Genomic DNA, 113490 nt, shown 5'->3' with positions numbered 1-113490 from the left:
CCGCGGCCGAGCCGAGGGCGCCGCGTCGGGCCCACTTCCGGTTGCCCGGCTTGAGCTGGTCGGGAGCGTAGACCGTCTCTTGTTCCGCAGACACGCCGAAAGTCCCTTCCTCAAGGTTCTCAGTAGCTCAAGTCTCGCATGACGGCTCCGCACGCAAGCCACCAACCCGGACCGGGTACCTTCGAGGCCGTCGGATGGCGACGGAGGAGGACGAAAAAGTGCGGATCACGGGCACCGGCCACGCCAGCATGCGGATCGACACGTCCGCCGGCAGCATTCTGTGCGACCCGTGGGTCAATCCCGCATATTTCGCCTCCTGGTTCCCGTTTCCCGACAACTCGGAGCTGGACTGGAAGGCGCTGGGCGACGTCGACTACCTCTACGTCTCCCACCTGCACCGGGACCACTTCGACGCGAAGAACCTGCGGGAGAACATCAGCAAGAAAGCGACGGTTCTCCTCCCCGAATACCCCACCTCCCAGCTCGAGGACGAGCTGCGTGAGCTGGGCTTCACCAAGTTCTTCAAGACGAAGTCGAACGAGGTGCACGAGCTCGACGGCGGCCTGAAGGTGATGATCCAGGCGCTGATCAGCCCCACCGACGGCCCGATCGGCGACTCCTCGCTGTGGATCGAGCACGACGGCGTCCGGGTCCTCAACCAGAATGACGCCCGCCCCACCGACCTCGGCATCTTCGCCGAGCTGGGCCACGTGCACGCGCACATGCTGCAGTTCTCCGGCGCGATCTGGTACCCGATGGTCTACGAGCTGCCCGAGTCGGCCAAGACCGCGTTCGGCAAGCAGAAGCGCGACCGCCAGTTCGACCGCACCTGGCGCTACATCGACGACCTGAAGGCCGACCACGTCTTCCCGATCGCCGGTCCGCCCTGCTTCCTCGACGACGAACTTTGGCAGTTCAACGACATCTTCGGCGACGAGGGCAACATCTTCCCGGACCAGTCGGTCTTCCTGAGCGAGTACGCGAAGGTCGGCGGAACCAACGGAATCGTCCTGCTCCCGGGCTCCGTGACCGAATTGTCCGAAGGAGAAGCCACCACCACGCACCCGACGCCGATCGACGAGTTCTTCGCCAACAAGAAGGCGTACCTCGAGGAGATGCGGCAGCGGAAGGCCCCGATCATCGAGGCCGAGAAGGCGTCCTGGCGGCACCCCGAGATCGACGTCCTCGGTGAGCTCAAGAAGCGCATCGAACCGCTCCTCGAAGAGTCGATCTACCTGGCCAAGGGCGTCGGCGGCCCGGTCCGCTTCGACCTCACCGACAGCTTCGGCACCTCCGGCGAGGTGATCGAGAGCATCGTCGTCGATTTCCCCGGCAAGCAGGTGCGCCCCTACGCCGACGAGAAGGTCCGCTACCGCTTCAAGACCGGCCGCGCCCTGATCGAGCACCTGATCCACATCGACGAGGGCGACTGGGTCAACTCGCTGTTCCTGAGCTGCCGCTTCTCCGCGGCCCGCATCGGGCAGTACAACGAGTTCGTCTACGCCTTCTTCAAGTGCCTCTCCGAGGAGCGCCTGCAGTACGCCGAGGGCTGGTACGACGAGCACGAGAAGGCGGTCGAGGCCGAGGACACGCAATTCGGCGACTGGACCGTCCAGCGCCGCTGCCCACACCTCAAGGCCGACCTGAGCCGCTTCGGCATCGTCGACGGCAACACCCTCACCTGCCAACTCCACGGCTGGAAATTCGACCTACCCAGCGGGAGATGTCTGACCAGCGTGGGACATAAAATTCGGGCCGAGAAGAACGCTTAAGAGCAGGATGTCGTGCCTGGGTGGGGGCCTACGGACCGTCGCTCCCGCCGGGACCACGGCGGGCTGAGCAGGCCGCTGGCGCGGCCAGAACACTCACCCCACCGCGGCGACCTGAGTAAGCGGTTGCGCTCACCCAAACACCACGCGCCCGCGCGTTGCTACTTGCCGAGGTCGGTGAGGATTCGCTTGGCGGCGTTGTGGCCGGCGGCGCCAATTACGCTGCCGGCCGGGTGGGCGCCCGCCGAGCCTGCGTAGAGGCCGTCGACGCCCGTGAAATACGGCATGCGCTCGTTGAAGGCCACCGTGTTGTCGACGTGGTGGATGTGACCGCCGGTGATGCCGAAGTGCTCCTCGATGCCGGGCGGGGTCAGCGGCATCACGTCGGCCACCAGGTCGGAGGTGCCCGGCGCGTAGCGGTCGCAGATCTCCAGCAATCGCTGCACGTAACCCGGCAGTTCGGCATCCCAGGTCGTGCCCGCCAGCTCGTAGGGCACCGACTGCACGAACAGCGCCGACGAGTGGTGCCCCTGCGCATCCTGCAGCGACGGGTCGACGGTGGTGTGCACGTACCACTCGATGGTCGGCTCGGCCGGCAGCCGGCCCGCCTGCACCTCGGCCCACATCTCACGCAGGGCGGCCATCGGCGATTCCCGGTCGCCGGTCCCGGACAGCCCGGCCGAGCCCGGCAGCAGGTGCACCGTCGACCCGAACGGCGACGCCGCGCCGGCCGGCAGGCAGGAGAACCGCGGCAGGTCGCGCAGCGCGAGGTTGACCTTCAGTGTGGTGCCCGGCCGCCGCACCGACTCCATGTGCGAGGTCAGCGAGGCCGGCAGCACGCCGGCCGGAACCAGGCTCATCAGCTGGTAGGGGTCGCAGGCGCCGAGCACTACCTTGGCCGAGAGGGAGCGGCCGTCGGCGAGAACGACCCCGCTGGCTGCGCCACCGTCGATGGTCACCCCGGACACCCGGGCGTCGGTGAAGATCTGGGCGCCGGCCGCCCGGGCCGCGTCGGCGAACGTGCGCGACACCGTGCCCATGCCGCCCTGGGCGATCATCCAGGTGCCGTCCGCGCCGGGCAGCCGGCACATGTTGTGCACCAGGAAGTTGTGGCCGGTGCCCGGGTCGTCGGGGCCGGCGTTGAGACCGGAGAGACCGTCGGTCACCGCGTACATGCTCATCAGCAGTTCGCTCTTGAAGCCGAACCGGGCCAGATAGTCAGCGACGGAGCCGCGCACCAGGTCGATGAAGGTGCTCTGCAGCTGCGGCCGGATGTGCCGGTCGGCGATCTCCTCGACGCTGCCCGGCTCCTCGAGCCAGGCCGGCGCCAGGTCGGAGCGCAGCGCGGCGATCTCGACCGCGAGCTGCTCGTCGGCGGCGATGTCGCGCGGCGAGAAGAACCGCTCCATCTGCGCCCGGGTCTCGTCGCGGTCGCGCCCGAACAGCAGATAGGGCGAGCCGGCCGGCCCCGGGGTGGGCAGGAAGTAGTGCGGGTCGCGGCGCAGCATCGGGATGTCCACGTCGAGGGTGCGCAGCAGCTCCGGCGGCATCAGGCCCAGCAGGTAGGACCCGGTGGACTGGCCGAGGCCGGGCACCTTGGCGAAGGGCCGCTCGGTGCGGGTGGCCCCGCCCAGCACACTCGCCGACTCGAGCATGACGACGTCGAGACCGGCCCGGGCCAGCAGAATCGCGGAGACGAGACCGTTGTGACCGGAGCCGATGATCACGACGTCGGTCTGGGCGGGGAAGGGGGTCATGACGAGCGAGCGTAGCGCGTGGATATGTGATGGCGCTTCAGCGTTTCGTATGCGAAAAGTAGCGCAGAGTTGTTCAAGCGCGGCGGGAGAGGGACCGGGTAGCGACATATCCGGCGAGCAGGATCACGTGGAAGAGGTAGAGCCACAGCCCGATCGCGACCATTCCACCGATCTGGTCGTACCCGCCGAACGGCAGGCCCAGGTCCAGCGGCAGCGAGCAGAACAGCACGAAGCCGTGCAGGAAGCCGGCCAGGTTGGCCGCCGTGAACGAGCCGACGAGAACCGTGACGAGCCAGTCGGGGCGGCCGGGTGCGACGTATCGGAAGACCCAGACCACGACCGGGGTGAGCACCAGCCACGAAGCGAGGAAGGAGAGGACGACGCCCAGGAACGCGTACCAGCCACCGCGTACCCACAGGGAACTGGTCGTCGGAAGCGCGAGAAACATCGCCAGCAGCAGCGCCGGCGCGGCCGCGAGCAGCGGCAGCCAGAGCAGCCGGCCCTTCCAGCCCACCGCGGTGTCCCGCCCGCCCGGCTCTCGTTCGCGCAGCGAGACGAAGGCACGGCGCAGTCCTTCGCCGTAGAGCGTCGCCGGCAGCAGCCCGGCCAGCGCCATCGCCGGGGTGAGGTGCAGCCCGGCGTCGATCAGCGCGGAGAGCGCCCGGGGCGCGCCGATCGCGTCCGGCAGCGCCGCGATGGTGTGCCCGGTCAGCCGCCGCACCCGCCCGGCGCCGGCGACCCGGCCGCTGACCCAGATGGCCAGCAGCGAGATCGGGACCACCGCGATGCCGGCGTAGAACGTCACCGCTGCGGCGCGCAGCGCCAGATCCCGCCCGCGCAGCGGTCGGAACGCTGCCATCACCGCTGTCCACACACCGGTCTGTTACCCACTTCGGGCGTCCGGGAAGATGGGCGGCATGCGTGACCTTGTTCTGCTCGGCTCGACCGGTTCCATCGGCACTCAGGCCATCGACATCGTGCGGCGCAACCCGGACCGGTTCCGAGTGGTGGCGCTCGGCGCCGGTGGCGGCAACGTGGGACTGCTCGCCGAGCAGGCGCTGGAGTTCGAGGTGCAGGTCGTCGGCGTGGCCCGGGCGAGTGTCGTGCAGGATCTGCAGCTCGCGTTCTACGCCGAGGCGCAGAAGCGTGGCTGGGCGACCGGCGATTTCAAGCTCCCGCGGATCGTGGCCGGGCCGGACGCGATGACCGAACTGGCCCGGGTGCCGTGCGACGTGGTGCTGAACGGCGTGGTCGGCAGCCTCGGTCTCGCGCCCACCCTGGCCGCCCTCGAGTCCGGCCGCATCCTCGCCCTTGCCAACAAGGAGTCGCTGGTCGCCGGCGGCCCGCTGGTGCGCCGGCTGGCCAAGCCCGGCCAGATCGTCCCGGTCGACTCCGAGCACTCGGCCCTCGCCCAGTGCCTGCGCGGGGGCTCGGCGGCCGAGGTGACCAAGCTCATCCTGACCGCGAGCGGTGGCGCCTTCCGTGGCCGGCGCCGCGAGGAGCTGACCGAGGTCACGGTCGAGGACGCGTTGAAGCACCCGACCTGGGACATGGGCCCGGTCGTTACGATCAACACGGCCACCATGGTCAACAAGGGGCTCGAGGTGATCGAGGCACACGAGTTGTTCGGCGTGGCCTACGACGACATCGAGGTGATGGTGCACCCGCAGTCGGTCATCCACTCGATGGTGGAGTTCGCCGACGGGTCGACCCTGGCGCAGGCCAGCCCGCCCGACATGCGGCTGCCGATCGCGCTCGCCCTGGGCTGGCCCGATCGCATTGAAAAAGCCGCCAAGCCGGTCAACTGGCGCGAGGCGCACAACTGGGAGCTGCGGCCGCTCGACGACGAGGCGTTCCCGGCGGTGCGGCTGGCCAAGGAGGCCGGCCGGGCGGGACACTGCCGGCCGGCAATCTACAACGCCGCGAACGAGGAGTGTGTGGCCGCGTTCGCCGCCGGTCGGCTACCTTTTCTGAGCATCGTCGACACCTTGGAACGCGTCCTCTCCGCGGCACCCGACTTTCCCGAGCCGGGTAACGTCGAGGAGGTCCTTGCCGCCGAGGCATGGGCCCGTGCTCAGGCACAGCGGATGATCACGACTTCGGCTGAAGGAGCCTGATGCTGTACTGGCTGGGAGTGGCCGCCTTCGCACTGACGATTCTCATCTCGGTAAGCCTGCATGAGTTCGGCCACCTGCTCACCGCCAAGTACTTCGGCATGAAGGTCACGAAGTATTTCGTGGGCTTCGGTCCGACGATCTGGTCGTTCCAGCGCGGTGAGACGGAGTACGGCCTCAAGGGCATCCCGCTCGGCGGCTTCTGCAAGATCGTCGGCATGACGCCGCAGGACGACGACGTCGAGCCGGCGGACCAGCCGCGCGCCATGTGGCGTTACCCGGTCTGGAAGCGGACGATCGTCATGGCGGCCGGCTCGATCACCCACTTCCTGCTGGCGCTCGCCGCCGCCTGGGTGGTCGCCTTCACGCTCGGCCTGCCCAACACGTCATACCCGCAGACCGAGACCGCCCGGCAGCCGGAAAAGGCGTACATCACGGTCTCCGAGTGCACCTGGGCGACCATCCCGGCCGACGTCAACGCGGTCTGCGCGCCCGGCACCGCCACGGCGGTCGCCGGTCCGGCCTACGCGGCCGGCCTGCGCGACGGCGATCTGGTCACCAAGGTCGGCACCAGCGCGATCGCCAACTACGGCGACCTCACCGCCGCCATCCGCCGCCAGCCCGCCGGCCCGGTCACTTTCGAGTACCAGCGAGCGGGCGAGACCAAGACCGCCGCGGTCGACCTGATCATCGGTGACCGCAAGCCGGTCACCGACGACAAGGGCGCGATCAGCAAGGTGGCCGTCGCCGGCCTCGGCTGGGACACGTCGAGTGTGCCCAGCATGATCAAGTACAGCGTCGCGGGCGCCGTCCCGGCCACCTTCGAGTACGGCTGGTTCATCGTGGAGAACTCGTTCTCGGCGCTCGGCCGCATCCCGGAGAAGATCCCGGCCCTGTGGCACTCGCTGACCGGCAGCGAGCGCGACCCGGACACCCCGATCAGCGTGGTCGGCGCGAGCCGGCTCGGCGGCGAGGCGATCGAGCACGGCGTGCCCGAGCTGTTCTTCAACATCTTCATTTCGCTGAACGTGTTCATCGGCATCTTCAACCTGCTGCCGTTGCTGCCGGTGGACGGCGGGCACATCGCGATCGCCTGGTTCGAGCGCGCCCGCTCCTGGCTCTACGCCCGGCTGCGCCGCCCCGACCCGGGCCGTGTCGACTACTACAAGTTGATGCCGATCACATACGCGGTCATTCTCATCGGCGGGGCGTTCACACTATTGACGATCACCGCCGACATCGTGAACCCCATCCAGATCTTCAACAGGTGATGAAAAAGTGACCGCGATCAGTCTCGGTATGCCCGCCGTCCCCCCGCCGCCGCTCGCGCCCCGGCGCAAGAGCCGCCAGATCATGGTGGGCAACGTCCCGGTCGGTGGTGGCGCCCCGGTCAGTGTGCAGTCGATGACGACCACGCTCACCTCCGACGTCAACAAGACCCTCCAGCAGATCGCCGAGCTCACCGCGTCCGGCTGCCAGATCGTCCGGGTGGCCGTGCCGTCGCAGGACGACGTCGAGGCGCTCCCCGCGATCGCCAAGAAGTCGCAGATCCCGGTGATCGCCGACATCCACTTCCAGCCGAAGTACGTGTTCGCCGCGATCGACGCCGGCTGCGCGGCGGTCCGGGTCAACCCGGGCAACATCCGCCAGTTCGACGACAAGGTCAAGGAGATCGCGAAAGCGGCGGGCGACGCCGGCATCCCGATCCGGATCGGCGTCAACGCCGGCAGCCTCGACAAGCGCCTGCTCGAGAAATACGGCAAGGCCACGGCCGAGGCCCTGGTCGAGTCGGCGCTCTGGGAGTGCTCGCTGTTCGAGGAGCACGGCTTCCGCGACATCAAGATCTCGGTGAAGCACAACGACCCGGTCGTGATGATCCGCGCCTACCGCCAGCTGGCCGAGCAGTGCGACTACCCGCTGCACCTCGGCGTGACCGAGGCCGGCCCGACCTTCCAGGGCACGATCAAGAGCTCGGTGGCGTTCGGCGCGCTGCTGGCCGAAGGCATCGGCGACACCATCCGGGTCTCGCTGTCCGCCCCGCCGGTCGAGGAGATCAAGGTCGGCAACGCGATCCTGGAGTCGCTGGGCCTGCGCGAGCGTGGCCTCGAGATTGTCTCCTGCCCGTCCTGCGGCCGCGCCCAGGTCGACGTCTACACGCTGGCCGAGCAGGTCACGGCCGGGCTCGAGGGCCTGCCGGTGCCGCTGCGCGTCGCGGTCATGGGCTGCGTCGTGAACGGTCCGGGTGAGGCTCGCGAGGCCGACCTGGGTGTGGCGTCCGGCAACGGCAAGGGCCAGATCTTCGTGAAGGGCAAGGTCGTCAAGACCGTGCCCGAGGCGATCATCGTGGAGACGCTGATCGAGGAGGCTCTCCGCCTGGCCGACGAGATGGGCGCCGACCTGCCGGAGGAGCTACGCGAGATGCTCCCCGGCGCGCAGGTCACGGTCCACTAGAACAGCACGGTCGCGAACGAACCGGCCGAGACGAAGCCGCACTTCGCATAGACGTGGCGTGCGGCCGCGTTGTAGTCGTTCACATAGAGGCTGACCGTGGGTGAGACGCGGCGCAACGCGTCGCGCACCACGGCGGCCATCGCGGGTCCGGCCAGGCCGCGCCCGCGGAACTCCGGGTCGACCCACACCCCCTGCACCTGTGTCGTGCGGCGGGTGACGATGGCCAGCTCGGCCTTGAAGATCACCCGGTCGCCGACGAACCGCGCATAGGCCCGCTTGCCCTTGACCAGCTCGGCGATGCGCCGCTTGTAGCCGCGCCCGCCGTCGTCGAGCAGCGGCGAGACGCCGACCTCCTCGGTGTACATCGCCACCGCGGCCGGGAACAGCGCGTCGACCTCGTTGGGCCGCACGAGCCGCACCTCCGGGTCGGGCGCGATCACCGGATCGCGGTCGACCACCAGCAGCGGCTGGTTGGGCCGCACGTCGCGGGCGCGCCCCCAGTAGCCGCCGAGGCGGTCCCACAGATCGAGGACGGCTTCCGACCGGCCGATGATCGACGAGCAGATGCGGGCCTCGGAGCCGAGCATGTCGGCGAAGGCCGCGGTCGCCACCGGCGTCGAGCAGACCGGAACCAGGTGCGCGCCCGACCAGATGATCGACTCGACCCGCCGGCCCATGCCGTATCCGAAGACCCGGCCGTCGGAGCGCCACCAGTTCAGCCCGTGAGCGGCGACCCGCTCGGCGATCTGGGCGCCCGCGTAGGGATCGCGGTCGAGGATCCGCTCGACCGCCGCGCGCTCGGACTCCCCGAGCTGGCGAATGGGCACCGTCAGCACAGGTATCACATTGCCAGATCCGAGCCTGCTGACACGTATCGCAACCCGCTCTCTGCAAGAAACCCTTGCACACGATGCGTTGCCGATATATCGTCAAGCTATCGACAATAGAACGGAGATAGTCATGAGGTTCCACACTGAAGGTCACGAGGGTCACGGTCGTCGCATGCGCGGCGGAGGCTTCGGCTTCCCCGGCGGTTTTCCGTTCGGTCCCGGCGGTCCCGACTTCGGCCCGGGCGGTCACTTCGGCCCGGGCCATCGCGGTCCACGACGGGGCGGGCGGGGCAGAGGCTTCAACGTCCGCCCGGCCGTCCTGGCGCTGCTGACCGAGCGGCCCATGCACGGCTACGAGATGATCCAGGAGCTCGACTCCCGCACCAACGGGATCTGGCGTCCGAGCCCCGGCTCGATCTACCCGACCCTCCAGCTCCTGGAGGACGAGGGTCTCATCGAGCCCGAGACGGGCGGCGGCCGTAAGAGCTACCACCTGACCGACGCCGGGCGCCCCGAGGCCGAGACGGCCGCGGAAAACCCGCCGTGGGCCAGCATCGGCGACGACACCATGTCGCAGGTGCAGGATTTCCGCGACGCGGCGGTCGGCATCATGGGCGCGCTGCGCCAGGTCGGGTTCAACGGCACCCCGGAGCAGCGTCAGAAGGCGCTCGAGGTGCTCAACGACACCAAGCGCAAGCTCTACGCGATCCTCGCCGACGCCGAGTAGGCAGAAAAACCGGACGGAAGGCGCACTCTTCAGGGTGCGCCTTCTCCTTTTCCAGTACGCCGCCGGCCGCCCCCAACCGCAAACCGGCCGCACCCGGCCCCAGCGGCCGGCCGGTCGCCACGCAAGGCCGTCGCGGGCTTCCGGCCGGGCGGCCTCAGACCGCTCCGCCGCCGCCCAGCAGGCCGAGGTCCCGAAGACTGGTCGCGGTCTCGACGATCGTGGTGCGCGCGTCTCGTGGCCGCCAGCCGAGCTCGTCGCGGGCCCGGTCGTTGTGAATGATCGGCCGCGGCAGGTCGGCCCCCGGCGCCTCCTCGGTGGGGGCCCGCTCGGCCAGCGCGCCAAGGTCCTGCCGCAGAAAGTCGGCCACCTCGAGAAAGCTCAGGGTCGGCCCGTCGGCCACGGCCAGGAAACGCTTGCCGGCCGCTTCGGGCGCGGCCATCGCCCGGATGTGCAGGTCGGCCACGTCGCGGACGTCGGCGACGCCGAACCGGTGCCGCGGGGCGACCGTCATCGTGCCGTCCAGCATCGCCTTGATCAACGCGGTCGACGAGCGCAGGTCGGTGGTCAGGGTGGGCCCGAAGATGCCGGTCGGGTTGACCACCACCAGTTCCGTGTCGCCGCCCGCGCTGTTCATGAGGTCCCAGGCGGCCCGCTCGGCGATCGCCTTCGACCGTGGATACGGCGCCAGGCCCGGCGTGTCCGGATCGGTCCAGTCGTCCTCGGTGAACTCGGCGCCCGGCTTCGGGGTGTAGCCGACCGCGGCGAACGACGACGTCAGCACGACCCGCCGGGCGCCCGCGTCGCGAGCCGCCCGCAACACCCGCAGCGCGCCCTCGCGTGCCGGAACGATCAGCTCGTCGGGGTCGGTGGGCTGCGCCACCGGGATCGGCGAGGCCACGTGATGGATCTCGGCGCAGCCGGTCACCGCGGCCGCCCACCCGTCGTCGGACATCAGATCGGCGGCCACCACCTCCAGGCCGGCGTCGTCGGCGCCACCACGGCGGACCGCGGCGCGCAGGGCCGGCGCCCGATCGGTCGAGCGGGCAGTGGCGCGCACCGGCCGGCCGGCGCGAAGCAGCGCGGCGATCAGCTGCGTGCCGAGGTAGCCGGTGCCGCCGGTGACCAGGACCGGGCTCATCGGGCCACCTCCAGCCGGCTGATGAGCTCGGCGACCCGCAGCCCGATCGCGGCCTCGCCGGCGTCGTCGCCCCGCTCGCGGGCATCCCACAGCGCGGCCTTCTCCCGCAGGTAGGCCAGCCGGGCCTGCTGGGCGGCGATCTCGGCCTCGACCCGGTCCGCGTGGCGCAGCAGCAGGTCACGCTGCTCGCCCGCCGCGGACCGGCCACGCGCGCGGTTCGCCTGGTAGGTGCGCATGTCCTCGATGCCCACGCCGACCGCGCGCAGGCAGGCCAGCACGTCGAGGTTGTCCAGGTCCACGGCGTGGTAGCGGCGGTGGCCGCTGCGGTCGTCCCGGTCGATCGGGCCGATCAGCCCGACCTCCTCGTAGTAGCGCAGGGTCGGCTCGCTCAGCCCGCTGCGCCGGGACGCGTCTTGAATGGTGAAAGTTGTCACGCTGAGTAGCGAAACATACTTCAAGCGCTTGAGGTCAAGCGTGCGTTCCCAGGGCGGTCAGGGTCTCGACCAGGGTGGCGGCGCCGCCGGACTCGAGGGCCGGAGTCGGCAGCAGGGCCATCACCGGGACCTTGATGCCGGCCTTCGCGTACGCCTCGACCTTGGTGCGGCACTCGGCCGGGGCGCCGTGCACGATCAGCTCGTCCACCAGGGTGTCGGGGATGGCGGCCAGGGCGCCCTTGCGGTCACCGGCCGACCAGGCCTGCCACATCGGGGTCAGGAGTTCGGTGCGGCCCAGCCAGCGGTGGAAGTCGGCGTAGGCCGGGACCGTCAGGTAGGCGGCGATCAGCCGGCGGCCCACGTTGCGGGCGTAGCCGGCGTCGTCGGTGGGGCAGACGAAGATGCGGGCGGCCACCTCGAAATCGGGGCCGGCCGCCTTCGTCTCGGCCAGCGCCGTGCCCACGTCGGCGGGGGAGAGCCAGTTGAGGATCACGCCGTCGGCCTCGGCCGCGGCCAGCCGGAGCATGCCGGGGCGCAGAGCGGCCAGCAGGATCTGCGGCGGGACGGCCGGCGGGCGCTCCAGCCGGAAGCGGCGCAGCGCGAACGTGCCGTAGTCGTGGTCGACCACCTCGCCGGCCAGCGCCGACTTGAGGAAGCGGAGCATGTCGCGGCTGCGGGCGTAGGGCTGGGTGAACTCGGCCGCGTTCCAGTCGCCGACCACGACCGGGGACGAGGCGCCGATGCCGAGCTGGAAACGGCCCGGCGCGGCCTCGGCCAGGGCGGCCGCGGTCATCGCGAGCAGGCCGGGGCCGCGGGTGAAGACCGGGGCGATGGCGGTGCCCAGGCGCATCCGGGGTGTCCAGGCCGCGGCCAGCGCCAGCGGGGTGAACGCGTCCGCCCCGTTGACCTCGGAGGACCACAGGTCGGTGAATCCCGCCTCGGACAGCTTCTCGAAGACGGCCTGGTGATCGGCGAGCGGAACGCCCCCGAGCGGCACGGTCATGCCCCATCGCATCGACATGCGTTCGATCCTGCCTGGCGCGGCGTGAGGTCCACCACCGGAGCGTGGAATACATCTCGTCCGCGGGTATGTTTTTGAACTGACCAGTCAGTTTAAAAAGGAGTCTGCGATGCCGGTGCTCACCGCTCGCGGTGCCGGCGTCCGCCAGCATCGCCGCTGGCTCTTTCACGATCTCGACGTCTCGGTCGAGCCTGGCGAGGTGGTCGCGGTGGTCGGGCCGCCGGGCAGCGGGCGTACGACGTTGCTGCTCGCCCTGGTCAAACGCTTCCGGCTCGCGGCCGGCCAGGTCACCGTCGACGGCCGGGCGGCGCTCGGCTACGTGCCCGACGTGACCGAACCCGAATCGGTGTTCACCGTCACCGAGCACGTCCACGAGCGGCTGGCGCTGTTCGGCCGCCGTCACCGCGAGGCGGCCGGCGTCGATCTGCGTGGCCTCGATCCGAACGCCAGGGGCCGCGATCTGTCGCCCTACGAGAAGCAGGTCCTCGGATTGGTCCTGGCCCTGCTGGAGCGGCCCGCGGTGATCGCGCTCGACGGACTGGACGACAGCCTCGACGCCGCCGAGCAGACCGCCCTCCTGACCCAGTTGACCGAGATCGCGGCAACCGGGACGGCCGTCCTCTTCATCGCCCGCGACGCCGACCCGTCGCAGGTGACGACCGTGATCCGCCTGGGCGCCGACGATCACGTCCCCGATTCTGGTCCGTCGGCGGAAACGCGGGCAGAGCCGGAAGTCACTGAGACGGAGGGCGAGGTCGAAGCGGAGCGCGTCGGCTTCATCGAAGGAACGGCCGAGAGGTATGGCGACTCTGGGGACGACCGGATTCCGGCTGGGGGTAGTGCCGACGCCGTATCGAAAAAGGCGGCTGCGGAAGACCAGCCAGCCGGCGGCGAAACGAAGAAGGCGGAAGGCGAAGCCGACGCCGATGGAACCGCCGACGCAGAGGAGGAGCGGTGAGTACGGTTTCGCTGGCCTGGATGGAGTTGCGGCGTTTTCTGCGTGGCCGCCTCACGGCGGCGGCTCTGGCGGTGCTCGCGGTTGTTCCGTTGCTGTACGGGGCGCTTTATCTCTACGCGTTCTGGGATCCCTATGGCCGGTTGAATCACATTCCGGCCGCGCTCGTGGTCGAGGACCGGACCGCCACCGCGAGCGACGGCAGCACGGTGCACGCCGGTCAGGACCTGGCCACCGAGCTGATCGATCGGCAGATCTTCGACTGGCACGTGGTCGATGAGACCGCCGCCGAAAAGGGTCTGAAGAGCGGGAAATACCAGATCTCGCTACGCATTCCGGCGGACTTCTCGGCCGATCTGGTGACCGGGCCGGACGACCAGGTGACCGCCAAGACCGCGCAACTGTCCGCGGTGAGCGACGACTCCACCAACTATCTGTCCGGAGTGTTCGCGCGGACCGCTTTCGACGAGGTGCGGGCCGCGGCGGCGGCGAGCGCATCAGCCGATTACTACGACAAGATGTTGATCGGGTTCACCGATGTGAAGCAGCAGACCCAGGAGGCCGCGGACGGCGCCGCGAAGGTCGAGAACGGCGCCGATGACGCGAAATCCGGGTCGGACAAGCTTTCCGGCGGCATCGACGACGCGCACGACGGCGCCGGGCAACTCGCGAGCGGGCTCGGCACGGCCGGGAAGAGTCTGGACACCCTGACCAAGGGGCTCGCCCAGCTCAACACCGGCGCGAAACAGCTGGCCAGTGGCACCGCCGAGGCCGCCGCCGGGGGCAAGCAGCTGGCGTCGGTGGTGGACGGCGCGGCCGGCCAGATCGTGCCGGTGCTGCGCGACAACGCCACGACCATCCAGCAGGCCGCGAACCTGGTGGCGAAGGGCGCGGACACCCTGGCCGCCAACATCGGGGCCATCGACACCGCCGCCGGCCAGGCCGTCAAAGACGCCAAGCAGTTGCAGGACTACCTGGGTGACCTGCCGGGTGACACGCCCGGCCTGGCCCAGGCCAAGGCGTTGGCCGCGCAGCTGGTGACCGCCGCCGAGAAGGTGCAGCAGACCGTCGATCAGGCCGACCTGGCCGGGCTGCGCACCGAGCTCAAGCAGGTCGCCACCACCGCCCGCCAGGTCGCCGCGGCCGCCCCGCATCTGGCCGATGACGTGCAGGCGGCGCGGGCCCAGGTCGACGACCTCGCCGACGGGTTGTCGCAGCTGGCCATCGGCGCGAAGCAGTTGCAGACCGGCGCGACCCAGGCGTACTCCGGGGCTTCCCAGATCCGGGGCGGGGTCTACCAGCTCGCCACCGGCGCCGAGCAGCTCGACGGCGGCCTCGGCACGCTGTCCACCGGCGGGCATCAACTGGCGGACGGGCTCGGCCAGCTCCAGGGCGGCGCCGCGAAGCTCGCCTCCGGCCTGGCCGACGGCGTCGACCAGATCCCGGGCTACGGCGACGACCCGTCGGACCGGGCGAACGTGCTCGCCGACCCGGTCAGTCTGGACCGCAGCGTGCGCAACCCGGCCGGGACCTATGGCGTCGGATTCGCGCCCTACTTCCTGGCCCTGGCGCTCTGGGTCGGCGCGATGATCACCTTCATGGTGTTGCGCCCGCTCAACCGGCGGCATCTGATGTCCGGCGCGCCGGCGGTCCGGGTGGCGTTCGCCGGCCTGCTGCCCGCGGTCGCGATCGGGTTCGCCCAGGCCAGCCTGCTCTACGCGGTGGTCAAGTTCGGGCTCGGGCTCTCCCCGGTGCACCCGTGGCTGACCTGGGGGTTGCTGCTGCTCACCGCGGCCGCGTTCGCCGCGCTCATGCAGATGATCGGGGCGGTGTTCGGCGCGCCCGGCCGGATCCTGGCGCTCGCCCTGCTCATGCTGCAGCTCACCTCCTCCGGAGGCACCTATCCGGTGCAGACCACGCCGGGGTTCTTCCAGGCGATTCACCCACTGCTGCCGATGACGTACGTCGTTCAGGCGGTGCGGCACGCGATCGACGGCGGAACCGCATGGCCGGTGCAGGCCGGGGTGGTGGCGCTACTCGGGTACGGGCTGGGATCGTTGCTGCTGACCGTGCTCATGGCGTACCGGTCGCGGCGGCTCACCCCGTCGGCGCTGCACCCGGAGCTGGTGATCTGAGAAAGGTGCGACTGATGGACGGCCGGACCCGGCGGCGGACGGACACCAAGCAGCGGCTCTACGAGGCTGCCGTCGAGCTGATCGCCGAGCAGGGCTTCTCGGCCACCACGGTGGACGACATCGCGCTGCGGGCCAACGTGGCCAAGGGCACCGTCTACTACAACTTCAAGTCCAAGAGCGAGCTGTTCGAGGAGTTGCTGCGGCACGGCGTCGGCCTGCTCACGGCGGCCTTCCGGGAGGCGGTCGAGGGGCTGCCACCGCGCGAGGCGGTCGGCGCGCTGATCCGCACCCAGTTGGAGTACATCCGGCGCTACCGGGCGTTCGCCCAGCTGCTGCTGTCAGAGATGTGGCGCACCAACCGGGAGTGGCAGCAGACCCTGATCCTGCTGCGCGAGCAGGCGATCGGGGTGATCGCCGAGACGGTGCAGGCCGGCGTCGACTCCGGCGACCTGCCGGGCGACCTGGACGTCCAGGTCGCCTCGGCGGCGCTGTTCGGTGTCGGCCTGGTGGTGGCGGTGGACTGGCTGGTGTTCCAGCCGGATCGCCCGATCGAGGACGTCGAGGAGTCGCTGCTCGCCATCGTCAGGCGGGTGGGTTAGGCGGCCGAAGTCTTGGTGGGCTGGGAGGCGATCTCGCCCTCGGTGATGGTTCCGCCGAGTTCGAGGATGTGCCGGTGGGCCGCGGCCAGCCGGTCCTCGAGCGTGACGATGCGGCAGGCGGCGGTGAGCAGAAGGCCCTCGTCCAGCATTTGCCGGACGCGGACGGCCAGTTGTAGCTGGTGGCGGGAGTAGCGGCGGTGGCCGCCGAGGGAGCGCTCGGGCTCGATCAGGCCCGCGGCGCCGATGCTGCGCAGAAAGGCCGGGGTTACGCCGATCATGTCGGCGGCGCGGCCCATCGTGTACGCCGGGTAGTCGGCGTCATCGAAGGACGTGCTCATTGCCCTTTCCGAGGGGTTTTGTTCGATTCCTGCTGACGACAGTCCAGGGCCCCGGCGGGTAACCGGGGCCCTGGCTTTTCAATTCTGATGCCGACCGTCGTCGGCGCATGCGGTCATCCGTCTGCGTGCCGCTAACGGATGGCCTGAGTGATTGGCATCGGCTGCGATCACCTCTTGTCGGGTCGGGGACGTTGTGATTACGCGTTGCTGCGGTATCTCGTCCTCCTTAGCCAACTCAGGTTCATGCCAGTTGCTTGTCGGCTGTGCGTTGCCGACTCCAGAAATGCTATGCCTGGTGCGGCTTGATTTCTAGTACCACGGCTACAGATTTTTCGGACAAAACATCGGACCTTCGGCTCTGACCTGCGAATTTGTGGCTGAGGTAGTGCGGTGGTGCGGGGCGGGCGCCGGGCGCGGCGAAGCCGCGTTGAGAGAGGTGACCGCGCCCCGCACCACCGCGGCGCAGGAGCGAGTGGACAGCTCCCGCATCCGCGAAGCCTGCCGAGGGCTCGCGTGGCTTGTGCCTATGAGTGTGCGGGCCCGGGCGCACCACGGGCAACGCAATTAACTTTGATCATTGACGCGCGTAACAAGCGGGCGAGATCATCACGACACGCCGTGGCCCAGGTCACAGCAACCCCTCGGTCAAGGGAGTCGCAATGAGCGTCAACCCAGCACCCAGCACCGACGAAGAACGTCTCGCCCAGCTCGGCTACCAGCAGGAATTGCACCGCCGACTCTCCGGCTTCTCGAACTTCGCGGTTTCCTTCTCGATCATTTCCATCCTGGCCGGCGCGATCACGTCGTACGGCCTGGCCATGACGGCCGGCGGTCCGCTCGCGATCACGCTCGGCTGGCTCTTCGTCGGCATCATGGTCACCTTCGTGGCCCTGGCCATGGCCGAGGTCTGCTCGGCCTATCCGACGGCGGGCGCCCTCTACTGGTGGGCGGCGGCGCTGGCCAAGAACAACAAGGCCGCGTGGGCCTGGTTCGTGGGCTGGTTCAACTTCCTCGGCGAGGTCGCGGTCACCGCGGCCATCGACTTCGGCGCGGCGATCACCACGTCGGCGTTCCTGAGCCTGACCTTCGACATGGAGGTCACCAAGATCCGCACGTTCCTGATCTTCTTGGTGATCATCATCGTGCACGGGCTCCTCAACACCTTCGGCGTCAGTCTCGTCCGGCTCCTCTCCGACGTCAGCGCCTGGTGGCACCTGGTCGGCGTGGCGGTGATCGTGGTCCTGCTGACCGTGATCCCGGACCACCACAAGCCGATCTCCGAGGTCTTCACCGAAGTGCACAACGCCACCGGCTTCAGCTTCGCCGGGGCGGGCCTCTACGCGGTGCTGATCGGCCTGCTCATGGCGCAGTACACGTACACCGGCTACGACGCCTCGGCGCACGTGGCCGAGGAGACGCACGACGCGTCCCGGGCCGCGCCGCGCGGCATCGTGCTGTCGGTGGTCGTCTCGGTGATCGCCGGCTTCGTGCTCCTGGTCGCGATCACCTGGTCGATCCAGGACTACGAGGCGGAGCGGACCAGCGCGCTGGGTCTGCCGCCGGCGCAGATCTTCATCGACGCGGTCGGCCACAACACCGGCACGTTCCTGGTCTTCATCTGCATGGTGGCCCAGTGGTTCTGCGGGATGGCCTCGGTGACCGCGAACTCGCGGATGTCCTACGCCTTCGCCCGGGACGGCGCGCTGCCCGGCTCGCGGATCTGGAAGAAGGTCAACCCACGCACCGGTACGCCGACGAACTCGATCTGGCTGTGCGTGACGATCTCGAGCATCCTGGTCCTGCCGTCGCTGTGGAACACCGCGGCGTACGCGGCGGCCACCTCGATCGCGGTCATCGGCCTGTACATCGCGTACGTCGGGCCGGTCCTGCTGCGCCGGCTCAACAAGGACTTCCAGCCGGGACCGTGGCACCTCGGCAAGTGGAGCGCGCCGATCGGCTGGATCGCGATCGTCTGGGTCGTGATCATCTGCGTGCTGTTCGTCCTGCCGACCGCGGGACCGATCGAGGCGATCAACTTCAACTACACGATCGTCGCGGTGGCGGTCGTGGTCGGAGCCGCGACGATCTGGTGGTTCGCGAGCGCCAAGAACTGGTTCACCGGACCGAAGCAGAACCTGATCGAGAAGGCCGCACAAGGCGAGCAGACCCTGCCCACTGAGTGATTCAAGATAGGGGACGGGCGGCAGCCCGTCCCCTTTCGGGATAGGACTGGTGTCATGGACCTCGAAGAGCTCGACGTCGCCGTCGACAACGGCAGCATCGACACGGTGCTGCTGGCCCTGACCGACATGCAGGGCCGCTTGCAGGGCAAACGCCTGCACGGCCGATACTTCATGGACGAGGTGGTCAGCGGGGGCAGCGAGGGTTGCAACTACCTGCTCGCGGTCGACGTCGACATGAACACCGTGGATGGCTACGAGATGTCGTCGTGGGCCAGCGGCTACGGCGACTTCGTGATGCGGCCCGACTTCGGCTCCCTGCGCAAGGTGCCCTGGCAGCCGGGCACCGCCCTGGTCCTGGCCGATCTGTTCACCACCGGCGGCGACCCGGTCTACGCGTCGCCCCGGCAGATCCTGCAGCGGCAGCTCGATCGGCTGGCCGAGCACGGCCTCACCGCGTACGCCGGCACCGAGCTGGAGTTCGTGCTCTACCGGGACACCTACGAGCAGGCGTTCGAGAAGAACTACCGCGACCTGATCCCCGCAAATCAATACAATGTGGACTATTCGCTCCTCGGCACCGCCCGGGTCGAGCCGTTCCTGCGCCGCATCCGCAACGACATGTACGGCGCCGGCCTGCAACCGGAGAGCGCCAAGGGCGAGTGCAACTTCGGCCAGCACGAGATCGCGTTCCGCTACGCCGACGCGATGAAGGCCGCCGACAACCACGTCATCTACAAGAACGGCGCCAAGGAGATCGCGGCCCAGGAGGGCATGGCGCTCACCTTCATGGCGAAGCCGAACGCCCGCGAGGGCAACTCCTGCCACATCCACTTCTCGCTGCGGGGCGAGGACGGGCGCTCGGCCATGCTCGGCGACGGTCCGGCCCACCTCAGCGAGATCGGGCAGCGGGTCACCGCCGGGCTGCTCGCCACGCTGCGCGAGTTCAGCCTGCTGTTCGCGCCCAACATCAACTCGTACAAGCGCTATCAGGCCGGCTCGTTCGCGCCGACCGCGCTGCGCTGGGGTGTCGACAACCGCACCTGCTCGCTGCGGATGGCCGGGCACGGTCAGGGCATGCGGGTGGAGAACCGGGTGCCGGGCGGCGACGTGAACCCCTACCTGGCGATCGCCGCCCTGGTCGCGGGGGCGCTGCACGGCATCGAGAACGAGTTGGAGCTGGAGCCGGAGTTCACCGGCAACGCCTACGACGACGCCACGGCCGGCCGGGTGCCGAGCACGCTGCGCGAGGCCCAGCAGCTGTGGACCGGCAGCGAGATCGCCGGGGCGGCGTTCGGCGCCGACGTGGTCGGCCACTACGCCAACATGGCCCAGGTCGAGCTGGCCGCGTTCGACGCCGCTGTGACCGATTGGGAACTGCGTCGGGGCTTCGAACGACTCTGATTATGTAAGGATCGCGGCAGGAGGTATGCGTGACAACTGACGTGATCAACCCGTCCACCGGACAGGTATTGACCAGCGTCCCTTCGCTCGGCGTGGCGGAGACGGACGCGGCCATCGAGCGCGCTGCGAAGGCGTTCCCGAGCTGGCGCGCGGTCGCTCCGGGTGACCGGGCGCGGCTGCTGCGCCGCTTCGCGGCGGTGGTCGACGAGCACCTCGAGGAGCTCGCGGCGCTCGAGGTGCGTAACTCCGGGCACACCATCGGCAACGCCCGCTGGGAGGCCGGCAACGTCCGGGACGTCCTCGACTACTACGCCGGGGCGCCCGAGCGGCTGATCGGCAAGCAGATCCCGGTGGCCGGCGGCCTCGACGTCACGTTCCACGAGCCGCTCGGCGTGGTCGGGATCATCGTGCCGTGGAACTTCCCGATGCCGATCGCCGGCTGGGGGTTCGCCCCGGCTCTCGCGGCCGGCAACACGGTCGTGCTCAAGCCGGCCGAGCTCACCCCGCTCACCGCGATCCGGCTCGGCGAGCTGGCGCTGGAGGCGGGCCTCCCGGCCGGCGTGTTCCAGGTCGTGCCGGGCAAGGGCTCGGTGGTCGGCCAGCGGTTCGTCACCCATCCGGCGGTCCGCAAGGTGTGCTTCACCGGCTCCACCGACGTCGGTAAGTCGATCATGGCGGGCTGTGCCGACCAGGTGAAGCGGGTGACACTCGAGCTCGGCGGCAAGAGCGCCAACATCGTCTTCGCCGACGCCGACTTGGCGAAGGCGGCGGCGTCCGCGCCCGCCAGTGTCTTCGACAATGCGGGTCAGGACTGCTGCGCCCGGTCCCGGTTGCTCGTGCAGGAGTCGGTCTACGACAAGTTCCTGGGCCTGCTCGAACCGGCGGTGAAGGCCTTCCGCGTGCTCGAGCCGTCCGACGCCGCGGCCGAGATGGGTCCGTTGATCTCCGCGGCCCACCGGAGCACCGTGGCGTCCTACGTGGACGGCGCCGAGGTCGGATTCGTGGGAAATGCGCCGGAGGGTGACGGCTGGTGGTTCCCGCCGACCGTCCTGCTGGCTCACGGCCCCGACGACCGGCACTGGCGCGAGGAGGTCTTCGGGCCGGTGCTGTCGGTGCTTCCCTTCAAGGACGAGGACGACGCGGTCCGGCTCGCCAACGACACCGAGTACGGCCTGTCCGGCTCGCTCTGGACCCGCGACCTCGGCCGGGCGCTGCGCGTCTCGCGGGCGGTGGAGACCGGCGCGCTCAGCGTCAACAGCCACTCGTCGGTGCGCTATTGGACTCCGTTCGGTGGCATGAAGCAGTCCGGTCTCGGCCGCGAGCTCGGCCCCGACGCGCTGCTCGGCTTCACCGACGTGAAGAACGTGTTCCTTGCGATGGGAGATTAAGTGGAGCGTTTGCAGGACCGGGTCGCCGTGATCACCGGCGCCGGCAGCGGAATCGGTCTGGCCACCGCCCGGCGGTTCGCCGCCGAGGGGGCTCGCGTCATCGCGGTGGACATCTCCGAGGAGTCGGGCAAAGCGATCGCGGACGAGGTCGGCGGCGAGTTCGTGGCGGCCGACGTCTCCGACGAGGAGCAGGTCAAGGCGCTCTTCGACGGGGTGGCCGAGCGGCACGGCCGGGTCGACATCGCCTTCAACAACGCCGGCATCTCGCCGCCCGACGACGACTCGATCCTGGTCACCGGGCTCGACGCCTGGGAACGCGTTCTGAAGGTCAACACGACGAGTGTGTTCTTCTGCTGCAAATACGCGATTCCGCACATGCAGCGACAGGGCAAGGGATCGATCATCAACACCGCGTCGTTCGTGGCCCTGCTCGGCGCCGCCACTTCGCAGATCGCCTACACCGCGAGCAAGGGCGGCGTGCTGGCGATGACCCGCGAGCTGGGCGTGCAGTTCGCCCGCGAGGGCATCCGGATCAACGCGCTGTGCCCCGGCCCGGTGGCAACGCCGCTGCTCATGGACCTTTTCGCGAAGGATCCGGAGCGGGCCGCGCGGCGGCTGGTGCACGTGCCGATGGGCCGGTTCGCCGAGCCGGCCGAGATCGCGGCGGCCGTCGCGTTCCTCGCCAGCGACGACGCCTCGTTCATGACCGCCTCGCAGTTTGTGGTCGACGGCGGCATCACCGGTGCATATGTAACTCCCCTGTGATGTTTCGGCTCACTGTTGCCCGGGGAACGATCTCAAATACGCCCGATGAACCACGTTCGGGCGCAGGGGTCGAATCCCCGCCGGCGCAGGCTCGGATCCCTGTGTAGGTGGGACAGAAGGACCCGGGCGCGGCGTCGCCTCCCTCTCGAGGCGACGCCGCGCACCCCACCTCTCGGGGGACAAAGATTCCCCATTCGAAACACGATCTGACTACGGTGGAGCGATGCGCCCGATCATCGGCATCACCTCGTACGTGGTGCCTGCCACGTGGGGTGTTTGGCATGACTTGACCACGGCGCTGATCCCGAACGACTACGTCGCCGCGGTCGAGCAGGCCGGAGGCCGGGCGGTGCTCATCCCGCCCGACGATCGCGACGCCGACGTGTTACGCGTGCTCGACGGCCTGCTGCTGGCCGGCGGCCCCGACGTCGAGCCGCACCGCTACGGCGCGCGGCCGCAGCCGCTCACCGAGTCCCGCTCGGAGCGCGACGCCGGCGAGTTCCTGCTGGCCGAGGCCGCGCTCGCACGCGACCTGCCGGTCCTGGGCGTCTGCCGGGGCATGCAGGTGCTGGTCGTCGCGGCCGGCGGCACCCTGCACCAGCACCTGCCCGACGTGCTCGGGCACGAACTGCACCGGCCGGCCCCCGGCGTCTACGGCGAGCACGAGGCTCGCTTCGAGGGCGGCAGCATGATCGCCAAGCTGATGGGCGACGACGCCGGCATCCACTGCTACCACCACCAGGGTGTCGCCGACCCCGGCACGCTGACCATCACCGGCCGCACCGAGGACGGCCTCGCCGAAGCCGTGGAAGACCCGGACCGGCGGTTCGTGCTCGGCGTCCAGTGGCACCCGGAAGTCATCCGTGACCGGCGCCTGTTCGGCGCCCTCGTGGAGGCGGCCGGCTAAGGAAGGCGACAACCCCGCCGAAGAATCGAGTCGAGGAGGTACCCACCCCAATGCGCAGGCCCCTGATCGGCATGACCGCTTACGCCCAGCAGGTTCACTACGGCCAGAACGACGTGCTGGCGGGGATGCTCCCGATGACGTACGTGCGGGCCGTGCACGCCACCGGGGGCAGAGCGGTGCTGATCACGCCGGATGATCCGGACATCGACGTGCTCGAGTCGCTGGACGGGATCGTCTTCTCCGGCGGCGGTGACGTCGACCCGGCGCTCTACGGGGCCGAGCGGCACCCGGCGACCGACACCGACGCGGCTCGTGACGCCTCCGAGCTGATCCTGATGCGGGCCGCGCTCGACCGCGATCTCCCGACTCTCGGCGTGTGCCGCGGCATGCAGGTGATGGCCGTGGCCGGCGGGGGCACCCTGCACCAGCACCTGCCCGACCTGATCGGGCACGACCGGCATCGGGCCGCCGCAGGCACCGACCCGCTCGCCGCCGACGCGTCCGCCTACGGGCGGCACGACGTGGTGGTCGAGCCGGGGTCGCGGGCCGGCGAACTGCTCGGCCGTCACCTCGTCGTGAACTCGTTCCATCACCAGGCGGTCGACGACCCGGGCAAGTTCAGCGCGGTCGGCTGGTGCCCCGACGACCGGGTCGTGGAGATCATCGAGAGCCCGAACCACACCTTCGCCCTCGGCGTCCAGTGGCACCCCGAGCGCACCGCCGACCTGCGCGTCTTCGCCGCTCTCGCGGACGCGGCCGCCGCCCGCTCCGGCCTGGGCCGCCCCGCGTACGCGGCCTGAGCAGAGCGGCCGTCAGGCCGGTCCGACATCCGGCCCGGTCGCCCGCGACGGCCGCACCACGCACTCAGCCGGCCGCTGGGGCGGGTTCGGCCATTGCTGCGGTTGGGAACGGCGCCGCCCCGTACGTGAAAGATCTTTGCCGTTGGGTGTGGTGTTACGGTGCAGAACCGAGCGGTCCGGCGTGGCCGTAGACCGATCTGCGGGAGGATTCATGGGCGCTGAACCCGGAAGCGCCCCCGCAAACGACCTTCCTCCCCGCTTGCTTGTCGCGTTTGAGCGTGGTGCGGAAATGGGCCGGCGGATGCGTGAGCTGGACTGGTCGGCCAGTCCGCTCGGGCCGCCGGAGAGCTGGCCCGACGAGCTCGTCTCGGCCGTCGCCACGATGCTCGCCTCGCGGGCGCAGATCGTCATCTTCTTCGGCCCGGAGTATTGCGCGCTGTACAACGACGCCTACATCCCGGCCCTGGGCCGCAAGCATCCCGGCAACCTGGGCCGGCCGGGCCGCGAGATGTGGACCGAGACGTGGACGGTGCTGCAGGAGCTGTTCGACGGGGTGCGGGCGCGGGACACCGCGTTCTTCGCCCCGGACCACCCGTTCTGGCTGGAGCGGCACGGGTTTCTCGAGGAGACGTACTTCGACGTCTCCTACGACCCGATCCGCTCGGCCGCCGGCGTGGTCACCGGGATCTTCTGCATCGTCACCGACACCACCGCCCGGGTGCTCGGCGAGCGCCGCACCCGCACCCTCAGCGCCCGGCTGCGGGCCCTGGTCGACGTGGCCGCCGCGGTCGGCACCGTGCGCACCACCGCCGAGGTGCTCGACGTGGCCGCCCGGCACGTCCAGTCGATGACCGGCGCCGGGCGGGTGGTGGTCACCGCGACCGGCGCGCGGACCGAGGTGGACGGTGGCGGCGACCCGCTGGCCCGGCCGGACGTGCGGATGGCGCTGCCGGACACGGCCGGCGCCACGGTCGGCGAGCTGCGCGTGTGGTCCGGTTCGGACGGTCCGCCCGAACCGGAGGTGCTCACCCAGCTCGCCCGGTTGATCGGGCTGCGGCTCGAGAACGCCCGTCTCTACGAGGCCGAGCACCGCATCGCCAGCACCCTGCAGCACAGTCTGCTGCCGCCGTCGCTGCCCCGGGTGCCCGGCGCCATCGTGGCCAGCCGCTACCTGCCGGGCAGCAGCGAGGCCGAGGTCGGCGGCGACTGGTACGACGTGATCGCCACCCCCGACGACCAGCTGTTCCTGGTGATCGGCGACGTGGTCGGCAAGGGCGTGCAGGCCGCCGCCGGGATGGGGCAGCTGCGCAACGCGCTGCGGGCGTACATCCTCGAGGGCTTCGACTGCGGGGAGGCGCTCACCCGGCTGAACCGGCTGGTCGAGAACCTGGGCCGGCGCCAGTTCGCCACGGTCGTCTGCGTGCGTTTCGACCCGGCGACCGGTCAGTTGCACTACTCGTCGGCCGGCCATCCGCCGCCGATCCTGGTCCGCCCCGGCGGACCGGGCGAGTTCCTCTACCGCAGCGCCCTCGGCCCGCCGATCGGCGCGCTGGCCGTGGCCGACTATCCGACCGTCGAGGCCACCCTGGCTCCGGGCAGCCGGTTGCTGCTCTACACCGACGGCCTGGTCGAGGACCGCCGGATCGGCATCGACACCGGCCTCGAGCAGCTGGTCGAGGACGCCGCGAAACCGGCCGATCACGTCGAGGAACTGCTCGACGCGCTGCTGGCCAAGGCCGCCCGGCGCCCCCGGCGCGACGACATCGCGCTGCTCGCGTTGCAGGCCACCGAGCCGCGCGAGTTCGTGCTGCGGCTGCCGGCCGACCCGAACCGGCTCAGCGTGCTGCGCCGTCGCCTGGACGATTTCCTCACCGGGCACGGGGTGCCCGAGGCCGACGTGTTCGACCTCACCGTGGCGGTCTCCGAGGCCGCGGCCAACGCGATCGAGCACCCGATCGACCCGGCCGAACCGCAGATCACCATCGAGGCGGCGATCGACGACCACGCGGTGGTGGTCAGCGTGCACGATTCCGGGCGCTGGCGGCCGAGCTCGTCGGGCGGCTTCCGCGGCCGAGGTCTGGCCCTGATCGGCGCCCTGACCGAGCTGTCGGTGGCCCGCAGCGACGGTGGCACGTCGGTGACGCTGCGCCGACCCCTTACCCGCTGAGCTCAGTTCTCGCTGAGCCAGGGCTGGCCGGCCAGCCCGGAGATCTCCAGCACCCGGCGCACCTGGGACGACGGCAGCACGGTCAGCTCGCTGCCGTAACGCTCGGCGAGCCGCATCACGGCGTGGATGGCGGCCGAGTCGAAGAACGTGACCTCGCGCAGGTCGAGGGTCGCGGCGGAGGCGCCGTCCGTCGTCGCGGCGCGCACCATCGTGTCGGCGGTCAGCATGTCGACCTCGCCGGTCACGGTCACCACGGCCCGGCCGTCGGCCATCGCGACGGTGGCCGAGAAGTTCGGGTCCGGACCCTCTTGATCCACGAACATACGATTTCACAGCCGTGGAAGGGCAGCAAGAACCGGCCGAAGAGGTTCAGCCGAGCCGTTATGGTGCGGCCGGCGGCGAGGCATCCGACGATAGGCTGGACGTATGACCGTGCGCGCCCCCGTGGCGCCGGGAAAGCAATCGCCCTGGCGGGCGGTCCCGGCGCAGATTGTCCGTCCTGAGTACGTGGGCAAGAAACGCCCGAAAGAGTGGCGCGGTTCCCACGTGCAGACCGCCGAGACCATCGAGAAGATGCGGATCGCCGGGCGGATAGCGGCGCAGGCCACCCAGCTCGCCGGCGAGCACTGCAAGCCCGGCGTCACCACCGACGAGATCGACCGGGTGGTGCACGAGTTCATCTGCGACAACGGGGCCTACCCGTCGACGCTGGGTTACAAGGGTTTCCCGAAATCGTCGTGCACGTCCCTCAACGAGGTGATCTGCCACGGCATCCCCGACTCGACCGTGCTCGAGGACGGCGACATCATCAACGTCGACGTCACCGCCTTCATCAACGGCGTGCACGGCGACACCGACGCCACGTTCTGCGTGGGCGAGGTCAGCGAAGAGGCGCGCCTGCTGGTCGAGCGCACCCACGAGGCGATGATGCGGGGCATCCGCGCGGTCGCCCCCGGCCGCCCGATCAACGCGATCGGCCGGGTCATCGAGGCCTACGCGCGCCGGTTCGGCTACGGCGTGGTCCGCGACTTCACCGGCCACGGCATCCACGAGACCTTCCACTCGGGGCTGTACATCCCGCACTACGACAACCCGCGCCTCGACACGGTGATGGAACCGGGCATGACCTTCACCATCGAGCCGATGATCACCCTGGGCACCCACGAGTACGACATGTGGGCCGACGGCTGGACCGTCGTCACGAAAGACCGCAAGTGGACCGCCCAGTTCGAGCACACCCTGGTGGTGACCGAGGACGGCGTCGAGATCCTCACCCTTCCGTGACCGCGACGCCGGTCGCCGAGCATCACCACGCTGATGTCTCCGGCGGCTGGCTGCGGGCGGCGACGTTCGGCGCGATGGATGGCCTGGTCACCAACATCGCGCTGATCGCCGGGGTGGGCGGCGGCGGGGCCGGCCACCACACCCTGATCCTGACCGGGGTGGCCGGCCTGGTGGCCGGCGCGATCTCGATGGGCCTGGGCGAATACACCAGCGTCCGCACGCAGAACGACCAGGTCAGCGCGGAGCTGGCCAAGGAACGGCACGAGCTCGAGGTCAACCCGGACGGCGAGGCGGCCGAGCTGGCCGCCGCGTGGACCGCCCGGGGCCTCCCGGTCGAGCTGGCCGAACAGGTGGCCGCGATCCTGCGCGACAACCCGGAGCAGGCGTTACGGGTGCACGCTCAGGAGGAGCTGGGGGTCGTTCCCGACGAGCTGCCGAGTCCGTGGATCGCGGCGTCCTCGTCGTTCGTCTGCTTCTCGATCGGCGCCCTGTTTCCCCTACTCACCTACCTTTTCGGGAGCGACAGTCTGTGGCTCGCGCTCGGGGTGGGCGGGCTCGGTCTCTTCGCCGCCGGCGCCGTCGTGGCCGGCTTCACGGCCAAACCGTGGTGGTCCAGCGGCCTGCGCCAGCTTGCGCTGGGCGGCCTCGCGGCCGCGATCACCTATGCCATCGGTGCGTTGATCGGCGTCGGCATTTCTTGAGTACGCGGTCTCACCCCACCCGCCCAGCGTGGGCCGCCCACGCCTCCCGCGTGCGTCGTGCTTGCGCTGGGCTTCGCCGGTCACGCTGCGGTCACTCGAAAAGCGCGGCGAGATCTCCGTCCACCGGGCGGCCCCGGGCGGCCAGCTCCTCGGCGTGCCCCTTGAGCACGGCGCCCAGCTCCTGCATGTCGGCGCCGGCCACCCCGGTGCGTTTCACCGCGTCGGCCGCGTTGCGGAAATAGGTGCGGGTCAGCAGGCCGGTCACCAGCGCCGCGTGCAGCCGGGCCTCGGCGATCAGCACCAGGGCGGAATCGGTGTCGTACCACTCGGCCAGCCGGACCGCCCGGCCGTGCGCGGCCGCGGCGAGCGACCAGTTGTGCCGGGCCAGCGTGCTGAACTCGGGCGGCCGCGCCTCGGCCAGCCGGGCCAGGTGGGTGTCGCGCAACCGGCCGAACCAGCCGCGCGGGTCGTGCAGCGGCCGGGTGGTCAGATAGCGATCGGCGTCCAGCGGCCAGCGCGAGGTCAGCTCCCGGGCCCGGCGCAACCCGTCGTCGCCGGCGATCACCTCGAGGTCGACCAGTGTGCCGTCGACCCGGCGCAGCGCCGGTTTCGGGCCGGCCCCCGCGCGGTAGGTCACGATCAGCAGGTTGACGTCGCTGCCCTCGCGGTCGTCGCCATGGGCGAGCGAGCCGTGTAACCCGATCGCCTGAACCTCGGCCGACCATCGTCGTTCGATGACGTCATGCAGACGCATGGCCAGCCGCCCCCGCGGCGTGGTGACGTCGATCTCCTCGAGCACCCCGTCATTCTCGGCTATCCCCGTTTCTACGGAAGGTGACCGACGCGGAGCACGGAAACGGACAAAATTACGTGGCTTGGCCGGGGAACGCCATGGTCAGCGGGGTGACCGCGGCCAGTCGACGCCAGCGGCAGGCGCGCACGGCCGCGTCGGTCATCGCGGCCAGCGCGGTCGTCCGGTCGGCATCCCTGGTCGCGCCGAGCACCGGTCGCCAGGACTGGGCCACCCCGTCCTCGATGCGGATGGCGAGCTCCAGCGCCTTGGCCCGGTCGGTCACCGGGAAGGGCAGCTCGTAGCCGGCCGGCGCCGGGCCGGTGCTCGCGTTCCCCTCGGCGATCTTGCTGACCAGCCAGTCCCGTCGTTCCCGATGCTCCAGCTCGGCCGCGCGGGCCTCGGTCACCTCGGCCTTGACCGCCAGCTTCACGCCGATCACGCCGTACGCGTAGATGGCCGCCTCCTCGGCGCTCAGCGCGCCCGCGAGCTGCGCGTTCACCGCAGCGCCTCGACGTGGGTGGCCCGGCAGGCGGCGATCGAACCGACCAGACCGGCCCGCAGCTCGGTCGTCGTCGCGCAGGCCGTCACCGCGCTCTTCATCGCGGTCTGTTCCGCGGCCCGCAGACCGGCGAGGGCCGCGGCCGGGTCGGTGGCCGGCGCGCTCGGCGCGGCCGCGGCCGATGCGGAGGCGACCGGGGTGCGGCCGATGACGCGGGCCAGCTCGGCGGCGTGTGCCCGGTGGTCCTCGGCCAGCGGGGTGATCCGGGCGGCGAGAGCGGGCAGGCTCACGGCCGCCCGGTCGTAGGCGGCGGCCAGCGCGAGCGCCTCGTCGGCCAGGGGCTGCAGCGGGTCGGGCGCGGGCGGCGGCCCGTCGTCGTAGTGGTCGAGAAGCCCGCACCCGCCCAGGACGGTGAGGCTCAGACCGGCCCCCAGCACCCGTCGCCGGGTGTGTCCGGTATCGCTCTTTCGCACCGCGCAAGTCAACACCATCGGATTCGCCCGATGGCCCGGGGATCGTGCCGAATCGGTGCGCCGGGGGACGCCTCTATCGCCCCGCGCGTTACGCTCTGCATCAGCCGCGGGGCTCAGCGCCCGGCGGCCGAGAGTGCTTTCCTCCGAAAACTAGTGAAAGGTCGAGCCCGATGACGCAGCGTGGTCGCGCCGGCGCCCGGCCTGGCAGCCGTCCCGGCGCCCGCCGGACCCGTGACGAGGCGGAGCAGCGACCCCCCGCGGCTCCGCGCATCGATCTCGTGGCCGCGAAGGCCCGGGTGCACGCGGTGATCGAGCCGGTGGTGGAAAAAGCCGGTTATTTCCTCGAGGACGTGAGCGTGTCCCGGGCCGGCAAGCGGCACGTGGTGCGGGTCCTGGTGGACACCGACCGAGGCATCAACCTGGACGACGTGGCCGTCGTCTCGCGGGAGATCTCGGCGGCGCTCGACGCGGCCGAGGAATCCGGCAGCGAGCTGCTGGCCGGGGAATACCAGTTGGAGGTCGGTTCCCCGGGGGTGGACCGGCCGCTGACCCTGCCGCGGCACTGGCGGCGCAACCGTGGCCGGCTGGTCGCGGTCAACGGACTGACCGGCCGGGTGGTCGAGGTGGACGACGCGGGCGTCGTCCTGGACGTCGACGGCGTGACCCGGTCACTGACTTTTGCCGAGCTCGGCGCCGGGCGTGTGCAGATCGAGTTCAAGCGACTCGACGAGGCCGATTTCGGCGATGAAGACGACGACGAAGAGGATGGGGAGGGCGGGGAGTGAACATCGACCTCACGGCGCTGCGCGCGCTGGAGCGCGAGCGGGAGATCCCGTTCGACACGATCCTCGCGGCCATTGAGACCGCGCTGCTGACCGCCTACCGGCACACCGAGGGCGCGGAGAGTCACGCCCGGGTGGAGATCGACCGCAAGTCCGGCGTTGCCTCGGTGCTCGCGCAGGAGACCGACGCGGACGGCACCGTGGTGCGGGAGTGGGACGACACCCCGCACGACTTCGGCCGCATCGCCGCCATGACCGCCAAGCAGGTGATCCTGCAGCGCCTCCGGGAGGCGACCGACGAGCAGCACTTCGGCGAGTACGCCGGGCGTGACGGTGACCTGATCACCGGCATCGTGCAGGCCGACGCCGCGCGGGCCGAGAAGGGCATCGTGACGGTCGACCTCGGCAAGATCGAGGCGGTCCTCCCGCAGTCCGAGCAGGTCCCCGGCGAGTCGTACAACCACGGGACGCGCATCCGGGCGATCGTGGTGCACGTGGCCAAGGGCTTCCGCGGCCCGCAGGTCACCCTGTCCCGCTCGCACCCGGCCCTGGTCAAGAAGCTGTTCGCGCTTGAGGTCCCGGAGATCGCCGACGGCACCGTCGAGATCGCCGCGATCGCGCGTGAGGCAGGTCACCGCACCAAGATCGCGGTGCACTCGACCGTGCAGGGCGTCAACGCGAAGGGCGCCTGCATCGGCCCGATGGGCCAGCGCGTGCGGGCCGTGATGAGCGAGCTGCACGGCGAGAAGATCGACATCATCGACTGGTCGGAGGACCCGGCCCAGTTCGTCGGCAACGCCCTTTCACCCGCGAAAGCCCTGCGTGTGGAGGTGGTCGACGCCGCTACCCGCACCGCCCGGGTGACCGTCCCCGACTTCCAGTTGTCGCTGGCGATCGGACGGGAGGGGCAGAATGCCCGGCTGGCGGCGCGCCTGACCGGCTGGCGGATCGACATCCGCCCGGACAACGAGCCGGCTGAACGCCCGGCGAGTGCGGATCGTGATGCGGCCGAGGCGGGAAGCTGACCGGATACGCGGGCGGCATCCGCGAGGGGTAGACTTTTCAACGGCCGGTCCGACGCGCACCTGTGTCGGGTGCCGCGAACGTGCGTCGGCCACCCAGTTAGTTAGGTTCGTTCTGGTCGATGACGAGGTTAATCCTCGTTTTCAGCCTGATCCGAGCCGCCGACTGCCGGGTCGGGGAGCGCATCTGCATCCTGATCCGGCTTGCTTCGCGATAGCGGAGCGGCGCCGGGCCTTCGGGCGGGCGCTGCGATTCACCGGTGTTGCTGACACCGGTCCGCTTGCCGAGCACATCCGTTCGGTCTCCATGCCGCGCGGAACGACCGATGATCCGGCCTCCCAGCCGGATCACGACCCAGCAAGGTAGGACGACCCAGATGAGCACACGATGAAGTCCCTGAAATGAACAGGCTTCTAGTGCACGAGTGAGGTCGTTGCGGGTGCGCTCGCACGACCTCGAAGTGAGGAGTGCAGTGCCAGGTAAGGCCCGCGTACACGAGCTCGCGAAGGAGCTCGGGGTCGACAGCAAGACCGTTCTCGCCAAGCTCAAAGAGATGGGCGAGTTCGTCAAATCCGCTTCAAGCACGGTCGAGGCCCCAGTGGCCCGGCGGCTGCGTGGTGCCCTCGAGGCAGGTTCCGCTCCGGCGGCGTCCGCCCCGTCCGCATCCGGCGCCTCCGCGCCCTCCGCCGTTCGGCCGGGCCCGCCCAACAGCGTGCGGCCGCAGCCGCCGCGCCGCCCCGCCGCACCCGCGTCGGAGGCACCCAGCGCACCGAGTGCGCCCAGCCTTCTTCCCAGCGCACCGACCTCCCCGGCCCCGTCGCCGGGTGCGTTCGTGCGTCCCAAGCCGCCGGCCGGCCGCCCGGGCCCCACGCCCGGTCCGGTTGCCAAGCCGGCGAGTGCTCACGACATCGAGGTGGCGGCCGCCGAGGCGCGCGCCTCGGCGCTCAAGGCCGAGCAGGAAGCCGCGGTCAAGGCCGCGCAGGCTGCTCGTACCCGGGACGCCGAGCGTCGGGCCCAGCAGCCGGCGGACAGCCGTCCGACCGGCCCCGGCGCCGGCCCTCGTCCCGGCCCCGGTGCGGTTCCGCCGCGTCCCGGTTCGCCGGCCGCCGGTCGGCCCGGTGCCCCGGGCGCTCCCGGTGGCCCGCGTCCGGGTCCTGCCGGTGGCGCTGCGCGCCCGCCGGCGCGTGGTCCCGGTAACAACCCGTTCGGTGTCTCCGGCGGCGCAGCGGCTCGGCCCACGCCGGGTGCGATGCCGCGTCCCAACCAGCCCGGCATGCCGCCGCGGCCGAGCCCGGCGTCCATGCCGCCGCGGCCCAGCCCCGCGTCCATGCCTGCGCAGCGTCCCGGTCGTCCGGCCGGCCCCGGTGGCGGCGCAGGCCGTCCTGGTGGCGGTCCCGGCGGTGGTCGTGGCGGTCCCGGCGGTGGCGGTGGCGGTTTCCGTCCCGGTGGTGGCGGCGGCGGCGCCGGTGGCGGTTTCCGTCCCGGTGGTGGCGGTGGCGCCGGTGGCGGTGGCTACCGTGGCGGTCCCGGCGGCGGTGGCGGCGGTGGCGGTGGCTACCGCGGCGGTCCCGGTGGCGGCACGGGTGGTCCGGTCGGTGCCGGCGCTCCGGGTCGTCCCGGTGGTGGCGGTCGTGGTCGTGGCGGCGGTGCCGCGGGTGCCTTCGGGCGTCCGGGTGGCCGGCCGACACGTGGCCGCAAGTCGAAGAAGCAGCGTCGTCAAGAGTTCGACAACCTGTCGGCTCCGGCCATGAGCTCGGGCGCGCCCCGCGGCAACGGCCAGGAGATCAGGCTGTCCCGTGGCGCGTCGCTCTCCGACTTCGCCGACAAGATCAACGCGAACCCCGGCTCGCTGGTCCAGGAGATGTTCAACCTGGGCGAGATGGTGACGGCGACGCAGTCGTGTTCCGACGACACGTTGCTGCTGCTCGGCGAGCACCTGGGCTTCGACGTGCAGATCGTCAGTCCGGAAGATGAGGACCGCGCCCTGCTGGCGCAGTTCAACATCGACCTCGACGCTGCCGTGGACGAAGACCGGCTGGTCACGCGGCCGCCGGTGGTGACCGTCATGGGTCACGTCGACCACGGTAAGACGAAGCTGCTCGACGCGATCCGCAAGACCAACGTGGTCGCCGGCGAGGCGGGTGGCATCACCCAGCACATCGGCGCCTACCAGGTCGTCGTCCCGCACCAGGGCCAAGAGCGGGCGATCACGTTCCTGGACACCCCGGGTCACGAGGCGTTCACCGCCATGCGTGCTCGTGGCGCCCAGGTGACCGACATCGTGATCCTGGTGGTCGCGGCGGACGACGGCGTCATGCCCCAGACGGTGGAGGCGTTGAACCACGCCAAGGCCGCTGAGGTGCCGATCGTGGTCGCGGTCAACAAGGTCGACAAGCCCGACGCCAACCCGGACAAGGTGCGTCAGCAGTTGACCGACTACGGCCTGCTCGCCGAGGAGTACGGCGGCGACACGATGTTCGTCAACGTGGCGGCCAAGCCGGGCACCGGCATCGACGAGCTGCTCGAGGCGGTCCTCCTGACCGCCGACGCGTCGCTGGAGCTGACCGCTCCGACCGACGGGCCGGCCCAGGGTGTCGTCGTCGAGTCGCACCTCGACAAGGGCCGTGGCGCCCTGGCGACGGTGCTGGTGCAGAAGGGCACGCTGCGGGCCGGCGACTCGATCGTGGCGGGCGGCGCGCACGGTCGCGTCCGCGCCATGCTCGACGAGAACGGCAACACCGTGGCCGAGGCCGAGCCTGCTCGTCCGGTCCTGGTGCTGGGTCTGACCTCGGTGCCGGGCGCGGGCGACACGTTCCTCGCGGCTGAGGACGACCGGACCGTGCGGCAGATTGCCGAGCAGCGGCAGGCACGCCGCCGCGCGGCGAGCTTCGCCAACTCGCGGAGCCGGGCAACTCTCGAGACGCTCATGGAGCAGCTCAAGGAGGGCGAGAAGACCTCGCTCACCCTGGTCATCAAGGGCGACTCGTCCGGTTCGGTCGAGGCCCTCGAGGACGCGCTGTTCAAGATCGAGATTCCGGACGAGATCCAGCTCAAGGTCATCCACCGCGGTGTCGGTGCGATCACCGAGAGCGACGTCAACCTGGCGTCGGCCTCGTCGGACTCGACCGCGACGATCATCGGCTTCAACGTCCGGGCCTCGAACAAGGTCAAGGACATGGCCGACCGGGCGAACGTGGAGATCCGCTACTACAGCGTCATCTACCAGGCCATCGAGGAGATCGAGGCCGCGCTCAAGGGCCTGCTCAAGCCGGAGTACGAGGAGGTCGAGCTGGGCACCGCGGAGATCCGCGAGGTCTTCCGCTCGTCCAAGATCGGTCTCATCGCCGGCTGTATGGTCCGCACCGGTCTCCTCCGCCGCAACGCCAAGGCCCGCATCCTGCGGGACGGCACCGTGGTGGCGGACAACGTCACGATCAGCTCGCTGCGCCGCTTCAAGGACGACGCCACCGAGGTCCGCGAGGGCTTCGAGTGTGGTCTGACGCTGAGCGGTTTCGGCAGCCCGCAGACCGGCGACATCATCGAGACCTTCGAGATGCGCGAAAAGCCCCGCGCGTAAGGGCTTCGAGTCAGAGGAAGGCCCCCGGCGCTCCGGCGCCGGGGGCCTTCCCTGCAAAATGGCACCCATGTCCCGGTACGCCCTGCTGCTCGCGCCCTCCGCCAATCGTGTCTACGCCGACCAGGCCTCGCGGCTCGCCCGCGCCGAACTGGCCGCCTTCCGGCCGGTGGTCTCCTCCGATCTCTCGGACATCGAGGTGTCGTCGCTCGGCGGGGTGGAGTATCTGACCTTCGCCGGCGACCTGACTCCACGCGACATCGCGTACCTGTCGAACCTGTCGTCGGCCTATGCCCTCTTCGAGCGGGTCGAGGACCTGCTGCGGCCGCTCGAGCTCACGCCGCTGGCCCACTACGACAGCGACCTGATCACGATCCCGAAGTACGCCGGCAAGACCAACGAGCAGTTCACCAAGCTCGTCCTCAACCTCACGATCCTGGGCTCGTCGTCGGCCGAGCGGATGCTCGACGGGCAGCTCACCGTGCTCGACCCGCTGTGCGGGCGGGGCACCACCCTCAACCAGGCCGTGATGTACGGCTACGACGGCATCGGGGTGGAGATCGACGGCAAGGATGTCGAGGCGTACAAGCTCTTCCTGCAGACGTACCTCAAAAGGAAGCGCTTGAAGCACACCGCGGATCTCGTCCCGGTGCGCCGCCAGGGGCGGCGTGCCGCCCGGCGGCTCGAAGTGACGATGGCCGCCAGCAAGGACGACCACAAGGCCGGCGCGGTGCAGAAGATCACGGTGATCCAGGCCGACACCACCCAGTTGGACGGGCTGCTGCGCGGCGGCGTCGCCGATCTGCTGGTGGCCGACCTGCCCTACGGCGTGGCCCACGGCAGCTACGACGACCAGGGCGGCATCACCCGCAGCCCGCTCGACCTGCTCGAACGGGCGGTGCCGCACTGGCTCCCGCTGCTGCGGCCGGGCGCCGCGCTGGGCCTGTCCTGGAACGTCAAGGTCGCCAAGCGCGAGCTGGCCGAGGACATCCTGATCGCCAACGGCCTCGAGCTGGTCCCGCACGAGCCGTTCGACCACCGGGTCGACCAGGGCATCGAGCGCGACGTGATTATCGCGCGCAAAGCGAACTGAAAACGTCTAACCTGCTCGCTGATGTTTACCGAAACCGCAGTGTTCGACCTGATCCTGCCCGGCGACTCGCGCACGCTGAAGCAGAAACGCTCCTACGTCCGCCCGATCATCGCGATGCTCAAGAAGTTCGAGGTGAGCGTGGCCGAGGTGGGCTTCCACGATCTGTACGGCCGCGCCCAGATCGGCGTGGCCGCGGTGGCGGCCGAGCCGGCCCAGGCCCGCGCCGTGATCGACACCTGTGAGAATCAGATGGCCGGCCGCCCGGAGCTCGAGCTCCTGTCGGTGAAGCGCCGTCTCTACGGAGATGAGGACTGATCCCGGGCACGCTTGCCGGGACGTTCGGCCGCAACGTGACGTGGGTAGGCTTCAGCAGTTGGGCGGGAGTGGTAGATACCCGCGGGAATTACAGTCGGAGGTGGGCGATATGTCGGACCCGGCCAAGACGCGTCGGCACGCGGAGCGCGTCAAAGAACTGGTGGCGTCGCTGGTGCGTGAGATCAAGGACCCCCGGCTCGGCATGGTGACGATCACGGACGCCCGGATCACCGGCGACCTCCGCGAGGCCACCGTCTACTACACGGTTCTGGGCGACCCGACCGAGCAGGCGGGCACGCAGGCCGCGCTGGAGAGCGCCAAGGGCATGCTGCGCACCCGGGTCGGGCACGCGCTCGGCCTGCGGCACTCGCCGAGCCTGGCGTTCGTGCAGGACAACGTGATGGACCACGCCAAGGAGATGGAAGATCTGCTGGCCGAGGCCAAGTTGCGCGACGAGGAGGTCCAGCGGCTGTCGGCGGGCAAGCAGTACGCCGGCGACCCCGACCCGTACAAGTCCGAGGAAGAGGACGACGAGGACGCCGAACGGGTCGGCGCCCGCGAGGACCTCGGGTGACCACAACCTCGGGAGCACCCGGGGGAGTGACCGAAGCGGAGTGGTCCGCGGCCGCCGAGGCGGTCCGCGGGCTGGCTCCCGGTCCGGCCGGTGACGAGGTCCAGCTGATCTGCCACGTGAACCCGGACGGGGACGCGCTCGGCAGCATGCTGGGCTTCGCCCTGGCCCTGCGCAAGCAGGGGATAACCAACCTGCGAGCGACGTTCGCCGGCGATTTCGAGCTGCCCACGCCGTACCAGGATCTGCCCGGCACCGATCTGCTGGTTCCCGAGCAGGAGGCATTCCACGACCCGGCCCTGGTGATGACGTTCGACGTGGCGGCCGAGTCCCGCCTGGGCGACCTGGTGCGGCTGCTGGCGGCGCCCTGCGTGGTCGTGCTCGACCACCACGCCTCGAACACGAGGTTCGGCCACGTCAACCTGGTCGCGCCGCGGGCGGCGGCCACCTCGGTGGTGGTCGACGCGCTCCTGGGCCGCCTGGGCATCCCGCTCGACCGGGAGATGGCCGAGTGCCTCTACGTGGCGCTGGCCACCGACACCGGTTCGTTCAAGTTCGACATGACCACCCCTGAGGTGCACGAGCTGGCGGCGCGCCTGATCGCGACCGGTATCAGCCCCGGTGACATCTCCCGGCGGATCTTCGACACTCGCCCGTTCGGCGCGATGAAGCTGGCCGGCGAGGTGCTGGAACGCGCGACCCTGGACCGCTCGGCGGCGGCCGGCCGGGGCATGGTCTGGACCTATGCCACCCAGGCCGACCTGGCCCGGCACGACCAGCGGCCGTACATTCTGGACACCCTGATCGACCCGGTCCGCAGCGTCGCCGAGGCCGACGTCGCCGTGGTCATCAAGGAGACCGTGCAGGGCGACTGGTCGGTTTCCCTGCGGAGCAAGGGCGCGGTGGATGTGAGCCGGGTGGCGGTGGCGCTGGGCGGTGGCGGGCACCGGCTGGCCGCGGGCTTCACCGGCCATGGAACCCCGCAGGAGGTGGCCGCCACGGTGATGGCCCACCTGGACGCCAACCTCATCTGAGAGTTCGACCCTAGCCGCTCGCTTACCTTGAGTAAGCGAGCGGTTGCTTATTGTCACGTTCTTGAGGCTTCCCTTGATGTGCTGACGCGCGGGTTGTTTTCGCACGTGGGGCGACCTCGGGAGCTGTCGGATCAACGTCGCTTGTCCCAAACACCGGGAACAGCCCACCAATCTGCGGACCTGAACGATAGTTTGGTCCTTAACGGTGATTTGGTTTTGCTCGGCCGTGACACCACCAGTCGATGCAAGACCTCGAGCCACCCGCGTCCACCGACGGGGGTCGCGTCATCTCGCGCCAAGCGTCCGGCGACCCCGGACCGGCCACGTGACGCTCCGCTCGACCATTCCGGGCGCGTGCTGTCGAGCCGCGCCCCACCCACCGTGGAGGAACCACGATCATGGCCGCTAAGCCGAAGCCCCAGCCCACCGACGAAGCCCGCGAGCAGGCGCGCCGCGCTCTGCAGACCTCGCTGGACACGCGCCAGTAGTTGGTAAGCACTCAACTGCATTGCACTCATTACGCTCGGGCGGGCATCATGGTTGTTCATGAGCCCGCCTGCCCGGCCTGCCCCTCAGCCACCTGAGTCTGCCGCCGACCCGACGCCTGCCGCCGACGCGACGCCTGCTTCGGCTCGCGGCATCGCGCAGCTTGCGCTGCCGGCGTTGGTGGTGCTCGCGGCCGAGCCGCTCTACGTTCTCGTCGACACGGCCGTCGTCGGGCACCTCGGCCGGGTGCCGCTCGCTGCCGTCGCGGTCAGTGGGACCGTCATGTCCCTGGCGGCGTGGTTCGGCAACCTCATGGCCTATGGCACCACCGGCCGCGCGGCCCGCCGATTCGGCGCCGGCGACCGGGGCGCGGCCGTTGCCGAGGGTGTTCAGGCGTCCTGGCTGGCGCTCGCGGTCGGCGTACTCCTGATGGCTCTCGCCCAAGTCGGCGCCGGACCGCTCGCCTCCGTTCTCGCCGGTGACCCGGATACCGCGCATGCCGCGGCCGGCTGGCTGCGGATCGCCTCGCTCGGCGCGCCCGGCCTCCTCCTCGCCGCCGCCGGGAACGGCTGGATGCGCGGCGTGCAGGACACCCGGCGGCCGTTGCTCTTCGTGCTCGGCGCCAACGTGCTCTCCGCGATCCTCTGCCCGCTGCTGGTCTATCCGGCCGGCTGGGGCCTGGCCGGGTCGGCCGTCGCGAATGTGGTCGCGCAGAGTGTTTCCGGTGGCTGCTTCCTGGTGGCGCTGGTCCGGCAGACCCGGGATCTCCGCCCCCGGCCGAAGATCATCGTGCAGCAGCTGACGCTCGGCCGGGATCTGCTGATCCGCGGGGCCGCGTTCCAGGCATGCTTCCTCTCCGCGACCGCGGTGGCGTCACGCTTCGGAGTGGCCGCGGTCGGCGCGCACCAGATCGCGTTGCAGCTGTGGTTCTTCAGCGCACTCGCCCTCGACGCGGTGGCGATCGCGGCGCAGTCGCTGGTCGGGGCGGCTCTGGGCGGCGGCGACGCGGACGGCGCCCGGGACGTCGCCCGCCGGGTGACGATCGCCGGCGGGATCGCCGGCGTCGGGTTCGCGGTGCTGGCGGCGGCCGGGGCCGGGGTGGTGCCCGGCTGGTTCACCGCCGACCAGACCGTGCACGAGCAGGCAGCGATCGTGTGGCCGTGGTTCGTCGGCCTGATGCCGTTCGCCGGCGTGGTCTATGCCCTGGACGGCGTGCTGATCGGCGCCGGGGACATCCGCTACCTGCGAAATCTCACGCTGGCGTCGGCGCTGCTCGGCTTCCTCCCGGCGATCTGGCTGGCCTACTGGCTCGACCTCGGCCTCGGCGGCGTGTGGGCCGGCCTGGGCCTGTTCATCCTGGTCCGCTTCGTGACCACGGTCTGGCGCTGGCGCTCCGGCGGCTGGGCGGTCCTCGGCGCCACCCGCTGAGCTGAGCTGTCGCCCGGGGGCTTGCACGACGCGCCTGGGGCGAGACGCCTGGAGTGGGGGCACACCTGGAGTGGGGGCACGGCTGGGGTGGGGCACGGCTGGGGTGGGGCACGGCTGGGGGTGGGGGCACGGCTGGGGTGGGGGCACGGCTGGGGTGGCGCGCCTGGGGTGGGGTGGGGCCCCCGGGGTGGGGCATGGCTGCGGTGCGGGTGTCGCTCGGCGTGGGTGTTGTGCTGAGGCGATGCGTGGGTTGGGGGGTGGCGGCCCTAAGGTGGTCGGGTGAGTGCGGACGGGCTGATCGTGGTGGACAAGCCGGCGGGGATGACCTCGCACGATGTGGTGGCGCGGATTCGGCGGCTGGCCAAGACGCGCCGGGTCGGGCACGGCGGCACGCTCGACCCGATGGCCACCGGGGTGCTGATCATCGGGGTCAACCGGGCCACCCGGCTGCTCACCTATGTGATCGGGTCGGGCAAGAGCTATGCCGCGACGATCCGGCTCGGGCAGTCGACGATCACCGACGACGCGGAGGGCGACGTCACGGCCACCGTTTCGGCGGCCGGTGTCGCCGATGCCGACATCCAGGCGGGCCTGGCGGCCCAGCGGGGCGAGATCGATCAGGTGCCGAGCGCGGTGAGCGCTATCAAGATCAACGGCGAGAGGGCCTACAAGCGGGTACGCGACGGGGAAGCCGTCGAGATCCCGGCCCGTCGCGTGACCGTCTCGCGGCTGGACGTGCTCGACATCCGGCGGGCCGGTGACCTGGTCGACGTGGACATCGACGTGGACTGCTCGTCCGGCACCTACATCCGGGCGATCGCCCGGGACCTGGGCACGACGCTCGGGGTCGGGGGGCATCTGACCGCGCTGCGCCGCACCGCCGTCGGCGGGCTGACCCTGGCCGAGGCGCACACCCTCGAGGAGCTGGAGGCCAAGGCGCCCGACGTGGTTGGCCTCTCCATGGCCGACGCGGCTCGCCAGGCGTTCCCGCAGCGCACGGCCGACCCGGAGGAGGCGCGGGTGCTGAGCCACGGCGGTCCGCTGACCCCGGTCGGCATCGACGGCCCCTACGCGGTGTTCGGCCCGGACGGCGACGTGCTGGCGATCGTCTCGGAGCGCGAGGGCCGCGCCCGCGCCGAGATCGTGCTGGCCCCGGCGTAACGAGCAGCCCGCCCGTCAAGCGCGGCGGGTCGGCGGGCGCAGCGGGTCGTCAAGCGCAGCGGGTCGTCAAGCGCGGCGGGTCGTAAAGCGCGGCGGGTCGGCGGGCGGGGCGGGTCGTCAAGCGCGGCGGGTCGTCAAGCACAGCGGGTCGTCAAGCACAGCGGGTCGTAAAGCGCGGCGGGTCGGCGGGCGGGGCGGGTCGTCAAGCGCAGCGGGTCGTAAAGCGCAGCGTGCGGCGGGCGCGGCGTGCGCAGCGGTTCGGTCAGGAGAGATGGCGGGCGACTGTGGCTACCAGGTCGGCGGCGGCGTAGGGCTTGTCCAGGAAGTCGTCGCAGCCGGCCTCGATCGCGGCCGCCCGGTCCTGCGGCAGGACGCTGGCGGTGACCGCCACGACGGTGGGGCGCTTGCCGGGCGGCAGCAGGCCGGCGGCCAGCTCCCGGGCCAGGTTCAGGCCGTTGCCGTCGGGCAGGTTCATGTCCAGCAGGATCAGGTCGATGTCGTCGGTGCGCAGGCGTTCGCGCGCCGCGGCGAGGCTGGTCGCGTCGAGCACCGTGGCGTCGCGGACCGTCTCGTCGCCGGCCCGCGACAGCACCGCCTTGACCAGGGTGCGGTTCAGTTCCTCGTCCTCGACCAGGAGGATGGTGCTCACGGTCGGCTCCTTCCGGCCAGGGGTGCGCGGGTGGTGGGATGCGGTGCGGGCAGCTCGATCTCGGCCGGCAACCGCACGGTGAAGGTGCTGCCGGCGCCGATCTCCGACTCCAGCCGGATCTCGCCGTCGTGCGCCTCGACCAGGCGTTTGGTCAGGGCCAGGCCGAGCCCGGTGCCGGCTCGCTGGCGATCGGGGTCGCCGACCTGCTGGAACTCCTCGAACACCCGCTCCTGATCGGGGGCGGCGATCCCGACTCCGGTGTCGGCTACCGACACGTACACCTGCTCGCCGGCCTGCTGCGCGGTGACCGTGACCGAACCGCCGGGCTCGGTGAATTTGATCGCGTTGGACAGCAGGTTCTCGATGATCTGGCGGAAGCGCACCCGGTCGGCCAGCGCGGTGACCTCGGGGAGGTCGGTACGCACGGTGATGTTCTTCGTGGTGAACAGCGGGGACAGGCCGGTGAGCAGTTCGGTGATCGCGGTGTCGATGCGCAGCGGAGCCGGTCGCAACTCCAGGTGGCCGGCCTCGATCTTGGCGAGGTCGAGGATGTCGTTGATCAGGCCGAGGAGGTGCCGGCCGCTGGTGTGGATGTGGTCGACCCACTCGGCCGGCACGCGGCGGCGGTCGCCCTCCGGTTCCTCGACGCGCATCAGGTCGCTGAACCCGATGATCGCGTTGAGCGGGGTGCGCAGCTCGTGGCTCATGTTCGCGAGGAACGCGCTCTTCGCCTGGTTCGCGCTGGTCAGGGCGTCGACCGAGGCGCTCAGCTCGGTGGTCAGGCGCCGTTGCGCGTCCATCACCGCCTGGCGTTCGGCGAGGATGCCGGCCTGGCCGCCGAGCGCTGCCAGCAGGCGCAGGTCGTCGTCGCGGAACAGGGTGCGGTGCCGGTTGAACAGCAGGACGGCGCCGTCGACGTCGGGTGGGACCGGCATCGCGAGCACCGTGACGTAGTCGTCGCCGAGGTGGTCGCCGTAGTGCGCGACCAGGGCGGGCGTGCCCTCGCGCAGGCGGGCCGGGCGGCCGGCCCGGACCAGCGCGGTGACGTCTGCCGCGTCGACCTGGATGACTTCGGGCAGGGGCGGGCCTGCGTAGGCGGACTGGGCGAGCTGCCCGTCCGGCCGGGGCATCAGGACGGCCACCGCCTCGGCGCCGGTCTGCTCGCGCATGATCTCGGCGTACATCTGCCAGACCTGCGCCGGTGATTGGACCGGCGCGCGCAGCAGTTGTTCGGTGACGTGCCACGCGGCGCTGGTCGAGAACATCCGCCGCAGCCAGCGCGACGGCATGAACGCGACCAGGTAGCCGAGGCCGCTGAGCAGGGCCAGGATTCGGCTTGCGGCGGTCAGCTCGGCCCCGTGCAGGGCGCCCAGCGCGACGAAGACGATCATCCCGGCGAAGGTGAGGGTGGCGCCGGACGCGATGGCCAGCCGGGCCCGGTTGGCACCGGTCCGGGTTCGTGCCTTGCCCCAGAGCAGGGTGGCGGCGACCACCTCGCTGAGGCTGAAGCCGAGCGTCAGCACGGCCAGCCCGCCCGGGTTCAGTGGGCGCGGCGCCAGCAACAGGGCCACGGCCAGGCCGACGTACGCGATGAGCACCACTCGGTCGAGCCACCGCGGCACCGCCCGCAGCCGTGCCGCCAGCCGCACCGTCAGGTAGGGCTGGGCGAGCAGCACGGTGGTCGTGGCGAGGCTTACCCACATCGGCAGCGTTCCGCCGTTGATCCGGCGGGCGATGTCCACCCCGAAGAAAACGGTGCAGGGGAGGAACACGAGGGTGACGCTGCCCTGGAGCGAATCGCGGCGCAGGAGGTAGCCGCCGAGCGCGCGCAGGAACAGCACAGCGAAGGTGAACTCCGCCGCGACCAGGACGAGCACGCTCCACTCGACGCTCATATCGGTGCTAATCGTAGCGTTTCGGTCGGTTAGTAAGACCGATACGCTGTCCCCGACCGAACGAGCGGAGGCGACATGCAGCGGTGGCGGGGCTTCGAGTCGGTGCCCGGTGGCTGGGGCCGGTCGGTGGTCACGATCGGCGTCTTCGACGGCGTGCACCGCGGCCACCAGGCGATCATCGGCCACGCCGTGAAGCGGGCCCGCGATCTCGGCCTGCAGTCGGTGGTGATGACCTTCGACCCGCACCCGGCCGAGGTGGTGCGCCCGGGCTCGCACCCGGCGGTGCTCACCGAGCCGGTGCGCAAGGCCGAGCTCATCGAGCAGCTCGGCGTCGACGCGCTCTGCGTGGTGCCGTTCACCCCGGCCTTCTCCCAGCTGCCGCCCGAGGCGTTCGTCCACGACGTGCTGGTCGAGGCGCTGCACGCGGCGGTCGTGGTGGTCGGCGACAACTTCCGGTTCGGGCATCGCGCGGCCGGTGACGTGGGGTTGCTGGAGCGGCTCGGGCGTTCGTTCGGCTTCACGGTCGAGGAAGCACCCCTGGTCGCCGCGGACGGGCTGGTGTTCTCCTCGACGTACATCCGCAGCTGCATCGACGCCGGGGATGTGCATGCCGCCGCCGCCGCGCTCGGCCGGCCGCACCGCTTGGCCGGCGTGGTTGTCCGCGGTGACCAGCGCGGCCGCGAGATCGGCTTCCCGACCGCCAACCTGATGACGCACCGCTACGCGGCGGTCCCGGACGACGGGGTCTATGCCGCCTGGCTGATCCGCGCGGGCGAGCACGCGGGACGGCACATGGCGAGCGTGTCGATCGGCACCAACCCCACGTTCTCCGGGCGGGAGCGGCGGGTGGAGGCCTACGTTCTCGACTTCGCCGGCGACCTCTACGGCGAGCGGGTCAGCCTCGATTTCGTCGGGCACCTGCGCGAACAGCGGGTCTATGACGGCATCGAGCCGCTGGTCGCCCAGATCCGCCAGGACGTGGAAGAGACCCGCGCGTTGCTTCGCTGACCCCCTGGTAGGGTTGACACGACGTTGGGTGTCACCAACGACCGGTCCCGCCTGCCTGCCCGACGCCGCGGGCCGCGGGGAAACCGATTCACCGGCAACACAGAATTTCGGAGAACATGGCGCTCGATCAAGAGACCAAGACCAAGATCATGACTGAGTACGCGACCCTCGAGGGCGACACTGGTTCGCCCGAGGTGCAGGTCGCGATGCTGACCAAGCGGATCGCCGACCTCACCGAGCACCTCAAGGTGCACAAGCACGACCACCACAGCCGGCGTGGCCTGCTGCTGCTGGTCGGTCGCCGCCGCCGCCTGCTCAACTACGTGCAGAAGAAGGACATCGCGCGCTACCGGACGCTGATCGAGCGTCTCGGCCTGCGCCGATAGCCTGACAGGGGGAGTGGCCCATCGGCCGCTCCCCCTAGCTTTAACCCACGGACCCGCGCGGTTCGCAGGCCAAGACAGACACCGGTCCTCGGTAGTGGTTCCCAGGCTCAACATCCTGGGCACTTCGATCGAAGACCGGCCCGCCTGAAACACCGCGCTGTGTAGACCGCCGGGTCCTCGACGAAGGAGTACCGCAACAACATGACAGAGCAGAACGCTCTCGGAACAGAGACTCGCACCGCGATCATCGACAACGGTGATTTCGGTACGCGGGAGATCACGTTCTCCACCGGCCGCCTGGCCAAGCAGGCCGCCGGTTCGGTCATCGTCCAGCTGGGCGAGACCGTGGTCCTCTCCGCGACCACCGCCAGCAAGGCTCCCAAGGAGCACTTCGACTTCTTCCCGCTGACGGTCGACGTCGAGGAGCGGATGTACGCGGCCGGCCGCATCCCCGGCTCGTTCTTCCGCCGCGAGGGTCGCCCCAGTGAGGACGCCATCCTCACCTGCCGCCTGATCGACCGGCCGCTGCGCCCGTCGTTCACCAAGGGTCTGCGCAACGAGGTCCAGGTCGTCGAGACCGTCCTCGCGCTCGACCCGCAGCACCCGTACGACGTCGTCGCCATGAACGGCGCCTCGATGTCGACCAAGCTCTCCGGCCTGCCGTTCAGCGGTCCGGTCGGTTCGACCCGGGTCGCTCACGTCGAGGGCCAGTGGGTCGCGTTCCCGACCCTCGAGGAGCTCGAGCGGGCCACCTTCGACATGGTGGTCGCCGGTCGCGTCCTCGCCGACGGCGACGTCGCGATCATGATGGTCGAGGCCGAGGCCACCCCGCACGCGATCAAGCTGATCCAGGCCGGCGCGGTCGCGCCGACCGAGGAGGTCGTCGCGAGCGGTCTCGAGGCCGCCAAGCCGGCCATTCGCGAGCTGTGCCGCGCGCAGAGCGAGCTGGCCGAGATCGCCGCCAAGCCGGTCGCCGACTACCCGGTCTTCCTGGACTACCAGGACGACGTCTTCGCCGCCGTGGCCGACAGCCTGCGCGGGGAGACCGCCGAGGCGCTGACCATCTCCGGCAAGGCCGAGCGCGAGGAAGCCCTCGACCGCATCAAGGCCAAGGCGCACGAGACGCTCGACGCCCAGTTCGAGGGTCGCGAGAAGGAGATCAGCGCCGCGTTCCGGTCGCTGACCAAGTCCGAGGTCCGCAACCGGGTGCTGCGCGAGCAGATCCGTATCGACGGCCGCGGCCCGCGCGACATCCGCCCGCTGTCCGCTCAGGTCGGCGTGCTGCCGCGGGTGCACGGCTCGGCGCTGTTCGAGCGGGGCGAGACCCAGATCCTGGGCGTCACCACGCTGAACATGCTCCGCCTGGAGCAGTCGCTGGACACCCTGGCGCCGGAGAAGTCCAAGCGCTACATGCACAACTACAACTTCCCGCCGTACTCGACCGGTGAGACCGGCCGGGTCGGCTCGCCGAAGCGCCGCGAGATCGGCCACGGCGCGCTCGCCGAGCGGGCGCTCGTGCCGGTGCTGCCGTCGCGCGAGGAGTTCCCCTACGCGATCCGCCAGGTCTCCGAGGCGCTGAGCTCGAACGGCTCGACGTCGATGGGCTCGGTCTGCGCCTCGACGCTCGCGCTGCTCTCCGCCGGTGTGCCGCTGAAGGCGCCGGTCGCCGGCATCGCGATGGGCCTGATCTCGGACGAGGTCGACGGCAAGACGCAGTACGTCGCGCTGACCGACATCCTGGGCGCCGAGGACGCGTTCGGTGACATGGACTTCAAGGTCGCCGGCACCAGCGAGTTCGTCACCGCCCTGCAGCTGGACACCAAGCTCGACGGCATCCCGTCGGACGTGCTGGCCGGTGCCCTGCAGCAGGCGCACGAGGCTCGCGCGACGATCCTCGGGGTCATGGAGGCGGCGATCAACGCGCCGGCCGAGATGAGCGAGTACGCCCCGCGCGTCACCACCGTGAAGATCCCGGTCGACAAGATCGGCATGGTGATCGGCCCCAAGGGCCAGACGATCAACGCGATCCAGGACGAGACCGGCGCCGACATCTCGATCGAGGATGACGGCACGATCTACGTCGGCGCGACCAACGGCCCGTCGGCCGAGGCCGCGGTCGAGCGGATCAACGCGATCGCCAACCCGACGATGCCGAAGTCCGGCGACAAGTTCCTCGGCACCGTGGTGAAGACGGCAGCATTCGGCGCCTTCATCTCGCTGCTGCCGGGCCGCGACGGCCTGCTGCACATCTCCAAGGTGGGCGACGGCAAGCGGGTCGACAAGGTCGAGGACTTCCTCAACGTCGGCGACAAGGTCGAGGTGCAGATCGCGGACATCGACGCCCGCGGCAAGATCTACCTCGACAAGGTCCGCCCGGAGGGCGCAGAGGCCCCGGCTCCGGCCGAGGGTGAGGCTCCGCGTGAGTCCCGCCCGCCGCGTGACGACCGTGGCCCGCGCCGGGACGGTGACGGTGGCGGCGAGCCCCGGCGCCGGCGGCAGCGGCCCACTGGTGACCGCGGCAGCGCCCCCCGCGAGTAATCACACGTGACAGCGAGTTCCCGCGGGCCGGCCGGAAGGCCGGCCCGCGTTCTAACCAGGACCCTGCAGGACACCGTGAAGCGCACGGTTCTGCCCAGCGGTCTGCGCATCGTCACCGAAGCCATCCCCGGCACCCGCAGCGCCTCGCTCGGCGTCTGGGTCGGCATCGGCTCCCGGGACGAGACGCCGGGCATGTCCGGCGCCTCCCACTTCCTCGAACACCTGCTGTTCAAGGGCACCCACAAGCGCACGGCGCTGCAGATCTCGGCCGAGATCGAAGCCGTCGGCGGCGAGACCAACGCCTTCACCACGAAGGAATACACCTGCTACTACGCGCGGGTGCTGGACGCTGATCTGCCACTCGCGGTCGACGTGCTCTGCGACGCGGTGGCCGACTCGATCCTCGAACCGGCCGACGTCGAGATCGAGCGGGGCGTGATCCTCGAAGAGATCGCCATGCACGAGGACGAGCCCGGCGACGAGGTGCACGACATCTTCACCGAGGCGATCTTCGGGGACCACCCGCTGGGCCGGCTCATCTCGGGGACCGAGGAATCGATCACCCCGATGACGCGCACCCAGATCAACGGGTTCTACCGGCGGCGCTACACCCCGCCGCAGATCGTGATCGCGGCCGCCGGCAACCTCGACCACGCGACCGTGGTGCGCCTGGTGCGCAAGGCGTTCGCCGGCACCGTGTTCGACGGCACCCAGGCCGAGCCGGCCGCGCCGCGCACCGGCACGAAACGGGTGCGCTTCCAGAAGCCGCACACGGTCGTGCGCAACCGGGACACCGAGCAGGCACACGTGGTGCTGGGCGGGGTCGGCATCGGCCGGCGCGACGAGCGCCGGTTCGCCCTCGGCGTGCTCAACAATGTGCTCGGCGGGGGCATGTCCAGCCGCCTCTTCCAGGAGATCCGGGAGAAGCGGGGCCTCGCCTACTCGGTCTACTCGTACTCCTCGCAGTACGCCGATGCCGGCCTGTTCGGCGTCTACGCCGGCTGTGCGCCCGGCAAGGTCGAGGAGGTCCTCGATCTGGCCCGCACGGAACTCGCGCGGGTGGCGGCCGACGGACTCACCGACGAGGAGATCGCCCGGGGCAAGGGCATGGTCAAGGGTTCGTACGTGCTGGGCCTGGAGGATTCGGGCTCGCGGATGAGCCGGCTGGCCAAGTCGGAACTGCTCTACGGCGACTGGATCAGCGTGGACGATCTGCTCGGCCGGGTGGACGCGGTGACCAAGGAGGAGGTCGACGCGATCGCCGCCGAGCTGCTCGGTCAGCCGATGTCGCTGGCCGTGGTGGGACCGTTCGACGAGGCCCAGTTCACCCACAGCTAACCTTGGACCCCGTGACGACGCTGGAGACACCGCCCGAGACCGCCGCCACCCCTGATCGGCGTCGCCGCCGCATCATCGGGATGGCCGTCTGGGCGGTGGCCTTCGCCCTGTTCGTGGCGTTCGTCGGGGTGCCGACCAGTGACCCGCTCACCGCGTTCGGCTGGCTGTGGCTGGCCACCATCGCGTGGCGCAACTACCAGCCGTGGCGCACCCATCTGGTGTTCCTGCGCGACTGGCTGCCGGTCATCCTGCTGCTGGTCTTCTACAACGTGTCCCGCGGCGCCGCCGACAAGCTCTTCGACCCGCACGTGCATTTCATGATCCACGCGGACGAGGACATGTTCGGCTGGCTCACCGGCGGCCGCATCCCGACCATCTGGCTCCAGCAGCATCTGTACGAGCCCGGCCACGTGCAGTGGTGGGAAATCGTGGTCACGCTCGTCTACGTCTCGCACTTCCTGACCGTGCCGACCGTGGCGGTGGTGCTGTGGCTGCGCAACCGGGAAATGTCCTACCGCTTCATGCGCCGGTGGATCACGCTGAGCCTGGCCGGCCTGGTCACCTACTTCCTCTACCCGGCCGCGCCGCCGTGGTGGGCGTGGGAGCACGGCGCGCTCACCGAGCAGGTGCAGCGCATCTCGTCGAACGGCTTCACCGCGCTCGGCCTGCACAGCGCCGGCAACACCCTGAACGCGCTGCAGGCCGATCAGTCCAATCCGGTCGCCGCGATGCCGTCACTGCACACGGCGTACGCGATGATGGCCGTCTCCTTCTTCCTGCCGATGATCCGCCGGCGCTGGTGGCCGCTGCTGCTGGCCTATCCGCTCGCGATGACGTTCACGCTGGTCTACACGGGTGAGCACTACGTGACCGACGTGCTGGTCGGCTGGTTGTACGTGGGCGGGGTCTTCATCGGCGTCGGGTGGGCCGAACGCTGGTGGGCGCAGCGCAAAGGTAGGTTGTCGGAGTGACTGATCCGATCCGGGTGGGCGTTCTCGGTGCCCGCGGCCGCATGGGCCTCGAGGTGTGCAAGGCGGTCGACGGCGCCGCCGACATGGCCCTGGTCGCGATGGTCGACCAGGGCGACGTGCTGTTCAGCATGGAAGACGCCCGCGCGCAGGTGGTGGTCGACTTCACCACCCCCGACGTGGTCATGGACAACCTGCGCTGGGCGATCGACCACGGCATCAGCGCCGTCGTCGGCACCACCGGCTTCACCGAGTCGCGGCTCGACCAGGTGCGTTCCTGGCTTGCCGAGAAGCCCGGGGCCGGCGTGCTGATCGCGCCCAACTTCGGCATCGCGGCGGTGCTGATGATGCAGTTCGCGGCCAAGGCGGCTCGCTATTTCGAGTCGGCCGAGATCATCGAGCAGCACCACCCACGCAAGCTCGACGCGCCCAGCGGCACCGCCACCCGCACCGCCCAGCTGATGGCCGCGGCCCGCGCCGAGGCCGGTCTCGGCCCGATGCCGGACGCGACGAAGGAAGAGGTCGACGGCGCCCGCGGGGCGAGCATCGACGGCATCCGGGTGCACGCGGTGCGCGCGGCCGGCCTGCTGGCTCACCAGGAGGTGCTGTTCGGCACCGACGGCGAGCTGCTCACCATCCGGCACGACTCGCTCGACCGGATCTCGTTCATGCCGGGCGTCCTGCTCGCGGTCCGCCACGTGCGCAGCCTCCCGGGCCTGACGATCGGCATCGACTCGCTCCTCGACTGAGCCCGGCCTCGACTGAGCCCGGCCTCGACTGAGCCCGGCCTCGACGGCGGGCGGTAAGTTGTCCGGCGATGGAAGAGATGACTGCTCGCGGCCGGTGGATCCGGGTCGCGGCCACCGTGATCTGCGGGGTTCTGCTGCTCGGCGGCACGCTGTTCGGGGTGGATGACGACTTTCCGTTCGGGCCCTTCCGGATGTATTCGACCGCCCCGGACCCGAACGGCGACGCCAAGGACACCCGGGTCGAGGGCACCGACGTCCAGGGCCGCACGGTGCAGATCACCGAGGACAACTCCGGCATCCGCCGGGCCGAGATCGAGGGCCAGGAGCAGGCGTACGTCGCCACGCCGTCCCGTCTCAGCGAGGTCGCCGCGGCCTACGCGGAGCACTCGCCGGCCGCCACCCCGCTGACGTCGGTGCGGATCGTCGTGCGGTGGGTCGGCATCAAGCACGCCCGGCCGACCGGCACCTCCCGCGACGAGGTCATCGCCGAATGGACCCGGCCATGAGGTGGCTCTTCGCACCGGTGCCGCTGGGCCGGATCGCCGCGTTCCGCACCGTGGTCTACGTCTTCGTCGCCCTGGACCTGGTCGTCTTCACGCCGTGGGTGCGCTCGCACGCGAACACCCCGGCCGAGCTCTACCAACCGCTGCGGGTCGGCCGTCTGCTGCACCTGCCCACGCCGACCGCCCTGATCGTGCACACCGTGTTCTGGGCGCTGATCGTGCTCGCCCTGGCCGCCGCCACCGGGCGGGCGCCGCGGCTGCTGGGCTGGCTGGTCTTCGCGCTCTACTTCGAGTGGATGATCATCGCGATGAGCTACGGCAAGGTCGACCACGACCGGGTCGGGCTGCTGGTGGCGCTCGCGGTCCTGCCGACGATCGGGCGGGCGCGGCACGGCGACCAGACGATGTCGGCAGCCGGCGGCTGGGCGTTGCGGGTCACCCAGATCGCGGTCGTCTGCACGTACTTCCTGTCCTCATGGGCGAAGATCCGCTTCGGCGGCGCGGACTGGCCGACCAGCGCGGTGCTGGCCCAGGCGATCGTCCGGCGCGGCACGTGGCTGGCCGACCAGATCGCCGTGGTGCCCGGCCTGCTGATCGCCGCCCAGTTCGGCATCATGGCGTTCGAGCTGCTCAGCCCACTGATCTTCGTGGTGCCACAGCGCCGGCGCCCGGCGGCGGTGGCGTTCTTCTACTCGTTCCACGTGATGACGTTCGCGACCATCACCATCTCGTTCGCCCCGCACCTGGTCGCGATGACCAGCTTCCTGCCGCTGGAGAGGGTGCGCCCGATCGAGTGGACCCGCCGCCGCCTCGGCCGCACGCCGGCCCCGGCCGTGCCGGACCGCCCGGCGGTGGCGCGCGGAGGGTGAGTTGCACCCGGCCGGACCGAGAACCAGGGGACCGGTCGGCCCGACGTATCTTAAATGCCTTTGCCGTAGAGCAGGTCGCGCTGAGCTTGCGGGAGCGAGCACGCCGCGGTGCCGCCGGGGAGCAGGTGGCGGTGTTCGGCGACCCAGCGGTAGGCCGGCCAGGCGGCCAGCCGGACCGGGCCGAGCTGGAGTGCGCCGCCGGCGAAGTGCCAGATGCGACCGGCGTCGCGCAGCAGAAGGGCGATCGCGTCGGGGCCGGACGCCGTTTCGCCGTCGGACGCGACCCATTGCACGGCTTCCTCGCACTCCTCTTGCGTGAGGCCGAGGGAATCGAGGTCGGCGAACTGCCACGGGATCACCCGGGCGTGGGTGGGGATGCGGCGTTCGATGAACTCGGCGCACGTGGTGCAGAAAGAGCAGTCGCCGTCGTAGACGAAGGTCGGGGTCACCTTTTTATTCTGCGCTCAGCGACACGTGCAGACGCAGCTGGGGGACGAGCATGTCGTCGACGTCGAGCGCGCGGCCGGCGCCGTCCGGTTCCCAGCCCGCCGTGGTCAGGAACTTCCGCATGGCTTGGTCCTGCTCGTAGGTCCAGGCGACCGCGCGGGTGAAACCGTCCTCGCGCCAGAGATCGACGGCGGCGGCGAGCAGGCGGCTGCCGTGGCCGCGGCGGCCCCAGCGCGGCTCGACCAGGATGTCGGTGACCGCGGCGTAATCGGCGGGCAGCGGCGGCTCCTCGGGGGCCAGGGCCTGCTCGTCGGCGGGGCCGGCGGCGGCGAAACCGACCACCTCGTTGGAGGATTCGCCCTGCTCGACCGCGATGAGCACGCGGTGCCGGCCGGACGGCGGCGACTGGATAGCCTCGTCCCAGCCGCGGGCGAGGTAGGCCTCGTCGAGGTTGGCCAGGATGTGCGCGGGGAACATCCGCCGGTACGCCGTGCGCCAGGTGGACAGCTGGATGCGGGCGATGTCGCCGGAATCTTCCGGGCGCGCCGGACGGACGAAGCCGAGTGCCATGACGGGGAGCCTACAGAGGCCGTGTGTACCGCAACTCGGGCAGTTGTGTTTCGGTTCCGTTCGGGGTGTACGTGTCGGTCGCCCCGTCCGGCGCCATCTCCATCCGTTCGTAGAATTGGCGGGCGCGCGCGTTTTCGGTCAGGACCCAGAGGCGCATTTGGCGGTAACCGCTTTCCCTCAGGTGAGCCATTGCCGCGGTGAACAAATGGCGGCCGGCGCCGTGTCGCCAATGGTCGGGCCGCACGTAGATCGCGTAGATCTCCCCGCTCTGCTGGTCTTCGCGGTCCGGGCCGAAGCTGGCGAATCCGACGATCGTCTCGTCCGCGTTCTCCGCCACCAGGGTCTGGGAGCCGGGTGGGCGGGGATGGTCGCGGCGGCGCTCGGCATTGACGGCCGGGTCGAGAGCGGCCAGGTAGTCGTCGGGAACAATTCCGGCATAGCCGACCCGCCAGCTACGGACGTGCACCTCTCCGACGGCGAGATAGTCGGCCTCGGTGATCGGGCGGATGGTCATAGCGAGATTTTGTCGTACCCCTGCTCTAGCGTGCTCGTCGATGGCACCCGAACAGCTCTCCGTCGCCCAGGCCCGGCGCATCACGCTGGCGGCCCAGGGCTTCCTGGATCCGAAACCGGGCGGCGCTACGGATATGCGCCACCTGCGCCGCGTGCTGCGCCGGCTCCACCTGATCCAGATGGACTCGGTCAACGTGCTGCAGCGTGCCCACTTCATGCCGCTCTACAGCCGGCTCGGCCCCTATCCGGCGGAGTTGCTGGAGCGGGCGGCCTATCGAAAACCCCGGGAGCTGTTCGAGTTCTGGGGGCACGAGGCGTCACTGATCACCACCGACCTGCAGCCGCTGTTCCGCTGGCGGATGGCCAAGGCGGCCGACCTCGCCTGGGGGAGCATGACGCGCATCGGGCGCGAGCAGCCCGAGCTGGTCGCCTGGGTGCTCGACGAGGTGCGCGACCGCGGGCCGATCACGGCCGCCGAGATCGAGCACGACGCGCCCCGCCGCAAGGACCACTGGGGCTGGAACTGGTCGGTGGTCAAACAGGCCCTGGAGTGGCTGTTCTACTCCGGCCAGGTGACCGCGGCCGAGCGCACGACGTCCTTCGCCCGCCGCTACGACCTGCCCGAGCGGGTGCTGCCGGCCGCGGTGCTCGATGCGCCGACCCCGGCCTACCCCGACGCGATCCGGGCGCTGGTCGAGCTGTCCGCGCGAGCGCTGGGCGTGGCCGCCGAGCCGGAGCTGCGCGATTATTTCCGACTGCCGGTCGAGGGCTTCAAGCGCGCGGTCGCCGAGCTGGTCGACGACCAGGTGCTCACCCCGGTGACGGTGCCGGGCTGGAAGCAGCCGACCTACCTTCATCACCAGGCCAAGCTGCCGCGCTGGGTGCGGGCGGCCACCCTGATCAGCCCGTTCGATCCGCTGATCTGGATGCGGCAGCGCACCGAGCGGCTGTTCGACCTCAACTACCGCATCGAGATCTACGTGCCCGCCCCGCAGCGGCTCTACGGCTATTACGTCCTGCCGTTCCTGCTCGGTGACCAGTTCGTGGCCCGGGTCGATCTCAAGGCCGACCGCAAGGCCGGCGTGCTGCGCATCCCGGCCGCCTGGCGGGAGCCGGCCGCCGACCCGGCCGAGACCGCCGTGGCGCTCGCCGCCGAGCTGCACCGGCTGGCCGGCTGGCTGGGTCTTTCCGCGATCGAGAAGCCGGAACGGGGCGACTTCGCGGGCCCGCTGGCCGCTGCCCTCGCGGGTGTACCGTGACGCCCATGAGCGTGGTTGAGGGCCCGGTGGGCGTGGTCGAGGGCCCGGCCCTGCCTCCGGGGTGGTACCCACCGCCCCGCCCTGACCCGGTGACCCGTTTTGTCCAGCGAGTCTGGACCCGGTCGCCGATCTGGGCCGCTCCGGTCGCCCTGTTCGCGTGCATGGGTGGCGCGGTCGGCTACACCCTGGCCGTCAACCCGACCGCCGCCGGCGCCGGTGACGCCCCCACCTGCCTGCTGAAATACACGACCGGGTTCATCTGCCCGGGGTGCGGCGGCACCCGCGCGGCGTGGTATTTGCTTCATGGCGACATCCCGGCCGCGGCCCGGCACCACCTGATCTTCACGTTCGCCGTGCCGTTCCTCCTTTACATGTACGTGGCCTGGGCCGGTAAGCGGTTGTTCAACTGGAAGCTGCCACAGCTCACCGTCAGTCCGGGCGTGCTGATCGCATTCGTGGCGGTCTGGGGCGTCTGGAGCCTCCTGCGTAACCTGCCCTGGGCCCCGTTCACCGCTTTCTACGTCTGAGCGGTGCGTCCGATAGGTTGTGGGGTATGACGCACGACCCGCGACCCTTCGGACGGCTGTTGACCGCCATGGTCACCCCGTTCGGCACGGACGGCTCCCTCGACGTCGAGGGCGCGGCGAAATTGGCCACCTATCTTGTCGACGAGCAGCGCAACGACGCGCTCGTGATCAGCGGCACCACCGGTGAGTCCCCGACGACCAGCGACGCGGAGAAGGACACCCTGCTCCGCGCGGTGGTCGAGGCGGTCGGCGACCGGGCCCGGGTGGTGGCCGGCGTGGGCACCAACAACACCGCCCACACGATCGAGCTGGCGCACGCCGCGGAGAAAGCGGGAGCGCACGGGCTGCTGGTCGTGACGCCTTATTACAACAAGCCGCCGCAGGCGGGCGTGGCCCGGCATTTCCTGACCGTCGCCGACGCGGTCGGTCTGCCGATCATGGTCTATGACATCCCGCACCGGGCCGGCACGGCGATCGCCACCGAGACGATGTGCCACATCGCCGAACACGACCGGATCGTCGCGGTCAAGGACGCCAAGGGCGACCTGATCGCCTCATCGTGGGTGACCAGCCGCACCGAGCTGGCCTACTACTCCGGCGACGACGCGGCGACTCTGCCGCTGCTCTCGATCGGCGGCGTCGGCCTGGTCGGCACCTCGACGCATTTCACCGGCGCCATCGCCAAGGAGATGATCGAGGCGTTCGAGCGGGGCGACGTGGCTACCGCACTGCGGTTGCACCGCCAGGCATTGCCGCTGTTCACCGGCATCTTCCGGTCTCCCGGCACCATGCTGGTCAAGGCGGGCCTCGCCGCGTCGGGGCTGCCCGCCGGCCCGGTCCGGTCGCCGCTGGTCGACGCGAACGACGACGAACTGAACCAACTGCGCCAGGACGCCGCCGCGGCGGGCATTGCCCTCTGAAAATGGCATTGCCCTCTGACAAAGGCCCGTCCTCTGAAAAGTAGAAAGACGCGAATGAGTCAAGCGCACGTGGAGCTGGATCCGCCACCGCCGCTGCCGGAGGGCGCCCTGCGCGTCACCCCGCTCGGCGGACTCGGGGCCATCGGCCGCAACATGACCGTGCTCGAGTTCGACGGAAAGCTGCTGATCATCGACTGCGGGGTCCTTTTCCCCGACGTCGAGCAGCCGGGCGTCGACCTGATCCTGCCCGACTTCACCCCGATCCTCGATCGGCTGGACGACATCCAGGCGATCGTGCTCACCCACGGCCACGAGGACCACATCGGCGCCGTGCCCTACCTGCTGGCCCACAAGGCGGACATCCCGCTGGTGGGCAGCGAGTTCACGCTCGCGCTGGTTGAGGCGAAACTCGCCGAGCGCCGCCTGGACCCGTACACGTTGACCGTCCGGGAGGGCGGCATCGAGCGGCTCGGTCCGTTCGAGTGCGAGTTCTTCGCGGTCAACCACTCCATCCCGGACGCGCTGGCGGTCGCCGTGCGCACCCCGGCCGGCCTGGTGCTGCACACCGGCGACTTCAAGATGGACCAGGTCCCGCTGGACGGCCGCATCACCGACCTGGCCGGCTTCGCCCGGCTCGGCGCCGAGGGTGTCGACCTGCTGCTCTCCGACTCGACCAACGCCGAGGTGCCCGGCTTCGTGGCCCCCGAGCGGGACATCGGCCCGGTGCTCAGCTCGATCTTCAGCAAGGCCCGTGGCCGGATCATCGTGGCCAGCTTCGCCTCCCACGTGCATCGCGTCCAGCAGGTCTTCGACGCCGCCTGGGAGTACGACCGCAAGGTCGCGCTGATCGGCCGCTCGATGGTGCGCAACATGGGCATCGCCCGTGACCTCGGCCTGCTCAACGTGCCGGACGGCCTGCTGGTCAGCCTGGACGAGGCCACCAACATGCCGGGCGACGAGATCGTCTTCATGTCGACCGGGTCGCAGGGCGAGCCGATGAGCGCGCTCGGCCGGATGGCCACCGGCGACCACCGGCACATCACCATCGAGACCGGCGACACGGTCGTGCTGGCCAGCTCGCTGGTGCCGGGCAACGAGACCTCGGTCTACCGGGTGATCAACCGGCTCTCCCGGGCCGGCGCCACGGTGATCCACAAGGAGACGGCGAAGGTGCACGTCTCCGGTCACGCGCCGGCCGGCGAGCTGCTCTTCCTGCTCAATGTGGTGCGGCCGAGCAACCTGATGCCGGTGCACGGCGAGTGGCGGCACCTGCGGGCGCACGCCCAGCTCGGCATCGAGTCCGGCGTCGCGGCCGACCGAGTGGTGCTCTGCGAGGACGGCGATGTGGTCGACCTGGTCGAGGGGCACGCCCGGCACGTCGGCCGGGTGGCCAACCGCTACGTCTACGTGGACGGTCTCGCGGTCGGTGACGTCAGCGAGTCGCTGCTCACCGAGCGGCGGATTCTCGGCGACGGCGGCTTCATCTCGGCCACCGTGGTGATCGATTCGGTGACCGGCAAGGTGGTCGGCGAACCGAGCATCTCGGCCAAGGGCTTCTCCGAGGACCCGGAAGCGTTCAGTCCGGTGATTCCGCTGCTCACCGCGGCCCTGCACCGCTCGGCCGAGGACGGCATCACCGACACCCATCAACTGCAGCAGGTGGTACGCCGTACGGTCGGTCGCTGGGTTAATGACGCTTATCGCCGTCGCCCCATGATCGTGCCAACTGTCGTAGAAGTCTGATTCACAGGAATCTCTTTCAACCATCGCAGTCCGAGGTCCGTATCTCAGGTCACGGTGCCGCCCCCACGGCACCCGTGGCGAGGGGAGTACCTCAGATGCAGCGCAGCAGGATCGCCGTGGCGGCGGCGGTCGTGGCGGCGGCCGGAGCGGCAGTGGCTTTCACACTGCCCTCGATGGCCGGCACCACGCCGTCTGCCGGTAAGGCCGCCTCCACGAAGTCCGGTGTGGCCCCGCAGCTCCTTGCGGCCATGGCCCGGGACCTCGGTCTGGACGGCGACCAAGCGACGGCCCGGCTCAAGCGTGCGCAGTGGGCGAGCGGGGTCTCGGCGAAGTTGTCGGCCGAGACCGGCGCCGACTTCGGTGGCGCCTGGCTGGCGACCGACGGCACCACGCTGAAGATCGCGGTGACCGACTCGGACGCCGAGGCCGTGGTGAAGAAGGCCGGAGCTGTTCCGGTGCTGGTCAAGCGCAGCGAGCAGACCCTGGTTTCGGCCAAGGAGAAGCTCGACGCGGCGGTGTCCGAAGCGGACGGTCTGACCGGCTGGTACGTCGACGTCCCGACCAACAAGGTGGTCGTCGTCGCCAAGCCCGGTGAGGCGACCGCGGCGAAGAAGCTCGCCAAGTCGGCCGGTGTCGCGAGCGACGCCCTCACGGTCGTCACCAGCACGGCCTCGCCGAAGCCGCTGGCCGACATCCGCGGCGGCGACGCGTACTTCATCGCCGTCGACGGCGGCACCGCGCGCTGCTCGATCGGCTTCTCGGTGGAGGGCGGCTTCGTGACCGCCGGCCACTGCGGCGCGGTCGGTGACAAGACCTTCGCCAACGCTCAGGGCACCGCCCAGGGCACGGTGGCCGCCTCGGTCTTCCCGGGCGACGCCGACATGGGCTTCGTCAAGGTCAACGCCGGCTTCACGCCGCGTCCGGTGGTCTTCGACTTCAACAACAACGAGCTCCCGGTGGCCGGCAGCACCGAGGCCCCGGTCGGCGCGGCGATCTGCCGCTCCGGCTCGACGACCGGCACCCACTGCGGCACGGTCCTCGCCAAGAACCAGACGGTGGTCTACCCGGAGGGCCAGGTCACCGGCCTCACCCGGACCAACGTCTGCGCCGAGGGCGGTGACTCGGGCGGCTCGTGGCTCTCCGGCGACCAGGCGCAGGGCGTCACCTCCGGTGGCTCCGGCGACTGCACGGTCGGTGGCGAGACGTTCTTCCAGCCGGTCAACGAGATCCTGGCGACCAACAACCTGACCCTGGTCACCGAGGCCGGCGGCGACGGTGGCGGAGAGGCGACCACCCCGCCGGCTACCGAACCGACCGAGTCGGCCGGAGCATGTGCCGAACAGCAGGTCGCACGGACCGGCGAACTGGCGGCCGGCAAGGCTCAGGCCCAGCCGAACGGTGGCGCCTTCCGGGCCAACGCCGGCAAGCAGACCGCCTGCCTGGACGCGCCCGACGGCGCCGACTTCGACCTGGTGCTGCAGCGCCTCACCAACCGCGGCTTCCGCACGGTCGCCGAGGCAACCGGCGACGGCGACAAGACGCTGAGCGCGAACGTGCGCTCCGGCACCTACCGGTACGTCGTGGTGGCGTCCGCCGGTTCCGGCTCGTACACCCTGGGGTTCAGCGCCCCGTAACGGGCACGGCGGCTGTCGCCCCACCTGCCGGGGGTGACAGCCGCCGTACCGTGAAACCATGTGGGAAGCCGTCGAGTACGCCGCAGTGGCCGCGCATTTCGCGTTTCTGGCCCTGGGCATACTCGGCGGCTTCTTCGCGTGGTGGTGGCCACGCCTGATCTGGTTGCAGATCGCCGCGGCCACCTGGCTGGTGCTGGTCGTGGCCGCACATCTGCCCTGCCCGCTGACCTGGGTCGAGGACCGGGCTCGCGCGCACGCCGGCCAGCCCGCGCACGTCGGTGGTTTTCTCGACAACCACGTGGCCGGTGTCTTCTATCCGGTGGGGCACGAGCAGGCCGCGCGGATCGTGGCGGCGCTGGTGGTCCTCAGCTCGTGGACGGTCGCTGCTTCAGCGTGGCGGTGGCGTCGGAGAGCTGGCAACCCGTCGCGATCCCGCAGATCATCACCTGATCCAGCTGCTCGACCGTGACGCCCTTCTCCCAGTCGGCCAGCACCTCGCCGATGATGTTGACGGTGCCGTCGTCCTGGATGTGGACGTAGGCCTTGGGCCACAGCCGGTCGTGATTCCACGAGTTGCAGAACTCGTAGAGCCGGGTGACGTCCTCCATCCCGAAGATGTGCTGCACCATGGCGCGGACCTGGAGCATCTCGCCCTGGTCGCCGATCTGGAAGAAATAGATCAGATTGCCCTGAAAATTGCCGACCACGTCTCCGTCGGCATCGATCATGTACGTGTACCCGTGCTTGTCGAGCACCGACTTGATCATCTCGTGGGTCAGAGGCTGCACGAGGCCTAGCCTATGCGGCCGAACCACGAAAGAGGCCCTAGCGCGCCTTCACGTTCGCTGAGCATATCGACGCTACGGTGTAGGGCATGGCGGGCCGAACTCCTCCGGCGAGCCGGGGCCGCTCCTCGTCGCGCGGTGCCGCGAACAGTCGTGCCCGGCAACCGGCACGCCAACCGGCCCGGCAGCCCGCCCGCAAGAAGACCACCGCCGCCCGGCCCCGCGCGAGTGCCAGCCGCGCCCGGCCTTCGGTGGGCGCGGTCGTCGCGACCGCCGCCGGCCGTGGCGCCGGCGCCCTCTGGATGGGTCTGGCGCACAGCGTCGGCTGGGTGGCCCGCGGCGTCGGCAAGCAGGCCGCCACCGCCAAGGAGATCGATCCCGAGCACCGCCGGGACGGCGCCGGCCTGCTGATGCTCGGCCTCGCGATCCTGATCGGGGTCGCGGTCTGGGTGGGCAGCGCCGGGCCGGTCGGCAAGTGGCTGGCCGACGCGGTCCGGTTGTTCTTCGGTGGCCTCGCCGTGCTGCTGCCGCTGCTCCTGCTCTACGGCGCGGTGCGGCTGATGCGCCGGCCCGCCGACCCCGAGCACCGCGGCCGCAGCGTGGTCGGCTGGACCGCGCTGCTGGTGGCCACCGGCTCCCTGCTGCACGTCGCCCAGCAGCCGCGCGACGACGTGGCCATGGACCGGGCCGGCGGCCTGCTCGGCTTCGCGGTCGGCGGCCTGCTCGAGCACGCGGTGACCGCCTGGGTCGCCGTACCCTTGCTGGTCCTGCTCTTCGTCTTCGGTCTTCTGGTGATCACGGCGACGCCGATCAACCGGATCCCCGAGCGGCTGATGCTGCTGGTCGACGTGCTGACCGGCCGGTCGACCGAGCGCGCGCCGCTGCCCGAGCTCGACGCCGACGACCTCGATCTCGATGTCGAGCCCGAGGAGGAGGCGCCGAAGACCCGGCGGCCGTCCCGCCGGCGGCAGGGCTCCCTCGCCGACATCGGCCTGGCGCCCGAGTCGGAGGACGACGACATCCTGCACGACGTCGTCCCGGTGCCGAAGGTGCCGACCAGCCGTAAGAAGCCGCCGGCCCCGCCCGTGCACACGCCGGCGCCGCCCACCCGGGCCGAGCAGCTGGAGATCAGCGCGGTGCCCGGCGATTACCGCCTGCCGCCGCCGACGCTGCTGGCCACCGGCCCGCCGGCCAAGGCTCGCAGCCGCGCCAACGACGAGATCATGGCCGCCCTGACCGGGGTGTTCGAGCAGTTCAACGTCGACGCCGTGGTTGTCGGCTTCACCCGCGGCCCGACCGTGACCCGTTACGAGGTCGAGGTCGGCTCGGGCGTCAAGGTCGAGCGGATCACCCAGCTCTCCCGCAACATCGCCTATGCGGTGAAGTCGCCGGACGTGCGCATCCTCAGCCCGATCCCGGGCAAGAGCGCGGTCGGCGTGGAGATCCCCAACACCGACCCGGAAAACGTCTCCCTCGGCGACGTGCTCCGCTCGCGGGCCGCCACCGGCGATCACCACCCGATGGTGGTCGCGCTGGGCAAGGACATCGAGGGCGGCTTCGTGGTGGCCAACCTGGCCAAGATGCCGCACATCCTGATCGCCGGCGCCACCGGCGCGGGCAAGAGCTCCTGCCTCAACTCGATCCTGGTGTCGATCCTGACCCGGGCCACGCCGGACGAGGTGCGGCTGCTGCTGGTCGACCCGAAGCGGGTGGAGATGACGGCGTACGAGGGGATCCCGCACCTCGTCACGCCGATCGTCACCAACCCGAAGAAGGCGGCCGACGCGCTCGAGTGGGTCGTCGGCGAGATGGACATGCGCTACGACGATCTGGCCGCCAACGGCGTGCGCCACATCGACGACTTCAACCGCAAGGTCCGCAGCGGCGAGATCACCGCGCCGCCGGGCAGCGAGCGGGAGATGAAGCCGTATCCCTACTTGCTGGTGATCGTCGACGAGCTCGCCGACCTGATGATGGTGGCGCCGCGCGACGTGGAGGATTCGGTCGTCCGGATCACCCAGCTCGCCCGGGCCGCCGGCATCCACCTGGTGCTGGCCACCCAGCGCCCGTCGGTCGACGTGGTCACCGGCCTGATCAAGGCGAACGTGCCGTCCCGGCTCGCCTTCGCCACGTCCTCGCTGGCCGACTCGCGGGTCATCCTCGACCAGCCCGGCGCCGAGAAACTGCTCGGCCGCGGCGACGGTCTGTTCCTGCCGATGGGCGCCTCGAAGCCGACCCGCATTCAGGGCGCCTGGGTCGACGAGTCGGAGATCGCGTCGGTCGTCAAGTGGTGCCAGGAGCAGCGCGAGCCGGAGTTCCGGGAGAACGTCACCGAGGCGCCGCCGAGCAAGAAGAAGCAGATCGACGAGGAGATCGGCGACGACCTGCAGCTGTTGCTGCAGGCCATCGAGCTGGTCGTGACCAGCCAGTTCGGGTCGACGTCGATGCTGCAGCGCAAGCTGCGGGTGGGCTTCGCGAAGGCCGGCCGGCTGATGGACCTGATGGAGAGCCGCGGCATCGTCGGGCCGACCGAGGGCAGCAAGGCCCGGGACGTGCTGATCAAGCCGGACGGTCTGGAAGAAGCGCTGGCCGACCTGCACGTCGACTGAGCTGCCACACCGGCGACGAGTAGCCGATGACGTGCACGGCCGTGACCGCCCCCGCCGCCAGCATCATCGCGGCAGGGATGGCCATCGGCATCAGATAGCCGCCGAGCAGGTAGGGCGCGTACGAGATCAGCGACGCCGCCTGCACCAGCACCGGGACGAACCAGAGCCGGGGCCGCTGGAACGCGAGCAGCAGGGTCAGCACGTCGGCCAGGAAGAAATAGCGCTCGTGCATGCCCGGCAGCAGGAACGGCACCATGATCGCGAAGAGCGCGGCCGCCGGGATGATCTCGAACTGCCGGCGCGCCAGCACCGCGCACACCGCCAGGACGGCGGCGGCCGCGACGACATAACCGGCGGTGCGGAGCGGGGCGTCGGCCGGCAGGAACGCATAGACCGAGGGGGCCCGCATGGTCAGGCCTTCGACGACGTGTGCCTGGCGGCCCATGTCGTAGATGGTGAGCAGCTCGGCCGGGCTGCGACCGGCCAGGACGGCCGGGAGATCGAGGGCGAGGAAGACGGCGGGGGCGGCCAGGAGCGTGCGCCAGGGGAGCCGGCCGCCCAGCGCGAGCGGCAGCAGAAGCGGAAAGATGAAGATCGCCTGGGGTTTGATCGCCAGGGCCGCGCCGAACAGCGAGACGGCGATCCAGGGCCGCTCCCGCAGCAGGAAATAGACACCGCCGACGGCCAGGCTCGCCCACATGGCGTCGATCTGCCCCCACAGCGACGCGTTGATCACCACGGTGGGCAGAAGAGCAACGACAAGAGCTTTTTCAAAACCGGCGATTTTGTACGCGAAGAAGACGAGCACCGCGTCGAAAAGGACGAACGCCAACTTGATCTTGATGACCAGCGGTCCCGGCACCAGGTGCAGGAATGCCAATAGATACACGAACGGGGCGTTGTAATTGCCCACGTCGGCGCCGACCGCCCGCCAGCCGCCCTCGAGTTGGTAGTACCACATGAAGAAGATGCGCATATCTCCGGTCGTGACCGGCCAGGCAACCGCCCGCACCAGCACCGCGACCGCGACGAGCGCGACGAGTTTCCCGGTTGTCCGCATCGGCAGGTAGTACGGACGGAACGGCACCGCAGATGACCGGTAACCTTGGCGGAGTGTCAGTGACTCCCACCCCCCGCCGCGTAGCCCTGCTCACCCTCGGTTGTGCCCGTAACGAGGTCGATTCCGAGGAGCTGGCGGCCCGCCTGGATGCCGGTGGCTGGGAAGTCAGCACCGATGCCTCCGGGGCCGATGTGGTCCTGGTCAACACGTGTGGCTTCGTCGAGAAGGCGAAACAGGACTCGATCGAGACCCTGCTGGCCGCCGCCGACACCGGCGCCAAGGTGGTCGCGGCCGGCTGCATGGCCGAGCGCTATGGCAAAGAGCTCGCCGACAGCCTGCCCGAGGCGCAGGCGGTGCTCGGCTTCGACGACTACGCCGACATCGCCTCCCGGCTCGACGGGGTGCTGGCCGGTGAGCGCTTCGACGCGCACACCCCGCGGGACCGCCGCGAGCTGCTGCCGATCACTCCGGTGCAGCGCCAGGCGGCCAAGGTGGTCATCCCGGGGCACGCCACGGTCGACGAGCACACCCCGGCCCACCTGCGGAAGGTTCTGCGCCGCCGGCTCGAGTCCGGCCCGGTGGCCTCGCTCAAGCTGGCCAGCGGGTGCGACCGGCGCTGCTCGTTCTGCGCCATCCCGGCCTTCCGCGGCGCCTTCGTCTCCCGCGACCCGCAGGAGCTGCTCGCCGAGGCCGAGTGGCTGGCCGGCACGGGCGTGCGCGAGCTGGTGCTGGTCAGCGAGAACAGCACGTCGTACGGGAAAGACCTGGGTGACCCCCGGCTGCTCGAGAAGCTGCTGCCCCAGCTGGCCGCGGTCGACGGCATCGTCCGGGTGCGGGCGAGTTACCTGCAGCCCGCCGAGACCCGGCCGGGCCTGGTCGAGGTGATCGCCACCACTCCCGGCGTGGCCGCCTATTACGACCTGTCCTTCCAGCACTCGAGCGAGCCGGTGCTGCGCCGGATGCGCCGGTTCGGCTCCACCGAGCGCTTCCTCGATCTGCTCGACTCGGCCCGCGCGCTGGCGCCGGCCGCCGGGGCCCGCAGCAACTTCATCGTCGGCTTCCCCGGCGAGACCAAGCAGGACGTCGACGAGCTGGTCCGCTTCCTCAGCGAGGCCCGGCTCGACGCGATCGGCGTCTTCGACTACAGCGACGAGGACGGCACCGAGGCGGCCGGGCTGACCGGCAAGGTCCGGGAAGACACCATCAAGCGGCGGTACGACCGGGTCGTGTCGCTGGCCGACGAGCTGTGCACGCAGCGCGCCGAGGAGCGGCTCGGCGCCCTGGTCGAGGTGCTGGTCGACTCCGTGGCCGGCGGCGAGGTCGAGGGCCGCGCCGAGCACCAGGCGCCGGAGGTCGACGGCTCGACGTCCCTGGTCGGGTCCTTCTCCGGACTGCAGCCGGGTGACCTGGTGCGGGCCCGGGTGACCGGCACCGAGGGGGTCGACCTGATCGCGGAGCCGGTCGAGATGATCGACGCGGCCCCGGTGCCGAAACGTGGCTGACGAGCCGGTTCCGGTTGCGGTTTCGCCGTACAACGCGGCGAACATCCTCACCGTTCTGCGGATCGTCATGGTTCCGATCTTCGTGGCGATCGTGGCCGCCACCTCGCTGACCGGCACCGGGTCACGGATCGCCGCCTGCCTGGTGTTCTGCGTCGCCTCGGCGACCGATTACGTCGACGGCTGGATCGCCCGGCGCTGGTCGATGGTCACCTCGTTCGGCAAGATCGCCGATCCGATCGCGGACAAGGCGCTGACCGGCAGCGCGCTGATCCTGTTCTCCATCTACGACCGGCTGCCGTGGTGGGTCACCGTGGCCATCCTGGTTCGTGAATGGGGTGTGACGCTGATGCGCCTGTGGGTCATTCGATACGGCGTGATCGCCGCGAGCCGGGGCGGAAAGCTGAAGACCGTCCTGCAGATCGCCGCGATCGCGTGGTACCTGTGGCCGGTGCCGGAACCGTTCGACGTGGTCGGGCCGTGGCTGATGGGCGCCGCGCTGGTGGTGACCGTGGTGACCGGCGGCGACTACGTCGTCCAGGCCGTGCGCCTGCGCCGCGGTAACTAGAATCTTTCCCGTGGAGACAAGTCTGGCCGCCGCCGACGTGGTGCACCGGCTCGTCGACCGCCGGGAGACGCTGGCCACGGCCGAGTCGCTGACCGGCGGCCTGGTGGCCTCGACCATGGTGCAGATCCCCGGCGTGAGCGCGGTCTTCCGGGGCGGTCTGGTGGTTTACGCGACCGAGCTCAAGGCCCGGCTGGCCGGTGTGCCGGCGGCGCTGCTGGCCGAACGTGGCCCGGTCGACCCGGACGTCGCGAAGGCGCTGGCCGTCGGCGCCCGTGAGCGTTGCGGCGCCGATTGGGGCATCGCCACCACCGGCGTGGCCGGCCCCGACCCGCAGGACGGGAAGCCGGTGGGCCTGGTCTACGTGGCCGTCGCCGACCGGCACGGCGCTGACGTGCGCGAATTGAAACTCGACGGAAACCGCGAGGTCATCCGCACCGAAAGTGTGACGGCTGTGCTGAGTCTGCTCTCAGAGAAACTGCAAGCGGCGTCCTCTGCCGTCTGAGCTGGGAATGTTCCAGTGATCATGGTGGTTGGAACGATCGCCCGGTCGGCGGGAGTTCCGGAATTCGGCGGGGCGGGATGTCGGCGTCGCCGGCAACGGGTACGGTTGCGGGAAGCCTCCGGCATGTGCCGGCGGCCCGCCGCAGGAGGAGGTGCCATGGTCCTGCTACGCCGGGTTATCGGCGACGCACTTCGGGCGCGCCGACAGGGACAGCACCGCACGCTGCGCGAGGTCTCCACCGCCGCGAATGTCAGCTTGGGTTACCTGTCCGAGATCGAGCGCGGACAGAAGGAAGCGTCCAGCGAACTTCTTGCCGCGATCTGTGAGGCGCTCGGCGCCCGCTTGTCCGAGCTTCTGGGTGAGGTCAGCGACACGCTGCTGCTCGCCGAGGAGATGGACGGCGTGCTGGTGCCGATCGAGGAGAAGCCGGCAGCAGTCAAGCCGGAGGTTTCTGTTTCCGTGCGCCACGATTCGCCGCTCAAAGCGACGCTGCACGCCACCCGCAAGCCCCGCGAAGTGGTGTACGCCGCTTAGACCACAAATAAGTCATGGGTCGGCCCGCTTACAGGCGGACCGGCCCTTTTCCATAGCCCCTCCGGGATCGACCCTGAGGTGCGGCACGGCGTAACCTCGGAGCGTGGGGGAGACCCTGAAATCCCCCCGAGGTCACGTGACGCCGGTGGCGCCGAGCTGACACGATGGATTGCACGCGCCATCCAGGTGGCGCCGAAGACTGAGCGACATTGAGGGGATACCGCGAGATGGCGAACCCGTTCGTCAAGGGCTGGCGTTACATGATGGCGCTCTTCGGCGCGAAGATCGATGAATACGCCGACCCGAAGGTCCAGATCCAGCAGGCCATCGAGGATGCGCAACGGCAGCACCAGGCGCTCGTTCAGCAGGCGGCGGCGGTCATCGGCAACCAGCGGCAGCTGGAGATGAAGCTGTCCCGCCAGATGTCCGAGGTCGAGAAGCTGCAGGGCATGGCCCGCCAGGCGCTCGTCCTCGCCGACAAGGCCCGCGCCGACGGCAACGAGTCCGAGGCGCAGAAATACGAGTCGACCGCGACGACGCTGGCCACCCAGCTGGTCTCCGGCGAGCAGTCGATGGAGGACCTGAAGACCCTCCACGACCAGGCTCTCGGTGCGGCCGGCCAGGCGCGCAAGGCGGTGGAGAACAACGCGATGGTGCTCCAGCAGCGCATCGCCGAGCGCTCCCGCCTGCTCAGCCAGCTCGAGCAGGCCAAGATGCAGGAGACCGTGGCCAAGTCGCTCGAGTCGATGTCGTCGCTCGCCGCGCCCGGCAACACGCCGTCGCTCGACGAGGTCCGCGACAAGATCGAGCAGCGCTACGCGAACGCCATGGGTCGCGCCGAGCTGGCGTCCAACTCGGTCGAGGGCCGCATGCTCGAGGTGCAGAAGTCGAGCCTCGACCTGGCCGGCTCGTCCCGGCTCGAGCAGATCCGGGCCAGCATGGCCGGCGAGAAGCTCGGCGCGTCGCCGGCCCAGCCCGCCGTCGAGCAGGCCCCGGCCGGCGACCCGGCGAGCGTCGCCCGGCTCGACGAGATCCGCGCCAGCATGAACCAGAAGCGCGGCGACACCACCGCGGCCGGCTGATCTCTTGTAACGAACGGGGAGGACGACGGTGGACGAGCGGACCAGGTATTTCCGCCGGCTCCGGCGGCTGCGCAATTCGGCGCGGCGCTGGAGCGTCATGGGTGGGGGCCTGGTCGCGGCCACCGCCGTCCTCACGCCCTATTCGGGGATCGGCATCGCCGACGCGATCTGGGCCGGCGCGGCCGGCTCGTCGGTCGCCCTGGCCTGGTGGCGGTGGAGCGATCACCGCGCGCTGGCGGCGCTGCCCGCCCCGCCTGCACCCGACCCGGCCCTGGCCGGCCAGCGACTGACCGCCGCGATCGAGCGGTTCCCGGCCGGCCGCACGATGATCAACGAGATGCGCCGGCAGAAGAACCGCTACGCGCTGCGCGGCACCGCGGTCGCCCTGGCCTGGGACAGGCTGGACCGCGCGTCGGCCACCCTGACCGCCCTCGCCGGCCGGCTCAGCGGCCCCGGCGAGGCCGCCGTCCTCGAGGCCGCGGTGGCCGAGCAGTGGCTGCGTGACCTGGGCCAGCGGGTGGCGACCGTCGAGCGGGCCCTTCCGCTTGCCCCGCCCGACAAGAAGTCCGCACTCGAGCAGTCGCACGCCGGCCTGGCCGACCAGTTCACCGACGGCGTCGACGCCTACGAGCGGCTGGTCGCCGCAGCGGCGAGCTACGTCGCCGAGGACGGCCACCCGTTCACCGAGGGCCGCCATCCGGCGCTCAACGGCCTGGTCGACGCGACCGACCGGATGCGCGGCCTCGCCGAGGGCCTGGCCGAGCTGAAGCGCCCCCCGGCGGCCTCTGTCTAGTGGCACACTCCCCGGTCGACGCATCGATCGACAGACCCGGGGGAAAATCGTGCGCCTCACTCGACGACGCCTGCTCGGCAGCGCCGCGGCGGCCGGCGCCGGCGCCTTGACCGCCGGCACTGCCGTTACCAGCGCTTCGGCAGCGCAGCCGCTCGACCGGCCCTTCACCGCCCTGAGCGCTCCGCACCTGATCGAGGCCGAGCAACTGGTGCAATACCAGCGCCTTCTTGCGGCCGGCCACCTCTCCGCGGGCCTCGCCGGGCTCTGGTCGCTCGGCGGCGACGGCGCTGACCGTTCCGGCGGCGGTCATCCGGCCACCCTGGGCCCCGGCACGAGCTGGACCCGGTGGCGGGCCGGCGGCGAGCTCAGCCTGGACGGCACCGGCTACGCGACCACCGCCGCGGTCCTCGACACCACGGTGCCGTTCACGGTGTCGGCCTGGGTGCGCCTGGCGGCACTGTCCACCATGTCCACCGCGGTCAGCCAGGATTCGCCGACCACGAGCCGGTTCCTCCTGCAGTACGACCCTGCCCTCGGCTGGGCCTTCAAGGTGCGCAGCGCCGACGAGAGCCAGAAGAGGAGCGCGGTCGCCACCACCGCGGCCGCGCCGGGCATCTGGGCGCATCTCGCCGGGGTCAGCGACGGCACCAAGATCTACCTGTACGTCAACGGCGTGCTCGAGGGAACCGACGACTCGCTGCCCGCCTGGGCCGCCACTCGTAACCTGCAGATCGGGCAGGCGACGTGGCAGGGCGCGGCGGTCAACCGGTGGACCGGGTCGATCGCCGACGTGCGCGCCTACGGCCGGGCGCTCACCGCCGCCGAGATCGCGTTGATCTCGGGCGCGACCGCCCGGTACAACAACTTCTACCTGCGTGGCGGCACCGCCCAGGTGTCGTGGGGGACCCCGGGTGAGCCGACCAGCTGGCTGTCCCGGGCCCGGTGCTCGTCGTTCGTGTCGGCGTTGCTCAAGCACACCTACCCGGCCTGGGCCACCGACACCTACTTCGCGACGCACTTCGCCGACTCCTCACCGGAGGCGGCCGACTATCGTCTCGGTTTCGCCGGCGACCCCGGCCCGCACCTGCGCCGCATCGACCGCGTCGCCGACCTGCTGCCCGGCGACCTGATCGCGATCACCTACGACAACGACCCGGACAACACCGGCCACATCGTGCTGGTCCGCGAGGTCAAGGGCATCTTCACCGGCAACATGAACTTCACCGGCGAGACGCAGTACGCCGTGGAGGTCCTCGACTGCACGTCGGACCCGCACGGCGTCTACGACACCGGCTTCTATGCCGACTACCCGGACACCCGGATGGTCGCCGCGGAGGGCAACTTCACCGGCGTGGGCATCGGGCACATGATGTTCTACGCCTCGACCGCGACCGGCCTGTTCTCCCGCTACCGCTGGAGCGTCAACAGCGGATCGGCGTACACGCACACCGTCGCGACCCGCCCGATCGCGGCCGCCCGCGTCGTCTAGGGGCGCGGCTGGCAGCGCGGGCACCAGTAGGTGACGCGCTCGTCCTGGTCGGCCTTACGGATGGCCGTGCCACAGCGGCGGCACGGCTGGGCGCGACGACCGTACACATAGCTGGTCTCGCCGCGCCGCAGCGAGCCGGTGGTGGTCTGGGTCCAGCGGCCCCGGTTCGAGGCGACCAGCTTCTGGGCCAGCTCGACCGCGCTGCGCAGATCGTTCACCTGGGCGACCGGCGTCCACGGCCACAGGCCGCGCAGGAACATCGTCTCGGCCTTGTAGAGGTTGCCGACGCCGGCCAGGTTGCGCTGGTCGAGCAGGGCCTCGGCGATGCTCGCGTCCGGCTGCGCGGCGATCCGGCGGACCGCCTCGGCCGGGTCCCAGTCGTCGCCGAGCAGGTCCGGCCCGAGGTGGCCGACCAGCGTGTCCTCCTCGGCGGTCGGCAGCAGCGCGACCTCGTGCAGGTGGTAGCCGACCGCGACCGAGCGGGCGGAGCGCAGCACCACCCGGATCAGGTGCGCGGGGCGAGCGGTCCACCGGTCACCCGGCGCGTACGCCCGCCAGGCGCCGTCCATCCGCAGATGCGAGTGGAGAGTCAGGGGAGTCTCCGAGCCGCGGGTGAGGCGCAGCAGCAGGTGCTTGCCGCGGCTCGCCGACTCGGCCACCGTCCAGCCGGCGACGTCGGTCGTGGCCAGCTGCGGCACCCGGAAGTCGGAGCCGGTCAGGACGTCTCCGGCCAGGGCCTTCTCCAGCACCCTGGCCGTGTTCCAGACGGTGTCACCCTCAGGCATTTCAGTTAGCGCTGGGCGATCTTGACGAGGTCGCCGGGCTGGACGGACAGCACGACGACCGCCCGGCCGTTGTTGACGGCGATCGCGACGTGGCCGGCCGAATCCTCGAAGACCAGCAGGTCGCCCCGGTCGACCTCGGCGAACGTGCTGCCGCGCCGGGCCCGGACGGTGCCGACCAGCAGCTCGGTGCCGAGCCCGGCCAGCACCTCGCCGCCCGCGGCCAGCTGCACGTTGCCGAACCGGTCGACGGTGATGACCTCGGACTCGATCCAGCCGTCGCCGACCGTCACCACCGGGTCGGGCAGGCGCACCAGGGTGGCCGGGTCGACGCGCGGGCCGGCGTCGGACGGCGGGGAGCCGAGCGCCAGGTGGGCGGCGGCCGGCGCGAACACGTCGCGGCCGTGGAAGGTGCGCGAGACGTCGCCGAGCGTCCAGTCCTTGTTGGCCAACTCGTACGCCGTCTCGACGCCACCGAGCGCCTCGGCCGCCCAGATCAGCACCCCGTTGTCCGGCCCGACCAGCAGACCCTTCGGCGTGCCGAGCACCAGACCGCGCCGGGCCGTGCCGACGCCCGGGTCCACCACCGCGACGTGCACCGCCGGCGGGAGGTAGGGCGCTGTCTGGGCGAGCACGGTGGCGCCGCGCGACACGTCGGCCGGCGGCACGTGATGGGTCACGTCGATGACCTGTATGCCGGGCGCGATGCGCGCGATCGTCCCGTGGCACGCCGCGACGAAACCGTCGAACGTCCCGTAGTCGGTGGTGAGGCTGATCCATCCATATCCGGCCATGGTGGCCAACGTTACTGCCCACACACTCTTCGTGTGCGACCAACCCATGGCAGTTTGGACCCATGCGTCTTGTGATCTTCACCGAACCCCAGCAGGGGGCCTCCCACAACGACCTGCTCCGGGTCGCCCAGACCGCGGAAGCGGCCGGCTTCGACGGATTCTTCCGCTCCGACCACTACCTCGCCATGGGCGGTTCCGGCGAGCCCGGACCGACCGACGCCTGGGTGACGCTGGGTGCGCTGGCCGTGCAGACGTCCCGCATCCGGCTCGGCACGCTGGTCACCTCGGCCACGTTCCGGCAGCCCGGGCCGCTGGCCATCGCGGTGGCGCAGGTCGACGAGATGAGCGGCGGCCGGATCGAATTCGGTCTGGGTGGCGGCTGGTTCGAGCGCGAGCACACCGCGTACGGCATCCCGTTCCCGACGGTCGGCGAGCGGTTCGACCGCCTCGAGGAGCAACTCGAGATCATCACCGGCCTGTGGGCGACGCCGTCGGGCTCGTCGTACCACTTCGACGGCAAGCACTACCAGCTGATCGACTCGCCGGCGCTGCCGAAGCCGGTGCAGTCGCCGCGGCCGCCGGTGATCATCGGCGGGCACGGCAAGAAGCGCACGCCGGCCCTCGCGGCCCGTTTCGCGGACGAGTTCAACGTCCCGTTCTCCAAGATCGAGGACATCGCGCCGATCTACGAGCGGGTGCGGCAGGCCTCGGCCGCGATCGGCCGTGCCGATCTGCCGGCCTTCTCGGCCGCCGCGGTGCTCTGCGTCGGACGCGACGACGCTGAGGTCCGGCGCCGTGCCGCGGCCATCGGCCGCGAGGTCGAGGAGATGCGTGAGAACGGCGGCGTGGTGGGCACGCTCGCCGAGGCCAGAGCAACCATTCAGCGGTACGCCGAGGCCGGCGCGACCCGCCTCTTCCTGCAGGTCCTGGACCTGTCCGACCTGGACCACGTGGAGCTGGCCGCCCAACTGGCGTGACCGACCCCCGTCACCAGACGTCGCCGTCGCGCCAATCACAGGTCAGCGTGCCGGTGAGATGCAGGTCGGCGCCGCCGGGGACGACGCGCACGAACGTGCCGTCGTCGTCCTCGGCGGTGCGCCGCGGGCCGGTGGGCGAGAGCGTGAACGTGTGGCCCTGCCAGGGCAGCCAGCCCCGGCGCAGGTAGAGGCCCCGGCCCGACGCCGACGCGGCGAGCGCGCCCAGGTCGTAGCCGTGGTCGACGATGCGCTCGGCCTCGGCCATGACGGCCGCCGCGAAGCCCTGCCCACGCCACCGTGGGTGCACGGCGACCGCTTCCACGTAGCCGCACCGCCAGGCCCGCTCCGCGTGCAGGAAGCTCCGCTGCACGACCGCCGCGTGCGCGACGACTTCGTCCCGCTCGACCGCCACCACGTGCAGTCCGCCGAGGCAGTGGTCCCAGTCCGCGTCGCCGAAGTTCCCGGCGAACGCGAGGTCGAGCATCTGCCGGACCACGGCCCGCTCGGCGGCGGTCAGGTCGGCGGTGGGAAGGGTACGCAGCACGCCGTGAATCTACTGTTTGACGACCACGGCCAGCTTGTGGAGCACGTCCTCCCAGCCGGCGCCGAACTGCGCGGCCACCTGCGGCATCGCCGCGGCCAGCTCGTCCAGCCGTTCGTGCGTCAACCGCAGCAGGGTGCCACCGTCGGCGGTGTCCTCCAGGGTGACCGTGAGGGTCGAGTCGAACATCTGACCGCGGTCCGGCCCGGTCATCCCCCAGCGCCACACGATGCGCCGGTCGGGCACCAGCTCGAGGATCTCGGCGTCGAAGCCGCCGATCGGCCGGCCGTCCTCCTCCTGCCAGATCTGAAAGCGCCCGCCGACCCGTTCGTCGACCTCGGCGCGAGTGCACTCGCTGTCACCCGGCGCGAGCCAGCGTCGCAGGATCTCCGGGGTGAGCCAGGCGCGATAGACGGAATGCGCCGGCGCGGACAGGGTGATCTCACGGCTTACGTTCACGGTTTCTCCTCCTCGAGGACGTCGCGAAGCGCGTCCAGTCGGGTGTCCCAGAACTCTTCGTAGAACCGGAGCCAGGCGGTGGCGCCGGAGAGCGGCCGGGCATTCAGCCGGCAGACATGCCGGCGACCCGCGACCGTACGGTCGACCAGCCCCGCGTGCTCGAGGACCTTGACGTGCTTGGACGCCGCGGCCAGCGACATGTGCAGCGGCTCGGCCAGCTCGCCCACCGTCAGCTCGCTCGCCGCCAGCCGGCGCAGCATGCTCCGGCGCGCCTCGTGGGCCAGCGCGTGGAACACGTCGTCCAAATCCTCAACCATGTGGTTGAACATAGCCCGCCCGCGGTCCTTGTTCAACCATTTGGTTGAGTTTTCTCGTGGCCTATTCTTCGAGGTTGTGGGGCTCTACATCGCGCGGGACCGGGACACCACGAGCATCTCCCGGACCAAGCCGCGCATTCCCGGGCGGCAGGTGCGGCGACGGTGGAGCGCTCTGGTCGAGACCCGGGTTCCCACCCATCCGGCGCAGACCGACCGCTCGGTGCCGATGGTCGTGGCGATCGGGTTGCCGCCGGTGCTGGTCGCGCTGATCGGCATCCATTTCCTGTCGCTCGAGCTCGGCATCGCGCTGGGAGCCTTCCTGCTGCTCGCGCTGTCGTCGCTGGTCCCGGCCCTGGCCCGCCGCCGATCGGGCCGGGCACGGCGCGACTGGGCCGAGGGTGCGCGCACGCTGACCGCGGCGCCCGAGCGGACGGCCATGGGCCGTGCCGTCGCCACCGCCGACCGGATCAGCGAGACCTGGCCGGCGCTCGGCGCCCGACGCCGCGGCCGACCTGGCCGAGCACACCCGGCTGGTGCTGGCCCCCAGCGCGAGCTGACCGCCCTCCATCCGGACCACCCGGCCTGATGCGCCGGTCGGGCAGAACGGACGCGGCGGATCGCCGCCGGTCAGCCGGCCTGATGCGCCGGTCGGGCAGAACGGACGCGGCGGATCGCCGCCGCGTCAGCCGGCCTGATCGCCTGGCTGGTCGGCGGCGAAGCGGGCCAGGTGGACCATCACCGGGCGCAGGCCCCGCCGTTCGTAGAGGCGGATGGCGGCGTCATTTCCGGTCAGGGCGGCGATGAACAGATCGTTGATGCCCTCGGCGGCCAACTCGGCGTCGACGCGATCGAGCAGGAGCGTGCCGATGCCCTGCCCGCGTGCGGCCGGGGACACCGAGATCGTCTCCAGCTCGGCCATCCGGTCGCCGGTGACCCACGTGTCGTCCGGCCCGGCATGGACGTGCACCAGCGCGTAGCCCACCAGGTCGCGCTCCCGCTCGGCGAGCAGGATGAACGAGCCGGGCGAGGCCATCCACTCCACGTAGGCGCGGCGACGGGCCGCCCACGACCGGTCGTTCGGCTGATAGACCGCGGGCGGCGCCACCGACTGATGGTGCTCGTGCAGGGCCAGCCACAACGGCTCGAGCCGATCGACGACCTCGATGCCGACCCTGCTGATCTCGACGTCTGCCATGGCCACCACTCTTCCGTGCGGGGAGCTCAAGCGCGCAGGCGCAGGCCGCGCGGGGTCGGGCGGAAGCCGGCCGTGGTCAGGGCCTCGCTCAGCGCCGTGCCGTGGACGGCCTCGCCGTCGGCTCGCTCGACCGACATGACGCCCAGGGCGCCGGAACGGACCGCGTCGGCCAGGGCGCGGCCGGCCGCGATGAGCGAATCCGGGTCGTCGGTGAAGGACAGCAGGGTGCGGCCGCCCCGTTCCACGTAGAGGACCAGGTCGCCGCCGACCAGCACGACCAGGGCGCCGGCCTTGCGACCGGGGCGGTGGCCGGCCTTCGTGGTGGATTCGCCGTCGGCGGTGTCGATGACGCGGTCGGGCCAGGGCAGGGCCGCGCCGTAGGGGTTGGCCGGGTCGGTCGTGGCCAGCACCACGGCGGTGGTGGTGCGGCGCGGGGCCTCGTCGGGGTCGGCCAGCGCGCGCAGCCGGTCGACCGCGCCGGGCACCGCGAACTGGGCCGCCCCGAGGCCCTCGACGAAGTAACCCCGGCGGGCGGCGCCGCGCTCCTCCAGCGCGCCCAGCACCGGGTAGACGGCGGCGAAACCGCCGGTCACGCCCTCGGCCATCACCGCGCCGCGAGTGACCACGCCGTGGCGTTCGAGCAGCAGGTCGGCCAGGGCCGCGGCGCGGCGGGTCGGGTCGAGGTCGCGGTCGGGCAGCCGGGACCAGCGGCCGGCCATGTTGGGCGGGCCGCCGCGGGCGGGCATCGTGGGCCGGCCGGGCCGGCGGTAGCGCGCGCGGGCCGGGGCGGCCTTGGCCCGGTGGGCGCCGCTGCCGCCGAGCAGGGCGCGCAGCGGGGCCAGGGTGTCGTTGGTGAGGTGACCGGCCCACACCAGGTCCCAGACCGCCGAGGCCAGCTCGGTGTCGTCGGTGGCGCCCAGCCGGTCGGACAGCGAACGGAAGAACAGCGCCTGCCCGTCGCCGAGCGCGTCGAGGATGCGGTCGTGCAGCGGGGTGCGGGCCAGCTCCTCGTCGGCCGGCGGCAGCAGCAGTGGAGCGCTGTCCGCCCAGGCCAGGGTGACCCACCCGTCGTTGGCGCCGATCGAGCCGGAGCCGGCCCAGAGCACGTCGCCACCCGCGCACAGCTCGTCGAGCTGCGGTGCGGCGTAGTCGGTGACCCGGGCGGGCAGCACCAGCCGTTCCCACGCCGAGGCCGGCACCGCGATGCCCTGCAACTGCTCGAGCGAGGCGGCGAGGGCGTCGAGGCCGCGGGCGTTGCCGCCGATCTGGTGCCAGCGCGGCAGGAACGTGGCCAGCACCCGCGGCGGCACCGGCTCGATCTCGCGGCGCAGCGCGGCGAGCGAGCGCCGCCGCAGCATGCGTAGCACCTCGGAGTCGCACCACTCGGTGCCGGCGCCGCCGGGAGTGAACTCGCCCGAGCCGACCCGCCCGGTCGCGCTGAGCCGTTTGAGGGCCTGCTCCACCACGAACACGCCGAGCCCGAACCGGGCCGCGCAGGTCGCCGCCGCGAACGGGCCGTGCGTGCGGGCATAGCGGGCGACCAGGTCGCCCAGCGGGTCGGCGACCGGTTCGAGGTAGGCCTCGGGCAGGCCGACCGGCAGGGCCACGCCGAGCGCGTCGCGATAGCGGCCGGCGTCGTCGATGCCGATCCAGCGTTCCTCGCCGGCGACCCGGATGCGGATCGCCCGGCGGGACTCCTCGAGCGAAGCCGGCCACGCCTCCTCGACGCCGCGCAGCGCCAGCTCGGTGGGGGACAGGTCGCCCAGCAGGCGCAGCAGCTCGGCAACGTCTTCCGCGTCGCGCGGCTGCCGCCGCTCGGTGAGCCACTGCAGCTGGGCCTCGGTCTCGCCGACGACCGCCGGGTCGAGCAGCTCGCGTAGGTCGACCCGGCCGAGCAGCTCGCCCAGCAGCGTCGAGTCGAGGGCGAGGGCGGCGGCCCGGCGCTCGGCCAGCGGCGCGTCACCCTCGTAGAGGAACGCCCCGACATAGCCGAACAGCAGAGATCGGGCGAACGGCGACGGCCGCGGAGTCTCCACCTCGATCAGCCGCACCTTGCGGCCGGCCAGCTCGCGCATCAGCCCGGTGAGGCCGGGCACGTCGAAGACGTCCTGCAGGCACTCGCGGGCCGCCTCGAGGGTGACCGGGAAGTCGGCGAACTCGCGGGCCACGTCGAGCAACTGGGCCGAGCGCTGTCGTTGCTGCCAGAGCGGCTGGCGGCGGCGCGGGTCGCGGCGGGGCAGCAGCAGCGAGCGGGCCGCGCACTCCCGGAATCGGGACGCGAACAGCGCCGACGTGCCGACCGACTCCTCCACCAGCTGGACGATCTCGTCCGGGTCGAAGGCCACCAGGTCGGCGCCGGGTGGCTCTTCCGCGGTGTCCGGCAGACGCACCACGATGCCGTCGTCGGACGGCATGACCTGGCCGTCCACCCCGTAACGCTCGGACAGCCGGCGGGCGATCGCGAGGGACCACGGCGCGTTGACCCGGGCGCCGAGGACACAGTGCACGGTCATCCGCCAGTCGCCCAGCTCGTCGCGGAACCGCTCGACCAGCACCGTGCGGTCGTCGGGCAGATGGCGGGTGGCCTCGCGCTGCTCGCGCAGATAGGCCACCAGGTTGTCGGCGGCCCACTCGTCCAGGCCGGCCGCGCGCAGTTGTTCCAGAGCACGAGAGTCGCCGGCCTTGGTCAGCGACCGCAGCTGCGCGCCGATGGCCCGGCCGAGCTCGATCGGGCGGCCGAGCGAGTCGCCCTTCCAGAACGGCATGCGGGCCGGTGCTCCCGGCGCCGGGGAGACCAGCACCCGGTCGGGCGTGATGTCCTCGATCCGCCACGAGGTGGAGCCGAGCAGGAAGACGTCGCCGACGCGGGATTCGTAGACCATCTCCTCGTCGAGCTCGCCGACCCGGGACGCGCGCTCGGCGCCGGCCAGGAAGACGCCGAACATGCCCCGGTCGGGGATGGTGCCGCCGCTGGTGACGGCCAGCCGCTGGGCGCCGGGGCGGCCGGTGAGCTGGTCGGTCGCCCTATCCCACACCAGGCGCGGGCGCAGCTCGGCGAACGCGGTCGACGGGTAGCGCCCGGCTAGCATGTCGAGCACCGCGTGCAGCGCCGAGTCGGGCAGCTCGGCGAAGGGGGCGGACCGCCGGACCAGCGCGGCCAGCTCGTCGACCTGCCACGCGTCGAGTGCCACCATCGCGACGATCTGCTGGGCCAGCACGTCGAGCGGATTGCGGAGGTAACGCATCTCCTCGATGGCGCCCTCGGTCATCCGGGACGCCACCACCGCGCAGGACACCAGGTCGCCGCGGTGCTTCGGGAAGACCACACCCCGGGACACCGCGCCCACCTGGTGGCCGGCCCGGCCGACCCGCTGCAGGCCGGCGGCGACCGAGGGCGGGGCCTCGATCTGCACGACCAGGTCGACCGCGCCCATGTCGATGCCGAGCTCGAGACTGGAGGTGGCGACCACGGCCGGCAGCCGGCCCGACTTGAGCGCTTCCTCGATCTGCTTGCGCTCTTCGCGGGAGACGCTGCCGTGGTGGGCGCGGGCAACCACCGGCGGCGCGCCACCGGCCTGGCCGGACTGGGCCATGATCTGGGCGGCCGGGGGCGCCGGGGGCGGAGCTCCCTCCAGCCTTTCCAGCGCCAGCTCGTTGATGCGGGCACACAGGCGCTCGGCCCCGCGCCGTGAGTTGGTGAAGACGATCGTCGACCGGTGCGCCTGGATCAGGTCGAGCACCCGCTCCTCGACCGCGGGCCAGATCGACGGCGTGTGCCGGCTGCCGTCCGGGTCGTCGAGCCCGACATCCGGGACCTCGTCGAGGCGGGTCATGTCTTCGACCGGGACCTCGACCGACACCTCGATGGTCTTGGTGCTCGGCGGCTGGACGATCGCCACATCCTGCGAGCCGCCGAGGAAGCGGGCGGTCTCGTCGATCGGGCGGACCGTCGCGGACAGGCCGATGCGCTGCGCCGGCCGGCCGAGCAGCCCGTCGAGCCGCTCGAGCGAGAGAGCCAGGTGGGCGCCGCGCTTGGTGGCCGCGACCGCGTGCACCTCGTCGATGATCACCGTCTCGACGCCGCGCAGCGAGTCGCGCGCGGCCGAGGTGAGCAGCAGATAGAGCGACTCGGGAGTGGTGATCAGAATGTCCGGTGGGGTGCGGGCGAACAGGCGGCGCTCGTCGGCCGGGGTGTCGCCGGTGCGCATGCCGACGGTGATGTCGGGCGGCGGGATGCCGAGCCGGCCGGAGGCCTGCCGGATGCCGGTGAGCGGGGCCCGCAGATTGCGCTCGACATCGACCGCGAGCGCCTTGAGCGGGCTCACGTAGAGCACCCGGCACCGGCGTTTCGGATCTTCCGGAACCGGCTCGTGGGCCAGCCGGTCGAGCGACCAGAGGAACGCGGCGAGCGTCTTGCCGGAACCGGTCGGCGCCACCACCAGCGCGTTTCGGCCGGCGCCGATCGCCTCCCACGCGCCGGCCTGGGCGGCGGTGGGCGCGGCGAAGGCGGCGGTGAACCACTCCCGGGTGGCCACGCCGAAATGCGCCATCGCTTCTTGCACGGGACCATCCTCTCTCGGGGGTACGACAAAAACTGAGCTGGAACGACGACCTTCAATCGGACGGGTGGGCACAGACGGACACCCGACGGCCCATGGTGCTTGTCCGTGACGAAGGCATATACAAAACGCGTCATGCGACGAACCGCCGAATAGAGGCCCCCAACCGACAGGAGGCACCGTGTTCATCCCCGCATCACACCGACGGCGCCTGGGCAGTGTCGCCATGGCATTCGCCCTGGTCACCCTGTTTGTGTCAGCAGCGTCACCGGCCCGCGCGGCGGGCGACGGCTATGTCCGCCTAGCCCATCTCTCGCCGGACACCCCGGCCGTCGACGTCTATCTCCGATCCGCCACCGACGCGATCAAGCCGCAGACCTTCAGGGGCGTCGCCTACGGCGCCATGTCGGCCTACCTTCGCCTGCCGGCCGGCAACTACCAGGTCGCCATGCGCAAGGCGGGCGCGGCCGCCAGCACGAAACCGGTGCTCACCACGGATGTCGACGTCGCGACCGGCGGCGCCTACACGGTCGCCGGCGTCGGCCGCTTCGCCGACCTGGGGCTGCGCGTCCTCAACGACGACCTCAAGCTGCCCGACCCGGGCAAGGCCAAGGTCCGGGTGATCCAGGCGTCGGTCAAGGCGCCGGTGCTCGACGTGGCCGGCCAGACCGGCAGCAAGATCGCCGACCAGGTCCAGTTCGCCACCACCACCGCCTATCGCGAGGTCAACCCGGGCAAGTGGAGCGTCCAGGTGGTGCCGACCGGCGGCGGGAAGACCAGCGTGCTGCCCTGCACGCTCGGCGCCGGCAGCGTCTATTCGCTGATCGTGCTGGACGACAAGGCCGGCGGCCTCAAGCCGGAGCTGCACGTCGACGCGGAACGGCAGGGCACGGTCCCGCTCGGCGGCGTCGCCACCGGCGACGGCGGCAGCCAGTCCGGCTCCCGGATACCGATGGCCCTGCTGCTCGCGGGGCTCGCCGCGATCCTCAGCGGGGGGCTGGTCATCGTGCTGCGACGCCGGCTCCGCGTCGTCTGACGAGCGGGGGAGACGCGGTGACGGTCGAGGAACGCGACGGCGAGATGCCGACCGAGCTCGCCCGGGGAGTCGTCTACCTCGACTCCCCGGGAGATCACCCGGCCCGGGGCGTGGCAATGGTGCCCGGCGCCCTCTCGGTGCCGCGCCGCCGGGTGATCTGGCCGCCGATGGGGCCGCCCCGGGTGCTGTTCGAACGGGCGGCGCCACCGTCGGTCCTGGATCCACCGCCGATCCGCCGGCCGGCCCCCGGTGACGACGACGGAGAACGAGTCGGCGAAACCGCCATGCCCGGCGCGAAAGTCGGAAATCCCGTACGGAAGAAAGGAAGTTTGCGGCGTCTCGGACGTCGCGCCGCGTTGCCGGCCGCAACCGCCGCCCTGGCCGCGTTCGTCGTCGGCACGACCTACATCGCGCTGACCGGCCGGGCCCAGGCAACCGATCCTGATCTTGGTCGATGGGCCGCGTCGGCGCCTGTCAATGAGCCTGCGGTGGTGCAGGGGGCGGGCAATGCGGGCCGGCCGCCGGAAGATCCGTTCGGCGGCGTCACCGTGCTCGCGCAGGGGGTGCCGACCCGGGTGCGGGTCGCGGCGGTCGGGCTGGACTCGTCGCTGGAGACGCTGCATGTCGCGAACGGCGTGCTGCAGGCGCCGAAGCGCTTCGATCGGGCCGGGTGGTACGCGGACGGCACGGCGCCGGGCGACATCGGACCGGCGGTCATCGCGGGGCACGTCGATTCGAAGGCCGGGCCGGCGATTTTCTACCGGCTGCGGGAGCTCACCGCCGGTGACAAGATCGAGGTGGTACGCGGCGGCCAGGTCCAGCGGTTCGTGGTCACCCGCACAGCGTGGTACCCGAAAAAGGCATTTCCCACTTCAGAGGTGTACGGTCCGACGCCCGACCGGCAACTCCGCCTGATCACCTGCGGCGGGGTGTTCGATCACAAGCTGCGGTCCTACAAGGACAACCTCGTGGTCTACGCGGTGGCCGGGTGATCGTCGTTCCGCTGGCGCGGGCAGCCTGCTTATTCTGAGCACGACACGACGGGTGGGGGCGAGATGGCGGTCGGACGCATGCTCATCGCCGGTCGATATCGCCTGCTCGAACCGGTCGGCTCCGGCGGCATGGGACGAGTCTGGCTGGCGCGCGACGAGATGCTGGACCGCGACGTCGCGGTCAAGGAGTTCGTCCCGCCCGACTGGATGACCGATGACGAACAGGCCCGGCTGCGCGACCGCACCCTGCGCGAGGCCCGCAGCGCCGGCCGGCTCAACCATCCTCACGTGGTCCGGATCTACGACGTCGTGCACGCCGAGGACCTGCCCTGGATCGTCATGGAGTACGTCCCGTCCCGCTCCCTCCACCAGGTGATCCAGGAGGACGGGCCGTATTCTCCGGTGGCCGGCGCGCGGATCGGGCTGGCCGTGCTCGACGCGTTGAGCGCGGCCCACCGGGCCGGCGTGCTGCACCGCGACGTGAAGCCGCACAATGTCTTGATCGGCACCGACGGGCGAGTGGTGCTGACCGATTTCGGCCTGGCCACGTTCGTGGACGACGGGGCGGTCACCGGGCCGGGGCTGGTGGTCGGATCACCGCAGTACGTGTCGCCGGAACGCGCCCGCGACGGTGCGTCCACCGTGGAATCCGACATGTGGTCACTCGGCGCGACGCTCTATGCGGCGATCGAGGGGCGGTCGCCCTACCAGCGGTCGACGGCCATGGCGACGCTGATGGCGCTGGCCACCGAGCCGCCGGATCCGCCGGAACGGGCCGGCCCGGTGGCGCCGGTCCTGCTGGGCTTGTTGCGGCATGATCCGGCGGCGCGGCTGACCGCGAGCGAGGTGGAGCGCCGGCTGCGGATGGTCGTGGCGGCGGCGCCGGGTGCCGGGGGAGTGCCGTCCCCGCGCCGGCCGCGCGGCGTTGCGGTGACGTCCTCGCCGCCGGCGCCGCCGGCGCCGCCGGTTTCGCCGTCGGAATCGGTTTCGCCGCCGGAGAAGGCGCGGCCCCGGTCGATGCTGATGGCGGCCGGGCTGGTGCTCGTGGCGCTGCTCGGGATCGGGGCGATCGTGGCCAGCTTCCTGGTCCAGCGCACCGATGTTCCGGGCGCCTCGCCCTCCGGATCGGCCTCGCCGTCCCTGGTCGTGGCCGGGTTCTCGCCGTCGCTCTGCTCCTCGGCCCCGGCAACCGTTGCCGCCGTCCGGATGCCGCAGAAGAACGCCGCTCGCGGGGTCAGCGGCTGGGATCTGCTGTCCGGCTGGTCCTATTTCTCGGACGGCTCCGGCTTCCATCTGGCCGTGCCGGACGGATGGACGTTCCGGAAATTCGGCAGCCTGTACTGCTTCCGCGAGCCGGGCGGGCAGCGGGTGCTGAGCCTCGACACCGGGCGCAATCCGTCGGCCGACCCGGTGTCCGCCTGCCGCACCGAGGCGAGCCGCCTGGTCGGCGCGGGCGCGCTGCCCGGCTACGCGGAGATCTCCATCGAGGCCAAGCCGCTGCTCAACAAGGCGGCCGACTGGGAATACCGGTTCGCGGCCGACGACGGCACGAAACTGCACGCGCGCACGCGCTGGTTCGCGAGCAGCGGCAAGGGGTACGCGCTGAGCTGGGCCACCCAGGAGATCGACTGGACCGGCGACCTAGCAAAGATCAACATGCTCGTGAGCACGTTCTATGCGGATCGGCCCAGCTGACTTCTTCACAGGAATCGCTCAGCCGGCGTTGTTACCGTCTTGTCCCATGATCGGCAGTACTCGGCCGGGCTCGGCCCGGCTTTCTGTCCCTCGTTCCCGCTTCAGTCCCAGCGCATGTTGATCCTCGTCGGTCTTCTGCTGGTCCTCCTCGTCACGGCCGTGACCGGCTATTTCGTGGCCCAGGAGTTCGGTTATGTCGCCGCCGACCGCGGCCGCCTGCGCCGGCAGGCCGCGGAGGGCGACCAGGCCGCGGCCCGCGCTCTGCGGGTCACCGAGCGGCTCTCCTTCGTGTTGTCGGGCGCCCAGTTGGGCATCACCGTCACCGCGCTCCTCGTCGGTTATGTCGCCGAGCCCTTCCTGGGCGACGGTCTCGCGTCGCTGCTCGGCGTGGCCGGCCTGCCCGAGGCCGTGAGCCTGCCGATCTCGGTGACGTTTGCCCTGGTCGTGGCGACCGTGGTGCAGATGGTGTTCGGCGAGCTCGCGCCCAAGAACCTGGCCATCGCCCGCCCCGAGGTGGTGGCCAAGAAGCTGAGCCGGTCCACGCTCGCATATCTGACCGTCTTCGGGCCGGTCATCCGGCTCTTCGACGCCTCGGCCGCGCGCCTGCTGCGCCGTCTCGGGATCGAACCGGTCGAGGAGTTGCCCGAGGGCGCCACGACCGAGGACCTCTCCCAGATCATCGCCGCGTCCAAGGCCGACGGGGTTCTCTCCGGCGAGATGTCCGCCCTGCTCGACCGGGGCCTGGAATTCCGCGGCCTGACCGCCGCGTCGGTCATGGTGCCGCGGGTCCACGTCGACTTCGTCTCCGCGACGTCCACGGCCGCGGATGTGGTCGCGATGCTGGACACCGGGCATTCCCGCTTCCCGGTCCGGGGCGCCACCTCCGACGAGATTCTCGGCGTCGTCGCGATCTCCGACGTGATCTCGGTTCCGCCCGCCCGGCGCTCCTCGGTTCTCGTCGCCGACCTGCTCAGCGAGCCGCTGATGGTGCCGTCCTCACTGCGCCTGCCCGCTGTGCTCGAGCGCCTGCGCTCCGGCCGGCGTCAGTTGGCCTGCGTCGTCGACGAGTTCGGCGGCTTTGTCGGCATCGTCACCTTCGAGGACATCGCCGAGGAACTGGTCGGCCCGATCCGCGACGAGGACGACCTGCCCGAGCCGGCTCCGGTTCGCCAGGACGACGGTTCCTGGCTGGTGCCGGCCCGCTGGCGGCTCGACGAGATCAGCGACGCCACCGGCGTCGACCTGCCGGTCTCGGACGACTACGAGACGGTGTCCGGCCTGGTCATGGCCCATCTGGGCCGGGTGGCCAAGGCAGGCGACTCACTGACGCTTCACGATCTTTCGGTACGCGTGGAGAGCGTCGACCGCCACGTGCCGCAGACGGTGCGGTTGTCCCGATGATCGCCGTCCTCGCCGTGTTCCTGCTCGCCGGCAACGCGTTCTTCGTCGCCGCCGAGTTCGCCCTGGTGGCCAGCAAGCGCCACCGTCTCGAACAGGCGGCCGTGTCGGGTGGCCGATCGGCCGCGGCCGCCCTGGCCGGCAGCCGATCCCTGCCACTGATGCTGGCCGGCGCCCAGTTGGGCATCACGCTGTGCTCTCTGGGTCTGGGCGCCCTGGCCGAACCGGCCCTGGCCCACTGGCTGACCCCGCTGCTGCACGGCGTCGGCCTCCCCGCGGTCGCCTCGCACGCGATCGCCTTCGTGGTCGCCCTGGCCGTCGTCACGTTCCTGCACCTGGTCGTCGGCGAGATGATGCCGAAGTCGTGGGCGATCACCGACCCGGAACGCTCGGCCACCCTGCTCGCCCTGCCGTTCCGGATGTTCGCCCGGATCGCCGGCCCGGCCCTGCGCCTGCTGAACGCGCTGGCCAACGCCGTGCTGAAACCGTTCGGCGTGCGCCCGCAAGATCAGCTCGCGGTGTCACACGGTCCGGCCGAGATGCAGATCCTGCTCGACCGGTCCCGCGCCGAGGGCCTCATCGAAGCCGAGGAGACCGAGCTGCTCAGCAGCGTGCTCGGCCTCGGCTCACGCACCGTGCGCGAGATCGCCTTCGCCGCCGATCGGCTGGTCACCGTGCCCATGACGGCGTCCGCGGCCGACGTGGAGCTGGCGTCGATGGGCAACGGCCGGTCCCGGCTCGGCGTGACGGCCGCGGACGGGTCGGTGGTGGGCTTCGTGCACGTGCGTGACGTGGCTCGCGCCACCACCGCCGGCCTCGACGTGACCGCCGCCGACCTGATGGACGAGCCGTTCAGCCTCGACCCGGACGACCGCGTGGTCGACGCGGTCGCCGCGATGCAGGCCGGCCGGGCCCAGCTGGCGGTCGTCGCCGGCGGCGGGTTCGTGGCCCTGGAAGACCTGCTGGAACAGGTGCTCGGCCCGTTCGACGACGAGACCGACCCGGTCCCGGTCTCCTGATCACCCCGTTAGCCACCCCGTTTGTTCAAGGAGGAATGACCCGGTGGTTTTCAAGAAGATGATGCGCGCCTTCGGCGTCGGCGGTCCGTCCGTCGACACCGTGCTGGCCAACCCGAACGTCCGCCCCGGTCTGGCGCTCGACGGCCAGGTCCGGGTGATGGGCGGCGACCACGACGTCACCATCGAGCAGATCGTGCTCGGCCTGGTGACCCGGGTCGAACACGAACACGGTGACGGATTCGTCGAATTCCACCGCCTGCCCGTCGCCGGCTCGTTCCAACTACGCGCCGGCGAGCAGCGGGAACTGCCGTTCTCGTTCCCGGTGCCGTGGGAAACCCCGATTACGCACGTCTACGGCGAACGCCTCCGCGGCATGACCATGGGGCTGCGCACCGAGCTGGCGGTGGCGAAGGCGGTGGACAAGGGCGACCTCGACGAGGTGGCCGTGCACCCGCTGCCCGCCCAGGAACGCATCCTGGACGCCTTCGCCCGCCAGGGTTTCCGCTTCGCCAAGGCCGACCTGGAGCACGGCGGCATCTACGGCCTGCACCAGCAGCTGCCGTTCTATCAGGAGATCGAGTTCTACCCACCGGCACAGCTGGCCGGCGGCATCAACGAGGTAGAGGTCACCTTCGTCGCCGGCCCGGAGGGCGTCGAGGTGGTCCTCGAGTTCGACAAGCGGGGCGGTTTCCTGGCCGCGGGGCACGACGCTTACGGCCGCTTCCGCGTCTCGCACACCGAAGTGGACACCACCGATTGGAACGCCGTGGTCGCCTCCTGGGTGACCGAGGCGGCGAGCCGTTACCAGGGCCTGCGCGGCGCAGCCGGCTTCGCCGGCCACGGCGGGGCCTTCGGCGGCGGTCACGGCGGCCACGGTTACGGCCACCACGGCCACTACCGTCGCGGCCCGGGCATGGGCGCGATGGCCGCGGGCGTAGCCGGCGGCGTCGTGGGCGGCATGGTCCTCGGCGAGGTCGTCGAGGAAGTCTTCGAGGACGACGGCGGCGACTTCGGAGAGGAGTAGCCACCGCGGCGGCCGGGCGGCGGGCCCAGCGCCGCCGTAGCCCAGCGTCGGCGAACAGCCGCCGCAAGCCCGTCACTGCAAGCCCGGCCGCCGGTCAGCCCACCGCCATGGGCGGGCCGGCGGCCGCCTTTACGCCGCCGCCGGCGTGGCCGCACCGCCTGCTGTCAGTCGCTCGCGCAGCCGTCGTGCCGCGGCCGGCCACTCGTCGGCGGTCATCGCGAACACCACTGTGTCGCGCCATGTGCCGTCGAGCCGCAGCCGCTGGTGGCGGAGCACGCCGTCGCGGGTGGCGCCGAGCCGGGCGATCGCGTTCTGCGAGCGCTCGTTGTAGATATCCGTGTACCAGAACACCTTCTGCGCGCCGAGCACGTCGAACGCGTGCCCGAGCAGCAGCAGCTTGGCCTCGGTGTTGACCCCGGTGCGCCACCACGGCTTGCCGACCATGGTGTGGCCGATGGCGAGCGAGCGGTTGACCGGGTCGATGTCGTGGTAACTGGTCGTGCCGATCACCGTGCCGTCGGCCGGATCGACCTGCGCCCACGGCATCTGCGCGCCGGTCCACTGGCGGTCGAGCAGGCCGGCGATGTAGGCGGTCATCTCCGCGACGGTCGCCGGCTGGACGGTCGGCAGATGGCGCCAGACCTCCTTGTCGGCGAGCGCGTCGAGCATCCCAGCGGCGTGCCCCGGCGCGAGCGGCTCGAGTCGCACGTGCCGGCCCGCGAGCAGCACCGGCCGCACCCACGGGGAGCCGCCACCGGGCAGATAGGACGGTGGCGCGGCGGTCACCCCCGCATCGGCCTGCGGCGGCCCGAACGCCCGGCTCACCGGCAGGACGCCGGCCCAGTGCGGCAGCGCCAGGTCGGCCGGATCGTCGTTGACCCCGCCGGTGCGGGCGCGCACCGAGACCTCGGCGAGCGGCAGCGCGAGCACGCTGGTCTGCGCGAGCTCCTGCTTCGTCGGTGGCCGGCTGTCGGCGGCGCGGCCATCGCCGACCTTGTCGGCCAGCGCGCGCGTGGCGGCCAGTTTCTCGGCCGGGTCGGTGACCGGCTGGGCGACGCCGTGCACGACCACGGAACGGTAATTGGCGCTGTGGTGGAACTGGGATCGCCCGTACACAATCGCGTCGAGGATCGTGACGCTCACGCTGACCCGGACCCCGCCGGTGCGGGCCGACAGGCCGAAGCGGCCGCCGCTGGACCCGTGCAGATAGAGGGTGTCGCCGACCCGGACCTGCAGGGTGGGCAGCACCCGGGGCTCGCCGTCGACCACGAAGGCGACGCAACAGTCATACGCCTCGTCGAGGATGGCGTGGGCCTGGTCGGCGTCGTAACTCATCCGGTCGCGGTAGCGGGTGGCGGTGGTGCGCTCCGTCTGGGGATAGAGCATCGAGGCCTCCGAGAAACTTGCGATGTATCTTGTACTAGTACACACTCTTTCCTGTGTCAGCACAGTATCAGGTCGGTGGCGACAGCGCCGCCTCGATTTCGGCCAGCATCGAGTCGGGCGTCCTGCGCGGCGACATCGTCTGGGGCGCCGCCCTGCCGTCCATCCGGATCCTCGCCGACGATCTGCACGTCAGCCCGGCCACCGTGGCCAAGGCCTATCAGGAGCTGCGACATCGCGGCGTCGTCGAGGCCGACGGCCGGCGCGGCACCCGGGTCCGGTCCCGTCCGGCGATCGCCGGCCCGCGTGCCGGCCTGCGCCTGCCGGTGCCCGACGGCGTGCGTGATCTCTCCTCCGGCGAGCCCGACTTCCGCTGGCTGCCGAGCATCGGCCCGGCCCTGCGCGCGATCGCCGAGGTGAGCGGTCCGCCGCCGGGTTATGCGTCGGCTGTCGCGATGCCCGAGCTGATCGACGTCGCCCGCCCCCGCCTGGCCGCCGACGGCGTGCCGGTCGACGGCGCCTCGATCGCCGCCACCTCGGGCACGCTCGACGCGATCGAGCGGCTGCTCACCGCCCACCTGCGGCCCGGCGACGCGGTCGCGATGGAGGATCCCGGATGGGCCAACCTGATCGACCTGCTGGCCGCCCTCGACCTGCGCCCGATCCCGGTCACCATCGATCCCGAGGGTCCCGAGCCCGAGTCGCTCGCCGCCGCCCTGCGAGCCGGCGCCCGCGCCGTGGTCATCACCGTGCGCGCGCAAAATCCGACCGGCGCCGCCGTCTCCGAGTCCCGCGCCGCCGAGCTGCGTGAGGTGCTGGCCGCCCACCGCGGCGTGCTGCTGATCGAGGACGATCACGCCGCCGAGCTGGCCGGCGCGCCGCTGCACTGCCTGGGCCCGGTGACCGAGTCGTGGGCGTTCATCCGCTCGGCGTCCAAACCGTTCGGTCCCGACCTGCGCATCGCGGTGATGGCCGGTGACGAGACCACGATCGCCCGGGTGGTGGGCCGCATGCGGCTCGGCGCCGGCTGGGTCTCCACCGTCCTGCAGCGACTGCTGCTGCTTCTCTGGCTCGACGACGACGTGACGGCGCAGGTCTCGGCCGCGGCGGCCGGCTATGGCCGGCGCCGCCAGGCTCTCTGCGACGAGCTCTCCGCGCGGGGCCTGGCGGCCGAGGGCGCCACCGGCATCAACGCTTGGGTACGCGTTCCGGACGAGACCCGCACGATCGGCCTGCTCCGCGAGGCGGGTTATGCGGTGGCCCCCGGCTCGCTGTTCCGCATCGGCACCCCACCGGGCATCCGCATCACGATCAGCCCGCTCGACGACGACGACATCCCGCCACTGGCCGAGGCGGTCGCGTCCGCGGTCACTCCGGCGGGCCTGGCGTCACCCTCCCGGTGAGTCCCGCCGTGCGTGAAGGACCGATGGTGGGGTAGAAACCGTGGCATGCCAAGGACCGACGCGCCGGTCGGCGCGCAGGAGTGGGTGCCGGCGCGCGCGACGAGCATCGATGAGCTCAAGTCGGCCGCGGCTGGCTGCGAGGGCTGCGAGCTGCACACGAACGCGACCCAGACCGTCTTCGGCCGGGGCGCCCCGCACGCGAAGGTGGTCTTCGTCGGCGAGCAGCCCGGCGACGTCGAGGACCAGCGCGGCCTGCCGTTCGTCGGCCCGGCCGGCCGCCTCCTGCGCGAGGCGGTCGACGACGCCGGCCTCGACCCGGCCGACCTCTACATCACCAACGCGGTGAAGCACTTCCGCTTCGAGCTGCGCGGCACGCGCCGCATCCACCAGACGCCCGGCCCGGCGCACATCACCGCTTGCCGGCCCTGGGTGGTCGCCGAGTTCGCGCTGCTCCAGCCGCAGGTCGTCGTCGTGCTCGGCGCCACCGCGGGCAAGGCGCTGATCGGTCCGTCGTTCCGGGTCACCCAGCAGCGCGGCCGCCTGATGCCGTGGCCCGCCGCCGCCCAGCACCCGGAAGACTTCCCGGTCGCCGAGGCCCAGGCGCTCGCCACGATCCACCCCTCCGCGGTGCTGCGCGCCGACAACCGCGACATCGCCTACCAGGGCCTGGTCGACGATCTCAAAGTGGTGGCCGGGGTCGTGCGCTGACTAGGCTTGGTCGGTGCGGTTGACGGATTTTCGGGCGCGGCTCGAGCAGGCATTCGGCGCCACCTATTCGCAGAGCCTGGCGGCCGATCACTCCTTCGGGGAGCTCGGCGACCGGACGATCAATCAAGCGATAGCGGACGGTATCGATACCGCTACGATCTGGCGCGCTGTAGTGACCGCGTACCCCGATCGGGTGCCCGCCCGCCTGCGCTGACCAAATTTTCGTACGCTTGTACTGGCGTGTCGCTTCGATCTAGAACACCTGTTCGGCTATTGTCCACAGCGGCTGTGGCCATCCACAGTTCTTGGCAGGGCGGCGATTTTTTGTCATACCCACCGCCTACCTTGTAGCCCGTGAACAGAGGCTCAGCGAAGGCGCCGGTGAAATCAAATACAGGGGTGGCGGACATGGCGGCAGGACCCGACCGAGATAAAGCTCTCGATCTGGCACTGGCTCAGATCGACAAGCAGTTCGGCAAGGGCTCGGTGATGCGGCTCGGGGAGCGGCCGGTCGTGCAGACCGCCGTGATCCCGACCGGCTCCATCGCGCTGGATGTGGCGCTCGGTGTCGGCGGCCTGCCGCGCGGCCGGGTCATCGAGGTCTACGGCCCCGAGTCCAGCGGTAAGACGACGGTCGCGCTGCACGCGGTGGCCAACGCGCAGCGCAATGGCGGCATCGCGGCGTTCATCGACGCCGAGCACGCCCTCGACCCGGAATACGCCAAGGCCCTCGGCGTCGACACCGACGCCCTGCTGGTCTCTCAGCCCGACACCGGTGAGCAGGCGCTCGAGATCGCCGACATGCTGATCCGCTCGGGTGCGCTCGACGTCATCGTGATCGACTCGGTGGCCGCGCTCGTGCCGCGCGCCGAGATCGAGGGCGAGATGGGCGACAGCCACGTCGGTCTGCAGGCCCGGCTCATGAGCCAGGCGCTCCGCAAGATCACCGGCATTCTCAGCAACTCGGGCACCACCGCGATCTTCATCAACCAGCTCCGCGAGAAGATCGGCGTCATGTTCGGCTCGCCGGAGACGACGACCGGTGGCCGCGCCCTGAAGTTCTACGCGTCCGTGCGTCTCGACGTGCGCCGCATCGAGAGCCTCAAGGACGGCACCGACGTGGTCGGCAACCGCACCCGCGTCAAGGTGGTGAAGAACAAGGTGGCCGCGCCGTTCAAGCAGGCCGAGTTCGACATCATGTATGGCAAGGGCATCTCCCGCGAGGGCTCGTTGATCGACGTCGGCGTCGAGCAGAACATCATCCGCAAGTCCGGCGCCTGGTACACGTATGACGGCGACCAGCTGGGCCAGGGCAAGGAGAAGGCGCGGGAGTTCCTCAAGGAGAACCCCGACGTCGCCGCCGAGATCGAGAAGAAGATCCTCGAGAAGCTCGGCGTCGGCCAGACCACCGGCGATGCCGCCGGCGGCCCGGAGCTGCCGCCGGTCGACTTCTGATCGAGTAAGCCGAAAGCATCGAGCAGGCCGAGCTGGCAGGCCGAGCTGGCAGGCCGAGCTGGCAGGCCGAGCTGGCAAGCCGAGCTGGCAAGCCGAAAGGGCAAGCCGAGCAGTAGTGGCCGAGAGGTAAAGCCGAATGGCCGGACGACGCGGCGCACGGTCCGGGCGCGGGTGGGATGCCCTGCCGCCCCGGGCTGCGCGCCGATCAACCGATGAGCACCCGCCCGGCGAGGTCGACGACGGCGAAGCGGAACGCGGCAACGTTCCCGCCCGCCGCCGGCGATCCTCGCCGGGCGGAAATTCCACCGCGCCGGGCTTCGGCGAAGGCGCAAGCCCAAGCGGAGCCGGAGCCGGAACCGGCGGCGGAGCCGGAACCGCGGGCGGAGGCTGGGGCAGGCGCGGAGCCGGGGCCGGCGGCCGCAGCGCAGGTGCGGGTGCGGGTGCTGAGCAGAGCGAGTCGGAGCGGGCCAGGGAGATCTGTCTGCACCAGCTCTCGGCGCGGCCGCGCACTCGGGCCGAGCTGGCCAAGGTGCTCGCCCGCAAGGAGATCTCGGCCGAGGTGATCGCCGAGGTCCTCGACCGCTATGACGAGGTCGGCATCATCGACGACGCGGCGTTCGCGCGCGCCTGGGTGTCCAGCCGGCACCACAGCCGCGGCCTGGCCCGCCGGGCGCTCGCCAACGAGCTGCGTCAGCGTGGCGTGGACGCCGAGGTGGCCGGCGAGGCGCTGGAGACGCTCGACGACGAGGGCGAGGCGGAGACCGCGCGTTCCCTGGTCGATCGCAAACTGCGCACCGCGACCGGCACGCCCGATGCGATCTTCCGCCGACTGGTGAGCATGCTCGCCCGCAAGGGCTACCCGGCCGGGGTGGCGATCCGAGCGGTCAAGGACGCCTTGGCCGCCCGCGATGCCGAGGCGGCCGAGTTCGCCGACCAGATCGACCCCGACGCGTTGGCGGACGAAGCATCCGGGTGAAGACTCAACTACTTTGAGTTGCCTGACGACATCACTGAGAGTGATGTCACCGGAGCGCCGGCGGCACTCCGTGGCCCGATGCGCAAACGCCCAATGCCGCACATCTCCTGGCGTAGTGGAAAGATAGGATCGGCGCACGCCGGGAGTCGATGCGAGATCTATGGTCCCGGTAAGCCGGAAATGTTCACCACGATCGTGAGCTGCGCGTAAGCAGGTCTGTGCCCTACGTCCCATCCGTGGCCGAATCATGGATCCTTGACCGAAGTGGCACTTGCGACCTAGCCTCGCGTTACACAAGGTGTGTTCGACCATCGCATGCAACACGCACAACATAGATCGCATTACATTACGGCATCACTTGTGACCTCGTTGGTCACTGATATACAGCCAGGCAGCACCCATAACACCGCGCCGTCCCGGGCGAGTCATAACAGCTCGGCGTGCCCTACCGGAGCACGTCGCGGCCCGGCGCAACCTGCTGCGGGCATGCCGGAATTTGCGAGCCTTGGTCGGGCATCCCGCAGACAGCCTGCGCGCGCACAACGCGCCGGGCGGCGAAGGGAGACGCGGCGAGATGACCGCCCTGGACTGGGTGCTCGTGGTGGCGATCGTCGTCCTCGGCGCCCTGGTGGTGGCCGGGCTGGTGCTCGGCGCACGGGCGCTGCGCCAGATGCAGAGCGATCGCGCGAACGCCCAGGAGCGCGAGGATCAGGCCGTCGGCGCCGCGCAGGCGAAGGTCGCGGACGCGAATGCCAAGGCCGCTTCCGTGCGCGCCGAGGTCGCCGCGGCCAAGGCCGAGGCCACCTCCGCCCGGGCCGAGGCCCGCCGGGTCCTGGAGGACGCACACAGCGAGGCCGACACCATCCTGGAGCGCGCCCACCGCCAGGCCGAGGCCGACGCCGAGCAGGTCCGCAGCGCGGCCCGCCGGTCCGGCGAGCGCGAGGTGGCCCTGCTGAACGCGACCGCGAAGGAGCAGGCCGCCGAGGTCGAGCGGCGCGCGGCGCGGATCGACGAGCGGGAGCGGCTGCACGCCGACGAGGTGGAGCGACTGGTAGACCGGGAGCGCCGGCTGGCGACCCAGGATGCTGATCTGGCCGGTCGGGAAAGCGCTCTCGTGACCCGAGAGGCGGACCTGAAGAAAAAAGAGGAGCAGAAGCGCCTCGAGCTGGAGCGGATCGCGAACCTGACCGCCGAGTCGGCCCGGTCCGAGCTGGTGGCGGACATCGAGGTGCAGGCCAAGCGGGAAGCCGCGATCATGGTGCGGGACATCGAGAACGACGCCAAGAACACGGCCGACGCCCGGGCCCGCCGCATCGTCGTCGACGCGATCCAGCGGATCGCCAGCGAGCAGACCTCGGAGAGTGTGGTCAGCGTGCTGCACCTGCCGAGCGATGAGATGAAGGGCCGGATCATCGGCCGTGAGGGTCGCAACATCCGGGCGTTCGAGTCGGTCACCGGGGTCAACCTGATCATCGACGACACCCCGGAGGCGGTGCTGCTGTCGTGCTTCGACCCGGTGCGCCGGGAGGTTGGCCGGCTGACCCTGGAGAAGCTGGTGCTGGACGGGCGGATCCATCCGCACCGCATCGAAGAGGTCTACGAGAGCGCCAAGAACGAGGTCGACCGGCTCTGCGACCGGGCCGCGGAAGAAGCTCTCGTCGACGTCGGCATCACCAACATCCACCCGGAGCTGGCGAAACTGCTCGGCCGGCTGCGCTACCGCACCAGCTACGGGCAGAACGTCCTCAAGCACCTGGTCGAGACCGCGCACATCGCCGGGATCATGGCCGCCGAGCTGGGCCTGGACATCCCGTCGATGAAGCGGGCCGCGTTCCTGCACGACATCGGCAAGGCGCTGACCCACGAGGTGGAGGGCAGCCACGCGCTGATCGGCGCGGACCTGGCCCGTAAATACGGTGAGTCGGAAGACGTGGTCCACGCGATCGAGGCGCACCACAACGAGGTACCGCCGCAGACCATCGAGGCGGTCCTGACCCAGGCGGCCGACGCCTGCTCGGGCGGTCGCCCGGGGGCCCGGCGGGAGAGCCTGGAGGCGTACGTCAAGCGTCTCGAGCGGATCGAGGAGATCGCCGCCGGCAAGGTCGGGGTGGAAAAGGTTTTCGCGATGCAGGCCGGCCGCGAGATCCGGGTGATGGTGCGTCCCGAGGACATCGACGACATCGGCGCGGCCGTGCTGGCTCGCGACGTCGCGAAGCAGATCGAGGAAGAGTTGACCTATCCGGGCCAGATCCGTGTGACGGTCGTTCGCGAGTCCCGTGTCACGGAGCTGGCCCGGTAATCCGAACCCTGAGTAATCAGGCTCCCGTGTTCGGTTCGGCCGCGCCGGAGAGTACGGCCGGAGCACGGGTGGCCCGGGGCGCCTTGCCGCTGCGCCGGGTGCGCCGCGACAGCCAGCCGGCCACCGCGGTGAGGATCGAGTTGACCGTGATGTAGAGGGCGGCGGCCACCATGGCGGCCTGGATGACGTTGCCGAAGTTGGCGGCGACGTTGTTGACGCCCAGCTGGAGCAGCTCGTTGTAGCTGATGATGTAGCCGAGCGCGGTGTCCTTGACCAGCACCACCAGCTGGCTGACGATCACCGGCAGCATGGCCCGGGCCGCCTGCGGGATGAGGATCTGGCTCATCACCTGGCCCTTGCGCATGCCGATGGCGTACGCCGCCTCGCTCTGCCCGCTCGGCACCGACCGCACACCGGCCCGGAACGCCTCGGCCAGCACCGACCCGTTGTAGAGCGTCAGCGCGATGACGACGGCCCAGAGCGGGGACATCGGCTGCTGGGTGAGGAACGGGATGCCGAAGAAGATGAAGAACATCATCAGCAGCAGGGGTACGGCCCGGAAGAACTCGACGACGATCCCGGCCGGGACGCGCACCCACCAGTGGTCGGAGAGCCGGCCGACGGAGAAGAGGATGCCGAAGACCAGCGACAGCACCATCGCGATGGCGGCGGCCACGAGCGTGCCCTTGAGGCCGGGCAGGATGTAATCGGTCCAGGTGCTGCTCTGGGTGAACGGCTTCCACAGCGCGCCCGCCCACTGGCCCTTCACGTCGAAGCGGTGGTAGATCCAGTAGAGCATCCCGAGCAGCACCAGCCCGAAGACGACCGTGAGGATCCGGTTGCGGGCGCGGGCGCGCGGCCCCGGGTGGTCGTAGAGAACGGCATCAGTGCTCATCGCTTCACCGCCAGTCGGTTGGCCAGCCAGCCGAAGCCGTAGCCGGTGGGGATGAGGACGATCGCGAACGTGCCGGCGAAGACGAAGAAGATCGTCCAGACCTGGTCGCCGTTCGAGTTGATCAGCTCCTTCATCGCGCTGGACGACTCCATGAGGCCGATCGTGCCGACGATGGTCGCGTTCTTGCAGAGCGCGATCAGGATGCTGCCCAGCGGCGCGATCACCGCGCGGCCGGCCTGCGGCAGCACGATCATCGTGAGGGTCTGCCGGAACGTCATGCCGATCGCCCGGGCCGCCTCGGCCTGCCCGGCCGGGACCGTGTTGATGCCGGAGCGGATCGCCTCGCAGACGAACGCGGCGGTGTAGACCGAGAGGCCGACGACGCCGAGCCAGAAGTTGTTGATCTCGAGGTCGTCGGAGAGGGTGACGCCGAGCGTCGAGTACAGGCCGAAGTAGCAGAAGAAGATGATCAGGGTGAGCGGGGTGTTCCGGAAGATGTTCACCCAGGCCGTGCCGAAACCTCGCAGCACCGGCACTGGTGAGACCCGCATCGCCGCCAGCACGGTGCCGATCACCACCGCGCCGATCACGCCGGCCACCGTGAGCTTCAGGATCCAGAGGAACCCGGTCACATAAACGTCGAGATTGTACGAATCGGTAAAGACGTCCATGGCCGCCCTTCAGCCAAAAAAGGAGGGGCCGGTCGCCCGGCCCCACCGTCAATCGGAGATCAGGAACAGTTGGTCAGCTTCGACGCGTCCAGCTCGGGCGCGGCCTTGCCACTCTTACCGAGCGCGTCGTCCCAGGCCTTCTTGTACGACCCGTCGGCCGCGGCGGCCTTCAGGATGTCGTTGATCTTGTTGCAGCCCGCGGTGTCTTCCTTCTTGATACCGATGCCGTACAACTCGGTACTGAAGGGCTTACCGACGACCTTGAACTTGCCCGCGTACTGATCCTGCGAGGCGTACCCGGCCAGGATGATGTCGTCGGTGGTGACCGCGTCGACCTGACCACCGGCGAGCGCCGTCACGCACTTGGAGTACGAGTCGAACTGCTGCAGCTGGGCGGTCTTGTAGTCGGTCTGGATCTTCTTCGCCGGGGTGGACCCGCTGACCGAGCAGACCTTCTTACCGGCGAGCTGGTCGGGCCCGGTGATCGTCGACGCCGCCGGGACGAGCAGGTCCTGCCCGGCGATGTAGTACGGGCCGCCGAAGTTGACCTTCTTCTTCCGGTCATCGGTGATCGAGTAGGTCGCCACCACGATGTCGACCTGGCCCTGCTGAATGTACGGCTCACGGTTCGCCGACACCGTCGTCTTCCAGGTGATGCCGCTCTCGTCGACGCCGAGACCCTTCGCGATGAGCTTGCCGATCTCGATGTCGTAGCCGGTGTAGGTGCTACCGGTCTGCAAGCCGAGACCGGGCTGGTCGGCCTTGACGCCGATGGTCAGCTTCTTCGAGCTGGCCGCCTTCTCGACGATGCCCGACTTCGCGGTGCTGGTGCTGCCGCTGTCGGAACCCTTGTCGTCCCCGCCGCAGGCCGCCATGCCGAGCGCCATGGTCATTGCGCCGAACGTCGCTGCCAATCGGGTGATGCGCATGATTACGCTCCTCGAAATCGTTGCTTCTGCTATGGACGAACTGTGATAGGCGCTGTCAATGACTAAGACCATCAGTGAGACAAAATCTTGGAGAGAAAATCCTTGGCCCGATCGCTTTTCGGATTCGCGAAGAACTCGGCCGGCGGCGCCTGCTCGACCAGTTGGCCATCGGCCATGAAGACGACCCGGTTGGCGGCATGCCGCGCGAAACCCATCTCGTGGGTGACCACCACCATGGTCATGCCCTCACGGGCGAGCGACGTCATCACCTCGAGCACCTCGCCGACCATCTCGGGGTCGAGGGCGCTGGTGGGCTCGTCGAAGAGCAGGGCCTTGGGCTGCATGGCGAGGGCCCGGGCGATCGCCACCCGCTGCTGCTGGCCGCCGGACAGCTGGGCCGGATATTTCTCCGCCTGGTTGCCGATGCCGACCCGGTCGAGCAGCGACATGGCGCGCTCGCGGACTTCGACGGATTTCTCCTTACGCACCTTGATCGGCCCCAGCATCACGTTCTGCAGGATCGTCTTGTGCGCGAAGAGATTGAAGGACTGGAACACCATGCCGACCTCGCTGCGCAGGCGGGCGAGGGCTTTGCCCTCAGCCGGCAGTGCGCGGCCGTCGAACGTGATGCTGCCCGAGCTGATCGGCTCGAGTCGATTGATTGCCCGGCACAGCGTCGACTTGCCGGAGCCGGACGGTCCGATCACGACGACCACCTCGCCGCGGGCGACCGAGAGGTTCACGTCGTCGAGCACGTGCAGCGGACCGAACCATTTGTTGACGTTCTCGAGGACGATGAGAGCCTCGTCGGACACTGTTGAACCACCGTCCGTTCGTCGCGGATCACCCGGATGGGCACACTCTAATTGGACCGTTGTATCGGTTCACACCGAGAATGGTCACGAGGCGGTAACTTAACTGATGGAAGGCCCGGGGATTGTCCACCATGTTCGGTATGGCTGACGGGGATCCGACACCCGGCCTCTGGAACTGGGCGATCGGAAAACGAATTGACGCGGATCGCGTGCGGGGCGCCATCGCCGGCACGCTGGAGCATTCGGTGGTCCCGCTGGGGGCCGACGGCGTGATCATGTGCGACGTCTATCCGGTGGGTGGCGACTTCCCGACACTGGCCGACGTCTACCTGGCGCCCGACGAGGTCGAGGAGGCGACGGCCGCGAGCGCGGTCGCGGTCCGGCTGGGCGCCGCGATCCTGCTTCCCGACGACACCCTCGACCCGACGAGGTACGTGCTGGCCGAGCCGGACGGGACGCTGCGCCGGGTGCACGTCGACGAGATCGAGACCGACGACGGCCCGGAACGGCGCGGTCTGCGCGCATGCACCGGCGACGATTGTGACCGGACGCCGGACAGGCCGGCCGCCGCTTAAGCAGTACCCTGGTCAATTGCCATGACTATCGAGACCCTGGGCACCCAGCGCACCTACGACGTGCGCACGTACGGCTGCCAGATGAACGTGCACGACAGCGAGCGCATCTCCGGTCTCATGGAGGATGCGGGCTACGTGCGGGCTGCGGACCCCGACGCGGCCGACATCGTGGTGTTCAACACCTGCGCGGTCCGGGAAAACGCCGACAACCGCCTCTACGGCAACCTCGGCCACCTGCGCCCCACCAAGCTCAAACGCCCCGGCATGCAGATCGCGGTCGGCGGCTGCCTGGCGCAGAAGGACCGCGGCGACATCGTCAAGAAGGCGCCCTGGGTCGACGTCGTCTTCGGCACCCACAACATCGGCTCGCTGCCGGCGCTGCTCGAGCGCGCCCGGCACAACGAAGAGGCCGAGGTCGAGATCCTCGAGTCGCTCGAGGTGTTCCCGTCGACGCTGCCGACCAAGCGCGAGTCGACCTACGCCGGCTGGGTGTCGATCTCGGTGGGCTGCAACAACACCTGCACCTTCTGCATCGTGCCGGCGCTGCGCGGCAAGGAGAAGGACCGCCGGCCCGGCGAGATCCTGGCCGAGGTCGAGGCCCTGACCAAAGAGGGCGTCCTCGAGGTCACGCTGCTCGGGCAGAACGTCAACTCCTACGGCGCCGAGTTCGGTGACCGGCTCGCCTTCGGCAAGCTGCTGCGTTCCACCGGCGCGGTCGAGGGGCTGGAGCGGGTGCGGTTCACCAGCCCGCACCCGAAGGACTTCACCGACGACGTGATCGCCGCGATGGCCGAGACGCCGAACGTGTGCCACTCGCTGCACATGCCGCTGCAGTCCGGCTCCGACCGGGTGCTCAAGGCCATGCGCCGGAGTTACCGCCAGGAGAAATACCTCGGCATCATCGACAAGGTCCGGGCCGCCATGCCGGACGCCGCGATCACCACCGACATCATCGTCGGCTTCCCCGGCGAGACCGAGGAAGACTTCGAGCAGACCCTCGAGGTCGTCCGGCGAGCCCGGTTCTCCAGCGCCTTCACCTTCCAGTATTCGAAGCGCCCCGGCACCCCGGCCGCGACGATGGAGGAGCAGGTGCCCAAGGCGGTCGTCCAGGACCGCTACAACCGGTTGATCGCCGAGCTCGAGCAGATCAGCTGGGACGAGAACAAGAAGCTCGTCGGCCGCACGGTCGAGGTGCTGGTCGCGGTGGGCGAGGGCCGTAAGGACGAGCGCACCGGCCGGCTCAGCGGCCGCGCCCGCGACGGCCGGTTGGTCCACTTCGCGACCGGTGACATCGCACCCCGCCCCGGTGACATCGTCGAGACCGTGATCACCTACGCCGCCCCGCACCACCTCAACGCCGACGGCGCCCCGCTCTCCTACCGGCGCACCCGGGCCGGCGACGCGTTCGAGGCCGGCCGCACCCCGAAACTCAAGGGAGTCTCGCTCGGCCTGCCGACCGTGGGCGTCCCGGCGCCGCTTCCCGCCACCACCGGGGGTTGCGCAGTTTAGGGCCTGCCCTGCCGGTCAGACACGCGCCGATAGGCGGTCGATGCTTGTCCTCCGGCTCTACGCGCCCTCGCGCCGCTGATCGGCGGAGGCCGCGAGTTGTTCGGCCTGCCCACCGACGGGGTGGTCATCGCGCTGTCGTCGGTGGGCCTGATCCCGCTGGTCATGGTGCGGATCGCCCGGCTGTCGGCGGCCCGCCGGGAGGGCCGAGCGCGCCGTGCACCGGATGGCGACAACCGACCCGTTGACCGGGCTGCCGAATCGCGCCGCCTGCGTCGACCGGATCGAGGCGGAGCTGCGCTCCGGGCCGGACGCGCCGGCGGTGCTCTACGGCGATCTGGACGGCTTCCAGCCGGTCAACGACCGGCTGGGGCACGCGGCCGGCGACGACCTGCTGACCGTGCCGACCTGGCCATGTACGCCGCGAAGAGGTCCAAGTCGATCGGCCTGCTCAGCCTCGTGTCGGCATAAGTCTCACTTCGGTTGCGGCGCTGCCGATCGACGGTCCGTGGCTCTCCTGCGCGTCTACGCCGTCCTCGCCGGCACCCTCACGGCGACGTACTTGGTGTGGCCGTTCGACCTGCGCGGCTGGCCCTTCCTGGTGGTGACGCTCAGCGTGCTCCCCGCGATGGTCATGTCGTTGCGCCGGGCGCCGCGCGGCGCCCGGAAGGTGTGGTGGCTGCAACTCGCGTCGTCGGTCTCCTACAACGTCGGCAATCTGATCTGGATCTGGCTGGTCACCTGGGGCGGCCGGGAGAGCGGCGACGGCAGCGCCGCGGACGTCTTCCTGACCGCCGGCGGGGTGCTGATGCTCGTCTCGGCGCTGGTGCTGGTCGCGCAGCGCGGCCGGGGTGACGTCGGCGGCATCATCGACGCGGTGATCACCGCGGTGGCGCTCTCGGGCCTGCTCTGGGACGCGGTGATGCTGCCCGGGATGACTGACCACGGCATTGCCACCGGCCAGCAGGTCGGCACGTTCCTCAACCTGTTCGTGATGGCCGGGACGCTGGGCGCGATGGTGCGGATCTCGGCGGTCGCGGACCGGCGGATGGCCCCGGTGCGGTTACTCACCGCGGGCGTCTTCTTCGCGATGCTCGGCACCGTGAGCGGCGCGCTCGCCTTCGACGGGGGCATCCGTGCCGACTGGACCAACAACGTCTACATGGCCGCCTACGCGGCGCTGGGCTGCGCCGCGCTGCACCCCGCCGTGTCGGAGGTGATCAGCCGCGGCCCGAAGCCGGTCGACGACCTGAGTCGCGGCCGGCTGACCTTGCTCGCCTTCATGCTGGCGCTCGGCCCGATCATCGGCGGCGGCCGGGCGATCATCGGCCTGCCCACCGACGGCGTGCTGATCGCGCTCTCCTCGGCCGGCCTGATCCCGCTGGTCATGGTGCGGATCGCCCGACTGTCCACGGCCCGCCGCGAGGCCGAGCGGGCCCTGCGCCGGCTGGCCACTTCGGACCCGCTGACCGGCCTGCCGAACCGGGCCGCCTGCGTCGACCGGATCGACCAGGAGCTCCGCTCCGGCGAGGACGGCCTGGCGGTGCTCTTCTGCGACCTGGACGGCTTCAAGCCGGTCAACGACCGGCTCGGCCACGCGGCCGGCGACGACCTGCTGATCGCGGTGGCCGAGCACCTGCATGCCGGGCTGCGCGGCGTCGACCTGGTGAGCCGGTTCGGCGGCGACGAGTTCGTGGTCGTCTGCCGCGGGCCCGGCGCGGTCGAGGCGATCACCGACCGGATCCGCGACCTGGCCGCCCGCGAGCTGACCGCGGCCGGCGAGCAGGTGCGCATCGGGGTGAGCGTGGGTGTCGCCCAGGCCCTGCCCGGTGACGGCACCGACGACGTGCTGACCCGTGCTGACCTGGCGATGTACCGGGCCAAGAAGTCCAAGACGATCGGCGCGCTCAGCCTGGTGACGGCGTAGCGGCCGCCGCCCGCAGGTGCGCCAGCAGCGCCGCGGTGGCGGGCGGGTCGGGCGGCTCGCCGTGCACGGCCGCCAGGACCTGGCGTCCCGGCCCGGCTAGCGGGACGGTCCGCGCCCGGTCGTCGCGGTGCGCGGCGAGCGCGAGCCCGGGCAGCGTGGTCACTCCCAGCCCGGCCGCGACCAGGCGCTGCACGGCCACGTAGTCGTCGGTGGTGAACCGGATGTCCGGCGTGAAGCCCTCGGCCGCGCAGGCCCGCAGCAGCTCGTCGCGGCAGCGCTCGCAGCCGCCGATCCACGGCCGGTCCCGGTGATCGGCGAGCCGGTCGCCGGTCCAACCCAGCGGCGTGACCAGGTGCATCGGCTCCTCCAGCAGCACCTCGTGGCGCACCCCGGCCAGATCCGGCTGCGGCCCGCTCGGGTGCACGAACAACAGCGCCACCTCGACCTCACCGCTGCGCAGCGCACGGACCGCCGCGGGCGGTTCGGCCTCGGAAAACCGAAGATCAATTGATGGGTACGCGGCGACGAAGCCGGCCGCCGCCGCGGGCACGAACGTGCCGAGCGCGGACGGGAACGCGGCCAGCCGGACCCGCCCCGCCCGCAGCCCGGTGTGCTCGGCCAGCTCGTCCTCGGCCGCGGCGAGCCGCCCCAGGATCTCCTCGGCCCGGTCGGCGAGCATCCGCCCGGCCTCGGTGAGCCGGATGCCCCGGCCGGCCCGCTGCACGAGGCGGCTGCCGGTCTCGGCCTCGAGCCGCGCCAGGTGGTGGCTGACCGACGGCTGGGCGTAATGCAGCGCCTGGGCGGCGGCGGTGACCGAGCCGTGCCGGGCAACCGCGACCAGTACGCGCAGCCGAGTGACGTCAAGCATCGGCCAAATCTATAGGTTGCCGCGAAGATGGGCATTGGACCGATGGGTCGTGCCGCGCCCACGATGCAGGGCATGGAGCTCACCTACGCCGACGTGTGCGCGGCCCGCGAGATCGTCCGCCGTTATCTGCCGCCCACCCCGATGTGGTCCTACCCGATCCTCGACCGGGTGGCCGACACCACGGTCCTGGTCAAGCACGAGAACACCCAGCCGACCGGCGCGTTCAAGGTGCGCGGTGGCCTGGTCCTGCTGGCATCGCTGCCCGATCCGCAGCGCGGCACGGTGACCTACTCGACCGGCAACCACGCCCAGTCGATGGCGTACGCGAGCCGGCTCTTCGGCGCTCCCTGCACGGTGGTGATGCCGGCGTCGGCGAACCCGGCCAAGGCGGCCGCGGTCGAGGCCTGGGGCGCCGAGGTGGTGCTGACCGGCGACGACCTGGCCGCCGCCGAGGAGCACGCCGCCAAGCTGGCCGCCGAGACCGGCGCGCGCCTGGTCAGCTGCGGTGACACGGTCGAGTTGCTGGCCGGCGTCGGCACCCTCTACCAGGAGATTCTCGAGGCCCGGCCGGACCTCGCCGCGATCGTGGTGCCGGTCGGCAGCGGCTCCGGCGCGGCGGCCGCCACGGTCGTGGCCGGCGCGCTCGCCCCGGCCTGCGAGATCATCGCGGTCCAGTCGTCCGCGTCACCGGCCGCCCACGACGCCTGGCAAACCGCTGTGCTGGAGCCCCGGCCCAACCGCACCCGGGTCGACGGCCTGGCCACCGGCCGGCCGTTCGCCCTCACTCAGCGCCATCTGCGTGATCTGGCGGATTTCGTGCTGGTCACCGACGACCAGATCGCCGGCGCGCAGCGCGTGCTGGCCCGCGACGCGCACACCCTCAGCGAGGGCGCCGGCGCGGCGGCCCTGGCCGCGGTTCTCGCCGACCGGCAACGTTTCGCCGGCCGGGAGATCGCGGTCGTCTGCAGCGGCGGCAACGCCGCACCGGGCGAGCTGGCCGCTTTGTCGCAATGAGCGAGCTAGCTAGCTGGCCGCTTCGGCCAGCGAGAGGAACTGCTTCTTCGACGCCAGCGCCTGCTCGGCGTCCTTGATGCGGCGGGCGTCGCCGGCCGCCTGGGCCCGCTCGAGACGCTGCTCGGCCTCGGCCACCTGCTCGCGCATCTGCTGCAGCAGCGGGTTGTCCTGCGGTGCGGTCTTGCGCCACGCCGAGTCCATCGCCACCCGGATGCGCTCCTCGGCGGCCCGCCAGCGACGGTCCAGCGACGCGGCGGCCTCGCGCGGCACCCGGCCGGCGTCGTGCCAGGAGGCCTGGGCGTCGCGCAGCTTGTTCTGCGCGGCCCGCGGGTCGGCGTCGACGTCGACCGCCTCGATCTCGGCCAGGATGGCCTGCTTCTTGTCGAGGTTGTCCTTGTATTCCGCGTCGCGGGCGGAGAAGACCTCGCTGCGGCGGGTGAAGAAGGAATCCTGCGCGGCGCGGAACCGCTCCCAGAGGCGCTGCTCGGCCTCCTTGGCGGCGCGCGGGGCGGCCTTCCACTCGGTCATGAGCTCCTTGAGCCGGTTGGCCGTGCTCGACCACTCGGTCGACTCGGCCAGGGTCTCCGCCTCCGTGACCAGCTCTTCCTTCGCCGTCTGGGCCTGCTTGCGCTGGCCGTCGAGAGTGGCGAAGTGAGCGCCGCGGCGGCGGGTGAAGCCGTCCCGGGCGGCGGCGAAACGCTTCCACAGCTCGCCGTCGGTCTTCTTGTCGACGCCGCGGATGTTCTTCCACTCGTCGAGGATCTCTTTGATCCGGTCGCCCGCCGTCTTCCAGCCGGTGGCGTCGGCGGCGATCTTCTCGGCCTCCTCGACCAGGGCGGTCTTGCGGGCCAGGGCCTCGACGCGGGCCGCGTCGCGGGCGGCACGCGCCTCGCCGGCCTTCTCCTCGGCGACGGCGGTGAGCTTGTCGAGCCGGGTGGCCAGACCGTCGATGTCGCCGACCACGTGCGCCTCGGCCAGCTCGGTGCGAATACGCTTCACACTGGCCAGCGAGTGCGACGCGTCGGCCGCGCCGGATTTGAGTCGGGCCTCGACCAGTTCGACCTCGGTGACCAGGTCGGCGAAGCGCCGGGCGAAGTGGGCCAGGCCCTCCTCGGGGGTGCCCGCCTGCCAGGAGCCGACCACGCGGTCGCCCTCCGCGGTCTTCACGTACACGGTGCCGTCGGCATCCACGCGCCCGAAGGCCGTCCAGTCGTTCATAACCCGTCCTCAGTCTCCCGGCGCCCGACCCCTATGAAGTGGGGGCAACCGCCGCCATAGCGCAGTGGAACGCCTAACCTTCTCATCGGCATTCTTTCTCGCGCATTGTCACAGGTCCAACCCGGTTGTGGGGAAGCGCCCGCCGATGACCGTGGCCAAACCTTGTCCTACGGTTGCTCCGTGCCGTCAAGAGCCGTTCCGCGTGTGATCACCGTCGTGGGACCGACCGCCGCCGGCAAGTCGGCCCTGAGCATCGCTCTCGCCCAGGAACTGAGCGGTGAGGTGGTGAACGCGGACTCGATGCAGCTCTATCGGGGGATGGACGTGGGCACGGCGAAATTGTCCGTCGCCGAGCGCGCGGGCGTGCCGCACCATCTGCTCGACATCTGGGACGTGACGGTGCCGGCCGCGGTGGCGGAATACCAGCGGCTGGCCCGCGAGGCGATCGACGACATCCTGGCCCGCGGGCGGGTTCCGCTGCTGGTCGGCGGCTCGGGGCTGTACGTGCGAGCGGTCCTGGAGGAGTTCGAGTTCCCCGGCACCGACCCGCAGATTCGCTCCCGGCTGGAGGAGGAGCTGGCCCGTTCCGGCCCCGGTCCGCTGCATGAGCGGCTGGGTCAGTGGGATCCGGCTGCCGCCGCGAACATTCTTCCCTCGAACGGGCGGCGGATCGTCCGGGCGCTCGAGGTGATCGAGCTGACCGGCCGGCCGTTCACCGCCACCCTGCCGCAGCCCACCCCGCACTATCCGTCGCTGCAGATCGGTGTCGACCGGGCGGTGGCGGAGCTGGACGAGCGGATCGCGCTGCGGGTCGACCTGATGTGGGCGGCCGGCCTCCTCGACGAAGTGCGCGGCCTGGTGCCGCTCGGGCTGCGGGCGGGCCGGACGGCGTCGAAGGCGCTCGGCTACCAGCAGGCGCTCGCCCAGATCGACGGCGAGCTGCCCGAGGAGCAGGCGAAAGCGGACACGGTTCAGGGCACCCGGCGGTTCGTGCGCCGGCAACGATCCTGGTTCAAGCGCGATCGGGCGATCCACTGGCTCGACGGGTCGTCCGACACACTCGTGGCGGACGCTCTCGCGGTTGCGGGATGATGGCGGCGTGATTTTCACCAAGGGCCACGGCACCGGCAACGACTTCGTGATCATCGCTGACCCGGACGGCGCGATCGAGCTGACCCCGTCGCGGGTCGCCTCGCTCTGCGATCGGCGATTCGGCATCGGCGCCGACGGCGTGCTGCGCGTCGTGCGCACCGCGAAGGATCCGGACGGTTCCGCGTTCGCCGCCGACGCCGAGTGGTTCATGGACTACCGCAACGCCGACGGCTCGATCGCCGAGATGTGCGGCAACGGCGTCCGCGTCTTCACCCGCTACCTGATCACCAGCGGGCTGGCCACGCCCGGCCCCGAGGGCCTGCCGGTGGCGACGCGAGCCGGCGTCGTGGTCGCGGTCGAGGAGGGCGACATCATCAGGGTGCAGATGAAAACCCCGCGGGTGTACGCCGCCAGCACCGCGACCGCCGGCCCCCTGACTTTCACCGGCATGGCCGTCGACTGCGGCAACCCGCACCTGGTCTGCGCCCTGCACGACGGCGTCGAGTTGCCGTCGCTGGACCTGACGGTGTCGCCCGGCTTCGACCACCCGCTGTTCCCCGCCGGGGTGAACATCGAGTTCGTCGTCGACGCCCCGCCGGTCGAGGGCAGCGACCTGCACGTGTCGATGCGCGTCCACGAGCGCGGCTCCGGCGAGACCCTGTCCTGCGGGTCGGGCGCGCTCGCGGTCGGCGCGGTGGCGCTGCGCGACGCGGGCCGGTCGACCGGTGTCGTCGCCGTCGACGTCCTCGGCGGCCGGCTCACCGTCACCCACGACGCCGCCGACCGCTGGTGGCTGGCCGGCCCGGCGGTGCTGGTCGCCAACGGCGAGACCATCGACTGATGCGGCACCGGATCGCGCATCGCGGCTACTCGGCCGTGGCGCCGGAGAACACGTTGCCCGCGTTCGCCGCGGCGGTGCGGGCCGGCGCCACGCACGTGGAGTTCGACGTGCGCACCACCGTCGACGGTGTCCCGGTCGTCATCCACGACCGCACCCTGGATCGCACGACCACCGGCGAGGGCCACGTCTGGGAGGCGACGGCCGCCGAGGTGCTCGCGCTCGACGCGGGCTCGTGGTTCTCCCCGGCCTACGCCGGTGTGCGGGTGCCGACCCTGATCGAGACGCTCGAGCTGCTCGCGGCCCCCGGCCCCGCACTTCTGTTGGAGATCAAGCCGCCGGCCACGCTCGACCAGGCCAAGGCGATCGTCGAGCTGGTCGCCGAGCGCGGCCTGCTCGACCGCACGATCGTGCAGAGCTTCGACCCCGATGTGGTCGCCCTGGCCGGGCAGGCGGCCCCGGACGTGCGGCGCGGCCTGCTCCGGATGTCGTTCGAGAGCGATGCCGTCGACCTGTCCCGCGAGCTGGGCGTCGTCTGCTGCAACCCGCCGGTCGACGACGTGCTGGCCGCCCCGGAGCGGGTTGCCGAGCTGGCCGCCCTCGGCATCGAGGTGATGCCGTGGACCGCCAACGACATCGACCGGTGGGCGGCGCTGGCCGACGCCGGGGTGGCGGGCCTGATCACTGACCGGCTGGGCGAGCTGACCGGCTGGGCGAGCTGACCGGCTGGGCGAGCTGACCGGCTGGGCGAGCTGACCGGCTGGGCGAGCTGACCGGCTGGGCCGCAGGCCCGGCCTGACCATCGGCCGGGCCGGCAGCCGGGGACGGCCCGAGCTGTCGCCTGGGCCGTCCCTGGATGCGGAACTCGTTGGTCAATCCCGTATCAAATGGGGCTTTTTGGTCTTAGAAGGATTCTCGGGGTGCTTCGTCGAGCTCGACCTCGGGGACCGCGGCGGCGTTGTGCGGCGCGTGACCGCCCCGGACGACCGCGCGGATGGCGGCGGCCACCGCCGGGGTGACCTTCGGGTCGAAGACGCTCGGGACGATGACCGTCGGGTTGAGCTTGTCGTCGCCGACCACGTCGGCGATCGCGCGGGCCGCGGCCAGCGCCATCTCCTCGGTGAACTCCTCGGCGGCCGCGTCGAGCATGCCGCGGAAGACGCCGGGGAAGGCCAGCACGTTGTTGATCTGGTTGGGCTGGTCGGAGCGGCCGGTGGCGACCACCGCGGCGTGCTGGCGGGCCTCGCGCGGGTCGACCTCGGGGTCGGGGTTGGCCAGCGCGAAGACGATCGACTTGTCGGCCATCTTGGCGATGTCGGCGCCGGTCAGCAGGTTGGGCGCGCTCACCCCGATGAAGACGTCGGCGCCCACGATCGCGCCGGGCAGGTCACCTTCGTAGTTCGACTTGTTGGTGTGGTCGGCCAGCCACTGCCAGGTCTCCGACATGTCGGGCATGCCGCGGTGCAGGGCACCCTTCCGGTCGTAGGCGATGATGTCGCCCACACCCTGCCGCAGCAGCAGCTTCATGATCGCGGTACCGGCCGCACCGGCGCCCGAGACCACCACCCGCACGTCGGCCATGTTCTTGCCGACCACCCGCAGCGCGTTGGTCAGCGCGGCGAGCACGCAGATCGCGGTGCCGTGCTGGTCGTCGTGGAAGACCGGGATGTCCAGCAGTTCGCGCAGCCGGGCCTCGATCTCGAAGCAGCGCGGCGCGGCGATGTCCTCCAGGTTGATGCCGCCGTAGGCGGGCGCGATCGCCTTGACGATCCGCACGATCTCGTCGGTGTCCTGGGTGTCGAGGACCACCGGCCAGGCGTCCACCCCGCCGAAGCGCTTGAACAGCGCCGCCTTGCCCTCCATCACCGGCATGGCCGCGGCCGGGCCGATGTTGCCGAGGCCGAGCACCGCGGAGCCGTCGCTGACCACGGCCACGGTGTTGCGCTTGATCGTCAGGCGGCGGGCGTCGGCCGGATTTTCGGCAATCGCCATGCAGACGCGGGCCACACCCGGGGTGTATGCCCGGGACAGCTCGTCGCGGTTGCGCAGCGCCACCTTCGAGCTGACCTCGATCTTGCCGCCCAGGTGGAGCAGGAAGGTACGGTCCGACACCTTCCGGACATCTACCCCATCCTGCTCCTCGAGCTGCTTGACCACCTGGTCGGCGTGGCCGGAGTCGGCGGTGTCGCAGGTCAGGTCGACCAGCACCCGGGTCGGGTCGGAGTCGACGACGTCGAGCGCCGTCACGATCGCGCCGGCCTCGCCGACGCAGGTGGTGAGACGCCCGATGGAGGAGGCGTCCGCGGTAACAGCGATGCGAATCGTGATCGAGAATCCTGCGCTGGGCAGGCGGGTGGTCACCACGGTGTGTCCTCCGGCGTCGGCAAGTGCTTCATCGCATTCTTGCGCGTCCGGAATAGCGGTTTCCAATCCGGTGGTTATTAGTGGTTCAAACACCCCCCGTCAACGCTCGGCCCGCTTATGTAGGTGCGCCCGCTCCCGGGACGTGCCACGATCGGGCGGAGGAGGTCACTTTTGCGAGACATCTACCAGGCACCCGTCCTTGACGAGGTTGACCCGACGACCGGGGACCTCGAGCTCGAGGAGCGCCATTCACTGCGCCGGGTCGCCGGCCTCTCCACCGAGCTCACCGACGTCACCGAGGTCGAGTACAGGCAGCTCCGCCTCGAGCGGGTGGTGCTGGTCGGCGTCTGGACCGAGGGCAGCGTCGAGGACGCCGACAACTCGCTGACCGAGCTCGCCGCGCTGGCCGAGACGGCCGGCTCGCAGGTGCTCGAGGGCCTGATCCAGCGGCGCAGCCGACCCGACGCGGCCACCTTCATCGGCCGGGGCAAGGTCGACGAGCTGCGTGACGTGGTTCTGTCCACCGGCGCCGACACGGTCATCTGCGACGGCGAGCTCTCGCCCTCCCAGCTCCGCAAGCTGGAGTCGCAGGTCAAGGTCAAGGTCGTCGACCGCACCGCGCTGATCCTCGACATCTTCGCCCAGCACGCGAAGAGCAAAGAGGGCAAGGCGCAGGTCGAGCTGGCCCAGCTGCAATACCTTCTGCCGCGACTGCGCGGCTGGGGTGAGTCGCTGTCCCGGCAGGGCGGTGGCTCCGGCGGTTCCGGCGGCGGCGTCGGCACGCGTGGTCCCGGTGAGACCAAGCTCGAGACCGACCGGCGGCGGATCAACACCCGCATCTCGCGTCTCAAGCGCGAGATCAAGGGCATGCGGACGGTACGCCAGACCAAGCGTTCCCGCCGTCAGGCCAGCGGGGTCCCGGCCGTGGCGATCGCCGGCTACACCAACGCCGGCAAGTCCAGCATTCTCAACCAGCTCACCCAGGCCGGCGTGCTGGTGGAGAACGCGCTGTTCGCCACCCTCGACCCGACCACCCGGCGCAGCGCCGCGGAGGACGGCCGTGTCTTCACGCTGTCCGACACGGTGGGCTTCGTCCGGCACCTGCCGCACCAGATCGTCGAGGCGTTCCGCTCGACGCTCGAGGAGGTGGCCGAGGCCGATCTGGTCGTGCACGTGGTCGACGGCGCGCACCCCGACCCGGAGGGTCAGGTCAGCGCCGTCCGCGAGGTGCTCGGCGAGGTCGGCGCCGACCGGATCCCCGAGTTGCTGGTCATCAACAAGGTGGACGCCGCCGACGAGGAGAGCCTGCTGCGGCTCAAGCGCACCTGGCCGGACGCGGTCTTCGTGTCGGCTCGCAGCGGGGCCGGGATCGCCGAGTTGCAGACGGCGATCGAGGCGCGCCTGCCACGCCCGGCCGTCGACCTTCGCGTCCTCCTTCCGTACGACCGAGGTGACCTGGTCGCCCGGATTCATCGGACCGGTCAGGTACTCAACACCCGCTATATGGACGATGGCACTGAGCTGCAGGTCCGGGTCAGCGAGCAGCTCGCTGGCGAGCTGGAGTCGTTCCGGCACTGAGAGTGGGCGGCCCTGAGCTGGGTTGATCCGCGCGTAACACCGGTTCGAGACGCCGCATGCGACACTGATCGGATGCGGCGTCTCGTGTTTCCGGCTGTTGCGGCCATAGGGCTGGTGATGGTCGGTCCGTCCAGTGCGTTTGCGGATGACCCCAACCCCACGGTCAGCGTCAAGGCAACCGCGGGAAAATCAGTCTGCAAGGTGACCGACCAGCGGCTGGACGAGCTGTCCGGACTGGTGGCCACGAAGACCGGTTTCGTGGCGATCAACGACGGCACCCCCTCGGAAGAGCGCAAGAAGATCTTCTTCCTCGACACCAAGTGCAAGGTCGTCGATGAGCAGTCGTACAGCGGTAACGGCCCGCGCGACCCGGAAGACATGATCCTGTCGGCCGACGGCAAGACGCTGTGGATCGCCGACATCGGCGACAACGATTACGACAAGTCCACCAGCCGGCCCAACCTCACCCTGTGGACGATGCCGGTCGACGGGTCGAAGAAGCCGACCGTGCACCGGGTGTCCTTTGCCGACGGTGACCACCACGACGCCGAGGCGCTGCTGCTCACCGGCGACAACATTCCGCTGATCATCACCAAGGAGATCGGCAAGCCGGCTGGCATCTACCAGCCGTCGGCGGCGCTGAAGACCAACAACGAGACCGGTGTCCCGCTGAAGAAGGTGGGCGAGCTCACCGTCAACGCGACCGAGACCGCCGGTAACCCGTATGCGCGGATCGGCAACAAGACCATCGACGGTGGCGCGATCGCACCGGGCGGAGCGAAGGTCGCGCTGCGCACCTACACCGACGCGCTCGAATGGGACGTCACCGGCGGCGACGTGCTGACCGCGCTGCTGAAGGGCAAGCCGCGCACCACCGGCCTGCCGAACGAGACGCTCGGCGAGGCGATCACCTACAGCGCCGACGGCAGTCTCTTCTACACGACGTCCGACATGAGCGGCGACCACGACAACCCCAACAGCATTCTGAAATACACGCCGGCCACCACGGTGACCGCGGTGAAGAAGGCGTCCAGCGGCTCCGGCGGCGGCTCCGGCAACGCGTGGTACGCGGACCTCACGCTCGACCAGATCACGTACGCGGTGGGCGCCGTCGGACTGCTCGGCCTGATCCTGGTCGGCGCCGGCGTGATCGGCATCACCCGGCATCGCAAGCGGGTGGGCTCGTCCGCGGCATGGGCCGGCGACGACGTGGCCGAACCGGGCGACCCGGAGACCGAGCTGATCGGTGTCGGCGGCGCCCCGCAGCGCCCGGTCTACGGCGGTGGCGCCCGGTCCGGTGCGGCGCCGGCCGCCCCCGGAGTCTACGGCGGCGCCGGCGCCCCGGGCGGCAACGCCCAGCGCAGCGGCCCGGTCTACGGCGCCGGTGGCGGTGGCGGCGCCCCGCAGTACGCTCGCCCGCCGCAGGGCGGTCAGCCACGCGGTCCCCAGCAGCCCGGCCCCGGTGGCCAGCCGCCGCGCGGTCCGCAGCAGCCCGGCGGTCAGCCGCCCCGCGGCCCGCAACAGCAGCCCGGTGGCCGCAGCGGCCCGGTCTACGGCGGCGGTGGTGGCGGTGGTGGTGGCCAGCAGTACGCTCAGCCGCCGCGCGGCCCGCAAGGACAGCGTCCCCAGCGACCGGCCGGCCCGCAGGGCCAGGG

The 113490-nt window shown here is 70.7% G+C and carries 106 protein-coding genes (2 of these 106 only partly in view); 72 read left to right on the top strand and 34 right to left on the bottom strand.

Going from position 1 to position 113490, the window contains the following annotated elements:
* Positions 1-94: the beginning of a DUF2631 domain-containing protein gene (locus AB0E90_RS30210; RefSeq protein WP_360413186.1), read on the bottom strand. 140 nt of this gene lie to the left of the window's left edge; 94 of the gene's 234 nt are visible here — the first part of the coding sequence; its start codon is at positions 92-94; its stop codon lies beyond the left edge, outside the window.
* A gap of 124 nt (positions 95-218) precedes the next feature.
* On the opposite strand from AB0E90_RS30210, the gene AB0E90_RS30205 reads away from it, so the two are divergent.
* Positions 219-1772 carry a Rieske 2Fe-2S domain-containing protein gene (locus AB0E90_RS30205; protein WP_360413183.1) on the top strand — a complete coding sequence of 518 codons (1554 nt, stop codon included), beginning with the start codon at positions 219-221 and terminating at the stop codon, positions 1770-1772.
* 158 nt (positions 1773-1930) lie between these two features.
* Here AB0E90_RS30205 and AB0E90_RS30200 read toward each other — a convergent pair whose 3' ends face one another.
* Together AB0E90_RS30200 and AB0E90_RS30195 are read right to left on the bottom strand one after the other, a co-directional pair.
* Positions 1931-3526 (bottom strand): NAD(P)/FAD-dependent oxidoreductase, encoded by a 1596-nt coding sequence (locus AB0E90_RS30200; protein WP_360413180.1) that lies wholly within the window; start codon positions 3524-3526, stop codon positions 1931-1933.
* A gap of 73 nt (positions 3527-3599) precedes the next feature.
* Positions 3600-4385 carry a YhjD/YihY/BrkB family envelope integrity protein gene (locus tag AB0E90_RS30195; protein ID WP_360413177.1) on the bottom strand — a complete coding sequence of 262 codons (786 nt, stop codon included), beginning with the start codon at positions 4383-4385 and terminating at the stop codon, positions 3600-3602.
* Positions 4386-4434: 49 nt separating this feature from the next.
* Here AB0E90_RS30195 and dxr point away from each other — a divergent pair, with 49 nt between their 5' ends.
* Genes dxr through ispG form a run of 3 tightly spaced genes read left to right on the top strand, consistent with a single transcriptional unit; the run spans position 4435 to position 8091 of the window.
* Entirely contained in the window at positions 4435-5643 is a 1209-nt protein-coding gene (gene dxr, locus AB0E90_RS30190) for a 1-deoxy-D-xylulose-5-phosphate reductoisomerase (protein WP_360413174.1), read from the top strand.
* A complete protein-coding gene (locus tag AB0E90_RS30185; RefSeq protein WP_360413171.1) occupies positions 5643-6911 on the top strand; it encodes a site-2 protease family protein in 1269 nt (422 codons plus the stop codon). The genes dxr and AB0E90_RS30185 overlap by 1 nt, the downstream gene beginning before the upstream one ends.
* Before the next feature lie 7 nt (positions 6912-6918).
* Positions 6919-8091 (top strand): flavodoxin-dependent (E)-4-hydroxy-3-methylbut-2-enyl-diphosphate synthase, encoded by a 1173-nt coding sequence (gene ispG / locus AB0E90_RS30180; RefSeq protein ID WP_360413168.1) that lies wholly within the window; start codon positions 6919-6921, stop codon positions 8089-8091.
* On the opposite strand, the gene AB0E90_RS30175 is transcribed toward ispG, so the two are convergent.
* Positions 8088-8927 carry a GNAT family N-acetyltransferase gene (locus AB0E90_RS30175; protein WP_360413165.1) on the bottom strand — a complete coding sequence of 280 codons (840 nt, stop codon included), beginning with the start codon at positions 8925-8927 and terminating at the stop codon, positions 8088-8090. The genes ispG and AB0E90_RS30175 overlap by 4 nt on opposite strands.
* 124 nt (positions 8928-9051) lie before the next feature.
* Between AB0E90_RS30175 and AB0E90_RS30170 the strand changes: the two genes are divergently transcribed.
* Positions 9052-9648, top strand: coding sequence for a PadR family transcriptional regulator (locus AB0E90_RS30170; protein ID WP_360413162.1), 597 nt, complete (start codon positions 9052-9054; stop codon positions 9646-9648).
* 154 nt (positions 9649-9802) lie between these two features.
* On the opposite strand, the gene AB0E90_RS30165 is transcribed toward AB0E90_RS30170, so the two are convergent.
* From AB0E90_RS30165 to AB0E90_RS30155, 3 genes are read right to left on the bottom strand one after another with little or no spacing between them, the layout of a single operon-like run.
* Positions 9803-10786, bottom strand: a complete 984-nt coding sequence (locus AB0E90_RS30165) for an NAD-dependent epimerase/dehydratase family protein (protein ID WP_360413159.1) — start codon at positions 10784-10786, stop codon at positions 9803-9805.
* Positions 10783-11220, bottom strand: a complete 438-nt coding sequence (locus tag AB0E90_RS30160) for a MerR family transcriptional regulator (RefSeq protein ID WP_360413156.1) — start codon at positions 11218-11220, stop codon at positions 10783-10785. The genes AB0E90_RS30165 and AB0E90_RS30160 overlap by 4 nt, the downstream gene beginning before the upstream one ends.
* Before the next feature lie 34 nt (positions 11221-11254).
* A complete protein-coding gene (locus AB0E90_RS30155; RefSeq protein WP_360413382.1) occupies positions 11255-12223 on the bottom strand; it encodes an LLM class F420-dependent oxidoreductase in 969 nt (322 codons plus the stop codon).
* A 127-nt stretch (positions 12224-12350) separates the two neighbouring features.
* Between AB0E90_RS30155 and AB0E90_RS30150 the strand changes: the two genes are divergently transcribed.
* From AB0E90_RS30150 to AB0E90_RS30140, 3 genes are read left to right on the top strand one after another with little or no spacing between them, the layout of a single operon-like run.
* Positions 12351-13199: an ABC transporter ATP-binding protein gene (locus AB0E90_RS30150; protein ID WP_360413153.1), complete on the top strand. Its 849-nt coding sequence runs from the start codon at positions 12351-12353 to the stop codon at positions 13197-13199.
* Positions 13196-15331 (top strand): YhgE/Pip domain-containing protein, encoded by a 2136-nt coding sequence (locus tag AB0E90_RS30145; protein ID WP_360413150.1) that lies wholly within the window; start codon positions 13196-13198, stop codon positions 15329-15331. Before AB0E90_RS30150 ends, AB0E90_RS30145 begins: the two co-directional genes overlap by 4 nt.
* A 14-nt stretch (positions 15332-15345) precedes the next feature.
* Positions 15346-15930 (top strand): TetR/AcrR family transcriptional regulator, encoded by a 585-nt coding sequence (locus AB0E90_RS30140; protein WP_360413147.1) that lies wholly within the window; start codon positions 15346-15348, stop codon positions 15928-15930.
* Here AB0E90_RS30140 and AB0E90_RS30135 read toward each other — a convergent pair.
* Positions 15927-16268: a MerR family transcriptional regulator gene (locus AB0E90_RS30135; protein ID WP_360413144.1), complete on the bottom strand. Its 342-nt coding sequence runs from the start codon at positions 16266-16268 to the stop codon at positions 15927-15929. The two genes, AB0E90_RS30140 and AB0E90_RS30135, sit on opposite strands and share 4 nt — an antisense overlap.
* A gap of 659 nt (positions 16269-16927) precedes the next feature.
* Here AB0E90_RS30135 and AB0E90_RS30130 point away from each other — a divergent pair.
* The 7 genes from AB0E90_RS30130 (at position 16928) to AB0E90_RS30100 (ending at position 25879) form a co-directional block, all read left to right on the top strand.
* Positions 16928-18451, top strand: coding sequence for an amino acid permease (locus tag AB0E90_RS30130; RefSeq protein WP_360413140.1), 1524 nt, complete (start codon positions 16928-16930; stop codon positions 18449-18451).
* A 54-nt stretch (positions 18452-18505) separates the two neighbouring features.
* Positions 18506-19852 carry a glutamine synthetase family protein gene (locus AB0E90_RS30125; protein WP_360413137.1) on the top strand — a complete coding sequence of 449 codons (1347 nt, stop codon included), beginning with the start codon at positions 18506-18508 and terminating at the stop codon, positions 19850-19852.
* A 29-nt stretch (positions 19853-19881) separates the two neighbouring features.
* Positions 19882-21240 carry an aldehyde dehydrogenase family protein gene (locus tag AB0E90_RS30120; protein WP_360413134.1) on the top strand — a complete coding sequence of 453 codons (1359 nt, stop codon included), beginning with the start codon at positions 19882-19884 and terminating at the stop codon, positions 21238-21240.
* Positions 21241-22005: a 3-oxoacyl-ACP reductase gene (locus AB0E90_RS30115; RefSeq protein ID WP_360413131.1), complete on the top strand. Its 765-nt coding sequence runs from the start codon at positions 21241-21243 to the stop codon at positions 22003-22005.
* 223 nt (positions 22006-22228) lie between these two features.
* Positions 22229-22912, top strand: coding sequence for a gamma-glutamyl-gamma-aminobutyrate hydrolase family protein (locus AB0E90_RS30110; RefSeq protein ID WP_360413128.1), 684 nt, complete (start codon positions 22229-22231; stop codon positions 22910-22912).
* 50 nt (positions 22913-22962) lie between these two features.
* Entirely contained in the window at positions 22963-23712 is a 750-nt protein-coding gene (locus tag AB0E90_RS30105) for a gamma-glutamyl-gamma-aminobutyrate hydrolase family protein (protein ID WP_360413125.1), read from the top strand.
* A 289-nt stretch (positions 23713-24001) separates the two neighbouring features.
* Entirely contained in the window at positions 24002-25879 is a 1878-nt protein-coding gene (locus AB0E90_RS30100; protein WP_360413122.1) for a SpoIIE family protein phosphatase, read from the top strand.
* 2 nt (positions 25880-25881) lie between these two features.
* Here AB0E90_RS30100 and AB0E90_RS30095 read toward each other — a convergent pair whose 3' ends face one another.
* On the bottom strand, positions 25882-26202 hold the full coding sequence (locus AB0E90_RS30095; protein ID WP_360413119.1) for an STAS domain-containing protein: 321 nt from the start codon (positions 26200-26202) through the stop codon (positions 25882-25884).
* Between the two features lie 103 nt (positions 26203-26305).
* On the opposite strand from AB0E90_RS30095, the gene map reads away from it, so the two are divergent.
* Positions 26306-27163 (top strand): type I methionyl aminopeptidase, encoded by an 858-nt coding sequence (gene map, locus AB0E90_RS30090; protein WP_360413116.1) that lies wholly within the window; start codon positions 26306-26308, stop codon positions 27161-27163.
* The gene (locus tag AB0E90_RS30085; RefSeq protein ID WP_360413113.1) at positions 27160-27864 is read left to right on the top strand and encodes a VIT1/CCC1 transporter family protein; all 705 of its coding nucleotides are present in this window, start codon (positions 27160-27162) and stop codon (positions 27862-27864) included. The genes map and AB0E90_RS30085 overlap by 4 nt, the downstream gene beginning before the upstream one ends.
* Positions 27865-27955: 91 nt before the next feature.
* Here AB0E90_RS30085 and AB0E90_RS30080 read toward each other — a convergent pair whose 3' ends face one another.
* The 3 genes from AB0E90_RS30080 to AB0E90_RS30070 all read right to left on the bottom strand — a co-directional run bounded on the left by AB0E90_RS30080 (position 27956) and on the right by AB0E90_RS30070 (position 29647).
* A complete protein-coding gene (locus AB0E90_RS30080; RefSeq protein WP_360413110.1) occupies positions 27956-28663 on the bottom strand; it encodes a nucleotidyltransferase domain-containing protein in 708 nt (235 codons plus the stop codon).
* Between the two features lie 67 nt (positions 28664-28730).
* Positions 28731-29156 carry a ferritin-like domain-containing protein gene (locus AB0E90_RS30075; protein WP_360413107.1) on the bottom strand — a complete coding sequence of 142 codons (426 nt, stop codon included), beginning with the start codon at positions 29154-29156 and terminating at the stop codon, positions 28731-28733.
* Entirely contained in the window at positions 29153-29647 is a 495-nt protein-coding gene (locus AB0E90_RS30070; RefSeq protein ID WP_360413104.1) for a hypothetical protein, read from the bottom strand. The genes AB0E90_RS30075 and AB0E90_RS30070 overlap by 4 nt, the downstream gene beginning before the upstream one ends.
* 152 nt (positions 29648-29799) lie before the next feature.
* Between AB0E90_RS30070 and rimP the strand changes: the two genes are divergently transcribed.
* The 10 genes from rimP (at position 29800) to truB (ending at position 41096) form a co-directional block, all read left to right on the top strand.
* On the top strand, positions 29800-30414 hold the full coding sequence (rimP, locus tag AB0E90_RS30065; protein ID WP_360413102.1) for a ribosome maturation factor RimP: 615 nt from the start codon (positions 29800-29802) through the stop codon (positions 30412-30414).
* Positions 30411-31436 carry a transcription termination factor NusA gene (gene nusA / locus AB0E90_RS30060; RefSeq protein WP_360413100.1) on the top strand — a complete coding sequence of 342 codons (1026 nt, stop codon included), beginning with the start codon at positions 30411-30413 and terminating at the stop codon, positions 31434-31436. The genes rimP and nusA overlap by 4 nt, the downstream gene beginning before the upstream one ends.
* On the top strand, positions 31414-31800 hold the full coding sequence (locus tag AB0E90_RS30055) for a YlxR family protein (protein ID WP_360413379.1): 387 nt from the start codon (positions 31414-31416) through the stop codon (positions 31798-31800). The genes nusA and AB0E90_RS30055 overlap by 23 nt, the downstream gene beginning before the upstream one ends.
* A gap of 106 nt (positions 31801-31906) precedes the next feature.
* A complete protein-coding gene (gene infB / locus AB0E90_RS30050; protein ID WP_360413097.1) occupies positions 31907-35011 on the top strand; it encodes a translation initiation factor IF-2 in 3105 nt (1034 codons plus the stop codon).
* 67 nt (positions 35012-35078) lie between these two features.
* Entirely contained in the window at positions 35079-36101 is a 1023-nt protein-coding gene (locus AB0E90_RS30045) for an SAM-dependent methyltransferase (protein ID WP_360413094.1), read from the top strand.
* 21 nt (positions 36102-36122) lie between these two features.
* On the top strand, positions 36123-36416 hold the full coding sequence (locus AB0E90_RS30040) for a DUF503 domain-containing protein (RefSeq protein ID WP_360413091.1): 294 nt from the start codon (positions 36123-36125) through the stop codon (positions 36414-36416).
* A 109-nt stretch (positions 36417-36525) separates the two neighbouring features.
* On the top strand, positions 36526-36990 hold the full coding sequence (rbfA, locus tag AB0E90_RS30035; protein ID WP_360413088.1) for a 30S ribosome-binding factor RbfA: 465 nt from the start codon (positions 36526-36528) through the stop codon (positions 36988-36990).
* On the top strand, positions 36987-38021 hold the full coding sequence (locus AB0E90_RS30030) for a bifunctional oligoribonuclease/PAP phosphatase NrnA (RefSeq protein ID WP_360413085.1): 1035 nt from the start codon (positions 36987-36989) through the stop codon (positions 38019-38021). Before rbfA ends, AB0E90_RS30030 begins: the two co-directional genes overlap by 4 nt.
* A 546-nt stretch (positions 38022-38567) precedes the next feature.
* Positions 38568-39935: an MATE family efflux transporter gene (locus tag AB0E90_RS30025; protein WP_360413082.1), complete on the top strand. Its 1368-nt coding sequence runs from the start codon at positions 38568-38570 to the stop codon at positions 39933-39935.
* 279 nt (positions 39936-40214) lie between these two features.
* Positions 40215-41096: a tRNA pseudouridine(55) synthase TruB gene (gene truB / locus AB0E90_RS30020; RefSeq protein WP_360413079.1), complete on the top strand. Its 882-nt coding sequence runs from the start codon at positions 40215-40217 to the stop codon at positions 41094-41096.
* A 262-nt stretch (positions 41097-41358) separates the two neighbouring features.
* On the opposite strand, the gene AB0E90_RS30015 is transcribed toward truB, so the two are convergent.
* Together AB0E90_RS30015 and AB0E90_RS30010 are read right to left on the bottom strand one after the other, a co-directional pair.
* The gene (locus AB0E90_RS30015) at positions 41359-41745 is read right to left on the bottom strand and encodes a response regulator (RefSeq protein WP_360413076.1); all 387 of its coding nucleotides are present in this window, start codon (positions 41743-41745) and stop codon (positions 41359-41361) included.
* On the bottom strand, positions 41742-43640 hold the full coding sequence (locus AB0E90_RS30010; RefSeq protein ID WP_360413073.1) for an ATP-binding protein: 1899 nt from the start codon (positions 43638-43640) through the stop codon (positions 41742-41744). The genes AB0E90_RS30015 and AB0E90_RS30010 overlap by 4 nt, the downstream gene beginning before the upstream one ends.
* 75 nt (positions 43641-43715) lie before the next feature.
* On the opposite strand from AB0E90_RS30010, the gene AB0E90_RS30005 reads away from it, so the two are divergent.
* The 8 genes from AB0E90_RS30005 to AB0E90_RS29970 all read left to right on the top strand — a co-directional run bounded on the left by AB0E90_RS30005 (position 43716) and on the right by AB0E90_RS29970 (position 51999).
* Entirely contained in the window at positions 43716-44648 is a 933-nt protein-coding gene (locus tag AB0E90_RS30005) for a bifunctional riboflavin kinase/FAD synthetase (protein WP_360413070.1), read from the top strand.
* A 116-nt stretch (positions 44649-44764) separates the two neighbouring features.
* Positions 44765-45034, top strand: coding sequence for a 30S ribosomal protein S15 (rpsO, locus tag AB0E90_RS30000; protein ID WP_023561775.1), 270 nt, complete (start codon positions 44765-44767; stop codon positions 45032-45034).
* Between the two features lie 201 nt (positions 45035-45235).
* Positions 45236-47572: a polyribonucleotide nucleotidyltransferase gene (locus AB0E90_RS29995; RefSeq protein ID WP_360413066.1), complete on the top strand. Its 2337-nt coding sequence runs from the start codon at positions 45236-45238 to the stop codon at positions 47570-47572.
* 6 nt (positions 47573-47578) lie between these two features.
* Positions 47579-48910, top strand: coding sequence for a pitrilysin family protein (locus AB0E90_RS29990; protein WP_360413063.1), 1332 nt, complete (start codon positions 47579-47581; stop codon positions 48908-48910).
* 80 nt (positions 48911-48990) lie between these two features.
* Positions 48991-49881 (top strand): phosphatase PAP2 family protein, encoded by an 891-nt coding sequence (locus tag AB0E90_RS29985; protein ID WP_360413376.1) that lies wholly within the window; start codon positions 48991-48993, stop codon positions 49879-49881.
* Positions 49878-50627, top strand: a complete 750-nt coding sequence (gene dapB, locus AB0E90_RS29980) for a 4-hydroxy-tetrahydrodipicolinate reductase (protein ID WP_360413060.1) — start codon at positions 49878-49880, stop codon at positions 50625-50627. Before AB0E90_RS29985 ends, dapB begins: the two co-directional genes overlap by 4 nt.
* Positions 50628-50695: 68 nt before the next feature.
* A complete protein-coding gene (locus AB0E90_RS29975) occupies positions 50696-51133 on the top strand; it encodes a hypothetical protein (RefSeq protein WP_360413057.1) in 438 nt (145 codons plus the stop codon).
* Entirely contained in the window at positions 51130-51999 is an 870-nt protein-coding gene (locus AB0E90_RS29970) for an MFS transporter permease (protein WP_360413054.1), read from the top strand. The genes AB0E90_RS29975 and AB0E90_RS29970 overlap by 4 nt, the downstream gene beginning before the upstream one ends.
* A 50-nt stretch (positions 52000-52049) precedes the next feature.
* Here AB0E90_RS29970 and AB0E90_RS29965 read toward each other — a convergent pair whose 3' ends face one another.
* Genes AB0E90_RS29965 through AB0E90_RS29955 form a run of 3 tightly spaced genes read right to left on the bottom strand, consistent with a single transcriptional unit; the run spans position 52050 to position 53530 of the window.
* Complete coding sequence (locus AB0E90_RS29965) at positions 52050-52448, bottom strand: DCC1-like thiol-disulfide oxidoreductase family protein (protein WP_360413051.1); 399 nt, start codon at positions 52446-52448, stop codon at positions 52050-52052.
* A 4-nt stretch (positions 52449-52452) separates the two neighbouring features.
* Entirely contained in the window at positions 52453-53016 is a 564-nt protein-coding gene (locus AB0E90_RS29960) for a GNAT family N-acetyltransferase (RefSeq protein ID WP_360413048.1), read from the bottom strand.
* 10 nt (positions 53017-53026) lie between these two features.
* Complete coding sequence (locus AB0E90_RS29955) at positions 53027-53530, bottom strand: GNAT family N-acetyltransferase (RefSeq protein ID WP_360413045.1); 504 nt, start codon at positions 53528-53530, stop codon at positions 53027-53029.
* A 40-nt stretch (positions 53531-53570) separates the two neighbouring features.
* On the opposite strand from AB0E90_RS29955, the gene AB0E90_RS29950 reads away from it, so the two are divergent.
* From AB0E90_RS29950 to AB0E90_RS29925, 6 genes are all read left to right on the top strand, one after another.
* The gene (locus AB0E90_RS29950) at positions 53571-54788 is read left to right on the top strand and encodes a crosslink repair DNA glycosylase YcaQ family protein (protein WP_360413042.1); all 1218 of its coding nucleotides are present in this window, start codon (positions 53571-53573) and stop codon (positions 54786-54788) included.
* 5 nt (positions 54789-54793) lie between these two features.
* Positions 54794-55315, top strand: a complete 522-nt coding sequence (locus AB0E90_RS29945) for a DUF2752 domain-containing protein (protein WP_360413039.1) — start codon at positions 54794-54796, stop codon at positions 55313-55315.
* Positions 55316-55341: 26 nt separating this feature from the next.
* Positions 55342-56235: a 4-hydroxy-tetrahydrodipicolinate synthase gene (dapA, locus tag AB0E90_RS29940; protein WP_360413036.1), complete on the top strand. Its 894-nt coding sequence runs from the start codon at positions 55342-55344 to the stop codon at positions 56233-56235.
* Between the two features lie 54 nt (positions 56236-56289).
* The gene (locus AB0E90_RS29935; protein ID WP_360413033.1) at positions 56290-57978 is read left to right on the top strand and encodes a ribonuclease J; all 1689 of its coding nucleotides are present in this window, start codon (positions 56290-56292) and stop codon (positions 57976-57978) included.
* Between the two features lie 95 nt (positions 57979-58073).
* On the top strand, positions 58074-59612 hold the full coding sequence (locus AB0E90_RS29930) for a S1 family peptidase (protein WP_360413030.1): 1539 nt from the start codon (positions 58074-58076) through the stop codon (positions 59610-59612).
* A 58-nt stretch (positions 59613-59670) separates the two neighbouring features.
* Complete coding sequence (locus AB0E90_RS29925; protein WP_360413028.1) at positions 59671-60081, top strand: DUF2784 domain-containing protein; 411 nt, start codon at positions 59671-59673, stop codon at positions 60079-60081.
* Here AB0E90_RS29925 and AB0E90_RS29920 read toward each other — a convergent pair.
* On the bottom strand, positions 59978-60379 hold the full coding sequence (locus AB0E90_RS29920; RefSeq protein ID WP_360413373.1) for a YbjN domain-containing protein: 402 nt from the start codon (positions 60377-60379) through the stop codon (positions 59978-59980). The genes AB0E90_RS29925 and AB0E90_RS29920 overlap by 104 nt on opposite strands.
* Before the next feature lie 107 nt (positions 60380-60486).
* On the opposite strand from AB0E90_RS29920, the gene AB0E90_RS29915 reads away from it, so the two are divergent.
* Positions 60487-63006: a DNA translocase FtsK 4TM domain-containing protein gene (locus tag AB0E90_RS29915; protein WP_360413025.1), complete on the top strand. Its 2520-nt coding sequence runs from the start codon at positions 60487-60489 to the stop codon at positions 63004-63006.
* Here the strand turns inward: AB0E90_RS29915 and AB0E90_RS29910 are convergent.
* Complete coding sequence (locus tag AB0E90_RS29910) at positions 62957-64093, bottom strand: hypothetical protein (protein WP_360413022.1); 1137 nt, start codon at positions 64091-64093, stop codon at positions 62957-62959. The two genes, AB0E90_RS29915 and AB0E90_RS29910, sit on opposite strands and share 50 nt — an antisense overlap.
* Positions 64094-64098: 5 nt before the next feature.
* Between AB0E90_RS29910 and rimO the strand changes: the two genes are divergently transcribed.
* The 7 genes from rimO to AB0E90_RS29875 all read left to right on the top strand — a co-directional run bounded on the left by rimO (position 64099) and on the right by AB0E90_RS29875 (position 70533).
* A complete protein-coding gene (gene rimO, locus AB0E90_RS29905; protein ID WP_360413019.1) occupies positions 64099-65568 on the top strand; it encodes a 30S ribosomal protein S12 methylthiotransferase RimO in 1470 nt (489 codons plus the stop codon).
* On the top strand, positions 65561-66133 hold the full coding sequence (gene pgsA, locus AB0E90_RS29900; protein ID WP_360413016.1) for a CDP-diacylglycerol--glycerol-3-phosphate 3-phosphatidyltransferase: 573 nt from the start codon (positions 65561-65563) through the stop codon (positions 66131-66133). The genes rimO and pgsA overlap by 8 nt, the downstream gene beginning before the upstream one ends.
* A gap of 10 nt (positions 66134-66143) precedes the next feature.
* Positions 66144-66635: a CinA family protein gene (locus AB0E90_RS29895; protein ID WP_360413013.1), complete on the top strand. Its 492-nt coding sequence runs from the start codon at positions 66144-66146 to the stop codon at positions 66633-66635.
* Between the two features lie 156 nt (positions 66636-66791).
* Positions 66792-67169: a helix-turn-helix transcriptional regulator gene (locus AB0E90_RS29890; RefSeq protein ID WP_360413010.1), complete on the top strand. Its 378-nt coding sequence runs from the start codon at positions 66792-66794 to the stop codon at positions 67167-67169.
* A 227-nt stretch (positions 67170-67396) separates the two neighbouring features.
* Positions 67397-68251, top strand: a complete 855-nt coding sequence (locus AB0E90_RS29885) for a PspA/IM30 family protein (RefSeq protein ID WP_360413008.1) — start codon at positions 67397-67399, stop codon at positions 68249-68251.
* 28 nt (positions 68252-68279) lie between these two features.
* Positions 68280-69044 carry a hypothetical protein gene (locus tag AB0E90_RS29880; protein WP_360413005.1) on the top strand — a complete coding sequence of 255 codons (765 nt, stop codon included), beginning with the start codon at positions 68280-68282 and terminating at the stop codon, positions 69042-69044.
* Positions 69045-69093: 49 nt separating this feature from the next.
* The gene (locus AB0E90_RS29875; RefSeq protein WP_360413002.1) at positions 69094-70533 is read left to right on the top strand and encodes a LamG domain-containing protein; all 1440 of its coding nucleotides are present in this window, start codon (positions 69094-69096) and stop codon (positions 70531-70533) included.
* Here AB0E90_RS29875 and AB0E90_RS29870 read toward each other — a convergent pair.
* Both AB0E90_RS29870 and AB0E90_RS29865 read right to left on the bottom strand, forming a co-directional pair.
* Entirely contained in the window at positions 70530-71318 is a 789-nt protein-coding gene (locus AB0E90_RS29870; RefSeq protein ID WP_360412999.1) for a DNA-formamidopyrimidine glycosylase family protein, read from the bottom strand. The genes AB0E90_RS29875 and AB0E90_RS29870 overlap by 4 nt on opposite strands.
* A gap of 5 nt (positions 71319-71323) precedes the next feature.
* A complete protein-coding gene (locus AB0E90_RS29865; protein WP_360412996.1) occupies positions 71324-72109 on the bottom strand; it encodes an SAM-dependent chlorinase/fluorinase in 786 nt (261 codons plus the stop codon).
* A gap of 62 nt (positions 72110-72171) precedes the next feature.
* Between AB0E90_RS29865 and AB0E90_RS29860 the strand changes: the two genes are divergently transcribed.
* Positions 72172-73086, top strand: a complete 915-nt coding sequence (locus tag AB0E90_RS29860; RefSeq protein ID WP_360412993.1) for an LLM class F420-dependent oxidoreductase — start codon at positions 72172-72174, stop codon at positions 73084-73086.
* A gap of 10 nt (positions 73087-73096) precedes the next feature.
* Here AB0E90_RS29860 and AB0E90_RS29855 read toward each other — a convergent pair whose 3' ends face one another.
* The 3 genes from AB0E90_RS29855 to AB0E90_RS29845 are packed head-to-tail and all read right to left on the bottom strand — an operon-like array spanning position 73097 to position 74403.
* Positions 73097-73630 carry a GNAT family N-acetyltransferase gene (locus tag AB0E90_RS29855; protein ID WP_360412990.1) on the bottom strand — a complete coding sequence of 178 codons (534 nt, stop codon included), beginning with the start codon at positions 73628-73630 and terminating at the stop codon, positions 73097-73099.
* A gap of 9 nt (positions 73631-73639) precedes the next feature.
* Positions 73640-74086, bottom strand: a complete 447-nt coding sequence (locus AB0E90_RS29850; protein ID WP_360412988.1) for an SRPBCC domain-containing protein — start codon at positions 74084-74086, stop codon at positions 73640-73642.
* Entirely contained in the window at positions 74083-74403 is a 321-nt protein-coding gene (locus AB0E90_RS29845; protein ID WP_360412985.1) for a metalloregulator ArsR/SmtB family transcription factor, read from the bottom strand. The genes AB0E90_RS29850 and AB0E90_RS29845 overlap by 4 nt, the downstream gene beginning before the upstream one ends.
* A gap of 76 nt (positions 74404-74479) precedes the next feature.
* Here AB0E90_RS29845 and AB0E90_RS29840 point away from each other — a divergent pair, with 76 nt between their 5' ends.
* On the top strand, positions 74480-74989 hold the full coding sequence (locus AB0E90_RS29840) for a hypothetical protein (RefSeq protein ID WP_360412983.1): 510 nt from the start codon (positions 74480-74482) through the stop codon (positions 74987-74989).
* Between the two features lie 96 nt (positions 74990-75085).
* Here AB0E90_RS29840 and AB0E90_RS29835 read toward each other — a convergent pair whose 3' ends face one another.
* Positions 75086-75598, bottom strand: a complete 513-nt coding sequence (locus tag AB0E90_RS29835) for a GNAT family N-acetyltransferase (protein WP_360412980.1) — start codon at positions 75596-75598, stop codon at positions 75086-75088.
* Positions 75599-75624: 26 nt separating this feature from the next.
* Positions 75625-80148 carry an ATP-dependent helicase gene (locus AB0E90_RS29830; RefSeq protein ID WP_360413370.1) on the bottom strand — a complete coding sequence of 1508 codons (4524 nt, stop codon included), beginning with the start codon at positions 80146-80148 and terminating at the stop codon, positions 75625-75627.
* A gap of 235 nt (positions 80149-80383) precedes the next feature.
* On the opposite strand from AB0E90_RS29830, the gene AB0E90_RS29825 reads away from it, so the two are divergent.
* The 6 genes from AB0E90_RS29825 (at position 80384) to AB0E90_RS29800 (ending at position 87321) form a co-directional block, all read left to right on the top strand.
* On the top strand, positions 80384-81193 hold the full coding sequence (locus AB0E90_RS29825; protein WP_360412977.1) for a DUF4397 domain-containing protein: 810 nt from the start codon (positions 80384-80386) through the stop codon (positions 81191-81193).
* Between the two features lie 17 nt (positions 81194-81210).
* A complete protein-coding gene (locus AB0E90_RS29820; protein WP_360412974.1) occupies positions 81211-82185 on the top strand; it encodes a class F sortase in 975 nt (324 codons plus the stop codon).
* Positions 82186-82248: 63 nt separating this feature from the next.
* Positions 82249-83880 carry a serine/threonine-protein kinase gene (locus AB0E90_RS29815; RefSeq protein ID WP_360412971.1) on the top strand — a complete coding sequence of 544 codons (1632 nt, stop codon included), beginning with the start codon at positions 82249-82251 and terminating at the stop codon, positions 83878-83880.
* Between the two features lie 114 nt (positions 83881-83994).
* The gene (locus AB0E90_RS29810; protein ID WP_360412969.1) at positions 83995-85281 is read left to right on the top strand and encodes a hemolysin family protein; all 1287 of its coding nucleotides are present in this window, start codon (positions 83995-83997) and stop codon (positions 85279-85281) included.
* On the top strand, positions 85278-86297 hold the full coding sequence (locus AB0E90_RS29805) for a hemolysin family protein (protein WP_360412966.1): 1020 nt from the start codon (positions 85278-85280) through the stop codon (positions 86295-86297). Before AB0E90_RS29810 ends, AB0E90_RS29805 begins: the two co-directional genes overlap by 4 nt.
* Positions 86298-86340: 43 nt before the next feature.
* On the top strand, positions 86341-87321 hold the full coding sequence (locus AB0E90_RS29800) for a sporulation protein (RefSeq protein WP_360412963.1): 981 nt from the start codon (positions 86341-86343) through the stop codon (positions 87319-87321).
* A 129-nt stretch (positions 87322-87450) separates the two neighbouring features.
* Here AB0E90_RS29800 and AB0E90_RS29795 read toward each other — a convergent pair whose 3' ends face one another.
* A complete protein-coding gene (locus AB0E90_RS29795; protein ID WP_360412960.1) occupies positions 87451-88707 on the bottom strand; it encodes a bifunctional pyridoxamine 5'-phosphate oxidase family protein/GNAT family N-acetyltransferase in 1257 nt (418 codons plus the stop codon).
* A 53-nt stretch (positions 88708-88760) separates the two neighbouring features.
* Here AB0E90_RS29795 and AB0E90_RS29790 point away from each other — a divergent pair, with 53 nt between their 5' ends.
* The 6 genes from AB0E90_RS29790 to rny all read left to right on the top strand — a co-directional run bounded on the left by AB0E90_RS29790 (position 88761) and on the right by rny (position 95545).
* Complete coding sequence (locus tag AB0E90_RS29790) at positions 88761-90107, top strand: aminotransferase class I/II-fold pyridoxal phosphate-dependent enzyme (RefSeq protein WP_360412957.1); 1347 nt, start codon at positions 88761-88763, stop codon at positions 90105-90107.
* 45 nt (positions 90108-90152) lie between these two features.
* A complete protein-coding gene (locus tag AB0E90_RS29785) occupies positions 90153-90815 on the top strand; it encodes a UdgX family uracil-DNA binding protein (RefSeq protein WP_360412954.1) in 663 nt (220 codons plus the stop codon).
* A 13-nt stretch (positions 90816-90828) separates the two neighbouring features.
* Complete coding sequence (locus AB0E90_RS29780) at positions 90829-91029, top strand: DUF3046 domain-containing protein (RefSeq protein WP_360412951.1); 201 nt, start codon at positions 90829-90831, stop codon at positions 91027-91029.
* 194 nt (positions 91030-91223) lie between these two features.
* On the top strand, positions 91224-92270 hold the full coding sequence (gene recA / locus AB0E90_RS29775) for a recombinase RecA (RefSeq protein WP_360412948.1): 1047 nt from the start codon (positions 91224-91226) through the stop codon (positions 92268-92270).
* A gap of 136 nt (positions 92271-92406) precedes the next feature.
* Positions 92407-93246 carry a regulatory protein RecX gene (locus AB0E90_RS29770; RefSeq protein WP_360412945.1) on the top strand — a complete coding sequence of 280 codons (840 nt, stop codon included), beginning with the start codon at positions 92407-92409 and terminating at the stop codon, positions 93244-93246.
* 574 nt (positions 93247-93820) lie between these two features.
* Positions 93821-95545, top strand: coding sequence for a ribonuclease Y (rny, locus tag AB0E90_RS29765; protein WP_360412942.1), 1725 nt, complete (start codon positions 93821-93823; stop codon positions 95543-95545).
* 16 nt (positions 95546-95561) lie between these two features.
* Here the strand turns inward: rny and AB0E90_RS29760 are convergent, their stop codons facing one another.
* The 4 genes from AB0E90_RS29760 to AB0E90_RS29745 form a co-directional block, all read right to left on the bottom strand.
* Complete coding sequence (locus AB0E90_RS29760; protein WP_360412938.1) at positions 95562-96440, bottom strand: amino acid ABC transporter permease; 879 nt, start codon at positions 96438-96440, stop codon at positions 95562-95564.
* Positions 96437-97111, bottom strand: coding sequence for an amino acid ABC transporter permease (locus tag AB0E90_RS29755; protein ID WP_360412935.1), 675 nt, complete (start codon positions 97109-97111; stop codon positions 96437-96439). The genes AB0E90_RS29760 and AB0E90_RS29755 overlap by 4 nt, the downstream gene beginning before the upstream one ends.
* Before the next feature lie 59 nt (positions 97112-97170).
* Entirely contained in the window at positions 97171-98040 is an 870-nt protein-coding gene (locus tag AB0E90_RS29750; protein WP_360412932.1) for a glutamate ABC transporter substrate-binding protein, read from the bottom strand.
* Positions 98041-98111: 71 nt separating this feature from the next.
* On the bottom strand, positions 98112-98855 hold the full coding sequence (locus AB0E90_RS29745) for an amino acid ABC transporter ATP-binding protein (RefSeq protein WP_360412929.1): 744 nt from the start codon (positions 98853-98855) through the stop codon (positions 98112-98114).
* Between the two features lie 140 nt (positions 98856-98995).
* Here AB0E90_RS29745 and AB0E90_RS29740 point away from each other — a divergent pair, with 140 nt between their 5' ends.
* The 3 genes from AB0E90_RS29740 (at position 98996) to AB0E90_RS29730 (ending at position 102863) form a co-directional block, all read left to right on the top strand.
* Positions 98996-99430 carry a hypothetical protein gene (locus AB0E90_RS29740; protein ID WP_360412926.1) on the top strand — a complete coding sequence of 145 codons (435 nt, stop codon included), beginning with the start codon at positions 98996-98998 and terminating at the stop codon, positions 99428-99430.
* A 21-nt stretch (positions 99431-99451) separates the two neighbouring features.
* Positions 99452-100939 carry a tRNA (N6-isopentenyl adenosine(37)-C2)-methylthiotransferase MiaB gene (miaB, locus tag AB0E90_RS29735; RefSeq protein WP_360412923.1) on the top strand — a complete coding sequence of 496 codons (1488 nt, stop codon included), beginning with the start codon at positions 99452-99454 and terminating at the stop codon, positions 100937-100939.
* 223 nt (positions 100940-101162) lie between these two features.
* A complete protein-coding gene (locus AB0E90_RS29730) occupies positions 101163-102863 on the top strand; it encodes a diguanylate cyclase (RefSeq protein ID WP_360412920.1) in 1701 nt (566 codons plus the stop codon).
* On the opposite strand, the gene AB0E90_RS29725 is transcribed toward AB0E90_RS29730, so the two are convergent.
* The gene (locus tag AB0E90_RS29725; protein WP_360412917.1) at positions 102844-103731 is read right to left on the bottom strand and encodes a LysR family transcriptional regulator; all 888 of its coding nucleotides are present in this window, start codon (positions 103729-103731) and stop codon (positions 102844-102846) included. The two genes, AB0E90_RS29730 and AB0E90_RS29725, sit on opposite strands and share 20 nt — an antisense overlap.
* A 72-nt stretch (positions 103732-103803) precedes the next feature.
* Here AB0E90_RS29725 and AB0E90_RS29720 point away from each other — a divergent pair, with 72 nt between their 5' ends.
* Positions 103804-104745 carry a pyridoxal-phosphate dependent enzyme gene (locus AB0E90_RS29720; RefSeq protein ID WP_360412914.1) on the top strand — a complete coding sequence of 314 codons (942 nt, stop codon included), beginning with the start codon at positions 103804-103806 and terminating at the stop codon, positions 104743-104745.
* A gap of 9 nt (positions 104746-104754) precedes the next feature.
* On the opposite strand, the gene AB0E90_RS29715 is transcribed toward AB0E90_RS29720, so the two are convergent.
* A complete protein-coding gene (locus AB0E90_RS29715; protein WP_360412911.1) occupies positions 104755-105963 on the bottom strand; it encodes a DUF349 domain-containing protein in 1209 nt (402 codons plus the stop codon).
* A 162-nt stretch (positions 105964-106125) separates the two neighbouring features.
* Between AB0E90_RS29715 and miaA the strand changes: the two genes are divergently transcribed.
* The 3 genes from miaA to AB0E90_RS29700 are packed head-to-tail and all read left to right on the top strand — an operon-like array spanning position 106126 to position 108615.
* Positions 106126-107055 (top strand): tRNA (adenosine(37)-N6)-dimethylallyltransferase MiaA, encoded by a 930-nt coding sequence (gene miaA / locus AB0E90_RS29710; protein WP_360412908.1) that lies wholly within the window; start codon positions 106126-106128, stop codon positions 107053-107055.
* 7 nt (positions 107056-107062) lie between these two features.
* Entirely contained in the window at positions 107063-107896 is an 834-nt protein-coding gene (gene dapF / locus AB0E90_RS29705; RefSeq protein WP_360412905.1) for a diaminopimelate epimerase, read from the top strand.
* Positions 107896-108615 (top strand): glycerophosphodiester phosphodiesterase family protein, encoded by a 720-nt coding sequence (locus AB0E90_RS29700; protein ID WP_360412902.1) that lies wholly within the window; start codon positions 107896-107898, stop codon positions 108613-108615. The genes dapF and AB0E90_RS29700 overlap by 1 nt, the downstream gene beginning before the upstream one ends.
* A gap of 181 nt (positions 108616-108796) precedes the next feature.
* On the opposite strand, the gene AB0E90_RS29695 is transcribed toward AB0E90_RS29700, so the two are convergent.
* Complete coding sequence (locus AB0E90_RS29695; protein ID WP_360412899.1) at positions 108797-110257, bottom strand: NAD-dependent malic enzyme; 1461 nt, start codon at positions 110255-110257, stop codon at positions 108797-108799.
* A gap of 171 nt (positions 110258-110428) precedes the next feature.
* Here AB0E90_RS29695 and hflX point away from each other — a divergent pair, with 171 nt between their 5' ends.
* Positions 110429-111835 carry a GTPase HflX gene (hflX, locus tag AB0E90_RS29690; RefSeq protein WP_360412896.1) on the top strand — a complete coding sequence of 469 codons (1407 nt, stop codon included), beginning with the start codon at positions 110429-110431 and terminating at the stop codon, positions 111833-111835.
* 72 nt (positions 111836-111907) lie between these two features.
* Positions 111908-113490, top strand: the 5' portion of a protein-coding gene (locus AB0E90_RS29685; RefSeq protein WP_360412893.1) for a hypothetical protein. It continues 196 nt past the right edge of the window; 1583 of the gene's 1779 nt are visible here — the first part of the coding sequence; its start codon is at positions 111908-111910; its stop codon lies beyond the right edge, outside the window.

It is taken from the genome of Actinoplanes sp. NPDC026619 (assembly GCF_040638295.1).
Lineage (GTDB): Bacteria > Actinomycetota > Actinomycetes > Mycobacteriales > Micromonosporaceae > Actinoplanes.
The sequence above is the reverse complement of the archived record's forward strand: the minus strand, read 5'-3'. Positions and strand labels throughout refer to the sequence as shown.

Excerpts from the sequence above, each read along its gene's own strand:
- AB0E90_RS30200 (WP_360413180.1), bottom strand. The coding sequence starts at position 3,526 with ATGACCCCCTTCCCCGCCCAGACCGACGTCGTGATCATCGGCTCCGGT.
- AB0E90_RS30195 (WP_360413177.1), bottom strand. The coding sequence starts at position 4,385 with ATGGCAGCGTTCCGACCGCTGCGCGGGCGGGATCTGGCGCTGCGCGCC.
- dxr (WP_360413174.1), top strand. The coding sequence starts at position 4,435 with ATGGGCGGCATGCGTGACCTTGTTCTGCTCGGCTCGACCGGTTCCATC.
- AB0E90_RS30185 (WP_360413171.1), top strand. The coding sequence starts at position 5,643 with ATGCTGTACTGGCTGGGAGTGGCCGCCTTCGCACTGACGATTCTCATC.
- AB0E90_RS30170 (WP_360413162.1), top strand. The coding sequence starts at position 9,052 with ATGAGGTTCCACACTGAAGGTCACGAGGGTCACGGTCGTCGCATGCGC.
- AB0E90_RS30165 (WP_360413159.1), bottom strand. The coding sequence starts at position 10,786 with ATGAGCCCGGTCCTGGTCACCGGCGGCACCGGCTACCTCGGCACGCAG.
- AB0E90_RS30155 (WP_360413382.1), bottom strand. The coding sequence starts at position 12,223 with ATGACCGTGCCGCTCGGGGGCGTTCCGCTCGCCGATCACCAGGCCGTC.
- AB0E90_RS30150 (WP_360413153.1), top strand. The coding sequence starts at position 12,351 with ATGCCGGTGCTCACCGCTCGCGGTGCCGGCGTCCGCCAGCATCGCCGC.
- AB0E90_RS30140 (WP_360413147.1), top strand. The coding sequence starts at position 15,346 with ATGGACGGCCGGACCCGGCGGCGGACGGACACCAAGCAGCGGCTCTAC.
- AB0E90_RS30135 (WP_360413144.1), bottom strand. The coding sequence starts at position 16,268 with ATGAGCACGTCCTTCGATGACGCCGACTACCCGGCGTACACGATGGGC.
- AB0E90_RS30130 (WP_360413140.1), top strand. The coding sequence starts at position 16,928 with ATGAGCGTCAACCCAGCACCCAGCACCGACGAAGAACGTCTCGCCCAG.
- AB0E90_RS30125 (WP_360413137.1), top strand. The coding sequence starts at position 18,506 with ATGGACCTCGAAGAGCTCGACGTCGCCGTCGACAACGGCAGCATCGAC.
- AB0E90_RS30110 (WP_360413128.1), top strand. The coding sequence starts at position 22,229 with ATGCGCCCGATCATCGGCATCACCTCGTACGTGGTGCCTGCCACGTGG.
- AB0E90_RS30105 (WP_360413125.1), top strand. The coding sequence starts at position 22,963 with ATGCGCAGGCCCCTGATCGGCATGACCGCTTACGCCCAGCAGGTTCAC.
- AB0E90_RS30100 (WP_360413122.1), top strand. The coding sequence starts at position 24,002 with ATGGGCCGGCGGATGCGTGAGCTGGACTGGTCGGCCAGTCCGCTCGGG.
- AB0E90_RS30095 (WP_360413119.1), bottom strand. The coding sequence starts at position 26,202 with ATGTTCGTGGATCAAGAGGGTCCGGACCCGAACTTCTCGGCCACCGTC.
- map (WP_360413116.1), top strand. The coding sequence starts at position 26,306 with ATGACCGTGCGCGCCCCCGTGGCGCCGGGAAAGCAATCGCCCTGGCGG.
- AB0E90_RS30070 (WP_360413104.1), bottom strand. The coding sequence starts at position 29,647 with ATGGTGTTGACTTGCGCGGTGCGAAAGAGCGATACCGGACACACCCGG.
- rimP (WP_360413102.1), top strand. The coding sequence starts at position 29,800 with ATGACGCAGCGTGGTCGCGCCGGCGCCCGGCCTGGCAGCCGTCCCGGC.
- AB0E90_RS30055 (WP_360413379.1), top strand. The coding sequence starts at position 31,414 with ATGCGGCCGAGGCGGGAAGCTGACCGGATACGCGGGCGGCATCCGCGA.
- AB0E90_RS30045 (WP_360413094.1), top strand. The coding sequence starts at position 35,079 with ATGTCCCGGTACGCCCTGCTGCTCGCGCCCTCCGCCAATCGTGTCTAC.
- AB0E90_RS30040 (WP_360413091.1), top strand. The coding sequence starts at position 36,123 with ATGTTTACCGAAACCGCAGTGTTCGACCTGATCCTGCCCGGCGACTCG.
- rbfA (WP_360413088.1), top strand. The coding sequence starts at position 36,526 with ATGTCGGACCCGGCCAAGACGCGTCGGCACGCGGAGCGCGTCAAAGAA.
- AB0E90_RS30025 (WP_360413082.1), top strand. The coding sequence starts at position 38,568 with ATGAGCCCGCCTGCCCGGCCTGCCCCTCAGCCACCTGAGTCTGCCGCC.
- AB0E90_RS30010 (WP_360413073.1), bottom strand. The coding sequence starts at position 43,640 with ATGAGCGTCGAGTGGAGCGTGCTCGTCCTGGTCGCGGCGGAGTTCACC.
- AB0E90_RS30005 (WP_360413070.1), top strand. The coding sequence starts at position 43,716 with ATGCAGCGGTGGCGGGGCTTCGAGTCGGTGCCCGGTGGCTGGGGCCGG.
- rpsO (WP_023561775.1), top strand. The coding sequence starts at position 44,765 with ATGGCGCTCGATCAAGAGACCAAGACCAAGATCATGACTGAGTACGCG.
- AB0E90_RS29995 (WP_360413066.1), top strand. The coding sequence starts at position 45,236 with ATGACAGAGCAGAACGCTCTCGGAACAGAGACTCGCACCGCGATCATC.
- AB0E90_RS29985 (WP_360413376.1), top strand. The coding sequence starts at position 48,991 with ATGGCCGTCTGGGCGGTGGCCTTCGCCCTGTTCGTGGCGTTCGTCGGG.
- AB0E90_RS29975 (WP_360413057.1), top strand. The coding sequence starts at position 50,696 with ATGGAAGAGATGACTGCTCGCGGCCGGTGGATCCGGGTCGCGGCCACC.
- AB0E90_RS29970 (WP_360413054.1), top strand. The coding sequence starts at position 51,130 with ATGAGGTGGCTCTTCGCACCGGTGCCGCTGGGCCGGATCGCCGCGTTC.
- AB0E90_RS29960 (WP_360413048.1), bottom strand. The coding sequence starts at position 53,016 with ATGGCACTCGGCTTCGTCCGTCCGGCGCGCCCGGAAGATTCCGGCGAC.
- AB0E90_RS29955 (WP_360413045.1), bottom strand. The coding sequence starts at position 53,530 with ATGACCATCCGCCCGATCACCGAGGCCGACTATCTCGCCGTCGGAGAG.
- AB0E90_RS29950 (WP_360413042.1), top strand. The coding sequence starts at position 53,571 with ATGGCACCCGAACAGCTCTCCGTCGCCCAGGCCCGGCGCATCACGCTG.
- AB0E90_RS29945 (WP_360413039.1), top strand. The coding sequence starts at position 54,794 with ATGAGCGTGGTTGAGGGCCCGGTGGGCGTGGTCGAGGGCCCGGCCCTG.
- dapA (WP_360413036.1), top strand. The coding sequence starts at position 55,342 with ATGACGCACGACCCGCGACCCTTCGGACGGCTGTTGACCGCCATGGTC.
- AB0E90_RS29935 (WP_360413033.1), top strand. The coding sequence starts at position 56,290 with ATGAGTCAAGCGCACGTGGAGCTGGATCCGCCACCGCCGCTGCCGGAG.
- AB0E90_RS29930 (WP_360413030.1), top strand. The coding sequence starts at position 58,074 with ATGCAGCGCAGCAGGATCGCCGTGGCGGCGGCGGTCGTGGCGGCGGCC.
- AB0E90_RS29925 (WP_360413028.1), top strand. The coding sequence starts at position 59,671 with ATGTGGGAAGCCGTCGAGTACGCCGCAGTGGCCGCGCATTTCGCGTTT.
- AB0E90_RS29920 (WP_360413373.1), bottom strand. The coding sequence starts at position 60,379 with ATGATCAAGTCGGTGCTCGACAAGCACGGGTACACGTACATGATCGAT.
- AB0E90_RS29915 (WP_360413025.1), top strand. The coding sequence starts at position 60,487 with ATGGCGGGCCGAACTCCTCCGGCGAGCCGGGGCCGCTCCTCGTCGCGC.
- rimO (WP_360413019.1), top strand. The coding sequence starts at position 64,099 with ATGACCGGTAACCTTGGCGGAGTGTCAGTGACTCCCACCCCCCGCCGC.
- AB0E90_RS29890 (WP_360413010.1), top strand. The coding sequence starts at position 66,792 with ATGGTCCTGCTACGCCGGGTTATCGGCGACGCACTTCGGGCGCGCCGA.
- AB0E90_RS29885 (WP_360413008.1), top strand. The coding sequence starts at position 67,397 with ATGGCGAACCCGTTCGTCAAGGGCTGGCGTTACATGATGGCGCTCTTC.
- AB0E90_RS29870 (WP_360412999.1), bottom strand. The coding sequence starts at position 71,318 with ATGCCTGAGGGTGACACCGTCTGGAACACGGCCAGGGTGCTGGAGAAG.
- AB0E90_RS29865 (WP_360412996.1), bottom strand. The coding sequence starts at position 72,109 with ATGGCCGGATATGGATGGATCAGCCTCACCACCGACTACGGGACGTTC.
- AB0E90_RS29860 (WP_360412993.1), top strand. The coding sequence starts at position 72,172 with ATGCGTCTTGTGATCTTCACCGAACCCCAGCAGGGGGCCTCCCACAAC.
- AB0E90_RS29845 (WP_360412985.1), bottom strand. The coding sequence starts at position 74,403 with ATGGTTGAGGATTTGGACGACGTGTTCCACGCGCTGGCCCACGAGGCG.
- AB0E90_RS29835 (WP_360412980.1), bottom strand. The coding sequence starts at position 75,598 with ATGGCAGACGTCGAGATCAGCAGGGTCGGCATCGAGGTCGTCGATCGG.
- AB0E90_RS29830 (WP_360413370.1), bottom strand. The coding sequence starts at position 80,148 with ATGGCGCATTTCGGCGTGGCCACCCGGGAGTGGTTCACCGCCGCCTTC.
- AB0E90_RS29825 (WP_360412977.1), top strand. The coding sequence starts at position 80,384 with ATGGCATTCGCCCTGGTCACCCTGTTTGTGTCAGCAGCGTCACCGGCC.
- AB0E90_RS29815 (WP_360412971.1), top strand. The coding sequence starts at position 82,249 with ATGGCGGTCGGACGCATGCTCATCGCCGGTCGATATCGCCTGCTCGAA.
- AB0E90_RS29810 (WP_360412969.1), top strand. The coding sequence starts at position 83,995 with ATGTTGATCCTCGTCGGTCTTCTGCTGGTCCTCCTCGTCACGGCCGTG.
- AB0E90_RS29805 (WP_360412966.1), top strand. The coding sequence starts at position 85,278 with ATGATCGCCGTCCTCGCCGTGTTCCTGCTCGCCGGCAACGCGTTCTTC.
- AB0E90_RS29795 (WP_360412960.1), bottom strand. The coding sequence starts at position 88,707 with ATGCTCTATCCCCAGACGGAGCGCACCACCGCCACCCGCTACCGCGAC.
- AB0E90_RS29785 (WP_360412954.1), top strand. The coding sequence starts at position 90,153 with ATGCCAAGGACCGACGCGCCGGTCGGCGCGCAGGAGTGGGTGCCGGCG.
- recA (WP_360412948.1), top strand. The coding sequence starts at position 91,224 with ATGGCGGCAGGACCCGACCGAGATAAAGCTCTCGATCTGGCACTGGCT.
- AB0E90_RS29770 (WP_360412945.1), top strand. The coding sequence starts at position 92,407 with ATGGCCGGACGACGCGGCGCACGGTCCGGGCGCGGGTGGGATGCCCTG.
- rny (WP_360412942.1), top strand. The coding sequence starts at position 93,821 with ATGACCGCCCTGGACTGGGTGCTCGTGGTGGCGATCGTCGTCCTCGGC.
- AB0E90_RS29760 (WP_360412938.1), bottom strand. The coding sequence starts at position 96,440 with ATGAGCACTGATGCCGTTCTCTACGACCACCCGGGGCCGCGCGCCCGC.
- AB0E90_RS29755 (WP_360412935.1), bottom strand. The coding sequence starts at position 97,111 with ATGGACGTCTTTACCGATTCGTACAATCTCGACGTTTATGTGACCGGG.
- AB0E90_RS29750 (WP_360412932.1), bottom strand. The coding sequence starts at position 98,040 with ATGCGCATCACCCGATTGGCAGCGACGTTCGGCGCAATGACCATGGCG.
- AB0E90_RS29740 (WP_360412926.1), top strand. The coding sequence starts at position 98,996 with ATGGCTGACGGGGATCCGACACCCGGCCTCTGGAACTGGGCGATCGGA.
- miaB (WP_360412923.1), top strand. The coding sequence starts at position 99,452 with ATGACTATCGAGACCCTGGGCACCCAGCGCACCTACGACGTGCGCACG.
- AB0E90_RS29730 (WP_360412920.1), top strand. The coding sequence starts at position 101,163 with ATGGCGACAACCGACCCGTTGACCGGGCTGCCGAATCGCGCCGCCTGC.
- AB0E90_RS29725 (WP_360412917.1), bottom strand. The coding sequence starts at position 103,731 with ATGCTTGACGTCACTCGGCTGCGCGTACTGGTCGCGGTTGCCCGGCAC.
- AB0E90_RS29720 (WP_360412914.1), top strand. The coding sequence starts at position 103,804 with ATGGAGCTCACCTACGCCGACGTGTGCGCGGCCCGCGAGATCGTCCGC.
- AB0E90_RS29715 (WP_360412911.1), bottom strand. The coding sequence starts at position 105,963 with ATGAACGACTGGACGGCCTTCGGGCGCGTGGATGCCGACGGCACCGTG.
- AB0E90_RS29700 (WP_360412902.1), top strand. The coding sequence starts at position 107,896 with ATGCGGCACCGGATCGCGCATCGCGGCTACTCGGCCGTGGCGCCGGAG.